General features: G+C 72.5%; 92 protein-coding genes (2 of these 92 running past the window's edge). 50 read left to right on the top strand and 42 right to left on the bottom strand.

The genetic code is table 11. The features are described from left to right. Positions 1–301 carry the 5' end (the start) of a hypothetical protein gene (locus ACIO9J_RS15600; RefSeq protein ID WP_401998344.1) on the bottom strand. Its footprint begins 1,139 nt before the window's first position, so the window shows 301 of its 1,440 coding nt (coding positions 1–301); the start codon lies at positions 299–301; its stop codon lies off the left edge, out of view. A 63-nt stretch (positions 302–364) separates the two neighbouring features. Here ACIO9J_RS15600 and ACIO9J_RS15595 point away from each other — a divergent pair, with 63 nt between their 5' ends. After that, positions 365–1,177: a dienelactone hydrolase family protein gene (locus tag ACIO9J_RS15595; RefSeq protein WP_401998341.1), complete on the top strand. Its 813-nt coding sequence runs from the start codon at positions 365–367 to the stop codon at positions 1,175–1,177. A gap of 60 nt (positions 1,178–1,237) precedes the next feature. On the opposite strand, the gene ACIO9J_RS15590 is transcribed toward ACIO9J_RS15595, so the two are convergent. Beyond that, positions 1,238–4,120, bottom strand: coding sequence for a glycoside hydrolase family 2 TIM barrel-domain containing protein (locus ACIO9J_RS15590; protein WP_401998338.1), 2,883 nt, complete (start codon positions 4,118–4,120; stop codon positions 1,238–1,240). Between the two features lie 281 nt (positions 4,121–4,401). Between ACIO9J_RS15590 and ACIO9J_RS15585 the strand changes: the two genes are divergently transcribed. Further along, on the top strand, positions 4,402–5,022 hold the full coding sequence (locus ACIO9J_RS15585) for a pyridoxamine 5'-phosphate oxidase family protein (RefSeq protein ID WP_401998674.1): 621 nt from the start codon (positions 4,402–4,404) through the stop codon (positions 5,020–5,022). 30 nt (positions 5,023–5,052) lie between these two features. On the opposite strand, the gene ACIO9J_RS15580 is transcribed toward ACIO9J_RS15585, so the two are convergent. Both ACIO9J_RS15580 and ACIO9J_RS15575 read right to left on the bottom strand, forming a co-directional pair. Then, positions 5,053–6,342: a hypothetical protein gene (locus tag ACIO9J_RS15580; protein ID WP_401998336.1), complete on the bottom strand. Its 1,290-nt coding sequence runs from the start codon at positions 6,340–6,342 to the stop codon at positions 5,053–5,055. Then, positions 6,330–7,592, bottom strand: a complete 1,263-nt coding sequence (locus ACIO9J_RS15575) for a hypothetical protein (RefSeq protein ID WP_401998333.1) — start codon at positions 7,590–7,592, stop codon at positions 6,330–6,332. The genes ACIO9J_RS15580 and ACIO9J_RS15575 overlap by 13 nt, the downstream gene beginning before the upstream one ends. A gap of 152 nt (positions 7,593–7,744) precedes the next feature. On the opposite strand from ACIO9J_RS15575, the gene ACIO9J_RS15570 reads away from it, so the two are divergent. Next, positions 7,745–10,297, top strand: a complete 2,553-nt coding sequence (locus ACIO9J_RS15570; RefSeq protein WP_401998330.1) for a polysaccharide lyase family 8 super-sandwich domain-containing protein — start codon at positions 7,745–7,747, stop codon at positions 10,295–10,297. 14 nt (positions 10,298–10,311) lie between these two features. Here the strand turns inward: ACIO9J_RS15570 and ACIO9J_RS15565 are convergent, their stop codons facing one another. Continuing rightward, complete coding sequence (locus ACIO9J_RS15565; protein ID WP_401998327.1) at positions 10,312–10,503, bottom strand: hypothetical protein; 192 nt, start codon at positions 10,501–10,503, stop codon at positions 10,312–10,314. A gap of 194 nt (positions 10,504–10,697) precedes the next feature. On the opposite strand from ACIO9J_RS15565, the gene ACIO9J_RS15560 reads away from it, so the two are divergent. Further along, a complete protein-coding gene (locus tag ACIO9J_RS15560; RefSeq protein ID WP_401998324.1) occupies positions 10,698–11,618 on the top strand; it encodes a TetR family transcriptional regulator C-terminal domain-containing protein in 921 nt (306 codons plus the stop codon). A gap of 19 nt (positions 11,619–11,637) precedes the next feature. Here ACIO9J_RS15560 and ACIO9J_RS15555 read toward each other — a convergent pair whose 3' ends face one another. Together ACIO9J_RS15555 and ACIO9J_RS15550 are read right to left on the bottom strand one after the other, a co-directional pair. Then, positions 11,638–11,832: a ferredoxin gene (locus ACIO9J_RS15555; protein ID WP_401998321.1), complete on the bottom strand. Its 195-nt coding sequence runs from the start codon at positions 11,830–11,832 to the stop codon at positions 11,638–11,640. Between the two features lie 9 nt (positions 11,833–11,841). Next, the gene (locus ACIO9J_RS15550) at positions 11,842–13,041 is read right to left on the bottom strand and encodes a cytochrome P450 (RefSeq protein ID WP_401998318.1); all 1,200 of its coding nucleotides are present in this window, start codon (positions 13,039–13,041) and stop codon (positions 11,842–11,844) included. A gap of 211 nt (positions 13,042–13,252) precedes the next feature. Here ACIO9J_RS15550 and ACIO9J_RS15545 point away from each other — a divergent pair, with 211 nt between their 5' ends. The 12 genes from ACIO9J_RS15545 to ACIO9J_RS15490 all read left to right on the top strand — a co-directional run bounded on the left by ACIO9J_RS15545 (position 13,253) and on the right by ACIO9J_RS15490 (position 30,007). Then, complete coding sequence (locus ACIO9J_RS15545; RefSeq protein ID WP_401998316.1) at positions 13,253–13,870, top strand: TetR/AcrR family transcriptional regulator; 618 nt, start codon at positions 13,253–13,255, stop codon at positions 13,868–13,870. A gap of 122 nt (positions 13,871–13,992) precedes the next feature. Beyond that, positions 13,993–14,490 carry a DUF4188 domain-containing protein gene (locus ACIO9J_RS15540; RefSeq protein ID WP_401998313.1) on the top strand — a complete coding sequence of 166 codons (498 nt, stop codon included), beginning with the start codon at positions 13,993–13,995 and terminating at the stop codon, positions 14,488–14,490. A gap of 77 nt (positions 14,491–14,567) precedes the next feature. After that, positions 14,568–17,795 (top strand): NACHT domain-containing protein, encoded by a 3,228-nt coding sequence (locus ACIO9J_RS15535; RefSeq protein ID WP_401998310.1) that lies wholly within the window; start codon positions 14,568–14,570, stop codon positions 17,793–17,795. 147 nt (positions 17,796–17,942) lie between these two features. Continuing rightward, positions 17,943–20,084, top strand: coding sequence for an ATP-binding protein (locus tag ACIO9J_RS15530; protein ID WP_401998307.1), 2,142 nt, complete (start codon positions 17,943–17,945; stop codon positions 20,082–20,084). Positions 20,085–20,090: 6 nt separating this feature from the next. Further along, complete coding sequence (locus tag ACIO9J_RS15525; protein WP_401998304.1) at positions 20,091–21,689, top strand: ABC transporter substrate-binding protein; 1,599 nt, start codon at positions 20,091–20,093, stop codon at positions 21,687–21,689. 129 nt (positions 21,690–21,818) lie between these two features. After that, positions 21,819–22,637: an SGNH/GDSL hydrolase family protein gene (locus tag ACIO9J_RS15520; protein WP_401998301.1), complete on the top strand. Its 819-nt coding sequence runs from the start codon at positions 21,819–21,821 to the stop codon at positions 22,635–22,637. Between the two features lie 15 nt (positions 22,638–22,652). Beyond that, positions 22,653–23,930 carry an acyltransferase family protein gene (locus ACIO9J_RS15515; protein ID WP_401998671.1) on the top strand — a complete coding sequence of 426 codons (1,278 nt, stop codon included), beginning with the start codon at positions 22,653–22,655 and terminating at the stop codon, positions 23,928–23,930. 103 nt (positions 23,931–24,033) lie between these two features. Continuing rightward, positions 24,034–24,777, top strand: coding sequence for a response regulator (locus ACIO9J_RS15510; protein WP_401998298.1), 744 nt, complete (start codon positions 24,034–24,036; stop codon positions 24,775–24,777). Then, positions 24,774–26,435, top strand: coding sequence for an ATP-binding protein (locus ACIO9J_RS15505; protein ID WP_401998295.1), 1,662 nt, complete (start codon positions 24,774–24,776; stop codon positions 26,433–26,435). Before ACIO9J_RS15510 ends, ACIO9J_RS15505 begins: the two co-directional genes overlap by 4 nt. Next, on the top strand, positions 26,432–26,992 hold the full coding sequence (locus tag ACIO9J_RS15500; protein ID WP_401998293.1) for a hypothetical protein: 561 nt from the start codon (positions 26,432–26,434) through the stop codon (positions 26,990–26,992). Before ACIO9J_RS15505 ends, ACIO9J_RS15500 begins: the two co-directional genes overlap by 4 nt. Before the next feature lie 241 nt (positions 26,993–27,233). Next, positions 27,234–28,394, top strand: a complete 1,161-nt coding sequence (gene rsgA, locus ACIO9J_RS15495) for a ribosome small subunit-dependent GTPase A (RefSeq protein ID WP_401998290.1) — start codon at positions 27,234–27,236, stop codon at positions 28,392–28,394. Between the two features lie 152 nt (positions 28,395–28,546). Beyond that, complete coding sequence (locus ACIO9J_RS15490) at positions 28,547–30,007, top strand: DNA-3-methyladenine glycosylase 2 family protein (RefSeq protein ID WP_401998287.1); 1,461 nt, start codon at positions 28,547–28,549, stop codon at positions 30,005–30,007. Here ACIO9J_RS15490 and ACIO9J_RS15485 read toward each other — a convergent pair. From ACIO9J_RS15485 to ACIO9J_RS15470, 4 genes are all read right to left on the bottom strand, one after another. After that, positions 29,946–30,314: a PPOX class F420-dependent oxidoreductase gene (locus tag ACIO9J_RS15485; protein WP_401998284.1), complete on the bottom strand. Its 369-nt coding sequence runs from the start codon at positions 30,312–30,314 to the stop codon at positions 29,946–29,948. The genes ACIO9J_RS15490 and ACIO9J_RS15485 overlap by 62 nt on opposite strands. 29 nt (positions 30,315–30,343) lie before the next feature. Next, on the bottom strand, positions 30,344–32,683 hold the full coding sequence (locus ACIO9J_RS15480) for a glycosyl hydrolase family 95 catalytic domain-containing protein (RefSeq protein WP_401998281.1): 2,340 nt from the start codon (positions 32,681–32,683) through the stop codon (positions 30,344–30,346). Between the two features lie 119 nt (positions 32,684–32,802). After that, positions 32,803–33,285 (bottom strand): DUF456 domain-containing protein, encoded by a 483-nt coding sequence (locus ACIO9J_RS15475; RefSeq protein WP_401998278.1) that lies wholly within the window; start codon positions 33,283–33,285, stop codon positions 32,803–32,805. Between the two features lie 41 nt (positions 33,286–33,326). Further along, a complete protein-coding gene (locus tag ACIO9J_RS15470) occupies positions 33,327–34,328 on the bottom strand; it encodes a helix-turn-helix domain-containing protein (RefSeq protein ID WP_401998275.1) in 1,002 nt (333 codons plus the stop codon). 206 nt (positions 34,329–34,534) lie between these two features. On the opposite strand from ACIO9J_RS15470, the gene ACIO9J_RS15465 reads away from it, so the two are divergent. The 3 genes from ACIO9J_RS15465 to ACIO9J_RS15455 all read left to right on the top strand — a co-directional run bounded on the left by ACIO9J_RS15465 (position 34,535) and on the right by ACIO9J_RS15455 (position 42,265). Continuing rightward, entirely contained in the window at positions 34,535–38,299 is a 3,765-nt protein-coding gene (locus ACIO9J_RS15465; RefSeq protein WP_401998272.1) for a S8 family peptidase, read from the top strand. 1,110 nt (positions 38,300–39,409) lie between these two features. Further along, positions 39,410–40,444 carry a protein phosphatase 2C domain-containing protein gene (locus tag ACIO9J_RS15460; RefSeq protein ID WP_401998270.1) on the top strand — a complete coding sequence of 345 codons (1,035 nt, stop codon included), beginning with the start codon at positions 39,410–39,412 and terminating at the stop codon, positions 40,442–40,444. A 78-nt stretch (positions 40,445–40,522) separates the two neighbouring features. Continuing rightward, entirely contained in the window at positions 40,523–42,265 is a 1,743-nt protein-coding gene (locus tag ACIO9J_RS15455; RefSeq protein ID WP_401998267.1) for a pyruvate dehydrogenase, read from the top strand. A gap of 44 nt (positions 42,266–42,309) precedes the next feature. Here ACIO9J_RS15455 and ACIO9J_RS15450 read toward each other — a convergent pair whose 3' ends face one another. Further along, positions 42,310–45,366: an alpha-mannosidase gene (locus ACIO9J_RS15450; protein WP_401998264.1), complete on the bottom strand. Its 3,057-nt coding sequence runs from the start codon at positions 45,364–45,366 to the stop codon at positions 42,310–42,312. A gap of 177 nt (positions 45,367–45,543) precedes the next feature. Here ACIO9J_RS15450 and ACIO9J_RS15445 point away from each other — a divergent pair, with 177 nt between their 5' ends. Continuing rightward, positions 45,544–46,029 carry an ATP-binding protein gene (locus ACIO9J_RS15445; RefSeq protein ID WP_401998668.1) on the top strand — a complete coding sequence of 162 codons (486 nt, stop codon included), beginning with the start codon at positions 45,544–45,546 and terminating at the stop codon, positions 46,027–46,029. A 24-nt stretch (positions 46,030–46,053) separates the two neighbouring features. On the opposite strand, the gene ACIO9J_RS15440 is transcribed toward ACIO9J_RS15445, so the two are convergent. Both ACIO9J_RS15440 and ACIO9J_RS15435 read right to left on the bottom strand, forming a co-directional pair. Then, positions 46,054–47,112 (bottom strand): DUF2637 domain-containing protein, encoded by a 1,059-nt coding sequence (locus ACIO9J_RS15440; RefSeq protein WP_401998262.1) that lies wholly within the window; start codon positions 47,110–47,112, stop codon positions 46,054–46,056. Positions 47,113–47,299: 187 nt separating this feature from the next. Continuing rightward, positions 47,300–48,163: a (2Fe-2S)-binding protein gene (locus ACIO9J_RS15435; RefSeq protein ID WP_401998259.1), complete on the bottom strand. Its 864-nt coding sequence runs from the start codon at positions 48,161–48,163 to the stop codon at positions 47,300–47,302. Between the two features lie 157 nt (positions 48,164–48,320). On the opposite strand from ACIO9J_RS15435, the gene ACIO9J_RS15430 reads away from it, so the two are divergent. Continuing rightward, positions 48,321–49,085, top strand: a complete 765-nt coding sequence (locus ACIO9J_RS15430) for a GntR family transcriptional regulator (RefSeq protein ID WP_401998256.1) — start codon at positions 48,321–48,323, stop codon at positions 49,083–49,085. 15 nt (positions 49,086–49,100) lie between these two features. On the opposite strand, the gene ACIO9J_RS15425 is transcribed toward ACIO9J_RS15430, so the two are convergent. Next, entirely contained in the window at positions 49,101–49,877 is a 777-nt protein-coding gene (locus ACIO9J_RS15425) for a hypothetical protein (protein ID WP_401998253.1), read from the bottom strand. 215 nt (positions 49,878–50,092) lie between these two features. Next, the gene (locus ACIO9J_RS15420; protein ID WP_401998250.1) at positions 50,093–51,769 is read right to left on the bottom strand and encodes a PucR family transcriptional regulator; all 1,677 of its coding nucleotides are present in this window, start codon (positions 51,767–51,769) and stop codon (positions 50,093–50,095) included. Between the two features lie 351 nt (positions 51,770–52,120). Between ACIO9J_RS15420 and ACIO9J_RS15415 the strand changes: the two genes are divergently transcribed. From ACIO9J_RS15415 to ACIO9J_RS15395, 5 genes are all read left to right on the top strand, one after another. Beyond that, a complete protein-coding gene (locus ACIO9J_RS15415; protein WP_401998247.1) occupies positions 52,121–53,011 on the top strand; it encodes an FAD binding domain-containing protein in 891 nt (296 codons plus the stop codon). Further along, on the top strand, positions 53,011–53,631 hold the full coding sequence (locus ACIO9J_RS15410; RefSeq protein WP_401998244.1) for a (2Fe-2S)-binding protein: 621 nt from the start codon (positions 53,011–53,013) through the stop codon (positions 53,629–53,631). The genes ACIO9J_RS15415 and ACIO9J_RS15410 overlap by 1 nt, the downstream gene beginning before the upstream one ends. A gap of 2 nt (positions 53,632–53,633) precedes the next feature. Continuing rightward, on the top strand, positions 53,634–56,024 hold the full coding sequence (locus ACIO9J_RS15405; protein WP_401998242.1) for a xanthine dehydrogenase family protein molybdopterin-binding subunit: 2,391 nt from the start codon (positions 53,634–53,636) through the stop codon (positions 56,022–56,024). A 258-nt stretch (positions 56,025–56,282) separates the two neighbouring features. Continuing rightward, entirely contained in the window at positions 56,283–57,740 is a 1,458-nt protein-coding gene (locus ACIO9J_RS15400; RefSeq protein WP_401998239.1) for an NCS2 family permease, read from the top strand. Between the two features lie 44 nt (positions 57,741–57,784). Next, entirely contained in the window at positions 57,785–58,945 is a 1,161-nt protein-coding gene (locus tag ACIO9J_RS15395; protein WP_401998236.1) for an XdhC family protein, read from the top strand. A gap of 270 nt (positions 58,946–59,215) precedes the next feature. Here the strand turns inward: ACIO9J_RS15395 and ACIO9J_RS15390 are convergent, their stop codons facing one another. Next, the gene (locus ACIO9J_RS15390) at positions 59,216–59,659 is read right to left on the bottom strand and encodes an SRPBCC family protein (RefSeq protein ID WP_401998233.1); all 444 of its coding nucleotides are present in this window, start codon (positions 59,657–59,659) and stop codon (positions 59,216–59,218) included. Positions 59,660–59,764: 105 nt separating this feature from the next. Here ACIO9J_RS15390 and ACIO9J_RS15385 point away from each other — a divergent pair, with 105 nt between their 5' ends. Next, positions 59,765–61,024, top strand: coding sequence for a cytochrome P450 (locus tag ACIO9J_RS15385; RefSeq protein ID WP_401998231.1), 1,260 nt, complete (start codon positions 59,765–59,767; stop codon positions 61,022–61,024). Between the two features lie 16 nt (positions 61,025–61,040). Here the strand turns inward: ACIO9J_RS15385 and ACIO9J_RS15380 are convergent, their stop codons facing one another. The 11 genes from ACIO9J_RS15380 to ACIO9J_RS15330 all read right to left on the bottom strand — a co-directional run bounded on the left by ACIO9J_RS15380 (position 61,041) and on the right by ACIO9J_RS15330 (position 74,150). Then, positions 61,041–61,850: a polysaccharide deacetylase family protein gene (locus ACIO9J_RS15380; protein ID WP_401998228.1), complete on the bottom strand. Its 810-nt coding sequence runs from the start codon at positions 61,848–61,850 to the stop codon at positions 61,041–61,043. A gap of 203 nt (positions 61,851–62,053) precedes the next feature. Beyond that, a complete protein-coding gene (locus ACIO9J_RS15375; protein ID WP_401998225.1) occupies positions 62,054–62,605 on the bottom strand; it encodes a hypothetical protein in 552 nt (183 codons plus the stop codon). Between the two features lie 39 nt (positions 62,606–62,644). After that, positions 62,645–63,073, bottom strand: a complete 429-nt coding sequence (locus ACIO9J_RS15370; protein WP_401998222.1) for a hypothetical protein — start codon at positions 63,071–63,073, stop codon at positions 62,645–62,647. 31 nt (positions 63,074–63,104) lie between these two features. Next, positions 63,105–63,914, bottom strand: coding sequence for a hypothetical protein (locus tag ACIO9J_RS15365; protein WP_401998219.1), 810 nt, complete (start codon positions 63,912–63,914; stop codon positions 63,105–63,107). 58 nt (positions 63,915–63,972) lie between these two features. Then, positions 63,973–64,668: a hypothetical protein gene (locus tag ACIO9J_RS15360; protein WP_401998216.1), complete on the bottom strand. Its 696-nt coding sequence runs from the start codon at positions 64,666–64,668 to the stop codon at positions 63,973–63,975. A 52-nt stretch (positions 64,669–64,720) separates the two neighbouring features. Continuing rightward, on the bottom strand, positions 64,721–66,139 hold the full coding sequence (locus ACIO9J_RS15355) for a hypothetical protein (RefSeq protein ID WP_401998213.1): 1,419 nt from the start codon (positions 66,137–66,139) through the stop codon (positions 64,721–64,723). A 168-nt stretch (positions 66,140–66,307) separates the two neighbouring features. Beyond that, complete coding sequence (locus tag ACIO9J_RS15350; protein WP_401998210.1) at positions 66,308–67,834, bottom strand: pyridoxal phosphate-dependent decarboxylase family protein; 1,527 nt, start codon at positions 67,832–67,834, stop codon at positions 66,308–66,310. A gap of 973 nt (positions 67,835–68,807) precedes the next feature. Next, positions 68,808–69,836, bottom strand: coding sequence for a hypothetical protein (locus ACIO9J_RS15345; RefSeq protein ID WP_401998207.1), 1,029 nt, complete (start codon positions 69,834–69,836; stop codon positions 68,808–68,810). Beyond that, complete coding sequence (locus tag ACIO9J_RS15340; protein WP_401998204.1) at positions 69,833–71,578, bottom strand: CotH kinase family protein; 1,746 nt, start codon at positions 71,576–71,578, stop codon at positions 69,833–69,835. Before ACIO9J_RS15340 ends, ACIO9J_RS15345 begins: the two co-directional genes overlap by 4 nt. A gap of 133 nt (positions 71,579–71,711) precedes the next feature. After that, positions 71,712–72,611, bottom strand: a complete 900-nt coding sequence (locus ACIO9J_RS15335; protein WP_401998201.1) for an aminoglycoside phosphotransferase family protein — start codon at positions 72,609–72,611, stop codon at positions 71,712–71,714. A 93-nt stretch (positions 72,612–72,704) separates the two neighbouring features. After that, positions 72,705–74,150: a glyceraldehyde-3-phosphate dehydrogenase gene (locus tag ACIO9J_RS15330; protein WP_401998198.1), complete on the bottom strand. Its 1,446-nt coding sequence runs from the start codon at positions 74,148–74,150 to the stop codon at positions 72,705–72,707. Between the two features lie 122 nt (positions 74,151–74,272). On the opposite strand from ACIO9J_RS15330, the gene ACIO9J_RS15325 reads away from it, so the two are divergent. Continuing rightward, positions 74,273–74,641 (top strand): ArsR/SmtB family transcription factor, encoded by a 369-nt coding sequence (locus ACIO9J_RS15325; protein WP_401998195.1) that lies wholly within the window; start codon positions 74,273–74,275, stop codon positions 74,639–74,641. Next, on the top strand, positions 74,634–77,219 hold the full coding sequence (gene mgtA / locus ACIO9J_RS15320) for a magnesium-translocating P-type ATPase (RefSeq protein ID WP_401998192.1): 2,586 nt from the start codon (positions 74,634–74,636) through the stop codon (positions 77,217–77,219). Before ACIO9J_RS15325 ends, mgtA begins: the two co-directional genes overlap by 8 nt. Here the strand turns inward: mgtA and ACIO9J_RS15315 are convergent. Next, positions 77,210–78,694 carry an LCP family protein gene (locus ACIO9J_RS15315; protein ID WP_401998189.1) on the bottom strand — a complete coding sequence of 495 codons (1,485 nt, stop codon included), beginning with the start codon at positions 78,692–78,694 and terminating at the stop codon, positions 77,210–77,212. The two genes, mgtA and ACIO9J_RS15315, sit on opposite strands and share 10 nt — an antisense overlap. A gap of 110 nt (positions 78,695–78,804) precedes the next feature. On the opposite strand from ACIO9J_RS15315, the gene tatA reads away from it, so the two are divergent. Beyond that, the gene (gene tatA, locus ACIO9J_RS15310; protein ID WP_401998186.1) at positions 78,805–79,065 is read left to right on the top strand and encodes a Sec-independent protein translocase subunit TatA; all 261 of its coding nucleotides are present in this window, start codon (positions 78,805–78,807) and stop codon (positions 79,063–79,065) included. A gap of 35 nt (positions 79,066–79,100) precedes the next feature. Here tatA and ACIO9J_RS15305 read toward each other — a convergent pair whose 3' ends face one another. After that, complete coding sequence (locus tag ACIO9J_RS15305; protein WP_401998183.1) at positions 79,101–79,661, bottom strand: VanZ family protein; 561 nt, start codon at positions 79,659–79,661, stop codon at positions 79,101–79,103. Positions 79,662–79,737: 76 nt separating this feature from the next. Next, the gene (locus ACIO9J_RS15300; RefSeq protein WP_401998180.1) at positions 79,738–80,130 is read right to left on the bottom strand and encodes a DUF2267 domain-containing protein; all 393 of its coding nucleotides are present in this window, start codon (positions 80,128–80,130) and stop codon (positions 79,738–79,740) included. Positions 80,131–80,618: 488 nt separating this feature from the next. On the opposite strand from ACIO9J_RS15300, the gene ACIO9J_RS15295 reads away from it, so the two are divergent. The 5 genes from ACIO9J_RS15295 to ACIO9J_RS15275 all read left to right on the top strand — a co-directional run bounded on the left by ACIO9J_RS15295 (position 80,619) and on the right by ACIO9J_RS15275 (position 85,002). Continuing rightward, entirely contained in the window at positions 80,619–80,978 is a 360-nt protein-coding gene (locus ACIO9J_RS15295; RefSeq protein ID WP_401998666.1) for an STAS domain-containing protein, read from the top strand. Positions 80,979–80,991: 13 nt separating this feature from the next. Then, complete coding sequence (locus tag ACIO9J_RS15290; protein WP_401998177.1) at positions 80,992–81,435, top strand: ATP-binding protein; 444 nt, start codon at positions 80,992–80,994, stop codon at positions 81,433–81,435. A gap of 290 nt (positions 81,436–81,725) precedes the next feature. Beyond that, complete coding sequence (locus tag ACIO9J_RS15285) at positions 81,726–83,414, top strand: SpoIIE family protein phosphatase (protein ID WP_401998663.1); 1,689 nt, start codon at positions 81,726–81,728, stop codon at positions 83,412–83,414. After that, a complete protein-coding gene (locus tag ACIO9J_RS15280; protein ID WP_401998174.1) occupies positions 83,411–84,598 on the top strand; it encodes a B12-binding domain-containing protein in 1,188 nt (395 codons plus the stop codon). Before ACIO9J_RS15285 ends, ACIO9J_RS15280 begins: the two co-directional genes overlap by 4 nt. Further along, positions 84,595–85,002 (top strand): STAS domain-containing protein, encoded by a 408-nt coding sequence (locus tag ACIO9J_RS15275; RefSeq protein WP_401998172.1) that lies wholly within the window; start codon positions 84,595–84,597, stop codon positions 85,000–85,002. The genes ACIO9J_RS15280 and ACIO9J_RS15275 overlap by 4 nt, the downstream gene beginning before the upstream one ends. On the opposite strand, the gene ACIO9J_RS15270 is transcribed toward ACIO9J_RS15275, so the two are convergent. Further along, positions 84,941–85,741: a GNAT family N-acetyltransferase gene (locus ACIO9J_RS15270; RefSeq protein WP_401998660.1), complete on the bottom strand. Its 801-nt coding sequence runs from the start codon at positions 85,739–85,741 to the stop codon at positions 84,941–84,943. The two genes, ACIO9J_RS15275 and ACIO9J_RS15270, sit on opposite strands and share 62 nt — an antisense overlap. 141 nt (positions 85,742–85,882) lie before the next feature. Between ACIO9J_RS15270 and ACIO9J_RS15265 the strand changes: the two genes are divergently transcribed. The 3 genes from ACIO9J_RS15265 to ACIO9J_RS15255 all read left to right on the top strand — a co-directional run bounded on the left by ACIO9J_RS15265 (position 85,883) and on the right by ACIO9J_RS15255 (position 89,672). Further along, positions 85,883–87,475 (top strand): alpha/beta fold hydrolase, encoded by a 1,593-nt coding sequence (locus tag ACIO9J_RS15265; protein ID WP_401998169.1) that lies wholly within the window; start codon positions 85,883–85,885, stop codon positions 87,473–87,475. An 80-nt stretch (positions 87,476–87,555) separates the two neighbouring features. Next, entirely contained in the window at positions 87,556–88,254 is a 699-nt protein-coding gene (locus ACIO9J_RS15260; protein ID WP_401998166.1) for a response regulator transcription factor, read from the top strand. Continuing rightward, on the top strand, positions 88,254–89,672 hold the full coding sequence (locus ACIO9J_RS15255) for an ATP-binding protein (protein WP_401998163.1): 1,419 nt from the start codon (positions 88,254–88,256) through the stop codon (positions 89,670–89,672). Before ACIO9J_RS15260 ends, ACIO9J_RS15255 begins: the two co-directional genes overlap by 1 nt. Here the strand turns inward: ACIO9J_RS15255 and ACIO9J_RS15250 are convergent. Then, a complete protein-coding gene (locus ACIO9J_RS15250; RefSeq protein WP_401998160.1) occupies positions 89,632–90,786 on the bottom strand; it encodes a hypothetical protein in 1,155 nt (384 codons plus the stop codon). The two genes, ACIO9J_RS15255 and ACIO9J_RS15250, sit on opposite strands and share 41 nt — an antisense overlap. Positions 90,787–90,924: 138 nt before the next feature. Then, positions 90,925–92,307 carry a TolB family protein gene (locus ACIO9J_RS15245; protein WP_401998159.1) on the bottom strand — a complete coding sequence of 461 codons (1,383 nt, stop codon included), beginning with the start codon at positions 92,305–92,307 and terminating at the stop codon, positions 90,925–90,927. 452 nt (positions 92,308–92,759) lie between these two features. Here ACIO9J_RS15245 and ACIO9J_RS15240 point away from each other — a divergent pair, with 452 nt between their 5' ends. The 4 genes from ACIO9J_RS15240 to ACIO9J_RS15225 all read left to right on the top strand — a co-directional run bounded on the left by ACIO9J_RS15240 (position 92,760) and on the right by ACIO9J_RS15225 (position 98,367). Next, positions 92,760–93,461: a response regulator transcription factor gene (locus tag ACIO9J_RS15240; RefSeq protein WP_401998657.1), complete on the top strand. Its 702-nt coding sequence runs from the start codon at positions 92,760–92,762 to the stop codon at positions 93,459–93,461. Positions 93,462–93,508: 47 nt separating this feature from the next. Beyond that, positions 93,509–94,783, top strand: coding sequence for a sensor histidine kinase (locus tag ACIO9J_RS15235; RefSeq protein ID WP_401998655.1), 1,275 nt, complete (start codon positions 93,509–93,511; stop codon positions 94,781–94,783). Between the two features lie 75 nt (positions 94,784–94,858). Then, the gene (locus tag ACIO9J_RS15230) at positions 94,859–95,701 is read left to right on the top strand and encodes an ABC transporter ATP-binding protein (protein ID WP_401998156.1); all 843 of its coding nucleotides are present in this window, start codon (positions 94,859–94,861) and stop codon (positions 95,699–95,701) included. Positions 95,702–95,838: 137 nt separating this feature from the next. After that, the gene (locus ACIO9J_RS15225; protein WP_401998153.1) at positions 95,839–98,367 is read left to right on the top strand and encodes an ABC transporter permease; all 2,529 of its coding nucleotides are present in this window, start codon (positions 95,839–95,841) and stop codon (positions 98,365–98,367) included. A 33-nt stretch (positions 98,368–98,400) separates the two neighbouring features. Here the strand turns inward: ACIO9J_RS15225 and ACIO9J_RS15220 are convergent, their stop codons facing one another. The 3 genes from ACIO9J_RS15220 to ACIO9J_RS15210 are packed head-to-tail and all read right to left on the bottom strand — an operon-like array spanning position 98,401 to position 100,806. Then, entirely contained in the window at positions 98,401–99,051 is a 651-nt protein-coding gene (locus tag ACIO9J_RS15220) for a hypothetical protein (protein ID WP_401998151.1), read from the bottom strand. Continuing rightward, on the bottom strand, positions 99,048–99,731 hold the full coding sequence (locus ACIO9J_RS15215) for a hypothetical protein (RefSeq protein WP_401998150.1): 684 nt from the start codon (positions 99,729–99,731) through the stop codon (positions 99,048–99,050). The genes ACIO9J_RS15220 and ACIO9J_RS15215 overlap by 4 nt, the downstream gene beginning before the upstream one ends. 40 nt (positions 99,732–99,771) lie before the next feature. After that, positions 99,772–100,806, bottom strand: coding sequence for a hypothetical protein (locus tag ACIO9J_RS15210; RefSeq protein ID WP_401998148.1), 1,035 nt, complete (start codon positions 100,804–100,806; stop codon positions 99,772–99,774). A 218-nt stretch (positions 100,807–101,024) separates the two neighbouring features. Here ACIO9J_RS15210 and ACIO9J_RS15205 point away from each other — a divergent pair, with 218 nt between their 5' ends. Next, positions 101,025–101,660 (top strand): maleylpyruvate isomerase family mycothiol-dependent enzyme, encoded by a 636-nt coding sequence (locus ACIO9J_RS15205; RefSeq protein WP_401998146.1) that lies wholly within the window; start codon positions 101,025–101,027, stop codon positions 101,658–101,660. On the opposite strand, the gene ACIO9J_RS15200 is transcribed toward ACIO9J_RS15205, so the two are convergent. Then, positions 101,617–103,779: an ATP-binding protein gene (locus ACIO9J_RS15200; RefSeq protein ID WP_401998145.1), complete on the bottom strand. Its 2,163-nt coding sequence runs from the start codon at positions 103,777–103,779 to the stop codon at positions 101,617–101,619. The two genes, ACIO9J_RS15205 and ACIO9J_RS15200, sit on opposite strands and share 44 nt — an antisense overlap. A gap of 199 nt (positions 103,780–103,978) precedes the next feature. Here ACIO9J_RS15200 and ACIO9J_RS15195 point away from each other — a divergent pair, with 199 nt between their 5' ends. Further along, positions 103,979–104,707 (top strand): PP2C family protein-serine/threonine phosphatase, encoded by a 729-nt coding sequence (locus ACIO9J_RS15195; RefSeq protein ID WP_401998143.1) that lies wholly within the window; start codon positions 103,979–103,981, stop codon positions 104,705–104,707. Between the two features lie 21 nt (positions 104,708–104,728). Here ACIO9J_RS15195 and ACIO9J_RS15190 read toward each other — a convergent pair whose 3' ends face one another. Both ACIO9J_RS15190 and ACIO9J_RS15185 read right to left on the bottom strand, forming a co-directional pair. Further along, positions 104,729–104,995 (bottom strand): GlsB/YeaQ/YmgE family stress response membrane protein, encoded by a 267-nt coding sequence (locus ACIO9J_RS15190; RefSeq protein ID WP_401998141.1) that lies wholly within the window; start codon positions 104,993–104,995, stop codon positions 104,729–104,731. Between the two features lie 112 nt (positions 104,996–105,107). Continuing rightward, positions 105,108–106,109 (bottom strand): sporulation protein, encoded by a 1,002-nt coding sequence (locus tag ACIO9J_RS15185; RefSeq protein WP_401998139.1) that lies wholly within the window; start codon positions 106,107–106,109, stop codon positions 105,108–105,110. A 232-nt stretch (positions 106,110–106,341) separates the two neighbouring features. Between ACIO9J_RS15185 and ACIO9J_RS15180 the strand changes: the two genes are divergently transcribed. Beyond that, entirely contained in the window at positions 106,342–107,601 is a 1,260-nt protein-coding gene (locus tag ACIO9J_RS15180; RefSeq protein ID WP_401998652.1) for an acyltransferase family protein, read from the top strand. Next, on the top strand, positions 107,598–107,963 hold the full coding sequence (locus ACIO9J_RS15175; protein ID WP_401998136.1) for a GNAT family N-acetyltransferase: 366 nt from the start codon (positions 107,598–107,600) through the stop codon (positions 107,961–107,963). The genes ACIO9J_RS15180 and ACIO9J_RS15175 overlap by 4 nt, the downstream gene beginning before the upstream one ends. Here ACIO9J_RS15175 and ACIO9J_RS15170 read toward each other — a convergent pair. Continuing rightward, positions 107,960–108,526, bottom strand: a complete 567-nt coding sequence (locus ACIO9J_RS15170) for a cysteine hydrolase family protein (protein ID WP_401998134.1) — start codon at positions 108,524–108,526, stop codon at positions 107,960–107,962. The genes ACIO9J_RS15175 and ACIO9J_RS15170 overlap by 4 nt on opposite strands. A 602-nt stretch (positions 108,527–109,128) precedes the next feature. Between ACIO9J_RS15170 and ACIO9J_RS15165 the strand changes: the two genes are divergently transcribed. From ACIO9J_RS15165 to ACIO9J_RS15155, 3 genes are read left to right on the top strand one after another with little or no spacing between them, the layout of a single operon-like run. Continuing rightward, a complete protein-coding gene (locus ACIO9J_RS15165; RefSeq protein WP_401998131.1) occupies positions 109,129–109,608 on the top strand; it encodes a hypothetical protein in 480 nt (159 codons plus the stop codon). Beyond that, entirely contained in the window at positions 109,605–111,695 is a 2,091-nt protein-coding gene (locus ACIO9J_RS15160) for a bifunctional polysaccharide deacetylase/glycosyltransferase family 2 protein (RefSeq protein WP_401998128.1), read from the top strand. Before ACIO9J_RS15165 ends, ACIO9J_RS15160 begins: the two co-directional genes overlap by 4 nt. Before the next feature lie 2 nt (positions 111,696–111,697). Then, on the top strand, positions 111,698–112,846 hold the full coding sequence (locus tag ACIO9J_RS15155; RefSeq protein ID WP_401998125.1) for an LCP family protein: 1,149 nt from the start codon (positions 111,698–111,700) through the stop codon (positions 112,844–112,846). Position 112,847: 1 nt separating this feature from the next. Here ACIO9J_RS15155 and ACIO9J_RS15150 read toward each other — a convergent pair whose 3' ends face one another. Then, positions 112,848–114,230 carry a phosphatase PAP2 family protein gene (locus tag ACIO9J_RS15150; RefSeq protein WP_401998122.1) on the bottom strand — a complete coding sequence of 461 codons (1,383 nt, stop codon included), beginning with the start codon at positions 114,228–114,230 and terminating at the stop codon, positions 112,848–112,850. 222 nt (positions 114,231–114,452) lie between these two features. On the opposite strand from ACIO9J_RS15150, the gene ACIO9J_RS15145 reads away from it, so the two are divergent. Then, positions 114,453–115,343, top strand: the 5' portion of a protein-coding gene (locus ACIO9J_RS15145) for a class I adenylate-forming enzyme family protein (RefSeq protein WP_401998119.1). It continues 765 nt past the right edge of the window; 891 of the gene's 1,656 nt are visible here — the first part of the coding sequence; it begins with the start codon at positions 114,453–114,455; the stop codon falls past the right edge of the window.

Here is a 115,343-nt window from a genome sequence, read left to right as displayed (position 1 = left end):
GCCCGTTCTCGTCGCTTCCGTCGCCCTCGTCGTCCGCCTGTCCCGCCGATCTGGCCCGGAGCAGCGCGGCCGCGAGCCAGGCGCAGGTGCCCGTGCCGATGCCGCTGACGGCGGCGAGCGAGTAGCGGGCGGTGTCCCCGAACAGACCGTCGGGCAGCAGGCCCACGAGGGCCTGGAAGACCGCGTACGCCACGGCGACGGGCCCGAATCTGCCGAGCCACGTCACGATCCGCCCCGGCGGTGGCTCCGGCGGCGGGTCCGGCGGCACGGGGTGCCCGGTGGGGTCTGTGCTTCCGCGCACGTGTGCTGTATGCATGAACTCCACTTACCCATCAGACATGTGTGACGAAAGGGAGTGAGCCCGGTGCCCGGTTCGCAACCGACGTCCGACCTCGCCGGCTGGCGCGTGGCCCCGTTCACCGGGGCCGGACTCACCCATGATGTCTATGAGAAAGGGACAGGTCCAGGCGTCGTCCTGGTTCCCGAAATTCCCGGCGCCACCCCCGAGGTTCTCGCCCTCGGCGACCATCTGGTGGCCCAGGGATTCACCGTCTCGATGCCGTCGCCGTTCGGCGAGCCCGGCCGTCCGGTTTCCGTTCCCTATGCGCTCGGGGTGGTGGCCAGGCTCTGCGTCTCCGCCGAGTTCCGTGCCTTCGCCACCAACGCGCGCCGCCCCTTCGCCGACTACCTCCGGGCCCTCGCCCGCGACCTCGCGGCCCGCACCCCTGGACCCGGTGTCGGCGTCATCGGCATGTGCTTCACGGGCGGCTTCGCGCTCGCCGCCGCCGTGGACGACGCAGTGATCGCCCCCGTGCTCAGCCAGCCCTCCCTGCCGTTCCCGACCAGCCCGGCCCGCCGCGTCGACCCTGGCCTGTCCCGCGCCGAGTTCGACACCGTCGTCGCCCGTACGAAGAACGAGGGCCTGTGCGCCCTCGGCCTGCGCTTCACCCGCGACCGCGCGGTCCCGCACGAACGCTTCGCCACCCTGCGCCGCCACCTCGGCGACGCCTTCGAAGTGATCGAACTGGACTCGGCGCCGGGCAACGAGGCGGGCTTCACCAAGAACGCGCACGCCGTGCTCACCGCGGAACTCCGCGAGACCCCGGGCCATCCCGCCCTCGCGGCGCGGGAGCGGGTGGTCGGGTTCCTGCGGGAGCGGCTGACTCCCACGGGGTGAGCGTCGCACGACTGCCTCACGCGCGACTGCCTCACGCGCGACTGCCTCACGCGCGCCTGCCTAACGCGCGCCTGCCTGGTCGGTTAGGGAGAAGACGCAGCTCAACGACGTGGGCTCCGCGTGCAGTTCGTACGGCGGGAGGACCCCGGGGCCGCACGACTGGGTGCCGATGCCGTGCTGGGCGATGTCCAGGTTGACCCAGAGGGTGTCGCCCGGGGTCAGGTCGGGGCGGTGGGCCGCGGCGTCCAGTTCCTCCGTGGTCCAGGGGCGGACGGTGAGCCAGGGGGCCCGGTCGGTGTCGATGCGCAGGCCCGCGAGTTCGGCCCAGCGGATGTCGGGCCGTGCGCCGTTCTCCTGCGGGCGCACATAGGGGGTCTGGAAGGCCGTCACGTCCGATTCCCACACGCCGAGGCGGGCGGCCGCGCGGGTGTCGGGGTAGGCCTCGCCGGGGCCGCCGCCGAACCACCTGATCCGGTCGGAAGCGCCGGGCAGTCCGGCGCCGGGGAGCCCGAAGCGGATGCCGACGCGGGGGAGCGGTACCTGCCACTCGCCCTCCGGGGTCACGGTAAGCCGCAGCAGGAGGCGGGTTCCGTCGGACTGCCAGTGGTAGGCCGCGCGCAGGCCAAGATCGCTCGCCGCGGGCGCCACCCGGGTGTGCACGGTCAGCGACTCGGGGCCCAACTCCACCGCATCGAGGCGGTGTTGCACGCGATCGAGGCCGACCTTGCGCCAGCGGGCGGCGAGCGAGGGCTCGGGGCGCCAGGGCATGCCGTTGTCGTTGTCGGTGGGGGCGCGCCACACGTCCAGGCGCAGCTCGGTGACGTCCCTGCCGCCGATGGAGCGCAGGCTTCCCGTGCGGGCGTCGAAGACCGCGGGACCGAGGGCGATGACGTCCCCCTCGCGGGCGGGCGCCGTACCGCCGGGCACCGGCAGGATCATGCCCTCCTCGACGGGCAGTTGGGCCCACGCCACCTCATGGCCGCGCGGCGCCCACGCCGTGTCGTCGGCGAGCACCGCGCGCACCGTCCAGCCGGTCTCGGCGTCCCCGCCACGGGTCGGCGCGGGCGGCAGCTTCACCTCGGCCGACTCACCGGGACCCGTCGCGGGCACGGCCAGTTCACCGTCGGCGACACCGACGCCGTCCACCTCGTACGACCAGGTGAAGGCCAGGTGCGACAGATCGGCGAAGTCGTACAGGTTGGTGATCCGCAGCGTGCCCTCGGGCCCGTCGCCCTCGATGCGGACCGGCTCGATCACCTTCTTGTACTCGACGAGACCGGGGGACGGCGTCCGGTCGGGGAAGAGCAGTCCGTCGCAGACGAAGTTCCCGTCGTGCGGCCGCTCGCCGAAGTCGCCGCCGTAGGCGTACGCGTACGTGGGGTGGGTGAGGCCGTGGTCGATCCACTCCCAGACGAAGCCGCCCTGGAGCCGGTCGTAGGTCTCGAAGAGCCGCTGGTACTCGCTCAGGCCGCCGGGGCCGTTGCCCATCGCGTGCGCGTACTCGCAGAGGATGAAGGGGAGCCGGCGCCGTGCCGCGGGTCCCTCGTCGGTGCCGCGGCCGATCCGCTCGACCTCGGCGTGGTCGGCGTACATCCGTGAGTAGAGGTCGGTGTCCGCGCAGGACGCGTCGCCCTCGTAGTGGATGAGGCGGTCGGGGTCGCGGGCACGGATCCACCGGGCCATGGCGGTCAGGCCGCGGCCCGTGCCGCACTCGTTGCCCAGCGACCAGATGAGCACCGACGGGTGGTTCTTGTCGCGCTCGACCGTGCGGGCCGCGCGGTCCAGGAGCGCGGGCGTCCAGCGGTCGTCGTCGGCCGGATTGCCGCGCCACCCCTGCATGGTGAAGCCGTGTGTCTCCAGGTCGCACTCGTCGACGACCCACAGGCCCAGCTCGTCGCAGAGGTCGAGGAAGGCGGGGTGGGGCGGATAGTGGCTGGTGCGGACGGCGTTGATGTTGTGCCGCTTCATCAGGAGCAGGTCGACGCGCATCGTACCGGCGTCCAGTGTCCGGCCGGTGTCGGGGTGGAACTCGTGGCGGTTCACGCCCCGGAAGAGGATGCGGCGGCCGTTGACCTTGATGACGCCGTCCTCGACGGCGACCGTGCGGAAGCCCACGCGCAGCGGGATCCGCTCGCCGGGCGTGGTGAGCACCGCGTCGTACAGCTCCGGCGTCTCGGCGGTCCACGGCCGCACCGGCACCGTGACCGGCTCGCCCGTCGCGATGTCGATGCCCAACTCCGGTACGGTGACGCGCCCTTGTACCTCGGAGTCGACCCTTAGCGTGCCGGTGCCCGCCCGGTGGTCGTACGAGGCGTGCACGAAGTGGTCGCCCGCGCAGCCCTCGGGGCGGCTCAGGAGGGTCACCCCGCGGAAGATCCCTGGCAGCCACCACTGGTCCTGGTCCTCCAGGTACGAGCCGGCCGACCACTGGTGGACGCGGACCGCGAGGACGTTGCCCTCGGGGCGCAGCAGGGCGCCGACCGCGAATTCGTGCGGGAGACGGGAGCCCTTGAAGTCGCCGAGCGGGGTGCCGTTCAGCCAGACGCGGGCGCAGGACTCGACGCCGTCGAAGCGGAGCGTCGCGGCGCCGCCGGGCGGCCAGCCCGCGGGCAGGTCGAAGGTGCGCAGGTGGTCGCCGGTCGGGTTCTCGGTCGGTACGCGGGGCGGGTCGACGGGGAACGGGTAGAGCTGGTTGGTGTAGTGCGGGGTGCCGTGGCCCTGGAGCACCCAGTGGCCGGGGACCGTGATCGGCTCCCAGGCGCGGGCGTCGAAGCCGTCGGCCGCGAACGACTCGTCGGCGGCGTCGGCGGTGGGGGAGAGGCGGAAGCGCCACGTTCCGTCGAGGGAGAGGGTGGGGGCGTCCGACGCCGCGTACCACGCGCGGGGCGGGAGGCTGCCGGAACCGGGGGACACGTCCTCGTGGTGGGGAAGCTGAAGCTCCATGCGTTCCATCAGACCGTGCCGGGGTGCCGGCTCACAATTGTTTCGGACCGGGAGTCGTTGGACTCTTCGGACCGCACTTGGACGGGTGGCCGGGCGGCTGCGGATACCGTGCCAGGAGGCGACGGTGCTGACGAAATTCGTTGAACCATGGCGTCCGATGCGCGGTATCGGTAACTTGTCGCCGTGTGAACCAACGACCTCAGCAGCCGCCCCCGCCCGCCGGGCACTCCTCCGGGCATCCCGCCGAGCTCCCCGTCACCGACCGCACCCGGCACCGCCGCCTGCGCGACCAGGGCAGCACGGCGCGGGCCGACCTCGAAGCGGTGCTCGACGCGGGCTTCGTCTGCCACCTCGGTGTCGTCGTCGAAGGCCACCCGATGGTCGTCCCCACCGTGTACGGCCACGACGGCACGGACCTGTTCCTGCACGGCTCCGTCGCGAGCCGCAGCCTGGCCGCGGACCCCGACGCGGCCGTCTGCGTCACCGTCACCCACGTCGACGGGCTGATCCTGGCCCGCTCCGTCTTCGAGCACGGGGTCAACTACCGCAGCGCGATGATCCACGGCGTGCCGCGCGTGGTGCGGGACCCGGCCGAGAAACTGCGCGGCCTGCGGCTGCTCACCGAGCACGCGACGCCGGGACAGTGGGACTACGCGCGCGCCCCGAGCCGCAAGGAGCTCGCCGCGACGACCCTGCTCGCCCTCTCCCTCGCCGAGGCGTCGGTCAAGGTCGCGGCCGGACCGCCGGACGACGGTGATGGCCCGGACGCGGACCTCGGCATCTGGGCGGGCAACCTGCCGCTGACCGCGACGTGGGGCGCGCCCGTCCCCGACCCACTGCTGCCCGCCGGGATCGCACCGCCGCCGCACATCGCGGGACGGAGCGGGGCCCGGCAGGGGTGAGGGCCGGGTCAGGCGGGAGTGGCCCGCCGGTCAGGGCAGCTTCGGGGCCGCGCAGCCGTGTTCCTTCGCCGAGCGGCGTGCGAACTCCGTCAACGCGGCCCGCTCGTACGCCAGATCGGCCGCCGACGCCTTCGGCGCACGCACCGTGCCGTCCTTGTTGTACTCCGGCCTGTCCGTGGCGTCGCCGGGCCGCACCGTGAACAGCGCGGGCCCCCGGCCGTCCCGGCACGCGGCGCTCGCCCAGTGGCCGCCGCCCGGGATGCGCCCCGCGGGGGCGGCGCCGGGAGCGGGCCGGTCGTCGGAGCCGCCGAAGTGTTCCTGGTAGTCGAGCCGCCGGGACTCCGCGTACGGCCCGTACTCCGCGACGAGCCGGTAGCGGCGCTGCTCGTCGGGGGAGTGCTCGGCGGGCACGCCGGTGCTGCCGCCGCCCAGCAGGCACACCTCGACCGGGCCGCCGGAACGCGCGGCCTCCCAGGCCCGGGAGATCCGCGAGCCGCGTCCGGGCAGACCGCGGCAGGTGCCGTCGGCGTCGGCGAGCGGCACGTCCTCGTCGACGTCCACCGGGAGCGCCACCGTCTTGAGCGGTGCGCCGAGCCGGGCGTCGCAGCCCCACCGTTCGGACGCCTCGGCGGCCGTGCCGGTGGCGATGCGGGCATAGGCGGTGCGCAGGCGCGGATCGTCGAGGGTGACGTCGTCCTCCTCGACGCCGACCGTGACCAGCAGGCCGCCGCGGCCGCGGGCGCAGTCCAGGAGCACCGTCGTGGTCGCCGCGTTCCCGACGGCCGGTTGCGACAGGCCCTCGCCGGTGACGAAGAGGCCCTGCCAGCCGTGGCCGAGAGCTGCGGGCGGCAGTTCGTCCGACACCGTCGGGTAGAGCGCGCCGATGCCACGCGTGTGTCCGGTGGCGCGGCCGGTGCCCGTGTCGTCGCCCTTGCGCTCAGGTACGCGCCGCACGCTGACCTCGACGGACGCGTCGTGCGTCGCACGGCCCGTGCCGTGCTCGGTGGCCCGGCTCACGGAGCAGGTCACCTGCCGCCTGTCGTCCGCGTCGGCCTCCGCGTCACCCGTATCGCCCTCCGCGTCGCCCGTGTTGAGCCTGCCAGGGCCGCTCCTGAACGGCCCGTCGCCGAGGACGGCCCGCAGGTCGGCGGCGGGCAGCACGCCCCCGCACGCCTCGTCGAGCACCTGCCGGGCCACGCGCCGCTCGTGCGGGCCGCCCCACCAGTAGTAGCCGCCCGCGAGCAGCGCGACGGCGACGAGCGCCGCGCAGGACGAGAGCGCCAGGCGCCCCGCCTTGGTCCCCCACGTCAGCCGCGCCACGACGCCACCTCTCCCATGACCTCCGTGTCCCGGCAGTGCGAGCGCCGTGGCCAGCCGTCGGGTGCCGTCAGATAGCGGTCGAGCAGGGCGTGCGCCCGGCCGGAGAGCCGGCGTTGGTCCTTCGGTTCGAGCACCGCGACGCCCTGTTCGAGGCCGCGGTCGAAGTCGAGTTCGGGCGTCACCGTCACCCGGTGGTAGGTCGGGCCCGCCGCGCACCGGGAGCGGGCCCACAGGGCGAGCCGCGGATCGTCGCCGGACTCCTGGATCCGCACGGTCTTGTCGTGCGCCGCGGGCCGCGCGGGGTCGGGTACGTCCCCGCTGTCCTGATGGACGTCGTACGCGCCGCCCGCGAGGACCCCCGACCAGCTCTCCGCGTCCGCCGCCTTGACGGTTCGGTCGCCGGGCGAGCCCATGGTGTCGTCCCACTGGCCGCCGCAGGCGCTGGTGCGTGTGTTGTACGCCCTCGCGTTCTTGCCGAAGGACCAGCGGCCCGGCGCGAACCGCAGGGCCTTGGGCGAGAACCAGGCGCACAGCTCCTCCGCGTCGGCGGGCGCGCCGCCCGGAGCGGGCTCGGTGGGCAGCGGCTTCGTGCCACAACCCTGCTTGTGCGCGACCCAGTTGGCGACCTTCGCCGCCGTACGGGAGGCCAGCAGGCGGTCGGCCTTCGGCACGTCGTACTCGTCGTCCGACGCGGAGGGCAGCTCCACCGAGACGAGCAGGTCGCGCGCCGGACGTACCCGGCCCGAGAGCCCGTCGGGGCAGTCGGTGAGGAGTGAGGCCGTCACCTTGCTGCCGGTCAGCCGGTCGCCGGTGCCCACCGAGCCCAACGCGCTGTCCGGCAGCGGCAGTCCGAAGCCCGTGTTGTCGACGCCGGGCGGGGCCGTGCGGCCGAGGACCGCCTCGGCCCGCACCCGCGCCTGTGCCTCCGGCTCCCAGGCGTCACCGCCGCCGCCCCACGACAGGGTGCAGTCGAGCAGGGCCCGGCTCTCCTGGCGGGGCCGCAGCATGGTGCCGTACTCGTCGAGCACGCCGCGTTCGTCGTCCGGCATGAAGGAGCGCACCTCGTCGGGGAGCAGGCCCGCGCAGGCCCGGGTGAACTGTGCCTCGTTGGCGGCCCGCACCTCGTCGCGCTCCCGGCCGTCGGCCACCACGATCCAGGTGACCGACGACGCGGCCACCAGGGCCAGCACGGCGGCCACCACCAGCCAGGTCCGTTTCCGCGCCGCACGCGGCGCGTCCCTCCCCGGCATGGCGTTCCCTTCCCCGTGGCCCCGTATACACAGCAAGATCGCGAACGACCGTATCAGTGGGCGCCCTTGTCGCCGCTGGGGGCGTCTGCTTGACTCCGGCCGCCGGGACGGGACTTCGTCGCGGGGGCGGCACTTCGTCGGTGGAGGATGCCATGGAGATCACGCGTAGACGTCTGTTGTCCGCTCTCTCGGCCGCCGGACTCCTCGCGGTGCTCCCCGCGGCGCCCGCGGGTGCCGTCGTCGTCGGGGACGCCGCGCGGCTGATCGCCAACACCGTGGCGGTCTTCGCGGGGACCGAGGAGTCCAACGCCCGCCCCCAGACGGCCGCCAAGCTCGCCGCGATGGAGCGGACCGCCCGCGCCAACCTCAAGGCGATGGACGACGCGGGCGCGGGCGAGCTCTTCGCCGGTCTGGTGCTCGGCACCGACGAGGCCAATCTGAACACCGCCTACCGCCGCCTCTACGAGACGGCCCTGATCACCCGCACCCCCGGCGCCCCCGCCGACCTGTACGGCGCCGCGGCCGTGCAGCGCCGGGTGATCGACGGTCTGGTCTGGCTGTACGAGCGGTACTACGGGGACCAGTCCAAGGGCTACTACGGCAACTGGTTCCACTGGGAGATCGGGATATCCCAGCACATCAGCCGGACACTCGTGCTGCTCGCCGATCAACTCCGCGCCCAGCGACCCGCGTTGACGGACACCTACATAGCCTCGATGGACGCCTATCTGCGCAACGGCGAGAACGGCGACGTCGACCTCGACTCCCGCTTCCACACCGGCGCCAACCTCGCGGACATCACCACCAACCGCATCCTCCAGGGCGCCGTGCTCGCCCAGGGCGGTGACGCGCGCATTGCCAAGGCCCTCACCGACCAGCTGACGGTCTTCGTCACCGTGGACCCCTACCACCTCAGCCACGGCGTCACCGACGGCCACTACGCCGACGGCTCCTTCATCCAGCACGGCTCCGTCGCCTACACGGGCTCGTACGGCAAGGGCCTGCTCACCCGAGTCGTACAGACCCTCAAGATCCTCGACGGCACCGGACACGCGCACGGCGAGGAACTGGTTCCGACCGTGTACGGCTGGGTGCGGGACGGGTTCGCGCCGCTGATCTTCGAGGGCTGGATGATGGAGATCGTCAAGGGCCGCGCGGTGTCGCGCACGGACTCCGGCTACACCGACGTCGCCGTGGTCGTCGAGGCCGTCGTCGACCTCTCCTCGCTGGCCACGGGCGCCGAGGCCACCGCCCTGAAGAGCTACGTCAAGCACGTCGGGGCCACCTCGCGCACCCCCGTCGACCCGGCCAGGTTCGTCTCGCCGGTCAGCGTCGCGCGCCACGCCGACATCGTCGCCGACGCCTCGGTGCCGCCCGCGGACCTCAATCCGGCCGCCCGCAGCGTCGCGTTCAACGCCATGGACAAGACGGTGCACCGCAGACCCGGCTACGCGTTCGCGCTCGCGCGCAGCTCGGCGCGGGTCAGCAAGTACGAGTACATGAGCGGCGAGAACCTCATGCCGTGGTTCCAGGGCGACGGCGCGCACCACCTCTACCTCGCGGGCCAGGACCAGACCCAGGCGTACGGCGTCGACTACTACACCGCCGTCTCGCCCTACGCCCTCGCGGGTGTCACCGCGCCCGTCGAACAGCGGCGCACCGTACCGGAGTTGTACGGCAAGCCGTACTACGACAACCCCGGGCACCCGCTCAACTTCACCTCGTCGTCCGAGTCGCAGAACAAGTACGTCTACTTCCCGCGCGGCACCAACGGCTGGTCGGGCGGCGCCGTCCTCGGGGCGTACGGCGCGGCGGGCCTCGTGCAGTCCAGCGACGCGGCCTACCAGGACCGCGCGATCCTGCCCGAGGACTTCGTGGTGTACCGAGGCGCGACGGCCACGAAGTCGTGGTTCCTGTTCGACGACGAGATCGTGGTCCTCGCGGCCGACGTCGGTGACCCGGCGGGACGCGCCGTCACCACCAGCGTCGACGCCCGCATCGCGGCCCCCGACGACCGGATCTCGCTGACCGGCGCCCGCCGCGGCGGGCGCCCCTGGCAGGGTCCGGGCACCGCCGCCCTGCGCTGGCTACGCTACGCCAACGCCACCCGGGGCACCGCCGTCGGCTATGTCTTCCTCGACGCCCCGCCCGTCCGGGTCGCCCTGGACCGGGTCACCCGCAGCCGCCGCGTCGTGCGCACCGCGAACCCGGACACGGCCGTCACCCGCGCCGTGCTCGGCGTCACGGTGGACCGGGCCGCCGGGGCCGAACCCGCCTGCCTGGCCTACGCGTTGGTGCCGAACGCGACCGAGGAGCAGCTGCGCGCGCACCGGCCGGGGCGCCCGCTGACGGTCCTCTCCAACACGGCGCGCCTCCAGGCCGTCACCCACACCGGGCTCGGCCTGACGGCCGCGAACAGCTTCACGCGCGGACGCCACGAGGCCGGGGGCCTGCGCGTCGAAGGCCCCGCGTCGGTCCTCGTGCGCCGCGAAGGCCCGCACGGCGCACGCGGCACGACGACCGTCGCCGTCTCGGACCCGACCATGGACCGCGACACGGTCACGCTGCTGCTCCGCGGCCGCGCCCTGCGCACGGTCGCCGCGGACCCCGGGGTGCGGGCGGCCCCTGCGCACGGCGGCACCCGCATCGAGGTCGACACGCACCACGCCTACGGCAGGAGCTTCACGGTGACGCTGCGCGGCTAGCGGCGCGGCCCTGCTCAGCGCCGTTTCAGTACGTCGAGCAGGGCCCTGAGCACGGCGAGCCGGTGGGCGCGCACGCCGGTGCCGACGGCCGTCGGGGAGAGCGCCCTGCGGGTGGCGTGGGCGGCGAGCGCGCACAGGACGAGACGGACCACGGCGTGGCCCGCGGCGGCGCAGGCGAGGAGCAGCAGGAGCGCGGTGGCGGGCATCGGCGGTCACACCTCGGGGAGGGAAGGGAGGGGGCGAGGCGCTCCGGTCTACCGGCGCGGGGCGCCGCCCGCCAGGCGCGCGGGTGCGCGCAATTGCCGGACGGCGTACGGCAGTTCGCCTCGCCGAGCCGGGCGGAAACTCGCGCGCACCCGCGCACCTGGTGGGCCGCCGTGCGAGGTCCGAGCATGGGGGGATGGAAGCCAGCCGCGAGCCGCACCCCCGCAAGCGCCATCTGCCGTTCCCCTACGACCAGGACCTGTCCCCGGTGCTGCGCCACCTCAACCGGCGCACGGCGGCGGGCCGGCGCAGGCTCGCCAACGACCCGCACACCGCCGCCTACTTGGCGGCCGGGATGCGCCTGGTCGAGCAGCACCTGGGCCCGGGGGCGGCGCGGGCCACCACCGTGCGGGGCCGCCACCGGGTCGAGCGCGCCGTGCTCGCCTTCCTGTCGCAGCGCGCGGTCGCCGCGGAGGTCGCCAACAATCCGGCGGTCTTCCCCAGGCGCGGCGTCGTCTCGACGCTCCGCACCCAGTGGCGCACCCAGTCCGACTACGTCGCCGACCTCATCAACTTCGCGATGTGGCCGGTGAATTACCGGCCCGGGTACGTCGAGCGGCGCGCGGCCGACACCGAACGCCTGGTCAGCGGCGCCGACTTCGTGCGGACCGTCCACGAGACGGCGTACCGGCACACCGCGGAGGGGGCCAGGACGCCGTCGGTGCGGCTCAGTCTCGCTCTGATGGCGGTCGCCGACGGCGACGACACGGTCCAGCGGGCCCTCGCGGACACCTACCGGGGCTACCTCTCCTCCTGGCAGCGGCTCTACGCCGACGTCATCGAGGCCAGGAACCTGCGGCTGCGGCCCGGACTCACCCTCGACGACCTCGCGAACGCGCTGTCCGCCGCCACGGACGGCATCATCCTGCGCTCCATCGGTGACCCGGGCTCGGGCGTCCTGGACCACGACCGGTGCCGCTCTCTGATGGGCACGGTCTCGCTCGCGCTGATCCACGGGTTCCTCGAACCCGCGGACGGCGCCGACGGGCGCACCCTGGAACAGGCCGTCGAGGCCAGGATCGGGGCCGGGGTCGAGCGCCCCCGCGGGGCGGGCTGAACCCGCCCCGCCGCCCGGGTCAGGCGTCCTCGACCGCGATGGCCGACACCGGGCACGCCCGCACGGCCTCCATGACCATCGGGTCGTCCGCGCCGTCCTCGCGGCCCGGCAGCACCTCGCTGAAGCCGTCGTCGTCCTGGGTGAAGACGCCGGGGGCGGTGAGCGCGCACATGCCGGCGCCCACACAGCGGTCCTTCTCTACGTGGATCGTCATGCTCAACTCCTACCAGGCCACCGGGAGCTCGATCATGCCCTGGATCGTGTCGCCCGGCTTGAAAGGGATCTGATCGGCGGGCACCGCGAGCCGGAGGTCGGGCAGCCGGTCGAACAGGGTGCGCAGCGCGATCTCCAGCTCGGCCCGCGCGAGGTTCTGGCCCAGGCACTGGTGGACGCCGAAGCCGAAGGCGAGGTGGTGGCGGTTGGTGCGGTGCCAGTCGAGCTCCTCCGGCGTCTCGAAGGCCTCGGTGTCGCGGTTGATGAGGGAGGTGGAGAAGATGACGCCGTCACCGGCGCGGACGGTGCCGTTCTCGACCTCGATGTCCTCCTTCGCCACTCGCAGCATGCCGTCCGCGATGGACAGGAAGCGCAGCAGTTCCTCGACGGCGGCGGGCATCAGCGGGGGCTCCGCGTGCAGCCCCGCGCGCAGCTCCTCGAACCGTTCGGGGTGGCTGAGCAGCGTGAACGTACCGAGCGAGAGCATGTTGGCGGTGGTCTCGTGGCCCGCGATCAGCAGGATCGTGGCGAGGCTGACCAGTTCCTCGTCGTCCGGTGTGCCCTCCGCCCGCTGCCGTTCGATCAGCTCGTCGAGCAGTCCGTCGCCCGGGGTGCGCCGCTTGGTGGCGATCAACGCGTGGAAGTACGACTCCAGTTGGTCGCGGGCGTCCTCGGTGTCCTCGGCGCGCGGCCCGCGCAGCAGGCGGCGCGACTGCTCCTCGAAGAAGTCGTGGTCCTCGTAGGGGACGCCGAGCAGGGCGCAGATCACCATGGAGGGCACCGGCAGCGCGAAGGCGTTCACCAGCTCGGCGGGCGAGCCCTTCTCGATCATGTCGTCGAGGAGCCGGTCGACGGTCTCCTGGATGCGCGGCCGCAGCCCGTTGATGCGCTTGACGGAGAAGCTGGGGATCAGCATGCGCCGCTGGGCGTTGTGCAGCGGGTCGTCGACGCCGATCAGGGCGACGCGCTTGGTGCGGGTGCGGGCGAACCGCTCGGTGAGCGAGGGGAACGCCGTGGACTCGCGGTCGGAGGAGAGCCGGGGGTCGGCGAGCATCGCGCGGGCCGTCGAGTGGCCGGTGACCAGCCAGACGGACCTGCCGTCGAAGAGGGTGACCCTGGACAGCGGGCGGTCCTCGGTGAGCGGCTCGTACGCGGTGGGCGGGTGGTAGGGGCAGGTGCGGTCCTGGGGGAAGGCGACTGATTCGTTCATGGATGTACCTCGCAAGCGAAGAGTCCCTGATCTGCCCTCATTAGATGCCCCAGGCATCTATTCGGTACACCGCAAGACAGGCCAGATCACCCGCATGGGACATTTGGCCGGAATCGCCCCCTCCGCTCAACCCGGGAGCGTCCTTCCCCGTGGCCCCGCGGTGACCGGCGCACCCGTGGCGCCGTCCTCGCCGTGTGGTAGCACTGCGGACATGAAGGACAAGCCCGCCGCGCGCTCCGGTTACCACCACGGCTCCCTGCCCGCGGCCCTCGTCGCCGCCGCGCTCGAACTGCTCGACGAGAGCGGCCCCGACGGGGTGAGCGTGCGCGAGGTGGCGCGCCGCGCCGGGGTCTCGCCCGGCGCCCCGTTCCGCCATTTCGCCGACCGCCAGGCGCTGTTGACCGCCTTGGCCGAGCGAATTCTGGCCGACTACGAAGCGTGGCAGATCGCCGCGGTCGAGCACTCCGAGGGCCCCGCGATGCGCGCTTTCGGCCTCGGCTTCGTGCGCTACGCCATCCGCCATCCGCACCGCTTCCAGCTGGTGAAGCCCATGGTGTTCGGGCCCCGCCGACCGCCGGAACTGGCCGCGCGGCTCACCGCCATCGAGGACGCGCTCGCCGGGCTCATTCTCGCGGACCAGCGCGCGGGCGAGCTGCGCGCGGGAGATCCGGTGGTGGTCGGTCTGGCCGGGCAGGCTCTTGTGTACGGCCTGTCCCAGATGATTGTCGACGGCTATCTGCCGCTGGAGGACGCCGACCGGTTGGCCGAACAGGTGCTGGACACGTTTGGCATCGGAGTCGCCAACTCCGCCCGCTACCCCGCCCCTTGACGGTGTGACAGGTCGGCCCTCCCGTACGGCGAAACCCTTGACCGCCCCTCCGGGCGCTGATGTAATCGCCGCTTACATCGGCGCGTTCGCGCGACGGCATCAGCGCACTCACAGGGGGCCGCATGTTCGCCAGGCCAGCGCAGGGCTTCACCACCGCGGCAGCCGAGGGGGACGTGGCGGTCCTGCTCATCGGCATGCGCATCAACCACTTCTGGGCGGTGCACCACTGGCTGCCGGTGCTCGTGGCCATGCCGCGGATGCTGCGCGAACTGGGCAAGGACAGCGGCAAGGGGCTGCTGAAGAGCGTCCTGCTCACCGCGTCGCCGCGCACGTACTACGTGGTCCAGTACTGGGAGTCCAAGGAGAAGCTCTACGCCTACGCCCAGTCGTCCGGCACCGTGCACCACAAGGCCTGGCAGCTCGCCAACCGCAAGATCCGCGCCGGGCGGACACACGGACACGTGGGGCTGTGGCACGAGACGTACATCGCCCCCGAGGGGTCGTACGAGTCGATCTACTTCGACATGCCGCCCTTCGGGCTCGCCGCCGCCCACGGATCCCTGCCGGTGGAGCGCCGCGGCCGGCGGGCGGCCGACCGCTTCGCGCACCGCTCCGCGTGACCCTCTGCGCCGTAGCCCCGTGCCCCCGCACCCTCTAGGGTTCCCCCCATGCGGTCCGTTCGCGGATGGGGGCTTGGGTGGACGCGGGAACGGTAGGGCTGCGCATCGCCTCGTCGGTCATGGTGCCGCTCGTCAAACGGCTGCTGCTGCCGCCGAAGGGTCCCGGCGCGGAGTTCGGGGAGCGGCCCGTGCGGATCGGCCGGCTACTGTCCTTCACCGGTGACCGGCGCACCCTCGGCGAGGCCGATCTCTACCAACTGGCACGGGAGTTGGTGCGCAGGGCCGTGCGCGCCGCGGGGCCGCACGACCCGCCCATCGCCCCCGACGAACAGAACGCCGTCGGCTACGCGCTCGGCCACACCCTGCGCGCGCTCGGCGACCTCGACATGGACGACGTGCAGGCCTACGACCTCGGCCCCGAGAAGCTCGCCGCCGCCCTGGTGCGGGCCAGCGCCCCCGAGACCCGCGCCCTGCTCAGCGCCGACGCGGCGCGGCTGCACGACCGGCTGCTCGTCACCGCCTGCCTGCACCTGGTGCACCAGTTCAGCCTGCGCCCCGGCTTCGCGGGCCGCACCCAGGTCGAGGTGCTCCAGCGCCTCAGCCGCCAGCAGGAGCACCTCGACCTGCTCCTCGAACGGCTGCCGTCCACCCCCGCCCAGGACACGGACTTCGAGCGCGGCTACGCCGACTACATCGTCGGCCAGCACAGCACCCTGACCATCTACGGCGTCGACCTGCACGACCCGCAGAGCCAGGCCTGGCCGCTGGAGACCGCCTATCTGAGCCTGGAGGCGGTGCCCGCCCGCGACCCCGTCGAACCGGTCCCCGGCGCGGGCAACGGCGACGCGGACGGCCGCGCCGCCGACCCCGACCTCGACTCCGAGCGCGCCGCGGGCCCCGTGGAGACCGTGCTCGCCGGGCACGACCGCGTCCTGCTGCGCGGCGTCGCGGGCACCGGCAAGACCACGCTCGTGCAGTGGCTCGCCCTCACCACCGCGCGCCAGGACCAGGTGCCGGGCCATCTGCCGCAGCTCCTTGGCCGCGTCCCTTTCGTCCTGCCGCTGCGCACCCTGGCCCGCGAGGACGCCGAACTCCCCATGCCCGACGGGTTCCTGCGCTGGATCGGCTGCCCGCTGGTCGGCACCGAACCCGACGGCTGGGCCGTGCGCGTCCTCGGCGCCGGGCGCGGCGTGCTCCTGATCGACGGCGTCGACGAGATCCCGGAGGCCGAGCGGCCCCGCACCCGCGCCTGGCTCAGCAAGCTGCGCACCACCTTCCCCGGCAACCTGTGGCTGGTCACCACCCGCCCCTCCGCGCTGCCCAGGGACTGGCTGGGCCGCGACGGCTTCCAGGAGTACACCCTCACGCCCATGCACTCCGGCCACGTACGGCGCTTCATCGGGCGCTGGCACGAGGCGGCGGGCGCGGGCGACGAACTCGCGCGGTCCCTGCTGCGCTCGCTGCGCGCCAGCCCCGAACTGAGCCGCCTGGCCACCAACCCGCTGCTGTGCGCGCTGATCTGCGCCCTGCACCGCGAGCGCCGCGGCTTCCTGCCGCAAGGACGCGTCGCGCTGTACGAGGCGGCCCTCTCGATGCTCCTGGAACGCCGCGACCGCGAACGCGACCTGTACGGGCGCAGGGCACCCAAGCTCGACCAGAAGTCCGCCACCGAACCCCTCAAGCGTCTCGCCTACTGGCTGATCCGCAACGAACGCACCCGGCTGAAACGGCAGGACGCCGTCGACCTCATCGAGCGGCTGCGGCCCTCCGTGCCGCAGCTCGCGGGCGCGGGCACCGCCGAGGACGTGCTGCGGCTGCTCCTGGACCGCTCCGGGCTGCTGCGCGAACCCGCCGACGACGCCGTGGACTTCATCCACCGCACCTTCCAGGACTTCCTCGGCGCGAAGGCCGCCCTGGAGGAGCACGACATCGGTGCCCTCGTCTCGCACGCACACCTGGACCAGTGGGAGGACGTGCTCCAGATGGCCGTCGCCCAGGCCAGGCCCGACGAGCGCGCCGAACTCCTGACCCGCCTCACCGGGCGCGCCGACCGCGAGCGGGACAGCGCCGTGCGGGCCCGGCTGCGGCTGCTCGCCCTCGCCTCGCTCGACCAGGCGACCCGTCTGGACCCGGCCGTCCGCGAGAGCGTCGAGGGGCGCGCCGCCCAGCTCCTGCCGCCGCGCAGCCTGCGCGAGGCCCGCGCCCTCGCCGAGACCGGCACGCTGCTGCTCGGCCTGCTGCCCGCCGCCGACACCCTCGAAGGCGACGCCGAGGTGACCACCGCCCACGCGATCTGCCGCATCGGCGGTGACGCGGCCCTCGCCCGGCTGCGCGAGTTCCTGACCACCCGGCAATCCGCCGTGCGCGCCCAACTCCTCGCCCATTGGGACCGGTTCGAGACCGACGCCTACGCGGAGGAGATCATCCAGCCGCTGCTCGCCGCGGGCGCCGACGAAGCCGTCACGGTGCGCTCGGCCGCCGAGCTGAAGGCGCTCGGCACCCTGCCGGGGCTCGAACGCGTCACGTTGCAGGGCGACTTCACGGAGGAGGAGATCCTCGGCGCGCTCGACGCGGGACGCCTGCGCGAGCTGCGGCTGCGCGGCAACATGCGCCTGACCGGCCTCGGCTTCCTCGCCGCCTTCGGCTCCCTCGAAGCGCTCACCTTGCAGGGCTGCCGGTCCCTCAGCGACACCGCCCCGCTCGCCGGACTGCCCGCGCTGCGCAGGCTCACCCTCGCCGGACTGCCCCAACTGGAGGCCCTGGCGCGGCTTTCTGCCTGCCCGCTGCTCGACTCGCTGATCCTGGGCGCCGAGGTGCCCTGGCGCGGCCTGCGCGACCTGCCGCGCCCCGCCGAGCTGCGGCTGCTCGCCCTGCCCCCGGACGCCGTCGAACTCGCCGACGTCACCCGCCTGGTGCGGCTGCGCGAGCTGCGGCTGCACAACGCCAGCGACCGGCTGCGCCCCGACGACTGGGACGCCAGGCTCGCCGAGCTCGACGAACTGCGCACGCTGCGCCTCTCGAACGAGCAGCTCAGCCTGATGCTCTTCCCGCCCGGCACCCCCATCCCGCGGCTGACCCGCCTGGAGGTCAGGTCCCACCCCGGCGCCGCCGTGTCGCTGCGCAGGATCGCCCGCCGCCTGCCCGGCCTCGAAGAGATCCACCTCTCGCAGTGCGACACCGTCGAACTCGGCCACCTGCGGGGCATCACGGGCCTGCGCCGCGTCCAGCTCGACTACCCCGGCGAGGTGACCGACGCCGACAAACTGCCACCCGGCACGGAACTCGTCGTACGCCCGCGCACCTGATGCCCCGACCGGCCGCATACCGCCGGGATATGCCCAACCGCCTGCCCCGAACGCTCTGGCCAGTGGATAGTGATAGGAGTAACTTCACTGGCCCGCAGATCAGTTGATCTGGGCAGGCGGCGAGGGACGGGAGCGGTTTCCAGCGAGATGCACACATCCGAAACACCTCGGCTGTACGCACGCGATCCGCTTCTGCACTCCCTCGTCCCCGGCCTCACCGGCCTCGCCTACGACAGGCGCGCCCGCGTGCCGTGGGAGTACGACAAGGACCTGCCCGTCGTCCTGCTGACCGGCCGGCACGGCATGGGACGCACCGCCGTGCTCACCGCCCTGCAGAGCCACTACACCGGACGTCTGCCGCTCGCCCACCTCGACACCGCCGCCTGCGACCTCGTCGTCGAACTCCTCGAAGAACTGGTGTGCGCCCTCGCCCCCGACCTCGGCAGGCGGTTCCCGCTGCTGCTCCCCGGGCTCGTCGCGGTCGTCGGCGGACACCGGGACAACGAGGCGGAGCGGTCACGGGCCGCCGCGCGCGTGGCCAGGCTCCTGGTCGCCTGCGACCTGGAACCGGGCGGGCGCGCCGAGGCCGCCCAGAACTGGGCCTCCCGGGTCAGGGCCCGCCTCGAGGAGGCCGCGGGCCGCCCCGAGGCCGCCGAGCCGCCCGCCGCCCAGGAGCCGCGCGCCCCGCACCCCCGGGCCCAACAGGCCCGCGCCAAGGAGCCGTCCGGCGCCGCGCGCGCCCACCACGACCCGCACGCGGTGCACTACGCGGTGCTCGCCGAGTACTTCGAGCGGTACACACGCGCCCGCAGCGCCGCGCCCCTGCGCCAGTGGTACCAGGAGCGCTACGCGGAGACCGCGCGGAACGCCGCCGTGCCCGAGGGACAGGACGGCCTCGTACGGCTCGCCGAATGGTTCCACCGCGGCGGCGACTACCGGCGCGCGGCCGAACAGACCCTCGTGCACGCCTTCCTGACGGACGTCGAGGCGGCCCGCAGCAAATGGCAGCGGCTCAACCGCGACCCGCGCCCGCTCGTCCTGCTCGACAACACGCACTCCGCGGCGGGCGAGCGCCTGATCGACCTGATCCTCGAACACCGCGCGCGGCCCGACGCCGCCCACCACGACCCGCTCGTCGTCGTCGCGACCCGCCTCGGCGACCCGCCGCCCGCCGCCACCGACGCCGTGCGCTGCGAACTCCCGGACCTGGTAGGCCCGTTCAGCTGGCGGCGGACCGGACACGCGCCGTCCGCGGGGCTCCTCGTGGTGCCGCTCACCCCGCTCAGCCGCGACGACATCCTGCTGATGCTGGACAGCGCGGCCGTGCCCCTGCACCCCTACCTCGCCTCCGCGCTGCACACCCTCACCGGCGGCCACCCGCTGGCCTGCGCGCTGCTCTGCGAGGCCGTCCTCGCGCAGGCCGACGCCGTGGCGGCCGACCCCGCCGCGGGCCCGCTCGGCCCGCGTGACCTGCTCGACCTCACCACCAAGGACGCCGGGCCCGTCAGCCGCGTCATCCTGGAGCGGCTGCTGCCCGCGCAGCACCAGCGCCAGCGCCTGGTGCCGCTCTCGCTGGCCCGCGACAGCACCGCCGCGCAGGCCCTCGCCGCCCATCTGCGCCTGGACGGCCCCGAACAGCTGCCCGCGAACGCCGCCGCCGACTACCTGGAGGCCGAGCAGTGGCAGCACGACACCCCGCAGGACCGCCCGCTCGCCGCCGACCCGCTCCTGCACACGCTCCTGGTCCACGAGGCGCGCCGCACCTCGCAGGGCAGCGAATCGCGCCGCGGCTGGCAGGAGATCCACGGCTTCCTGCGGCGCCACCACACCACGCGCGGCGAGGACAGCGAGGCGGACGCGCTGCGCCACACCCTGGCGGCGGGTGACGCGCGCACGGTGGTGGCCGCACTGTCCGAGGAGTACCACTCCGAGCAGGACAGGCCGAGCGCGCTGCGCTGGCTGGACTGCCTGCGGTACGCGGCGACCGCGCCCGCGCCGCCGTCCGCCGACTGGGCCGACGTGCGCGCCGCGACGGCCGCGGGCGCCCACGACGACCGCTACCAGGACATAGACGAGATCGACCGCTGCATCAACAGGCTGCTGCACGGCCTGTGGTACCTCTCCGACGCGCACGCGGAGCCGGAGGCCGACCTCTGCGACGACATCGGCGCCGAGCTCGCCTTCCTCTCGCTGCGGCACCAGACGTGGCGCGCGGTCCTGAGCCAGGCCGCCCGCACCTGGCCCGCCGCGGCCCGCGACAAGCGCCCCCTGCCGCTGCCCGAACTGTGAGGAAGCATGTTCCTGAGCCGACTGAGGAGACGCCGCAACGGATTCGGCCCGCTCGACAAGGCGATCGCCGTCGTGGTGCCGCTGGTCCTGATCGCGGTGGGCGTCGTCGTCTACCTCGCGCTGCGCCCCGAGGACTGCGCGGGCGGCCTGGCCAAGCACGACGGCGAGTGCGTGGGCGTCACCGAGGGCACCTTCGACGCCGATGACGACGTCAAGGGCCTGATCCGGGCGGTGGCGGACGAGAACGAGCGGGTCGAGCGCGCCTGGGAGTCGCCGGAGAAGGGCGAGAACCCCATACCGTACGGGCGGATCGCGCTGATGATGCCGTTCACGTCGGACGATTCCAGTGCCATGACGGCGCCGATGATCCGGCGCGCGCTGGCCGGCGCGCACGTCGCCCAGCTGCGGGCCAACAGCACGGGCGGGCCGCACTACCAGCTCCTGATGGCGCACGACGGCAAGGACCTCGACCAGTGGCGGCCGGTGGTCGACGACCTCACCGACCTCGCCGACGACCGCGAGTCCCCGCTCGTCGGCGTGATGGGCCTGCCCAGCAGCACGCCCGAGACGCGCGACGCGATGAACTCCCTGAGCAGGCACCGCATCGCGACGGTCGGCCCGGTCATCACGTCCGCCGACATGAACGCCCCGTACTTCTTCAAGACCTCGCCGAACAACCAGATGATGGTGGACGCGCTCGACCACCACCTGAAGAAGAACGCGGGGGAGAAGAAGGGCTTCCTCGTCTTCGACAGCCGCCCCGACGACGTGTACTCGCGCAACCTCCAGCGGCTCATGGAGCAGAAGTTCGGCGAGACCTACGGGCTGCGCAAGCGGTCCGCCTCCTTCCTCGGCTCCACCGGACCCGCCGCGGGCATCCCCCAGCGCTTCCAGTCGGCCGCCCAGAAGATCTGCGTGACCGACTCGGACACGGTCTTCTACGCGGGCCGCGACCAGGACCTGCCCGCGCTCGTCAAACGCCTGTCGCAGGAGCCCTCGTGCGACCACCGGACCCCCCTGCGGATCCTCAAGGTGGGCATCGGCCTCGACCCGACGCTCACCACCGACGAGCTGGCCAAGATGCTGCGCGAGACCAAGACCTCGATCGTGGCCGCGGCCTCCGTCGCCCCCGCCTGGGCGCACCGCAAGAGCGGCGCCCCCGTGGGACTCCGCGACTTCCTGCCGGTCTACGACAAGCTCAAGGAGAAGTTCGACCTCGGCGAGAAGGAGCTCGACGACGGGTACTCGATCATGTACCACGACGCGTTCATGCTCCTCGCCGGCGCCTTCGACCGCTCGTACACCGACGCCAACGAGGGCCGCGGCGGCACGGACAAGAGCCCGTCCCCGTCCGGCACTCCGACCAAGGACGACGTCTACAACACCCTCATCGACGCGAGCATCGTGGACACCGGCTCGGAGACGCGCTGCATCGGCTGCCTGCGCGGCGCCGCGGGCACGTACGGCTTCGAGAAGTCCTCGGACACGGAGCAGTGGCCGGTGTGCAAGCCGGTGCCGGTGATCGAGTACCCGACGCCCAAGGACGGCGGCTCGCTCGGGTCGTACCGGACGTTCCAGAAGACGTTCAAGAAGGGGTGCCCGTAGGCCCCGGCGCCGGGCACGGCGGGTCCGTGTGACGGGGGCGCTCGCCGCGTATGACGGGAGTGCCCCCGGAAGATGATGAAACGATGACGGCGGCCCCGCCCGGCGGTCCCCGCGGCTTCGCTGGGCGGCATGAACAACGAGAACACCTCAGGTCCCCGCCCGTCCGCCACCGTCCGCCGCCCCGCGGCCCTCGCCCTCCTGGCCGCCGCCGGAGTGGTCGCGCTCGCGGCCTGCGGCGGCACCACCGGCGGCGCGTCGGACAGCGGCGACGCGCCGGACACCGCCTCCTCCGGCGGGCAGCGGAACGCCGACGCGCCCACGGTCCTCTGGATGGGCGACTCCATCGGCGAGGCCGAGGCCCCCGCGCTCGGCGCCTCGCTCAAGGCGGCCGACGCCGGATTCCGGTCCATGGCGGCCGCGGGCGGCGGTGGCGTCGTCGGCGAGATCGCCAAGCCCACCTGGGGGCAGCTCACCAAGGAGCTGAAGTCCACCAAGCCGGACGTCGTCGCCTACCAGATCACCACCTACGACTGGGGCACCCCGGACGAACAGCGCGCCGGATACGAGCGCCTGGCGAAGCAGGTGAACGAGGCGGGCGCCGAACTCGTCATCGTCTCCGCGCCGCCCTTCAAGATCGACGACTTCTACAAGCCGCACGCCGCCGCGATCAAGACCGCCCCGAAGTCCGCCGAGGAGGTCGCCGGCAAGCACGAGGGCAAGGTCCGCTACCTCGACGCCGCCGCGCTGTGGGGCACCGACCACGCCGCGCCCAAGGCGCAGCGCAGCAAGGACGGCATCCACTCCTGCCAGCAGGGCTCGGCCGCGTTCGCGCAGTGGCTGACCGCGGAGCTCGGCAAGCGGTACGACTTCAAGCCCGCGCCCGCCGACCGGTGGGCCACCGGCTCATGGACCGGCGACAAGGTGTACGCCCCGCTCGGCTGCAAGTAGTCCGGGCCCGTGCCGATGTCCATGTCCACGCGTACGACGCCGTCTTCGTGCGAACCCGCAGCCGCACCCGGGCACGGCGCCCGGCGGCACATCGCGCCCCTGGACGGCCTGCGCGGCCTGGCCGTCCTCGGGGTGCTGTTCTTCCACGCGGGACGCTTCAGCGGCGGATTCCTCGGCGTCGACCTCTTCTTCGTGCTCTCCGGGTACCTGATCACCGGCCTGCTCCTGGCGGAGACGGCACGGACGGGGCGCGTCGACCTCGTCGCCTTCTGGGGGCGGCGCGCCAGGCGCCTGCTGCCCGCCCTCGCCGTGACCGTCGCGGGGACGCTGCTCCTGGTGTGGGCGTTCGGCTCCGCGGCCCTGCTGCGCCTCGGGCTCGACGACGCGCCCTGGGTGATCGGCAACGTCGCCAACTGGCACTTCATCGCCGATCAGGTCGGCTACTGGGACTCCGCCGACACCCGTGTGTTCAGCCACCTGTGGAGCGTGGCCGTCGAGGAGCAGTTCTATCTGGTCTGGCCGCTGGTGCTCGGACTGCTGGTACGCGGCCGTGCGCGCGGCCGGGCCGGGGGAGCGCACGGCAGGGCGCGGGGGAGCGGGCGGGTCGCGGTGGTGGCCGCCGCGGGCGCCGCCGCCTCGCTGGCGCTCATGATCGTCCTGGTCGATCCCGTCGACACCACGCGCGTGTACGAGGGCACGGACACCCGCGCCTTCTCGCTGCTGCTCGGCGCGCTGATGGCGACCGCGCCCGCCGCCCGGCTGCTCGCCCGCGCCGGCCGGCGCGCCGCGAACCGGTGCGCGCTGGTCCTGGCCTGCGGCATCGGCGCCTACTGGGCCCTGGCCGACGGACAGAGCTCGCCCTCCCTCTTCCAGGGCGGCCTCTTCCTCCACGCGCTGGCCGCCGCCCTGCTCATCGGCTGCCTGGCCCAGGCACCCGACGGCCTCGTCGGGCGGCTCGTCGGCAGCGCGGTGCCGCGCTGGTTCGGGCGCGTCTCCTACAGCCTCTATCTGTGGCACTGGCCGCTCTACGTCCTGCTCAGCGAGGAGCGCACCGGCCTGACCGGCTGGGCCCGCACGGCCGTCGTCGTCGCGGCCTCCGTGGCGGCCGCCGCCGCGTCCACCTACCTGGTCGAGAACCCGGTCCGCTTCCGGGCCCGTTGGGCGCACGGCCGCACCGGGGCACTCGCACTCGTCGCCACCTTCGCGGCGCTCGCCGCGCTGTGGGCCGTCATCCCGGTGCCCACGGCGGGCACGGACTCGGTGGACGTCACCCGGCTCGGCACGGGCGGTTGAGTCCGTCACACGGCGGCCCCCGGCCGCCCCGCTTCCCACGTGGAGCGGCGCGGAGAACGTACAAAGGCCGGAAGACGTACAAGGGAAGGCGGTGCGCGTCGCCATGTCGCGCGTTCTGTTGATCGAGGACGACCCCGCTGTGCAGAAGGGGGTGACGCTGGCACTGCGGCGCCGGGGCCACGAGATCGAGGTGGCGGGGAGCGGCGAGACCGGGCTGCTCGCCCTGGACCGGTTCCGGCCCGATCTCGTCCTGCTCGACCTGATGCTGCCCGGCATGTCGGGCCTGGAGGCGTGCCGCAGGATCCGGGAGACCCGGCAGCTGCCGATCATCATCCTCTCCGCGCGCGGCGACGACATCGACCTGGTCGTCGGCCTGGAGGCGGGCGCGGACGACTACATCGTGAAACCGGCGAGCGGCGAGGTGATCGAGGCCCGGATGAAGGCGGTCCTGCGCCGCGTCGTCCCGCAGGACCCGGCGGCGGGACCACCCGGGCAGGGCGGCCCGGAGGGGCGCGACGGGTCCCCGCACGTGGAGACCCACGGTGCCCTCACCGTGGACCGCAACGCGCTCCTCGTCGCCAAGGACGGCCGCGAACTGCTGCTCGCGCCTTCCGAGTTGAAGCTCCTGCTGTTCCTCTCCACCGCGCCGGGACAGGTCTTCAGCCGCCAGCACCTCCTCGAACAGGTGTGGGAGCACAGCTTCTACGGCGACGCCCGGCTCGTCGACGCCTGTGTCATGCGGCTGCGCGGCAAGATCGAGGACGACCCGCGCCGTCCGGTGTACGTCCAGACGGTCCGTGGGTTCGGCTACCGCTTCGGTCCCGTGCCCGCCGGGGGAGAGGCGTGAGGGTGCGGCCGCCGCGCGGACTGCGGGTCCGTCTCGTCGTCGCGTTCCTCGCCGTCTCTGCGCTCAGCGCGCTGATCACCGCCACCCTGACGTTCCGCGAGGCCCGGTCCGCGATCATCGACCGCACGCAGGACAGCGCCGTGCACGACCTGCGCGCCCAACTCGACTCCCTCACCCCCGACCTGCCCTTCCCGCCCGGCGTCCAGGACCTGCGCACCTTCGCCCTCCAACTGGACCGGGCGGGCGGCTCCCGCGCCTGGCGCACCGCGGCCGCGTACCGAGAAGGACCGCTGACCGCCGCCCCGGGCAGCGAACGGCCGCCCGAGGTGCCCGACGCGCTGCGCGCCGCCGTGGGGGAGCGGGGCGCCACCGTCACCCAGCGCACCGAACACGACGGCGCCCCCTGGCTCGTCATCGGCATGCCCGTCGCGTACGCCGACGCCCCCGAAGCCACCGACGGGAAGGGCGACGGGGCGGGCCGGACCTCGGGTCTCGTCGTGTACGCCGAGTTCTCCCTGGACGACGACAAGGCCGACATCGCCGCCCTCGTCACCGCCGCGCAGGCGGGCGCCCTGCCCGCGCTCGTCCTCGCCCTCGTCCCCGCGCTGATCGCGGCCCGCCGGGTGCTGCGCCCCGTCCGCGGCCTGCGCAACGGCGCCGAGCGGATCGCGTCCGGCGAACTCGGCACGCGCCTGCCGGTGACCGGACGCGACGAACTGTCCGACCTCACACGGACGTTCAACACCATGGCGACCACGCTGGAGAAGGACGACGCCGAACTGCGCCGCATGGAGGCCACAGCGCGCCGCTTCGCCGCCGACGTCGCGCACGAGCTGCGTACGCCGCTGGCCGCCATGGCCGCCGTGACCGAGGTGCTCGACGAGGACGCGCACAGCGGGACCCTGCCCCAGGACACCGCCGACGCGGTGCTCCTGATCAGCGACGAGACCCGCAAGCTCGCCCGCATGGTCGAGGACCTGATGGAGGTCTCCCGCTTCGACGCGGGCGCCGCCGCGCTGCACCTCGACGACGTCGGCCTGCGCACGCTCGTGGAGAAGACCGTGCAACTGCGCGGCTGGGCGGTGCCCGTGGGGCAGGTCGTCGTGGAGGTGCCCGACGACATCCGGGTGCGGGTCGACCCCCGGCGCGTCGACGTCGTGCTCGCCAATCTGATCGGCAACGGGCTGCGGCACGGGGCGGCGCCGGTGGTCGTACGGGCCCGGCGGGGGCGGGGCGGCGCGTCCGGCGCGGATGCCGTCGCCACTGGCGCGGATGCCACGGCGGCCGGTGCGGAGGCCACCGCCGCCAGTGCGGAGGCCACCGCCCTCGTCACCGGCCCGGACGTCGCCGACTCGGGCACCACCGCTTCCGGAGGGGACGTCACCGTCACCGTCACCGACCACGGTCCCGGCATCCCCGACGACGTGCTCCCGCACGTCTTCGACCGCTTCTACAAGGCGGATTCGGCGCGGGCCCGCTCCGAGGGCAGCGGGCTCGGCCTCGCCATCGCCGCCGAGAACACCCGGCTGCACCACGGCACCCTCACCGCGGCCAACTCCCCCGACGCGGGAGCCGAGTTCACCCTCACGCTGCCGCTCCCGGGCCGTGAACCACTGCCGCACGAGCCCGAAGAACCCGAAGAAGGTGAGCGGCCATGAGCGGTCGGAACCGCACCCGGCGCCGGCTCCCGCGGCCCGCCCTCGCCCTCCCGCTGCTCCTCGCCGCCGCCCTGACCGGCTGCGGCATCAGCACCACGGGACCCCGGCAGGCGGGCGCCCCTGCCTCCGGCGTCCAGCGCCCCGGCACGAACGCCGAATACGCCCGCCTCTACTTCGTGGGCCCCTACGGGCTGCGCTCCGCGTCCCGCCCCACCGACCGGCCGCTCGGCCCGCAGCAGGCGCTCGACCTGCTGCTTGAGGGCCCCACCGACGCCGAGCGCGAACGCGGTCTGGCCAGTGAAGTCCCGCCGATGAACGGTCAGTTGAGCGCGACCGCGTCCACCGGCACGGTCGACGTGTACCTCCCCATGACCATCAGGGACCTCCAGGTCACCGCCGTCAGCCAGCTCGCCTGCACCGCCGCCCACGCCGACGTCCCCGGCTCCCGGCCGCCCACCCAGGTCAAGGTCCGCTTCCACGAGAACCTCGCCCCCTCCACCTCCCCCTGGACGGTCCGCTGCGACACCAACGGCAACGCGCTGCCCGCCTCCGAATAAAAACCAGTGGCGCGCCGCCCGGGGCGCTGGTTAGTCTCTGCCTTGTTCCTCGGGGACCGGTGACGGTCCCCGTCAGTCGAGTGTGATCCAGGAGGTGTGAACGATGGCTGTCGTCGAGCTGGGCGCTGCCCGCATCCGGAAGTCCGTTCATCCCACCTCCGTGGTCTCCGGCTGACCAACCTCTTCTTCCACGTGCCAGGCCGGTGCGTGCGCCGGGGCCACCCTTGTGAAGGGTCACCCCTTGTCTTCGTCGTCTTCATCGTCGTCGTCTTCCTCTTCTTCCTCTTCTTTCTCTCAGCACTTCTCCGCTGAGCACTCCTCGTCCGCGCACCCCCTCGCCCCGTACGGCTGGGACGCGGACTGGGAGACCGAGTTCGCCCCGTACGCGGCGCAGGGTCTGCTGCCCGGACGGGTGGTCCGCGTCGACCGCGGCCAGTGCGACGTCGTCACCGCCGCGGGCATCGTGCGGGCCGACACCGAGTTCGTCACGCCGCGCGACCCGCTGAAGGTCGTGTGCACCGGCGACTGGGCCGCCGTGGACCCGGACGGCGGCGACCCCCGCTACGTACGCGCGTATCTGCCGCGCCGTTCCTCCTTCGTACGGTCCACCTCGTCCAAGCGGTCCGAGGGGCAGATCCTCGCGGCCAACGTGGACCACACGATCATCGCGGTGCCGCTCACCGGCGACCTCGACCTCGGGCGCATCGAGCGGTTCCTCGCGCTCGGCTGGGAGTCGGGCGCGCAGCCGGTGGTCGTGCTCTCCAAGGCCGACCTCGTGCCCGACGCCGTCACCCTCGCGCACCTCGTCGAGGACGTGGAGAACTCCGCGCCCGGCGTGCCGGTGCTCGCGGTCAGCGCCGCGACGGGCGAGGGCGTCGAGGTCCTCGCCGCCGTCGTCTCCGGCGGTACGTCGGTGCTGCTCGGGCAGTCCGGCGCGGGCAAGTCGACCCTGGCTAACGCCCTCGCGGGCGCCGAGGTCATGGAGGTCCAGGCCATCCGTGACGTGGACGGCAAGGGCCGCCACACCACGACCACCCGCAACCTCCTCGTGCTGCCCGGCGGTGGCGTCCTCATCGATACGCCCGGACTGCGCGGCGTCGGCCTGTGGGACGCCGGGACCGGCGTCGGGCAGGTCTTCTCCGAGATCGAGGAGCTGGCCGAGCGGTGCAGGTTCCACGACTGCGCGCACGGTGCGGAGCCGGGCTGCGCGGTGCTCGGCGCGGTCGACGACGGGACGCTTCCCGAACGCCGGCTCGACAGCTACCGCAAGCTGATGCGCGAGAACCAGCGGATCGTCGCCAAGACCGATGCGAGGGTCCGTGCGGAGCTTCGGCGGGAGTGGCGGCTCCGCGGGGCGGAGGGGAAGGCGGCGATGGAGGCCAAGCGGGGGCGTGTGCGCTGAGTCGTGAGGGGTGGTGGGGAGCCGCGGGTCCGGTGGGGGCCGGGCGCGCAGTTCCCCGCGCCCCTCACGGGGCGCCAGCCCCGCGACCTTTAAGGGGCCGCCCCAGCGTCGTGTCCGAATTCCGCCAGCCCCGTCGGTCGTGCCGGACCACAATGGAAGGCGTGATCGATGAAGAGACCAGGTACGAGGCCGTGCGCAGCCGGGATGCCCGGTTCGACGGGGAGTTCTTCTTCGCCGTCGAGACCACCGGGATCTACTGCCGTCCCAGCTGCCCCGCCGTCACCCCCAAGCGCAGGAACGTCCGCTTCTACACGACCGCGGCCGCCGCCCAGACCTCCGGTTTCCGTGCCTGCCGCCGTTGCAGGCCGGACGCCGTGCCGGGGTCGGCCGAGTGGAACGTGCGCGCGGACGTCGTGGGCCGCGCCATGCGCATGATCGGCGACGGCGTGGTCGACCGCGAGGGCGTGCCCGGCCTCGCCGTGCGCCTGGGCTACAGCGCCCGCCAGGTGCAGCGCCAGCTCACCGCCGAGCTCGGCGCGGGCCCGGTCGCGCTCGCCAGGGCGCAGCGCGCGCACACCGCGCGGGTGCTCCTGCAGACCACGGACCTGCCGATCACGGAGATCGCGTTCGCCGCCGGGTTCGCCAGCGTCCGACAGTTCAACGACACGATCAGGGCGGTGTACGCGCTCACGCCGACCGCCCTGCGCGCCGCCGCGCCCAAGCGCGGCACGGCGCGGGCGACCCCCGCCGCGGGCATCCCGCTGCGGCTCGCCCACCGGGGCCCCTACCAGGCCGGGCCCGTCTTCGACCTGCTCGCCCGCGAGGCGGTCGACGGCATCGAGGAGGTCACTGGCGAGCCGGGCGACCGCACCTACCGGCGCACGCTGCGACTGCCGTACGGCACCGGCATCGTCGCGGTCAGGGAGGCGGTCCCCGAGCCCGCGGCCGGCGCCGGTTCCAGCAGCGAGGCCGTGCACCGCGGCGGCTGGCTCGACGCCCGGCTGCACCTCACGGACCTGCGCGACCTCACCACCGCCGTGCAGCGCCTGCGCCGCCTCCTCGACCTGGACGCCGATCCGTACGCGGTGGACGAGCGCCTCGGCGCCGACCCGGAGCTCGCCCCGCTGGTCGCCGCGCGCCCCGGCCTCCGCTCGCCGGGCGCCGCCGACCCCGAGGAGTTCGCGGTGCGCGCGCTGGCCGGCCGTGCGGGCGCGGGACGCCTCGTGGCGCGGCACGGCAAGGCGCTCGACGCGGCCTGCGGAGCCCTCACCCATCTCTTCCCCGCCCCCGCCGACCTGACCGGCGAGCCCGGCACGCTCGGCGCCCTGGCCACGGCGCTCGCCGACGGCACCCTGCGCCTGGACGCGGGCGCCGACCGCGACGACGCGGAGGCGGCCCTGCTGGCGCTGCCCGGCATGGACCGCCGCACCGCGGCGCTGATCCGCATGCGCGCCCTGGGCGACCCCGACGTGGCCCTGCCGGAGGGCCCGGAGCACACCCCCGACACCTGGCGCCCGTGGCGCTCCTACGGCCGCCGCCACCTGTGGGCCGTCAGCCGTCGAGGCCCCAGCTGTGGATCCACTCCGGATGGACCCGGATCAGCTCCTCGCTGAAGTGCGGGCCCAACTCGTGTGGTCCGGTGAGGAGTTCGGCCCTGCCGCGCATCTCGACACCGCGCACCCGCCACGGGGTGAGCGAGACGACGTCGTCCACGACCAGGGACACCCTCGGGTTCGCCTGGAGGTTGCGCCACTTCTTGGTGGTGGCAAGGGCGTGGCCGCCGATCAGGATCGTGCCGTCGGCCTGCGGGAAGAAGCCGACGGGGTTGGCCTGCGGCTGGCCCTTGGGGTCGACCGTGGCCATGCGGGCAAGGCGTTGGGACGTGAGGTACGCGCGCTCGGCTTCGCTGAATTCGGTCATGGCGCGAGCCTCGCACGCGTACCGGGGCGTCAGCGGCCCGGCATCCCCCAGCGGGGTGCGGGCGCGTGCGGCTCCACCGGGGCGATCCGCAGGTCGGGGCGGTCGCCCTCGGCGGTGATCAGGGCGGACCCGCCCCGGCACAGGGCGACTTCGATCGCGCCGTCGCCCGCGTCCGCGTACCGCAGTGCCTTGCCCCGGGCGTCCCGCACCTCGAAGGGACCCTCGATGCCGTGCCGTACGACGCAGGGCGCGCCCGCCTCGCTGACCAGCCGCACCCACCGCGTCCTGCCGCCCTTACGGACCGCGCTGAGCAGGAAGGCGCCCTGGGTGCGGAAGCCGTGCACCGTGAGGTCCGCCCAGGCCGCGGGCAGTGCGGGGAAGACGCGGACGACGCCGTCCCAGGACTGGCAGACCATGTCGTGCAGCGACTGGGCGGCCGACAGCGGGGTCTCGATGACCGGGCCGGACTCCTTGTACATGGTGTTGGGCTGGATGAAGCGGGACATCAGCTGTTCCAGGTACTTCAGCGCGTCCTCGCCCTTGCCGAGCAGCGCCGACATCGAGGCCGCGCCCGTGAACGTATAGCCCTGCAAGGCGCCCTCGAAGCCGACCCAGTGGGCCAGGGACCGCTCGATCAGGGCGCGTTCGTCGGCGGTGCGCCCCGTCACCTCGTACAGCGGGTAGACCGCGAGCAGATGCGAGTAGTGGCGGTGCGACTTGGCGAAGGGGAGGTCCGCGCCGATCATGTAGCCGTTCGCGTCCGTCGGGTACGGCGTGAGCCTGCTCAGGACGTCGCGCCAGCGCGGCGCCGACTCGTCGTCCACGCCCAGGAGTTCGGCCGATTCGAGCAGGGTGCGGCAGCCCCACTTCAGGAGCATCAGGTCGTAGGTGCAGTCCCGCGAGTTGCCGCCGTACTCGGGCGAGAACGTCGCGGGCAGGTGCAGCTTGCCGTCCGGGCCGGGCGCGAGGAAGTGCAGGTAGTAGGCGACCGCCTTGCGCAGGAGCGGGAAGAGGACGTCGCGCAGGATCGACTCGTCCATGGTGTGGCGGTAGCTGAGCCAGACGTTGTGCAGGGCCCAGGTGAGGTTGCCGACCTCGGGCGTCGGCGGGTCCTGGCCGGGGACGCCGACGCCGTAGCCGCCCTCCGCCACCGCCGCGCCGTTCACGAGGGAGGGGTCGGTGGTGCGCGGGATGCCGAGCGAGTCGGCACGGTATGCGGGCGCCACCTCCTTGCGCAGGTTGTCCCTGAACTCGCTCAACGACCGTGTGAGGGCGTCGAGTTCGTGGTGGTTGGAGCCGTGGATCAGCCAGTACTCCAGCTGCGCGTTCAGGTTCCACCAGGTGTTGGGCCAGGGCGTGGGCTCCAGCCAGGGCCCGCATGTCGCCATCACGGGGGCGTCGCGCCGGGCCGCGGCCGCCGTCTTGTAGAGCTGGATCCAGTAGAAGCGCTGCATCCTGGCGTCGGGCAGTGAGAGGAAGCTCTTGCGGTAGAAGGCGTGCCACCACGCGCGGTGCGGGCGCGCCAGCTCGTCGTAGGGGAGCCCGGCGGCGCGCCGCACCGCGCGCAGCGCCCGGTCGAGGGCCGCCGTGTCCGGATGCGAGTGCGCCACGTGCGCGTACAGCGTCCGCCGCCCGCCCCGGCGCCGCTCGCGCCACGCGGTGACGTACTGGCCGCCCGCGCGCAGGGACTGGACGGCCGCGGACACCCCGTCGTGCTCCTGGACGCGGGCCGGCGGATTGCCCTCGTACCCGGCGGGCACGGGCTTGAAGGCGGCCCGCGGGCTGATCGAGTCCGCCGGGTGGAAGACCCACCGGAAGCCGCGCTCGCCCGCGCTCGGGGTGACCTCGACGGCCAGCACCGAGCGGGAGTCGTGCACGTGGGCGCGGAGCGTGAGGGTGCCCTTGTCCGTGGTGAGGGTGCCGGTCAGCTCGGCGTCGCGCAGCCGCAGGCGCCAGTCGACGCCCGCGATCGCCCCGACGGGCTCCAGGGTGAAGTGGCCGATCGGCAGCCTCGCCAGGCCGAAGAGCGAGCCGAACTCGGGGCGGTGGTCCTGCACCTCGGAGTGCTGCACGTTGAAGCGGATCGCCCGGGGCGCCGCTTCGGATCCCGCGCCGGGTTCCGCGTAGATCCCGGACCCGAGGAAGCCGTTGCCGAGGAAGGGGCCCTCGTACCAGGTCCTCGGCAGCTCCTGCCAGACGAGGTCGGCGTCGTCGAGGACGGCGCGCCAGGGGTCGCTCGCGGTGGCGGTGGCGGTGGCGGTGGCGGGAGTGGGAGTGGCGGTGGCGGCGCGCGCCTGCGCGGGCAGGGCGCCGGCCGCTGCCAGTGCGGACCCGGTGGCGAGCACGGTTCTTCTGGACGGGCTGGGCATCGCGCCTCCAGTCATCGGAGCTCTGTCCCGCCGAAAGCTAGAGATGGCCCGTGGGTACGTCAATGAGGCGGACGTGATCGGTGAGAGATCCGATGTACGGTGCCCGGTCCGGGACCGGCTCAGCCCCAGATGACCGCCCCGATCCACGCCCCCACGATCAGCAGGCACGCGAACAGCTCGGTCAGCACGCTGCTCCCGCCCATCCGCATGGCCGTCCGCGTCGCCGTCACCGCCTCGCCGTGCCCGCCCAGACGCAGCCGCTCCCCGGTGTAGATCCCGCCGATGAAGCCGGGGATCGCCCCGATCACGGGCAGCAGGCAGAAGCCGAGGAGTGCCCCGGCCCCGGCGAAGACCGCCGTCCTGCGCGTCGCCCCGCTCTCCCGCAGCCGCCGGGGTGGCAGCTGCCAGCGCACCGCCTGGGCGGCGAGCAGCACGACGCTCGCGCCGACCAGCAGCATCCAGGCCAGTCCGTTGGGGTCCTGAAGCGCCCACCACAGCACCGCGGCCCACACCAGCCACGGCCCCGGCACGCCGGGCACAAGTACTCCGCACAGGCCGAGCAGCATGACCACGCCGACCAGCAGGAGTTCCCACGCTCCCATCTGCCAAGCGTGCAGCAGAACGGCCGAAACCGCAGGTCAAGTTAGTCCTGGGGTGGCCGGGGACGCCGTGCCACCCAGTCCCTCTCGTACGCGTGCCAGCCCAGCTGGAGCCGGGTGGAGACGCCCGTCAGCTCCATCAGGCGCTTGACCCTGCGCTGCACCGTGCGCAGCCCCAGATCGAGCTGTTTGGCCACGCTCGCGTCGGTCAGGCCCGCCAGGAGCAGCGAGAGGATCTCCAGGTCGGTGCCGTCGGGCGCGTCGGGGGCGTCCTCGGTGAGCACGCCGTCCTCGCCGATGCGCAGCGGCAGCGCGTCCCGCCAGACCGCCTCGAAGAGCCCGGAGAGCGATTCGAGCAGCCCGCTGGCGTGCACCACGAGGGCGGCGGGCTCGGCGGTGCGCGAGGTCAGCGGCACCATCGCGAGCGAGCCGTCGGCGATCACCAGCTTGGTCGGGACGCGGTCCACCACCCTGACCCGCTCCTCGCGGCCGATCGCCGCCGACAGCTCGGTCAGGCCCGTCGGCAGGTCGAGGACGGCCCGCTCGACCACCACCCGGTAGCTGACGCCCCGGCCCGCCGCCTGCTCCTCCGCGCTGTTCTCCATGCCGCTGACCGCGATGGGCCTGCCCGTCACCAGGGCGCACACCTCGTCGCTCGCGCCCAGCTGGAGCTGGAGGAAGCGCTGCGAGACGGCGGCCGCCCCGGTGACCACCTCGACCAGGTCGTGGACGGTGGGCTCGGCGGCCTGCGCGCGGTACTCCTCGGCGAGCAGCGTCGCCGCCAGCTCCGCCTTCTCCAGCTCGTGCCGCTGCTGGGTGAGCAGCGCGCCGAGCGCGACACCGGGCGGCGCGGCCACCCAGCGGCCCGCCCTGCCGGACGCCTGCGCGGCCAGGCCGTGCCGTTCCAGGCGGCGCAGCGCCCGCTCGGTCTCGGGCTCGCCCAGGGTGAGCCTGCGCGCGAGATCCGGCACGTCGGCCGCGCCCACCGACACCAGCGCCCGGTACGCCGATTCGTGCGTCTCGTCCAGACCAATCGCAGCCAGCATGCGGCGACGTCCCTCCCCAAGGCTGTCGTTCCAGCGGAGCCGTGGCGGAAAGCGGCCACGGCATAAACCCGCCCCCGGACATCATCCCCGCACCACCCTCCCCTCTGCCAAGGTGACGCCACCGCAGCACCAACCGCAGCCGTGTATACGGCTTTTGGGCCGAATCGACCTGCGGTCTTGTATGGCCCATCAACCCTGGGAGAGCGATGCGCCCGATATCGCGTACGGCCTTGGGGGCGGCGTCAGCCGCCGTCCTCGCCGTCACCGCGGCCGTGCCGTCCGTGGCCGAGCCGCGCGCCGCCACGGCACAGGAGAGACCCCTGACGGGGAGCGCCGCACGGAGCGAGGGGAGCTCCGTCGTCACCCTCGTCACCGGCGACCGGATCCTCGTGACGTCCGACGGCGACGGACGGGCCGGCGCGACCGCGCTGCCCGGCACCGACGGCAACGTGCCCCTGATCCAGACCCGGCAGTCAGGCAAGGACCTCTACGTCTACCCCGAGGGCGCCGTCCACGCGATCGCCGAAGGCCGCGTGGACGCGCAGCTTTTCAACGTCACCGGGCTCGTCCGGCAGGGCTACGACGACGCGCACGCCGAGAAGCTGCCGCTCATCGCCGTGTACGACAAGTCCGTCGACGTCGCACGCGCGCTGCCCGCCGCCCCGCGCGGCGCCGAGCGGGGCGCCGTCCTCGAACCCGTCGACGGCGTCGCCCTGAAGGCCGACAAGAAGAAGGCCGCCGACTTCTGGGCGGACATCGCGAACCCCAGGTCACGCGCCGCGGGCGACCTGAAGAAGCTCTGGCTCGACGCCAAGGTCGAGGCCACCCTGGACCGCTCGACCAAGCAGGTGCACGCGCCCGAGGCCTGGGCCGCGGGCTACGACGGCAAGGGCACCAAGGTCGCCGTCCTGGACACCGGGGCCGACGCCGAACACCCCGACCTCAAGGGCCGGATCGGCGCGACGAAGAACTTCACCGACTCGCCCGACAACGAGGACCGGCAGGGCCACGGCACCCACACCACCTCCACCGTCGGCGGCTCCGGCGCAGCGAGCGGCGGCAAGAAGAAGGGCGTCGCGCCCGGCACCGGGCTGCTGCACGGCAAGGTCCTCAACGACAGCGGCTCGGGCGCCACTTCGTGGATCATCGAGGGCATGCAGTGGGCGGTCGACCAGAAGGCCGACGTCGTCTCCATGAGCCTCGGCAACCCGGCGCAGACCGACTGCACCGACCCCATGAGCACGGCCACCGAGGAACTCGCGCAGTCGGCCAAGGACACGCTCTTCGTCATCGCGGCGGGCAACACGGGACCGAGCCTCAACTCCGTCTCCTCGCCCGGCTGCGCGCCGAGCGTCCTCACCGTCGGCGCCGTCGACCGCGACGACACCACCGCGAACTTCTCCAGCCGCGGCCCGGCGTACGGCTCGCACACCCTCAAGCCGGAGATCGCCGCGCCCGGCGTCGGCATCTCCGCCGCGGCGGCGGGCGGCAGGGGCGTCTACGCGTACCAGTCCATGAGCGGTACGTCGATGGCCACTCCGCACGTCGCGGGCGCCGCTGCCATCGTCAAGCAGCGCCACCCCGACTGGAGTGCGCAGCGGATCAAGGCGGCCCTCGTGTCGTCGGCGGACAGCGGCATCCCGGGTGACGCGCGCGAGACCGGCGGCGGCAGGCTCGACGTCAAGGCCGCGATCGGCCAAGGAGTGCTCGGCTCACCGGCCGTCCAGGGCGGCAGCTTCGGCTGGCCGCAGGACGCGTCGGACCGCACCAGCGTCGACGTCCCCTACACCAACACCGGTACCAAGCCGGTGAGGTTGAAGCTGGCGCTCCAGGGCGTCACCGGCAACGACGGCTCCGCCCTGCGCGCCACGGTCGCCAAGCTCGGCGAGCGCTCCGTGACCGTCCCGGCGGGCGCCACCGTCAAGGTGCCCCTGAAGCTCACCCCCGACGCCGGTCTCAAGGCCGCCCAGTACGGCGACGTCACCGGCCGCGTCCTGGCCACGGCGGACGGCGGAACGCGGGTCTCCACCCCGTTCTCGCTCTACGTGCAGCCGGAGACCGTCAGCCTCCGCGTGAAGCTCGTCGACCGCGCGGGCAAGCCGGCCGCCGGTGCCTCCTCCGTGGACCTCATCGGCACGGACACCGCCAGCGGTGAGCGGCGCTTCAACGAGGGCGCCAACGACCAGACGTACCAAGTACGTCCGGGTGCTTACTTCCTGACCGGCTTCATCGCCACCCCCGACGCGGGCGGCGACGGCAGGCTGACCGACTCCCTCACCCACATCGCCCGCCCCCAGGTCGAGGTGAAGAAGGACACCACGATCACCCTCGACGCGCGCAAGGCCCACCGCCTCGCCGTCAAGACCGACAAGGCGTCCGAAGTGCGCGGCGCCACCCTCGCCTTCGCCCGCACCTGGGGCAAGGACCACTGGCTGCACGCGGGCACCGCGGCGGGCCCGCGCACGATCCGCTCCTACTACCAGTCCGTCGAGGGCAAGGCGTCCGACGGCACCTTCGAGTCCGGCAGCTACTGGCGCGCCGCGGCGCCCCAGATCTCCGAACTCGCCGTCGCGGGCGGCAAGAAGCTGCACCCGCTGACCGCGTCCACCGGCTCCGCCAACCTGGACGGCAAGGGCAGGGCCGCCCTCGTCGACGCGAAGTCCGGTACGCCGCAGGAGCTCGACGCTGCCGGGGTCAAGGGGAAGGTCGCCCTGGTCAAGGTCCCCGACACCGGCGACGCCACGGCCGTGGCGACCGCCGCGAAGAAGGCGGGCGCGCTCGCCGTCGTCGCCCACCGCGACGCCCCGGGACGCTGGTACCCGTCCGCGGGCTTCACCGGGTCCCCGCTGCCGGTGCTCGGCGTCCCGACCGACGAGGCGGCGTACCTGCTGTCCCGTACCGGCGCGGGCGGCGCCGAGCTGACGTGGCAGGCCACGGCGAAGAGCCCCTACGTCTACAACCTCGCCTTCCCCGAGACCGGCCAGATCCGCGCCGACCGCACCTACCGCGTGCGCGACAAGGACCTCGCCGCGAACGAGGCGACCTACCGGGCGATGGGCCAGCGCACCGACTACGTGGACCTGCCCTCCGCGGTCCGGCCCACCGGCCTGGAGATCTACTTCGGCGACATCGCGTCGGTCCCGGCCCCCGGCAAGCGCACCGAGTACTACTCGGCGGGCGGCGGCACGGGCTGGGGCCACCAGGTCTCCAGCAGCTTCCCGTACGGGGAGTTCATGATCGACCCGGTGCGCACCTACAAGAAGGGCGAGCGCCGCACCGAGACCTGGTACGACGGGGTCCTCACGCCCGGCGCGCCGCGCGACGCCGCGGACGAGGAGGCGCTCGCAGGTGAGCGCCAGGGCAACCTGATCGGCGTGGCCCCCGGCTTCTGGTCGGATGCCGAACACGCCGGTATCCAGGGCAGCTTCGGCGACATCGGCTCCGTGGAGCTCAAGCGGAACGGCGAGAGCCTGGGGAACTCGGGCTGGCCTTCCGGGGTGTTCACGGTCCCGGCCGAGGACTCCGCGTACGAACTGACGCTCTCCACCACGAAGATCGGCTCCCAGGTCTGGAAGCGGTCGACGTCGACGGAGACGACCTGGTCCTTCCGCTCCCACCTCGACGAGAACGAGTACTCGCAGGGCATCCCGATGCTCTTCCCGACGTACGCCGTGCCGGAGGACGGCGACAAGACGCTCGCCGCGAAGGACGGTCAGCGGATTGAGATCGGTGTGACGGGGCACGCGGGATACCGGCCGGGCGCGCTCACCGAGGCGAAGCTGTCGTACTCCTACGACGAGGGCAAGACGTGGACCGAGGCGCCCACGGCCGCCGGCTCGGGCGGCAAGTGGCGTGCGACCGTGAACCACGCGGGCGCCTCCGGCAAGCAGGTCTGGCTCATGTCACGGCTGACGGACGCCCACGGCAATTCCGTCACACAGACCGTGGCCCGCGCCTACGACGTGCGCTAGCCACACCGGTTCCGCCGGGCGGTCCTCCCGTGGGGGGTGGGGCCGTCCGGCGGGCTCCGTGTCACTCGTATGGCGGGCCGGAATTTCCGGATGCACCGTTTTCGTACGGCCCGTGCGGTGGACAATAAGGGCATGAGCCAGCAGGGGGAGAGGCACACCGGCCGCGACGACGACTGGTGGGGGCAGCTGTACGACGACTCCGCACAGGACACGGGTCCGACACCCGCACCGGACACCCTCGACGACAGGTTCGCCTCGGCGACGGACACCTTGAAGGAAGGGTTCACCACGCCGGATCCCCCCGGGTCCGGCGGACATCTCACGCAAGCGTCTCCAGATCCCGGGCCGAGGCAGCCGCCACCGGACACGGACGCCCTGCCATCGGCGGCGCGGGTGCCGCCGGGACCCGACTCGGTGCCGTGGGGCGCGCAGCGGCCGGACAGTGACTCCGCGCCTCCGGCGGCAGAGGCGCCGCCCGGATCCGACTCGGCACCGCGGACCGCGCAGCCGCCGCCGGACACCGGCTCCGTGCCGCGCGCCGCGCAGGCGTCATCGGACCCCGACCACGTGCCATCAGCGCCGCCGGACGCCGACTCCGTGTCACCAGGACCTGGTCGGCCGGGGCCCTCCGATCCGGTCCAACGACCCCCGTACCCGGGCGAGTCCCCACCCGGGGCCCCAGGCCCGCTCCGAACGCCGTCGGTGGCGAGTGACCCACCACCTCCCACCCGACCACCCCGGCCGAACCAGGCCCCGCACCACACGACAGAGCCCCCACCCCCCGATCGCGCCCCGCGTGCCACGCCGCCCGTACCGCCTCAGGACCCGCCGTACGAGGGTGAGTTCACCCCCCGTACCCCCGGGCCCGCCCGGTCACCCGTACCGCCCCAGAGCCCGCCCCACGCTCCCGGCGCCGACCCGGCAGCGACGGCCCCGCCGGAACCGGGGAACCTCACCCAGCCACCCGCACCCGCCCCACCCACCGCCCCACCCGGCTTCGCCCCCCGGGAACCCGTCGCCGCCGCTCCCTGGGAGCCGGTCGGCGGGACCATGGTCTTCTCGTCCGGGGGCGAGTACTCGCAGTCCTCTACCGAAGGGCCGCGGCCCGCCGTGCCCACCTCGCGTGGGCCCGAGGAGGGGGACGTCCGGGCGAGGGCCGTGGCGGGTGAGGGCGGGGCCGGCGTGCCCGAGTACGTCGGGGACGGGCCTCCCACCTATGAGGCCGAGCCCACCGTGCTGCCCGCCGCCGACCCGGACGACCTGGGGGACCTCGTCGCGGACACCGTGCTCGACGGGGCGAGGTACGGCGCCAGCACGCTGCGCGCCGCCTCCGTGCGCGGGGACTCCGCCAGGTACCGCGGCGAGCCCCGCCGCGACGCGCTGCTCACCGCCCGCTTCGGGACCGGCGAGAACGCCCTCGTGCTGGTCGCCGTGGCGACCGGGGCCCGTGCGACGCCCGGCGCGCACCGCGCCGCCGCCGAGGCCTGCCAGTGGATCGGCAGGGCCGTGGGCCGCAGCCACCGGCGGCTCGCCGAGGACATCAGGGCCGCCCGGCGCGGGGACCTGAAGTCGGGACTGCACCGCCTCACCGACCGCAGCCTCGGCAGGCTCCGCGCGCACGCCGTGGACCTGGGCCTGGAACCCGACGAGTACGCGGCCTCGCTGCGCTGCCTGCTGCTGCCCGCCGACCCCGAGTGCCGCACCCGGGTCTTCTTCGGCGTCGGCGGCGGCGGCCTCTTCCGGCTGCGGGACGGCGAGTGGCAGGACATCGAGCCGAGCGTCGCCGACGCCACGGGCGAAGCCGTGGTCGGCTTCGGCTCGCCGCCCCCGGGCACCCCGGAGGGCGACCGGCTCACCATGGACCTGGGCATCACCACGCCCCCGAGCCCCTACGAACCCGCCCCCGAGCCGCCCCGCGACCCCTTCCGCTTCCGCGCCTCCGTCGCCCGCCCGGGTGATGCCCTGATGCTGTGCAGCGGCGGCCTCGCCGAACCGCTGCGCGGCGAGCCCGAGCTCTCCGGACACCTCACCCGCAGGTGGCGGAAGAGCGGCCCGCCGGGCCTCGCCGCCTTCCTCGCCGACATCCAGGTCAGGGTGAAGGGGTACGCGGACGACAGGACCGCTGCCGCCGTTTGGGAGGCATGAAGGCCGCACCTGTGAATTCATGGACCCAGAGATGACGACGGAGATCAACGGGTCCACGGGTTACAAGGGGTGCGCAGCATGGCCAAGCAGAACGTCGCCGAGCAGTTCGTCGACATCCTCGTCCGCGCGGGCGTGAAGCGGCTGTACGGGGTCGTCGGGGACAGTCTCAACCCCGTCGTGGACGCGATCCGCCGCACCCCGGAGATCGACTGGGTCCAGGTCAGGCACGAGGAGACCGCCGCCTTCGCGGCGGGCGCCGAGGCCCAGGTCACCGGCAAGCTGGCCGCCTGCGCGGGCTCCTGCGGCCCCGGCAACCTGCACCTGATCAACGGCCTGTACGACGCGCACCGCTCCATGGCCCCGGTCCTGGCGCTCGCCTCGCACATCCCCTCCAGCGAGATCGGGCTCGGGTACTTCCAGGAGACCCACCCGGACCAGCTGTTCCGCGAGTGCAGTCACTACAGCGAGATGATCTCCAATCCGAAGCAGATGCCGCGGCTGCTCCAGACCGCCATCCAGCACGCCGTCGGGCAGAACGGCGTCAGCGTCGTCTCGCTGCCGGGCGACATCGCCGACCAGCCCGCCCCCGACAAGGCCGCCGAGACCGCCCTGGTCACCTCGCGCCCCACCGTGCGCCCCGGCGACGCGGAGATCGAGAAGCTCGCCGCGATGATCGACGAGGCCGACAAGGTCACGCTCTTCTGCGGCAGCGGCACGGCGGGCGCGCACGCCGAGGTGATGGAGTTCGCCGAGAAGATCAAGTCTCCGGTGGGCCACGCGCTGCGCGGCAAGGAGTGGATCCAGTACGACAACCCGTACGACGTGGGCATGAGCGGCCTGCTCGGCTACGGCGCCGCGTACGAGGCCACCCACGAGTGCGATCTGCTCATCCTGCTCGGCACGGACTTCCCGTACAACGCGTTCCTGCCCGACGACGTCAAGATCGTCCAGGTGGACATCAGGCCCGAGCACCTGGGCCGCCGCTCCAAGCTGGACCTCGCGGTCTGGGGCGACGTGCGCGAGACCCTGCGCTGTCTGACGCCGCGCGTCTCGCCGAAGACGAACCGCAAGTTCCTCGACAAGATGCTGAAGAAGCACGCCGACACCCTGGAAGGCGTCATCAAGGCGTACACGCGCAAGGTCGAGAAGCACGTCCCGATCCACCCCGAGTACGTCGCGTCGGTCCTGGACGACCTCGCCGCCGACGACGCGGTGTTCACCGTGGACACCGGCATGTGCAACGTCTGGGCGGCCCGCTACCTCACCCCGAACGGCAAGCGCCGCATCATCGGCTCCTTCAGCCACGGCTCGATGGCCAACGCCCTGCCGCAGGCGATCGGCGCCCAGTTCACCGACCGCAAGCGCCAGGTCGTCTCCATGTCGGGCGACGGCGGCTTCTCCATGCTGATGGGCGACTTCCTCACCCTGGTCCAGCACGACCTGCCGGTGAAGGTCGTGCTCTTCAACAACTCCTCGCTCGGCATGGTCGAGCTGGAGATGCTGGTCGCGGGGCTGCCCTCGTACGGGACGACGAACCACAACCCCGACTTCGCCGCGGTCGCCCGCGCCTGCGGAGCCTACGGCGTCCGCGTGGAGAAGCCCAAGCAGCTCGCGGGCGCCCTGAAGGACGCCTTCGCGCACAAGGGCCCGGCCCTGGTCGACATCGTCACCGACCCGAACGCCCTCTCCATCCCGCCCAAGATCAGCTCGGAGATGGTGACCGGCTTCGCGCTCTCCGCGAGCAAGATCGTGCTGGACGGCGGCGTCGGCCGGATGGTGCAGATGGCCCGCTCGAACCTGCGCAACGTCCCGAGGCCCTGACCCCGGAGGGGGCCCGCCCGCCGGGCCCCCTCCGAGCGGTGCGCTCACGCCGGGCGCAGCCGCAGCGTGACGATCTGGAACGGCCGCAGCGCGAGCGAGAGCCCCGCCTCGCCGGTCTCGGCCGGTTCCAGCGGGCGTTCCAGGAGGTCGGTGACCTCGGCCCCGGCCACGGGGAACGACGTGCTGAGCGTGGCGGCGGCGCGCCCGCCCCGCGACTCGTACAGCCGCACCACGACGTCCCCGCTGCGATCGTCGGCGAGCTTCACCGACTCGACGGTGACCGCGGGATGGTCGACGGTCACCAGCGGGGCGAGCACCGGCGCGGCCGTCACCCGCAGCGGCAGGTTGAGCGCGAGCCCCTCCGCCACCGCGTCGCCCGTGCTCGCCCCGGGCAGCAGCGCGTACGTGAAGCGGTGCGCGCCCTGGTCGGTCTCCGGGTCGGGACTGTGCGGGGCCCGCAGCAGGGTGAGACGGACGGTGGTGCCGAGCGTGCCGTCGTGCTCGGTGCGCGTCACGTCGTGGCCGTACGTCGAGTCGTTGAGCAGCGCGACGCCGTACCCCTCCTCGGCGACCCGCAGCCAGCGGTGCGCGCAGATCTCGTAACGGGCCGCGTCCCAGCCGGTGTTGGCGTGCGTGGTCCGGTGCACATGGCCGAACTGGATCTCGGCGGCGGACCGTTCGGCGTGCACGTCGAGCGGGAACGCCGCCTTGAGGACCTTCTCCGACTCGCGCCAGTCGACGTCGGTGACGACCTCCACCCGCCTGCTGCCGGCTGCGAGCCTGATCTCCTGGGTGATCCGCGAGGCCCCGAAGGCGCGCACCACGCGGACCGTCACGCGCAGCGGCCCGTCCTCGACCAGCTCGACGGACTCGGCGTCCGTGAGGTCGGTGTGCCGGTGCCGGTAGTGCCGGTCGAGGTCCCAGGCGTCGTAGTGCGTGGGGTGGTCGGGGTGCAGCTGGAGGAGGTTGCCGGGCGCGGCGAGGACCTCGCGGCCCTCGGCCGTGTCGTGCACGGAGGCGATCAGGCCCTCGGCGTCGACGGTGACGCGCAGATGCTCGTTGGAGAGCACGATCGCCGTGCCGTCGGTCGCCGCGGCCGCGGCCCTGCCCGGCTCCAGGGTGCGGTCCGCGGCCGCCGCCAGGCTCTGGCTGCCGAGCGCGGGCACCTGGACGTGCACCAGCGTGCCGTCGTCGCTCTCGACGACCTCGCCGCGCGGGTACGGCGAGGCGTTCAGCGCGGCCGGGCCGCCGGGGCCCAGGGAGCGCGCCGCCGCCAGGGTGAGCGCGTCGAGCTCGGCGACGACCCGCGCGTAGGTGTCGCGCGCCTCGCGGTGCACCCAGGCGATCGAGGAGCCCGGCAGGATGTCGTGGAACTGGTGCAGCAGGACCGTCTTCCACAGCCGGTCCAGGGTGTCGTACGGGTAGACGTACGCCGGATCGCGCACCGCGGCGGCCGTGCACCACAACTCCGCCTCGCGCAAGGCGTGTTCGCTGCGACGATTGCCACGCTTGGTCGCCGCCTGGGTGGTGTACGTCGCGCGGTGCAGCTCCAGATAGAGCTCGCCGGACCAGACGGGCGCCCGCTGCCCGTACTCCTCCTCGGCCGCCGCGAAGAACGCCGACGGCTTCTCGATCTCGACGCGCGGCGAGCCCTCCAGGGAGCGCAGCCGGCGGGCCCGCTCCATCATCTCGCGGGTGGGCCCGCCCCCGCCGTCGCCCCAGCCGAACGGCACCAGGGAGCGGGTCGCCCGGCCCTTGTCGGCGAAGTTCCGCTCCGCGTGCGCGAGTTCGGCGCCGTGGAACTGCGAGTTGTAGGTGTCGACGGGCGGGAAGTGGGTGAAGACGCGGGTGCCGTCGATGCCTTCCCACCAGAAGGTGTGGTGCGGCATCTTGTTGGTCTGGTTCCAGCTGAGCTTCTGCGTGAGGAACCAGCGGATGCCCGCGAGCTTCGCCAACTGCGGGAAGGCGGCGGTGTATCCGAAGGAGTCGGGCAGCCAGATCTCCTCCGTCTCGACGCCGAACTCCTCGCGGAAGAACCGCCTGCCGTGGGTGATCTGCCGCGCGAGCGCCTCGCCGCCGGGCATGTTGGCGTCCGACTCGACCCACATCGAGCCGACCGGGGCCCAATTGCCGTCCGCCACGGCCTTCTTGATGCGGTCCCAGATGTGCGGCTGGTGCTCCTTCACCCAGGCGTACTGCTGGGCCTGCGAGCAGGCGAAGACCAGCTCCGGATACTCCTCGGCGAGGGCCGTCACATTGGCGAAGGTGCGGGACGCCTTGCGCACCGTCTCGCGCAGCGGCCACAGCCAGGCCGAGTCGATGTGCGCGTGCCCGGCCGCCGACACGCGGTGCGCGCTGGCGTGGGCGGGCCGCGCCAGGACCTCGGCGAGCTCGGCGCGCGCCGCGGCGGCCGTGCCGGACACGTCGTGCAGATCGAGCGCGTCGAGCATGTCCTCCAGGGCCCGCAGGATCTCGTGCCGCCTCGGTCGGTCGGCGTCCAGTTCCGCCATGAGCTCCGAGAGGACCTCGATGTCGAGGATCAACTGCCAGACGTCCTCGTCCAGTACGGCGAGATCGGCAGACGCGAATCGGTAGATCGGGGTATTGCCTGCGGTCAGTACGTCGCCGAGGGGTGTCGGCACGAAGTCGTGCAGAACGGCGGGATTGGCCGCCGCCTCCAGAAGTAGGTGCACCGACTCGCCGCCCCGCGCCGGGGCGGCCACCGGAATATGCCGATTGCGCGGGTGAATCCCCTTCAGCGGAACGCCCGCCGCGTCGTACACGAGGCCCTCCGCCTGGAAGCCGGGTCCGTCCCCGGAGAAGCCCGGATCGACGACCACCTCGACCCGCCGCCCGCGCCACTCGTCGGGCACTTCTCCTTGAATCCGGAACCAACTTGTCGACCAGGGACTTCCCCAGGCGGTGCCGGTCTCGAAGGGTTCATATGCCGCATCCAGGGCGGTCGCCACGGGCACCGGCTCGCCCGGCGCATGCCACACGGAGAGGGTCAGCGGCACCCGCCGCGCGTACTGGGCGGCGCGGATGAACTGGCGCAGCGCCCGTTCCAGGCGGCCTTCCACCAGCAGTCTGTCGTCGTGCACTCGGGCTCCTCGGAACGCTCGTCTGCGGGGGTCCACCGCTTCACTTCCCCGCGCGCCAGGGGCGCACCCCCGCCCATGGTTGACGATTCGACAGGAGTGCCGCCATGGGCCCGGGGCATGCATCCCGTGAGCATGTTCGACCAGGGAGGCAAGGTCATCGGTTGGTGGGCGGGGGTCATGACGAGGCAGGCACGTGCGGGCGGCTCCGGGGGAAGCGGAGCCACTTCAGCCAAGGTTCGGGAAGACACGATCGACGAGACGTCCGCCGGGCCCGACCGGGTCGAGTTCAGGCGCAGACTCGGCAGGGCGGACCTGCGCGCGGTGTCCGAGGTGCGGCGCGCGCTGCGGGAACTGCTGAGGCACTGGGGCATGCCCGGCAGATCGGAGATCGCGGAGCTGCTCACCAGCGAACTGGTCACCAACGCGCTGGTGCACACCGATCACGACGCGATCGTCACCGCGACCGTGGGCCCGCGCGGGCTCCGCGTCGAGGTGCGGGACTTCGTGGGGCGGCGGCCCAAGCCACGCGTACCGAACGCCGACGACGGTACGCACGGCAGGGGCCTGATGCTCGTGCAGTCCCTCGCCGACGCGTGGGGCGTGCGGGCGCACGGGGTGGGCAAGGCGGTCTGGTTCGAGCTGCACGGCGGCGGCACGGCCTGATCCCCGCCACCGCCGCCGTAGGTCTCAACCGAACTGCTGCTCAAGGTCCTTGAGCTTCTGCTCCAGCGAGTCGAGCCGGGGCAGGGTCTGGGTGTCGTCCTCCGCCGTCAGGTCGACGGTGACCGGAGTGGCGTCGTCACGGCCGTTCCTGACGGCCTGGAGGGAGGGTCGGGCGCGTACCGGCAGCTGCTCCTGCGCCGCTATGGCAGGGTCCGCGCCGACCTGCGCGGACCCGGCGGCCGGTGAGACGGCCTGCACGTCGACCTGGCGGCCGCCGCGGGTGTACCCCCGGTGGCCCCTGCTGATCGCCTTGAGCTGCGCGCGCTCCAGCTTCTCCTGGTCGCGCCTGCGCAGCCGCGTGCGCTCCTTCTCGCGGCGGTCCTCGCGGACCTCCTCGACGGCCTCGTCCAGCGTGCGCACGCCCTCCAGGAGCATCAGCGACCAGGCGCCGAAGGTCTCCCGGGGTGCGCGCAGCCACCGCACGATGCGGATCTGCGGCAACGGCCGTGGCACCAGGCCCTGTTCGCGCAGCGCGGCCCTGCGGGTCTGCTTGAGCGCACGGTCGAAGAGCACGGCCGCCGAGAGCGACATCCCCGCGAAGAAGTGCGGGGCGCCCGCGTGGCTCAGTCCCCGGGGCGCGTGCACCCAGTTGAACCAGGCGGCCGCCCCGGCGAACGTCCACACGAGCAGCCGCGAGCCGAGGGCCGCGTCGCCGTGGCTCGCCTCGCGGACCGCGAGGACGGAGCAGAACATCGCCGCGCCGTCGAGGCCGAACGGCACCAGGTACTCCCAGCCCCCGGAGAGGCTGAGGTTCTGCTGCCCGAAGCCCACCAGGCCGTGGAAGGAGAGTGCGGCGGCGACCGCCGCACAGCAGAACAACAGCAGATAGGAAGCGGTGCCGTAGACGGCTTCCTTGCGCCTGCGGCGCTCCTCGCTGCGTTCCCACGTCTCGTCGCTGCCGGGCTTGCCCGTCTTGTCGTGGCCGCGCTTGCCGCGCGCGAGCACCGCCACCGCCACCAGCATGCCCAGGAGCAGGACGCCGCCGGGGAGCAGCCAGTCCAGCGATATGTCGGTCAGTCTCATCGGGGTCCCTTGCGTCGCGGTAGGGCGTTTCGGGCGCCATATTGACCCAATTCCGGGACCCCTCAACGGGGTTTCGGGGCAAGAGAACGCCAAGGGGGTGCAAGGGGGCACGCAGAGCGCACTTTTACTCGAACTCGCAGCGGGGGAACGGCTGTTGAGTTCGATTAAACGCGCACGAAAGGGTGGTTCAGGCGGAGGCGGTTGCGCTGAGCCGGCTGATGCGCTCGGCGTCGCAGGTGCGCGGGCAGGTGACGCAGGTGTCCTCGGGGCGCAGCGTGTAGAACATGCAGCAGCTCGCCCGGTCCCTGGTCGGCAGTGGTTCGCCGTTGGGCCCGCTGAGCTCCCGGAAGCCCGCCGTGCCCACGTACGGCTTGGTGGCACCGGGCAGCAGCCGCTCCAGCTCGGTCATGGCGCGCCGCTCCTCGCCGAGCAGGTGCGCGATGTACCAGAGGCCCTCGACGATCTCGTCGGTGGCCACGCTCCACAGGGCGCGCGAGCGGCGCCGCATCAGCGGGCCGAAGCCGTCGAGGAGCGGTCCGAGGTGCTCGGCGACCGCCGCCCGCACCTCCGCGCGCAGCGCCTCCTCGTCCGGTACGACACGGGCGCCGGGCAGCGCCGCCGCCGGGTCGTCCGGCAGACAGGCGAAGCTCTCCGGGCGTACGGCCATCCGGCCGAGGGTGCGCTGGAAGGAGACGTTCGCCACCGGGTAGCGGGGCACGCGGCGGTGCAGGAACCACGGGACGGTGATCAGCAGGGTGGCCGGCCAGGCGTACCGGTGCAGGCCGAAGCTGGCGATCACGTCGGGGCGTGCCTGGGTGCCGTAGTCCTTCAGGACCTGTGCGTTGTCCCAGGCGAGGAACGCGTCGAGGTCGGCCCCGCCCTCCGCGAGCCGGGCGGCGGTGACCCAGCCGGCGCCCTGGGGGGCCTGTTCCTCGTGCCCGAGCTCGGTGACGCACAGCCCGGAGAACACCTCGGTGAGGCGGGCGTAGGAGTCCGCGACGGGGCTGTGGGCGCCGCCGCGGGCGGGCGCGGCCAAGGTGGGGACGGACATGCGGGGACCACCGAATCGCGATCGATTGCAGGTAAGCCTTACCTTACCCGACGTGATCGAGGTTTCAACTGCGGTGCTGTCCGCCTATGGTGCCTCTCGTGCCTCTCGTACCTTTCGGGACGGGGAACAGCGGTGCGGCGGCCCTGAGGAGGACCGAGTGGAGCAGGCCAGGGTGCGCGGAACGGACGCGTGCGCGGGGACGCCCCGTGCCCGGGTGCCGGAGCAGGCGGACGGGCGGCAGAACGGGGCGGTGCGCGGCGAGCACACCCACGGGGAACAGGGCCCGGTGCGCACGCCGCTGCGGCGGACCTCCGTACGCGGCCAGGTCCTCGACGCCCTGCGGGCCGCGCTGGTCGGCGGTGAGCTCACCCCCGGCGAGGTCTACTCGGCGCCGGTCCTCGGCGACCGCTTCGGCGTCTCCGCGACCCCCGTCCGCGAGGCGATGCAGCAGCTCGCCACCGAGGGCGCCGTGGAGGTCGTGCCGAACCGCGGCTTCCGGGTCACCGAGCGCAGCGCGGGGGAGCTGGCCGAGCTGGCCGAGGTCCGCGCGCTGATCGAGGTGCCGGTGATGCTGCGCCTGGCCCGTACCGTGCCCGCCGCGCGCTGGGCCGAGCTGCGCCCGCTCGCGGAGGCCACCGCGACCGCGGCGGCGGGCGGCGACCTCGCGCGCTACGCCGAGTCGGACCGCGCCTTCCACGGCGCGGTCCTCGCCCTCTCCGGCAACCGCCAGCTCGTGCAGGTCGCCGACGATCTGCACAGACGCTCGCAGTGGCCCCTGGTCAGCGGCCCCGTCGCGGGCCGCAGGGCCGATCTGCTCGCGGACGCGGCGGAGCACATGGCCCTGCTGGACGCGCTGATCGACCAGGACCTGACCGTGGTCTCCGAACTGGTCGGCGAGCACTTCACGGGCGCCTCGGCCTGACCGCTCCCGGCGGAACTACAGCGCGGGCGCCGGTGGCGTCAGGTGCTGGGCCAGCCACGCGGGCACGCCGCCGAGCAGGCGGAAGAGACGGGTGGCCTCGGCCCGCAGGCGGGTCGCCTCCGGTTCCGGCTCCGCGTCGGCGAGCGCCGCGAGCGCAGGGGCCGTGCCGACCAGGTAGCCGAGCTCCTCGCGGATGCGCAGCGACTCCGTGAAGCCGTGCCGCGCCTCCGCCAACTCGCCGTCTCGCAGGGCGAGTCCGGCCAGATGGCGCCAGGTGAAGGAGAGCAGGAGCGGGTCGGAGTGCGCCGTGGCGCCCGCGTGGGCCCTGCGGTAGGCGGCCTTCGCGGCCTGCGGGGAGTCGGCGATGTGCTCCGCGATCAGACCGCGCCGGAAGTCGAGCAGTGGCCGTCCCGGCGCGTTCGGGGCGAACAGCGCGGCCGCCCTGCCGAGCGCCGTGCGGGCCTCGTCGGCCCGGTCGCGTACTCCCAACACCGTGGACGCGTACGCCAGGTGGCCGCGCTCGCAGGCCGCGGCGCCGCGGTCGTCGTCATCGTCGGCGAGTGCCTCGGCGGTCCGCAGGCCGTCCTCGGCCTCGCCCCAGCCGTCCCCGGTGAACAGGCAGCGCTCGACGAGCAGCGCCGTGCGCTGGAGGGCCGGCGCGGCCCCCGCCCGCGAGGCGAGCAGCGCCGCGGCATCGGTCCAGCAGCCGCGTGAGCGCAGCCGCCATACCGCGGTCTGGAGTGGATCGTCCCCTGCAGTCGTTCCGGTACCAGACATGGCGGTATGCGCCACGTTGCCCTCCCCGAGCACACCATTGAGCTGTTGAGTCGTGGGCGAATCTCAGCACGGAACGCGGGGCCGGGCCAAGAGGCTGGGTGAAAGAATTCACAAAGGGCGGGCAAGGAAAGGGGTTTGGCCGCCGATCATGAAGGCCAGGGGTGGCGCCCCGTACGCGCGCCCGCCCCGGCCTCCGGACGGCCCGCGGGCCGTCCGACCTGCTCAGCCGCTCAACTCATGCGCAGCGCGAGGAAGAAGTCCAGCTTGTCCTCCAGGCGCGAGAGGTCACGGCTCGTCAACTGCTCGATACGGCCCACCCGGTAGCGCAGCGTGTTGACGTGCAGGTGCAGCCGGGCCGCGCAGCGGGTCCAGGAGCCGTCGCAGTCCAGGAACGCCTCCAGGGTGGGGATCAGCTCCGCGCGGTGGCGCTGGTCGTACTCGCGCAGCGGGTCGAGCAGGCGTGCCGTGAAGGCCCGGCGCACGTCGTCGGGCACGAAGGGCAGCAGCAGGACGTGCGAGGCGAGCTCCTGGTGTCCGGCCGCGCAGACCCGTCCCGGGCGGGCCGCGGCCACCCGGCGGGCGTGCCGCGCCTCCTCCAGGGCGCCGCGCAGGCCCTCCGCCGAGTGCACGGACGCGCTGACGCCCAGCGTGAGGCGGCCGTCGTCGGCGAGGCCCGAGCTGAGCGGGTCGCGCACCGACTCCAGGAGGGAGTCCGCGAGCAGACCCGTCTCCGAGCCGTCGTGCTCGCTGGAGACCGCGGGCAGCGGGACGAGCGCGATGGCCTCGTCACCCGTGTGGGCGACCGCGATCCGGTCGGACGGCTCAGGGCCCGAGGACAGCGGGTCGACCAGGATCTCCTCCAGGAGCGACTGGGCGACCGGTCCGCCGTCGATGTCGCCGCCCTCCCACTCCACCCGGGCCACCACGACCTGCCAGTGCGGGGCCGCGCCCAGGCCCGGCAGGAGCACCGGGGCCGCGACGCGCAGCCGGGCGGCGATCTCGGCGGGCGCCGCGCCCGTCTGCACCAGCTCCAGGACCTCCTGGGCGAGCCTGCGCCGCACCGTGCGGGCCGCGTCGCGGCGGTCCCGCTCGACCGCGATCAGCTGGGTCACGCCCTGCAACAGGTCGAGGCGCTCCTCGGGCCAGTCGCCCGCGTCGGCCTCGACGGCGAGCACCCAGTCGGACAGGACCGTCTCGCGCACGTCGCGGGACGCCCCGGCCGCTCCCCGGCCGCTGGTCCGAATGGGGAACAGCGAGTACGTCGAGCCCTCCACCGCCACGCGGTGCGGGCCGCGCCGCCCGGTGCGGGTGGCCGCCAGGTGCTCCCCGGCCAGGCGCGCGCAGACGGCCGCGGGCAGCGCGGTGCCGCCCGCGCTCGACCCGGCGATGGCCCGGCCCGCGGGGGAGAGCACCCAGGCCCGCAGGTCCAGGTCGGTGCCGAGCAGGTCGAGGACGACGTCGGGGCCGCCGCCCGCGGGGCCCGACGTCATCAGGCGGCGGTGCCGGTCGACCACGGCGGCCAGGTCACCGGCGCGCTCGCCGGAGACCTGGCGTACGACGTGTTCGGTGATGGTCGCGAAGGCGACCCGTTCGTTGACCGCGAAGAGCGGCAGCCGGTGCCGGGCGCAGGCCTCGACGATGTCGTCGGGGATGTCCCCGAGCTCGGCCTCGCCGGCCGCCAGGGCCGCCACCCCGGCGCTCGCCAGAAGGCGGACGAAGGGTTCGGTGTCCGAGGCGTCGCGGCGCCAGGCGAGGCCGGTGAGCACCAGCTCGCCGCCCGCCAGATAGCGGCTGGGGTCCCGCAGGTCCGTGGTCATCACACCGCGCACGGTGCGGTCCAGCTCGTCCTCGCCGCCGAGCAGCCGCAGGCCCAGCGCGTCGGTGTCAAGGAGTGCGCGCAGCCGCATGGTGTCGTCGCCGCCGATCTGTCTCGAATGGTGTGTACAAACATGTGCGCTCTGTAGCGCGGGGGCCCTGTGCCGCAGTGGAGCTCCGGTTTCCGGGGGGAAGCCGCGAGGTTACTGGGGCCCGTTCTTCATACGAATCTACAAGACGCACCGCTTGGCCAGCCAACTCCTTCATGGTTTCGGTGACTGACCCCATCGGACGACCGGGCGGTGTACTTGGCCCACTCCGCGTTAACAGCACATGAACGAGCAGTCGAGGGACGAACGGCCCGAGTGGCCTAAACGGAATCCCTGAATCGGAATCCTCCGTGCCTCGAAGCGAACGACCCTCGATACGAAGAAGAGAGCCTCATGGACTTCCTTCGCCCCGCCAGCTGGGAGGAGGCGCTCGCCGCCAAGGCCGAGCACCCCACGGCTGTGCCGATTGCGGGTGGCACCGACGTGATGGTCGAGATCAACTTCGACCACCGCCGTCCCGAGTACCTGCTTGACCTCAACCGCATCGTCGAGCTGCGCGAGTGGGAGGTGGGCGAGGAGACGGTCCGGCTGGGTGCCTCCGTCCCGTACACCCAGATCATGGAGGAGCTGCGCACCGAGCTCCCCGGCCTCGCGCTCGCCTCGCACACGGTCGCCTCCCCGCAGATCCGCAACCGCGGCGGCGTCGGCGGCAACCTGGGCACGGCGTCCCCGGCCGGTGACGCCCACCCGGCGCTGCTCGCCGCCGACTGCGAGGTCGAGGTGGAGTCCGTGCGGGGATCCCGCCTCATCCCGATCGACGACTTCTACACCGGAGTGAAGCGCAACGCGCTCGCCGCGGACGAGCTCATCAAGTCGGTGCACATCAAGAAGGCCGACGGGCCCCAGCAGTACTCGAAGGTCGGTACCCGCAACGCGATGGTCATCGCGGTCTGCGCGTTCGGCATCGCGCTGCACCCCGAGACCCGCAGCGTGCGCACCGGCATCGGTTCGGCGGCCCCGACCCCGATCCGGGCGAAGGCGGCCGAGGAGTTCCTGAACGCGGCGCTCGACGAGGGCGGCTTCTGGGAGAGCAAGAAGATCATCACCCCTTCGATCGCCAAGCAGTTCGCGACGCTCGCCTCCGGCGCCGCCAACCCGATCGACGACGTGCGCGGCACGGCGAGCTACCGCCGGCACGCCGTCGGGATCATGGCCCGCCGCACGCTCGGCTGGACCTGGGAGTCGTACCGCGGCAACGGCCGCAGCACTGAGGGAGTCGCATAATGCGCGTGAACTTCACGGTCAACGGCCGTCAGCAGGAAGCGGACGACGTGTGGGAGGGCGAGTCCCTCCTGTACGTGCTGCGCGAGCGCATGGGTCTGCCCGGCTCCAAGAACGCCTGTGAGCAGGGCGAGTGCGGCTCCTGCACCGTCCGGCTCGACGGGGTCCCGGTCTGTTCGTGTCTGGTCGCGGCGGGCCAGGTGGAGGGCCGCGAGGTCACCACCGTCGAGGGCCTGGCCGACTACGCGAAGCAGCGCAGTTCGGGGGGAGCCAGCCACCCGGGCGGCGCCTGCGGCAGCGGAGGCTGCGGCACCTCGCTCCAGGACGCCCAGCAGTGGCAAGCGAAGGGAACGGACTCGCAGACCGGCGAGGGTGGCGAACTCTCCCCGATCCAGCAGGCGTTCATCGACGCGGGCGCCGTCCAGTGCGGCTTCTGCACCCCCGGTCTGCTCGTCGCGGCCGACGAGATGCTGGAGCGCAACCCGCAGCCGTCCGACGCGGACATCCGCGAGGCGCTCTCCGGAAACCTGTGCCGGTGCACCGGTTACGAGAAGATCCTGGACGCGGTGCGTCTCGCCGCCGCCCGCCAGGACCGTCAAGGACTCCAGGAAGGTGCGGTCTGACCATGGGATCCACACGTACGACCGGCGCACCCACGAAGATCACCCAGGGTTCGCAGACCAAGGGCGGCATCGGCGAGTCGACGCTGCGCCCCGACGGCACCCTGAAGGTGACCGGCGAGTTCGCGTACTCCTCGGACATGTGGCACGAGGACATGCTCTGGGGCCAGACGCTGCGCTCGACCGTCGCGCACGCCGAGATCGTCTCCATCGACACCTCGGAGGCGCTCGCGCAGTCCGGCGTCTACGCCGTGCTGACCTACGACGACCTGCCGGCCGAGATGAAGCACTACGGCCTGGAGATCCAGGACACCCCGGTCCTCGCGCACAAGAAGGTCCGCCACCACGGCGAGCCGGTGGCCATCGTCGCCGCCGACCACCCGGAGACCGCGCGCCGCGCCGCCGCCAAGATCAAGATCGAGTACCGGGAACTCCCGCTCATCACCGACGAGGCGTCGGCGACCGCCCCGGACGCCGTCCTGGTCCACGAGGGCCGCGACGACCACCACATCGGTCACGTGCCGCACCCGAACATCGTGCACCGCCAGCCGATCATCCGCGGTAACGCAGACGAGGCGGCCAAGAAGGCCGACGTGATCGTCAAGGGCGAGTACACCTTCGGCATGCAGGACCAGGCCTTCCTCGGCCCGGAGTCCGGCCTCGCGGTGCCCTCCGAGGACGGCGGCGTCGAGCTGTACGTCGCCACCCAGTGGCTGCACTCGGACCTCGGCCAGATCGCCCCCGTCCTCGGCCTGCCCGAGGAGAAGGTGCGCATGACGCTCTCCGGCGTCGGCGGTGCCTTCGGCGGCCGCGAGGACATCTCGATGCAGATCCACGCCTGCCTCCTGGCGCTGCGCACCGGCAAGCCGGTCAAGATCGTCTACAACCGGTTCGAGTCCTTCTTCGGCCACGTCCACCGCCACCCGGCGAAGCTCTACTACGAGCACGGCGCCACCAAGGACGGCAAGCTCACGCACATGAAGTGCAAGATCGTCCTGGACGGCGGCGCCTACGCGTCGGCCTCCCCGGCGGTCGTGGGCAACGCCTCGTCCCTCTCGGTCGGCCCGTACGTGATCGACGACGTGGACATCGAGGCCATCGCCCTCTACTCGAACAACCCGCCGTGCGGCGCGATGCGCGGCTTCGGCGCCGTCCAGGCCTGCTTCGCCTACGAGGCCCAGATGGACAAGCTCGCCGACAAGCTGGGCATCGACCGGGTCGAGTTCCGCCAGCTCAACGCGATGGAGCAGGGCACGATCATGCCGACCGGGCAGCCGGTCGACTCGCCCGCCCCGGTCGCCGAGATCCTGCGCCGCATCAAGGCCCGCCCGCTGCCGCCCGAGCGCCAGTGGGAGTCCAGCGAGGGCGCCGACGTGCGCCAGCTGCCCGGCGGCCTGTCCAACACCACGCACGGCGAGGGCGTCGTACGCGGTGTGGGCTACGCGGTCGGCATCAAGAACGTCGGCTTCTCCGAGGGCTTCGACGACTACTCCACCGCCAAGGTGCGCATGGAGGTCATCAACGGCGAGCCCGTGGCGACCGTGCACACGGCGATGGCCGAGGTCGGCCAGGGCGGTGTCACCGTCCACGCGCAGATCGCGCGGACCGAGCTGGGCGTCACCCAGGTGACCATCCATCCGGCCGACACACAGGTGGGCAGCGCGGGTTCGACCTCCGCGTCCCGTCAGACGTACGTCACCGGCGGCGCGGTCAAGAACTCCTGTGAGCTCGTGCGCGAGAAGGTCCTGGAGCTCGGCCGCCGCAAGTTCGGTACGTACCACCCCGCTTGGGCCACCGCGGAACTCCTGCTGGAGGGCGGCAAGGTCGTCACCGACGGCGGCGAGGTCCTCGGTGACCTGGTCGACGTCCTCGAGGACGAGATCGTCGAGATCGAGGCCGAGTGGCGGCACCGCCCCACCGAGGCCTTCGACCTGCGCACCGGACAGGGCTTCGGCCACGTCCAGTACTCCTTCGCCGCGCACCGCGCGGTGGTGGAGGTCGACACCGAGCTCGGCCTGGTCAAGGTCATCGAACTGGCCTGCGCCCAGGACGTCGGCAAGGCGCTCAACCCGCTGTCCGTGGTCGGCCAGATCCAGGGTGGCACCACCCAGGGCCTGGGCGTCGCGGTCATGGAGGAGATCATCGTCGACCCGAAGACCGCGAAGGTCAGGAACCCCTCCTTCACGGACTACCTGATCCCCACCATCCTCGACACGCCGACGATCCCCGTCGACGTGCTCGAACTCGCCGACGACCACGCCCCGTACGGGCTGCGCGGCATCGGCGAGGCCCCGACCCTGTCGTCCACCCCTGCCGTCCTCGCGGCGATCAGGAACGCGACGGGCCTGGAGCTCAACAGGACGCCGGTGCGGCCCGAACACCTCACCGGCACGTGAGCCCTCGGTGCGGGACCCTCACCCAGGGCCCCGCACCGAGGGACCGATCCCCCGCTCGGGGATCCGCGAAGTTCTCCGAGCGGTGTGTGCCTCCCGGGAACGTCACACTTCCTCCGCCCACACCGCTCGGAGCTCAACTCCCCTTCTTCTCGTGGGAGCAGTCGTTCGTCTCGGGCCGTCCCCCGGGTCGTGCAGCCAACGCACCATCCCAAATCCCGCAGTCAGCGGGTGCCCCTGTGAACCTTGGGAGTAGGCACCATGACCCAGTCTCCAACGGAGCTGAAGACCACGGCGGAGGACGCGGGCAACGGCTCCCGTGTTCCGGCCGGCCGGTCTTGGCTCGACAGGTACTTCCACATATCCCTGCGAGGATCCACGGTCGCGCGTGAGGTGCGCGGCGGCGTCACGACCTTCATGGCCATGGCGTACATCCTGCTGCTCAACCCCCTGATCCTGTCCGGCAAGGACGCGGCGGGGGACACCATGGCCACGAAGGCCGTGATCACCGCGACGGCGTTCGCGGCGGCCTTCACCACCCTGCTCATGGGCTTCGTCGGCAAGGTGCCGCTGGCCCTGGCCGCCGGACTCTCCGTGTCCGGTGTGATCTCCTCGCAGGTCGCGCCCGAGATGACCTGGCCGCAGGCCATGGGCATGTGTGTGATGTACGGCGTGGTGATCATGCTCCTCGTGGTCACCGGGCTGCGCGAGATGATCATGAACGCGATCCCGCTCGCCCTCAAGCACGGCATCACCATGGGCATCGGTCTCTTCATCGCGATCATCGGCCTGGTCAAGGGCGGCTTCGTCCACCAGGGCAAGGCGACACCGCTCACCCTCGGCCCCGCGGGGGAGCTGCAGGGCTGGCCCGTACTCATCTTCGCGGGCACCCTGCTCCTGATCTTCATGCTCCAGGCGCGCAACATCCCCGGCGCGATCCTGATCGGCATCATCACGGGCACCATCGTGGCCGTGGTCCTCAACGCGGCGGACGTCGTCGACCCCAAACAGTGGGCCAACGGCACGCCCGCCCTGCACGGCAGCGCGGTCTCCACACCCGACTTCTCACTCTTCGGTGACGTCGAGTTCGGCGGCTGGGGCGAAGTCGGCGCGATGACCGTCGGCATGATCGTCTTCACCCTGGTGCTGGCCGGCTTCTTCGACGCGATGGCCACCATCATCGGCGTCGGCACCGAGGCCAACCTGGCCGACGAGAAGGGCCGCATGCCCGGCCTGTCCAAGGCGCTGTTCATCGACGGCGCGGGCGGTGCCATCGGCGGTGTCGCGGGCGGCTCCGGCCAGACCGTCTTCGTCGAGTCCGCCACCGGCGTCGGCGAAGGCGCCCGCACGGGCCTCGCCTCGGTCGTCACCGGCCTGTTCTTCGCGGCCTGCCTCTTCTTCACCCCGCTCACCGCGATCGTGCCGCAGGAGGTCGCTTCCGCGGCCCTCGTCGTCATCGGCGCGATGATGATGATGAACGCACGGCACGTCGACTGGGCCGACCGCGCCACCGCCATCCCGGTCTTCCTGACCGTCGTCCTGATGCCCTTCACGTACACCATCACCACCGGTGTCGCGGCGGGCGTCATCTCCTGGGTCGCCATCAAGATCGCCCAGGGCAAGGCGCGCGAGATCGGCGCCTTCATGTGGGGCCTGACGGTGATCTTCATCGTCTACTTCGCCCTCAACCCCATCGAAGGATGGCTGGGCGTCCACTGACGCCCGAGCCCTCCGCACATCCCGAGACTCAACAGGAGGCCGACATGCTGGACATCGCCGACGAGCTGAACCGGTGGGTCGAGCAGGGACGTGACTTCGCCGTCGCCACCGTGGTGGCGGTCGGCGGGAGCGCGCCCCGGCAGCCGGGCGCCGCGCTCGCCGTCGACAGCGAGGGCACGGCGATCGGCTCGGTCTCCGGGGGATGTGTGGAGGGTGCCGTCTACGAACTGTGCCAACAGGCTCTGGAGGACGGCGAGACCGTCATGGAGCGCTTCGGGTACAGCGACGACGACGCCTTCGCCGTGGGACTCACCTGCGGCGGCATCATCGACATCCTGATCACCCCGGTCCGCGCGGGCGCCCCGGTCAGAACCGTCCTCGCGGCCGCTCTCGCCGCCGCCTCCTCGGGGGAGGCGGCGGCGGTCGCCCGCATCACGTCGGGACCCGCCGAGCTGGTCGGCCGCGCCGTTCTCGTACGGGCCTCCGGGGAGTCGGGGGAGTACGAGGGCGGGCTCGGCGGACACCCCGAGCTGGACCGCACGGCCGCGGGCGAGGCCCGCGCGATGCTGGACGCGGGGCGGACCGGCGTCGTCGAGATCGGCGAGGACGGCTCGCGGTGCGGTCAGCCGATCTCGCTGCTCGTCGAGTCGAGCGTGCCGCCGCCGCGCATGATCGTGTTCGGCGCGATCGACTTCGCCTCGGCGCTCGTCCGCATCGGCAAGTTCCTCGGCTACCACGTCACGGTCTGCGACGCCCGGCCCGTCTTCGCCACCCCCACGCGCTTCCCCGACGCCGACGACATCGTCGTCGACTGGCCGCACCGCTATCTGGAGCGCACCGAGACCGACGGCCGCACCGTGCTCTGCGTCCTGACGCACGACGCCAAGTTCGACGTGCCGCTCCTCAAGTACGCGCTGCGCCTGCCCGTCGCCTACGTCGGCGCGATGGGTTCGCGCCGCACGCACGAGGACCGCAACAAGCGGCTGCGGGACGTGGGCGTCACGGAAATCGAACTGGCCCGGCTGCGGTCGCCCATCGGGCTGGACCTCGGGGCACGCACGCCCGAGGAGACGGCGCTCTCCATCGCCTCGGAGATCGTCGCCAACCGGCGGGGCGGCAGTGGGGTGTCGCTCACCGGGGCGCACACGCCCATCCATCCGGATGGAACGCGGAGGGCTTCGGGGCGGATCGGGTCCGTGGCGTGAGCGGGTTCGGGGCCGCCTGCGGGTGCGCTCTGGCTGGGCGCGCGGTTCCTCGCGCCCCTGCGGGGCGGATCGGGTTCGTGGCCTGAGCGGTTTCCGGGGCGGCCGCGGGTGCGCTGTGGCTGGGCGCGCAGTTCCCCGCGCCCCTTACGGGGCCCTTGCCGGGGCGCGGCGGCCTTCAGGGCGGATCGGGTCCGTGGCCTGACGCCCTTGGATACCGGCTGCGGGTCTTCTGTGGCTGGGCGCGCAGTTCCCCGCGCCCCTTACGGGCCCTCATGGGGTCCCCTCCGTCGTCAGTCTCTTCACCACCTGGGTGAACATGCGGCGGGACACCGCTGCCAGCGGGGCGTCGCAGATCGACGGCAGGGCGCGTACGCGTAGGTCCTCGCGCCAGATCAGGCGGGAGTGGGGCGCGTAGGCGTAGACCTCGATCTCCGCCCAGCCGGTCACGAAACTTCCGCGTTTCTCCAGGCGGCAGCGGCCCGGCGCGGTGGCCAGCGGCGGGTGCCACTCGACCACCTCCATCACGTCGTCGAACCCGACGGGTCCGAGCGCGCTGCGGGCGACGAAGACCGTGCCGACGTGCGTGGGCGGTGGCGTGCGGACGTGGATCCGGGTCAGCGGGACGACGTCGGCGTGCCGCTCCCACGCGGTCAGCCGGGACCAGGTCTCGGCTGCGGACAGGGGCAGATCCCTGGTGAACTGGAAGTGAGCCACGCCCCGAGCCTGCCAGGCCGAAGGCCGGACGTGCCCTTCCGCCCCGCCGGGCGGCTCGGTCACGATGGGCGGGCACCGCATCCAGGCCGGCACCCGGAGGCCACCGTGGACCCACACCGGCAGGACGCGCCCGACGCCGCTCGCGAACGCCACGCCAGGCTCGACGCGCTGACCCGCGACCCCTACCCGCTCTACGACCGGGCCCGCGCGGCCGAAGGGCTCACCTTCGTGCCCGAGTTCGACGCCTGGCTGGTGGCCCGCGACGCCGACGTCCGCGAGGTGCTGCGCCGCCCCGACGACTTCTCCTCTGCCAACGTGCTCCGCGGCGACGTGCGCCCCTCGCCCGCGGCGCTCGCCGTGCTCGGCGGGGGCTTCGGCGGCGCCGGGGTCGTGGTCAACTCGGACGGCGCCGCGCACCGGCGGCTGCGCGCGCCCCTGGTCCGCGCGCTCTCGGCGGCGCGGGTCGCCAAGCTGGTGCCGTACGTGAGGGAACGGGCCGAGGCGCTCGTCGAGTCCTTCGCGGCGCGGGGGCGCGTCGAGCTGATGGAGGCGTACGCGCGACGGCTGCCCGGCGAGGTCGTCGGCAAGCTCGTCGGGCTCGACCCCGCGGACGTACCGAGGGCGGTGCACGGCGGGTACCAGGCCGAGCGGCTGCTCTTCAGGCCGCTGGACGAGGCGGCCCAAGTGGCCGCCGCCGAGGACGTCGTGGCGATGCAGCGGGTCATGGACGGCTACGTACGCGACCGCAGGGCGGCGCCGCGCGATGACCTGTGCACGGAGCTCGTCGCCGCACTCGCCCCCGGCCCCGCCGACCAGCCGCTCACCCTCGAACAGCGCCATGAACTCGTCGCGCAGCTGCAGAACTTCCTGCTGGCGGGCCACCTCACCACCACGGCCCTGACCGGCACCACGGTGCTCCATCTGCTGCGCAGCCCGGACCGCTGGAAGCTGCTCACGGAGGAGCCCGCGCGGATCCCGGCGGCGATCGAGGAAGCGGCCCGCTACGACACGGCCGTCCAGGCCTTCCGGCGCACCACCACCCGGGACGTCTCCCTGGCCGGCACCGAACTGGCCGAGGGCAGCACGCTCCTCGTGGCGTTCGGGGCGGCGGGGCGGGACGCCGCACGGCACCCGCGGCCCGCGGACTTCGACGTCGAGCGGCAGCAGAACGGCCGCCATCTCGCCTTCGGCCTGGGCGTCCACGGCTGCGTGGGCGAGCTGCTGGCCCGCGAGCAGCTCAGGATCACCCTGGAGCTGCTGACCCGGCGGCTGCCCGGCCTGCGGCTCGCCGACGACCGGCCCGCCGTCACGATGCGGCCGACCCTGATCCACCGGGCTCCGGAGGCGCTGCACCTCACGTGGTGAAGCGCGCCGCGGGTCCCTAGCGGTAGATCTTGCCCGGCTCGGCCTTGCCCGGCGCGAGCAGCTGCGGCACGGTCACGAAGACGAAGCCGCGCTCCTTCAGCTTGTCGATGACACCGGGCACGGCGGGGACGGTGCCCTTGTAGATGTCGTGCAGCAGGATGATGCCGTCGCGCTTGGTCTGCTCCAGGACGCGCTTCTCGATCAGCTTGGAGTCATTGGTCGTGTAGTCCTTCGCGGTCACGGACCACAGGATCTCCGAGAGACCGAGCTCCTTGGAGAGCTTGTTGATGTCGTCGTTGGTGCGGCCCTGCGGCGGGCGCATCAGCGTCGGCTTCTTGCCGATGAGCTTCTCGATCGCCTCGTTGGGGCGCTCCAGCTCCTTGCGCGCCTCCTTGGCGTCGATCTTCGTGAGGATCTTGTGCGACCAGGTGTGGCTCGCGACCTCGTGCCCCTCGGCGTCCATCTGCTTCACGAGCTCGGGGTACTTCTCTATGTGGTTCTTGCCGAGCGTGAAGAAGGTGGCGGGCACCTTCTTCTCCTTGAGGATGCTGAGCAGCTTGGGCGTGTTCTCGCTGGGCCCCGCGTCGAAGGTGAGGGCCACGCACTTGGCCTTGCGGCAGTCGACCGTGCCGAACTTCCCCTGGTCCGCGGCCTTCGCCCCGGCGGCGTCCTTGCGGACGGTGGCGGGGGACGTGGTGTCGAGCTTGGTGCACCCGGTCATCGCGAGGGCGAGGGCGGCCCCCGCGGCGAGGGCGGAGGCGGTCCGGCGCAACCTCTTCGTCGATCGGCGCGTCTTGGGGGCGGAGGGCATGTTCACGGCAGGCATGCGAGCACTATACATGTGACGTATACACGCCGTTCATAGCCCCCTGTACTGGGCACCTCTCCCCGTACGGGCCCGTACGCGAGCGCGTACGAACCCGCAGGGAAGAGGCGAAATGCCCTGCCGTGAAGAGGCGGAAGGACCCCAGGAACGGCCTCGGGAACGGCCTAGGGATGCCTAGGGAACGGCCTCGGGAGCGGCCTGGGTCAGGTCGGGATGACCCTGATCGACGGGTGGATCGAGGTGTTCAGGTAGAGCCGCTCCTTCTTGCCCTCCTGCTCCAGCTCCATCACCAGCCGGTACCGGTACAGACCGGGCTTCGCGGTGCTCATGACCGTGCCCGCCCAGTAGTAGTAGACCGGCGTGTACTTGTCCCGCATGCGGTCGGGCATCCCGTAGATCTTCAGCTCGTTGAAGATCCGGCGCTCCGCCACGTCCTCCTCGTCACCCACCTCGGTGTCCAGGAAGACGATGTTGTTGATCTTCGGCATGGGGGGCCAGGTGCCGTCCAGGCGCTTCTCCATGTCGATCGGGCGCACGATCCAGTTGATGACCTGCCCCTGCTTGCACACCGTCTCCAGGGAGGGCGTGCCCTGCCCCTTGCCGCCGATGCTGTTGTCCATCATGTACATCGCGTCGCTCAGCGAGCCCGTCTCCGTCGCCCGCTCCATGTTGATGAGCGTCACGATGTTGAGCTGGACCGAGTTCAGCTGGCCGGGATTCTGCTTCTCCACGCCACTGCGCGTAGTGGTGCTCACCGTGCCTCCTTCGCGTACGCCGCCATGACTGCCTGGTCCCTAGCCGACGAGGGACGACGACAGGGTGGTGCTGATCGGCTGGTCCCTCGTGCCCAGCTTGAACTTGAGCTGGTACGTGATCGGTCCCGCGTCGGCCTTCTTCACGGTGCCGACCCAGTACGCGACGTCGGTGCCGGGGTAGACCTTCCGCTCCGGCTCGCACACCTCGCGGTCGATCACGATGTCCTCGATGGCGACGTACGCCTCACACTCCAGCGCGAGGCAGTTCCACAGGATCTGGTCCCCGCGCTTCGCCTTGGTCTGCAGCTCCTCGCTGCCGAACCCGGTGGAGCCGCCGGCCTTGTTCGTGTCGTACATGTACAGGTGGCCCCGGAGATTGCCGGCCGCCAGGGCGCCCACGCAGTCCACGACGGCGGTGATGGAGATCGGCCGCTTCGCGACGGTCTCCCGCCTCGGCTTGGTGGTCATCTGTTCCTCCTCGTCCGGTGGGGGGGGGTGCTCAGCCGCGCTGGGCGGGCGGGTTCGTCGGGATCGGCAGCTGGCCGACACCCGCCTTGGTGAAGGCGTTGCGCCGCGGCTCCGAGCTGATCTTCAGAGACGAGGAGCAGGTCAGGTTCACCGGATCCCACCGGAGCTCGCCGTTGGTCTGCGCGAGCCGGTGCAGCTGGATGCGCATGGTGTACGAGTACGTGCCGGGCCGGGACGTGTCGACCGTCGCCGACCAGTACCAGCCGTCGGTGACCATGTCGGGGGAGCCGTACTCCGCCGGGTACATGATCTTCGCGTCCACGGCCTCGCCGTAGATGTCGGTGATCACCGGGGCGGGGTAGCTCGCCGAGGAGGTGGCGTCCTCGGTCACGATCTGACCGGTGACGTCCACGATCTTCTGCCCGGACATCCGGCCGCGGGTGCGCCGGGTGGTCTTGACCCGGGTGCCCACGTTCCTGCGGATGCGGTTGAGCTCCACGGCCGCGTCGGCGCTCGGCACCGTGGACTTGGCCGCCAGCTCCTGGAGCTCGGCGAGCGCCTGCTCGTCGCTCTGCCGGGCCCGCTCGACCTCGTAGCCGCGCGGCACGGTGGGCGGGATGGAGCCCAGGCTGTACGGCAGCCAGTTGAGCACCTGCTCGCTGGCCTGTGAACCGTCCAGCCAGTACGAGCCGTGGATCGCGGTCACCAGCTCGCCGGTGCCCTGGTTCTCCGAGCCGTGCAGCTTCATGTTGTCGAACAGATAGGTGTTGCCGTCGAGGGTGTTGGACGTGAGCGCGCTGCCGACGTCCACGAGCACGATGATCGCCAACTGTTGGGGCATGATTCCGCCTTCGTCGTCGTTCCCGGCTTTGCCGTCGTCGCCGTTCTCCGGCCGGCCGCTACTGACACATCAGCGCGGGGGATTCGACATGCATGACGCTGTCGACGCCGTCGTACATCTGGAGTTCCAGGCGGTACGTGTAGGGCACGCCCCGCGCCATCCAGGACGGCACCACACCGGTCCACACGTCGAGGTCGAGCTTGGCGCTCGCCGGGTCGCCCGACTCCTGGTCGTGGGAGCTCCGGCCCTGGCCCTGGCTCTGGCCGTAGGAGCCCTGGCCGTAGGAGCCCTGGCCGTAGGAACCCTGCCCGTACGCGCTCTGGCCGGACTGCCCGTAGGCACCCTGTCCATAGGCGCCCTGGCCGTACCCACCCTGGCCGTACGCGCCCTGGCCCTGGCCCGCGCCGGGCTGACCCTGTTGTCCTTGCAGGCCCTGCTGTCCTTGCTGTCCTTGCTGCGCCTGCTGGCCCTGCGCCTGTCCTTGCTGCCCGTTCTGCCCGTTCTGCCCGTTCGCCGGGACGAAGGAGATGTTCTTGATCTCCACGGGCGTCTGGAGGTCCAGCGCGAGCGCGGTCCACGAGACGGTCTGGCCGGGCCTGACGACGGTCACGAGGTTCGGCGTCCCCTGATGGGAGCTGTTGAACGAGCCGTCGTCCACCATGCAGAGATTGCCGTCCTGCAGCGACTTGGTCGACAGCGCGCCGATGACGTCCACGACGGCGATGATGTTCACTTGCGACTTGGTTCCACTCACGGTCATTCCACTCCTGTCCTCGCACCTGGTGGTTGCGCGCGGTGCCCCGCGCCTAGCCGCGGTCCCGCACCAGCGGGACCTTTCCGACAGCCGTCCGCTCGATCTCCGCGGAGAGCCTGGGCACGAACTTGAGCTGGAAGGTGTAGCCGGTCCGCTCGATCGACGCGGCGTTCGCCTCGCCGTGGTTGAACAGCGAGAGGGCGCGCGGCAGGGCGTTCACGAACAGCTGCTGCGCCCCGTAGGGGCCGAGCGCGGCGTCCGCCCGGTAGGTCAGGCCCAGCACGTCGTCGACCGCGGCGAACAGCGTGATCGTCTTGCCCTCGCGGTAGTTGACGAACTGCACGTCGTGCGCGACCTCGGGCAGGTCCACCACGTCGGCGGCCTTCAGCTCGTCGCACACGGCGGTGTAGGCGCGCGCCGCCGAGTACTGGCTGTCGTTGATGTGCAGTACGTCGCCGGTACGGCCGGCGAACTCGAACTGCTCGGTCTTCAGGCCGGGTCCGTCCGTACGCGGCCTGCGGATCATCCGGTCGCCCAGCTTCAGCCTCAGCAGCGGGGCCTCGTGCGCGTGCAGCCGGGTGACGACGAGTTCGCCCTCCTCGCCCTCGGGGACGGGCCGGCCCTCCTCGTCGACGATCTCGATGTAGTGCAGCCCCGGCACCGACGACAGATAGGGCGATTCCGCGTCGAGCTGGAGGCCGATCGTCTCCGCCTGGGTGGCGGCGAAGTAGCTGAGGATCGCCAGGTTCGGGTAGAGCGCCTGGAGTTCGACCCGCTTGCGGTGCGGCAGCACGCCGCTGCCGTACAGGGCGACGCGGAAGCTCTCCCGGTACTCCTGGCGCATGCCCGCGCCGAGGTCGGCGAGGATCGCGATGCCCGCGGAGATCCCCATCAGCGCCTTGGGGCCCCGGTAGGAGAACATGTGCTCGAGGACGGGGGCGGTGACGGGCCCCGCGCCGACGTAGTTGACGCCCGGCACGTGCTGGAGCACGCCGCCGACCATCGTGCCGCTGCTCCACATCTGGTAGTCGGCCAGCGTGGTGAACAGCCACTTGGGGTCGGTGCCCGCGAGGTGCCCGGCGAGCTGGTAGGCGCCCATGAAGCGGCCGGCGATCTCATAGGTGTCGCGCAACTCCCGCAGGGCGTACACGACTTCGAGCGGCCGCCCCCCGCTGGTGCCGCCGCTGGCCACGATCTCGAACTCGCCGCGGGTGAGGGGGACCACCAGGCCGGGCCGCGCGTCCATGAGGAAGTCGCGCTGCACGTCCTTGTCCGACAGCGGGATGCGCTGCCACTCCTCGTACGTCGTGGGGGCGCTGGTGATGCCCGCGCCGCGCAGCCGTTCGCGCCACAGCGGGTTGAGCATCGCGGTGTTGACCATCTGCTGGAGACGGCGCTGGACGAGGGCGTCCTGGATCTCGTGCGGGACCTCGCTGTAGAGCGTCTGGCAGACCCGCTCGCATTCGCGCATCTTGCTCGCGAACGAGGGAAGTACGGTTACGGCTTCAACTGATTCCGGGTGTAACTCCCAGTCAGGTATGAGCCAGTTGGCAAGTTCCCTGGCGCCGCCGGGAGCCGGTGCGGCGGGTGGCACACGCGTTGCCTGTGGAGCGTGAGATGTACTCAACATCCGTCCCCTCTAAGCTTTCGCTGTTCCCTCTTCGCTGTTGAGCAGGTCCTGCCCGGTTCTCCGGATTTCGGTGAGCAGCATCCGGAAGTGCTCGCCGGTGATCTGATGGTTCATCATGACCACGCGCAGTGCGGCCACGCCGTCGACATCAACTTTCGAGATGAAGAAATTCCCCTCGAGTTTGATGCGATTCCTGATGGCGATCTGAAGACGGTGAACGTCTTTCCTCCCGAGCCCTGAAGGAAGGTAACGGAAGCACAAGATATTGGCTTCCGGACGGTGCAGGGTCTCGAAGTCGCGGTCGGCCCGCACGACATCATGGGCCTCTTGCGTCAGTCGGCAGAGATACTCGATCTTCTCCGCGAACAACGCCCTTCCATAGAGCGCCCACAGGGCCCAGAGCGTCATGATCATGGGCCGCTTCGTGCACTCGAAGTTCTTTCCGCCGCTGTCGAAGGCGGTGTAGATGTCCTGCTCCTCCTCGAACACATAGCTTGCTTTCTGCCGGAATGCCGCAAGGCTGGATTCCCTGTTCCGGTAGAAGAGCATGGTGCAGGGTGCGGGGACGAACATCATCTTGTGCGCGTCCCAGGTCAGCGAATCCGCCTTCTCGATGCCCCGGAGCTTGTCGCGGAGCGTGTCGGAGACCAGCAGGCTCGCGCCGTGCGCGCCGTCCACGTGCAGCCACAGGCCCCGCTCGCGGGCGATGTCGGCCAGTTCGTCGATCGGGTCGAACGCGCCCACCGGCGTGCTGCCCGCCGAGACGACGAGGCAGAACACCTTCAGGTTCTGCCGCTCCGCCGCGGCGAGCGTCGCGCGCACTTCGCTCACGTCGATCTGCTGGCGCCGGTTGAGCGGCAGGCGCACGAGCTGGGCGTCGCCGATGCCCATCACACCGGCCGCCCTGGCGATGCTGTAGTGCACGTCGGCGCCCACCGCGATGGCCGGCCTGGGCTGGCCGCGCAGTGCCGAACCCCCCTCTGACCAGTAGCCGGGCAGCTTCTCGTTGCGTGCGGCGAGCAGTGCGGTGAGGTTGGCGAGCGAGCCGCCGGAGGTGGTCACCATGGTGAACCGCCCCGGATCCCAGCCGATGAACCGGTTCAGCTCGTCGGCCATGATGCGCTCGACCGCGCTGGGCAGCTGGCCCGCCTCGTAGAACGAGGCCGGCTGGCTGAGCATGGAGCTCACGAAGTCCATCACCCCGGCGACCGGCGCGGGGGCGGAGAACTGCCGCCCCATGTAGCCGGGCGACCGCACCTGGATCCCCGTCCTGATGTACAGGTCGATGATCCCCGCCAGCCTCTCCTCGTCGAAGGCGGCGACGCTCTCGTGCTCCGTCGTCATCAAGGCCCTCGCGGCCTCGGACAACTTCGCGGGATCGATCAGTTCGAGGCCCCTGATGGAGATGTCCGACAGGTGCTTCTCGAGCTTTGAGAGAGCGGTTTCTGAGTTCTCCCTGAACAGCTGCGGATCAAATGCCTCAAGCAGTAATCCGCTCTGCTCCGATCCGGGATCACTCGACCGAGATTCCGTCACTAGGGTTCCCCCCTTGGAAATCCCCCGTATAGCCCGACATGGTTTTGCGGCCCGACATCGGCGCGCTCGGTGCGCGACACCCGGATGCCGTCCGGAGTTCTTCGGGTGTTCTCCTGCTCAAAGACTTGCGGCCCGGCTGGTCGAACCGGATCGCAATGCCTCGGCCGGCGGCCCGCGTTCAGCGAAGGCCGCACGGCATTCCCCCTCGAAGCGCTCGCGCAGCTTGTTACTCCCCCGGCATGGTCAGTGCCCCACAGCGACCACCGTAGGCGCTCACGATTCAACGAGAAATCGAAACTCCGGGGTCTGTCCGAAAAAGCGCGCGGACCATCTGATGGTTCGTCAATCAACTGCAGTCACATGCGTAACCGTAGATATGCGAGGTTCCAGAAGGGTTCCGTTCTTTTCAGACACCGTGCCTCCGGCATGTGCGCGGTGAAACACGAAAAGAGCAGGGCAGTGACCGTGCGGTGTGCCGCGCAATCCGTTTCCTGCCATTGTCGGCACCACTTCGAGCCGCCCGCCCCGGCGTGCGCTCCCCACCGCATTCAGGCCGGTCGATTCCCCCTCGGCGACGCCGATCCGGCCAGCGATCCGTCCCGTACCAACACTCCCGTCGAACGCGAAGAGACCGAAACCCTGCGGGCGACACCGAGAAGTTCGAACGGAAGGTCCGGTCCAGGGGGGGGGTGGGGTGGGTGGCCCCCCAGCCGCCAACCCCCAGCCGTCGACCGTCAGCCGTCGACCGGCAATTGGCGATCGCCGACCGACCCCCGCCAACGGCACGGGCCGGCGAAAGCGCTGTCACGCTTGTCGCCGGCCCGTCGGGAGCGGGGGAGGCCGGGAGCGGCGGAGGCCGGGCGCGGGGGAGGGCGCGGGACGCACCCAGCCGCCCTCAGCCCGCGCCCGGACTCAGGCCCGGACGCACACCCCCGCCCGCTCCAAAGTCACCCGCCCCAAAGCCCTCCGCCCCTCACTCCACGACCGGCACCAGGAACAAGTGGATCGACTGGTCCTTCGCGCGGAAGTGGTCGTTCTCCGGGCCCTTCTTCGCGCGGTCCGACACCACCACGACGTGGTCACGCGAGACCCAGGAGACGCCCTCCGCGGTGCCGTAGACCGTGCGGCCCTTGTCGTCCGTCGGCAAGGAGTAGACCGTGCCCTCGTCGACCTGCCACTTCTTCGGCGACAGGCGGCCCACCCACAGTGCGGACGACGCCTGGGAGAGCACGGCGATCCTGCCGTCGCGCACCGACACGCTGCTGTAGTCCTCGAACGGCAGCGAAGCGGGCAGCTGGATCGTCTCCGCGTGGTCCCACGCGGCCTTGCCGCGCCGGAAGACCTGGATGCGCCCGCCGCCCGGCGTACGGCCCTCCTTGCCGCCCTTGCAACGGTTGCCCTCGCAGAGCGCCAGCAGGTAACCCGTGCCGCCCCGCTCCACCCACTCCAGGCCCTCCATGCCCTTGTTGGCGTCGGACAGCGCGAAGTCGAGCGGCGCGGTGCCGTGCGGGCGCAGCCGGGCGTCGTACTCCTGGACCTGGGCGCGGAAGCCCTCGGGCTTGACGGGGACGGCCTCGCTCAGCGTGTAGTGGCGCCCGCTCGACGGGTCGTAAGCCAGGTCCTCGTACCCTTCGGCCTCATCGGCCTTGTGGGCCTTCGGCTCCTTCTTCCCCTTCTTTCCCCTGTCCGTACGGCCGTTGGCCCCGAGCACGCCGTTCTCCGGCGCCTTGGCCGACAGCTCCGCGCTGATCCGGATGACGAAGGGCAGGTTGTCGCAGACGACGAGGAAGACGCCGTCGCGGTAGAGGACGCCGCTCGCCTCCAGACGGCTGCCCGCGGCGTCGCCGATCAGCTCCTGGATCTTCGCCTCCTTGACGAGACGCAGCTCGGCCACGGCCTTGGCCGACCCGGCGGCCGCCGCCTTCACCACGGCCTTCGTCCGGTCCTGCTTCTTGTCCCGCGTCTTGCCCCGCTCCTTGCTCTGCTTCTTGGCCACGGTCATGACGGCAGCACCTCCAGGGCGCCGGGGAAGACGGCGCCGCTCGCGCCGTTGGGGTAGGTCTTGCGCAGCTCGGCGAGCTGCTGTCGCGCGCTGTCGTAGCGCATCCGCGTGTAGTGGAAGATCCCGTACGTGAACTGCGAGCCCCGGCTCAGCTCCCACTGCCGGTACGCGGCCCGGTACACCTCGTCGTTGGTGAACTGCCGCCCGGTGAAGGGTTTTCCGTGCGGGCTGTCGGACTCGCCGTACGCCGCGCCGGAGATGAGCTGCCACAGCCCGTCGGAGCGTTCGGAGCCCTCCGCGCCGATCAGCGCGGCGACCCGGTCGGGGCCGAACTCGGTGTCGAGCAGGTACTCCAGGTGGTCCAGGTAGTACTGGCAGAAGTCGTGGTGCCGCAGCAGGTTGGTGAAGAGCGGCAGGCGCGACGTCTCGTGCGGGGCGTGCGTGATGCGGCAGTAGTTGCGGCTCATCGCGGGCCAGTCGAGCAGGTCCGTGTACTGCCACTGGGTCGAGAAGAAGTCGATGCCGGAGCTGTTGTCGTAGTCCCAGGGGACGAACGTGAAGTACGGGCGGTCCACGAAGCCCGAAGGGTCCCCGAGCCGCCCCGAGTTGTAGAGGTAGTAGTTCGCCGGGGTGGCGAAGTAGTTGTCCCAGCTGCCGAGCAGCACGTTGGCCCCGGCCCAGCGCAGGAACGCGCGGACGTTCATGACGTCCTCGACCGAGGACCGGAAGGCGTCGGAGGCGAACCGGCCCTCGTCGCCCGGCAGTCCGGCCCCGTTCACGGCCCGGACGAGCACGGCCAGGTCGTCGTAGGTGTTGGCGGTCGGGTCGTTCTCGTTCGTCTTCAGCCGGTAGGTGCGGTCGTCCTCCAGGCTGCCGGTGGTGAAGTACTGGTGGCCGCCGTCCGAGCCGTCGGTCCCTGAGCGGTGCTCCAGGGTCGCCGCGCCGACGTCCCCGTAGTACGCCTTGTAGAGGTTGCCCTCGGAGTTCTTGCCGAAGTGGTCCTTCAGGAACTTCTTGTCGACCTGCTCGATCACCGAGAACAGGCCCATGTAGCGGTCGTCAAGGGCGAACGTCGCGTACGTGTGCTGCGCCGCCGGGATCCCCGCGCGCTCCAGGAGCCGCCAGGCCACGGCCTCCCGCATCTGCGACGGGTCGTTGTACATCGCCTTGAGGTTGATCCGCTCCATGCCGTGCAGCCGGTCCTCGCTCGCCCCGATCTCCAGGTCGATCTTCCACGAGCGCTTGGGCGCGTGGGCCGTCATGTTGCCGCTGTTGACGAGCGAGAACGCGGACGTCGAGAGGAGCTCGGCGGCCGGCTCGTCGCTCCTCGCGATGGTCAGCCGGGCTCCCGGCGGCGCCACGGTCACCTCGTCGGCGGTGAGCAGACCGGGCGGCCAGCCGGTGACCTTGACCTGATACAGGCCGTGCGCGAAGAACTCCGTCTTGTCCCGCGCGGCGCCGAGGTACGCCTCGACGATCTCCCCGATCGCGGTGGGCCGCCCCGCCGCGTCCTGGAGCACGAGCCTGCCGTCCGCGCCCGCGGCGTCCCCCTGCTCGGCGAGCAACAGGTCGAACAGCAAGCCGAACTCGGCCTTCGTGCGCAGCGCGGCATCGCCGGGCCCCGCCGCCGCGTTGGCCTGCTCGGCCAGCCTGCGTCCCGTACCGCGCGGCAGTCCGGAGACCACCACGGCCCGATTCTTGAACCCGTCCCGGAACGTTCCCTTGTCCATGGTCCTGTCCATGCGGCCTCCCGGCCTTCCGAGGGGTGAACTCCTTTCTCTACGCCCGGCTCCACATGACCGCCAGGCCGATTACCGGCCCGCCTCCGGGGCGCGTGACACGGGCGCGGCCCACGTCGCGGGGCGGGCGCCCCCGTCAGGCCTCGGCCAGCAACCGCTTCAGCGTGGCCCGGCCCGCCGTGCCCCAGGTCGGCTTGCCGCCGGGGAGGCCCTGGTCGCCCGCGCGGCCGATGCTGAGCAGGCCCAGGACGGTGCGCAGGGCCCAGCCCTTGGCACGGCGTCGCGTCGCGTCGTCGGCGTGGGGGTAGGCGGTGAAGAAGCGGGCGGCGCCGCCCTGGGGGAGGAGCTGCCACGCGGCCGCGAGGTCCGTCGCCGGGTCGCCCGCGCAGAGTTCGCCGAAGTCGATCACTCCGGTGAGCGTGCCGTCCGCGACGACGACGTTCGCCGGGTGCAGGTCGCCGTGCAGCCACTGGGGCGGACCGTCCCAGGCGGGTGCCGTGAGGGCGTCGTCCCAGAGGGCCCGGAGGCGGTCGACGGTCTCGGCGGGGAGCGCCTCCGCGGCGGTCATCTCCTCGAACCCCGCATCGAATCCGGCCGCGAGGCTCTTGAGCGGAACGCCGCGGTCGGGGCTGGCCGGTGCCCCGGCCGGCGCGCTCTCGTGGAGGGCGCCGAGGAAACCGGCGAGGGCCTCGGCCGCGTCGGCGGTGCGGCTGACCGGGACCTTGTCGGCGGGTGCGCCCGGCACCCAGGCCGCGACGGTCCACGGCTCGGGGAACCGCGCGGACGGCTCACCCATGCGTACGGGAACGGGCACGGGGAGCGGCAGCCGCGGGGCGAGCGCGGGCAGCCACGCGTACTCCTTGCGCAGCAGGCCGGGCGCCCGCGGCGTACGCGGCATCCGCACGGCCAACTCGTCGCCCAAACGCCACAGTTGGTTGTCCCAGCCGCCGTCGACCGGCCGCAGCGGCAGCTCGGCGAGGTCCGGGTGCTGCTCGCGCAGCAGGGACCGCAGCAGCGCCGGATCCACCTCGGTCATGAGTAACGCCCCTCCCGGACGGTGGAACACGGCTGTATACGGGCGCGCGCCCCTCGGACGACGAGGAGCGCGCGCCGGAACCGTACCGGAGGATCAGACCGCCGGCGCCGGGTACGTCGGATACTCCACGCCGGAGACGTGCTGCACGACCCGGATGACCTGGCACGAGTAGCCGAACTCGTTGTCGTACCAGAGGTAGAGGATCGCGTTGTCGCCGTCCACCTTGGTGGCGCCCGCGTCGACGATCGAGGCGTGCCGCGAGCCGACGAAGTCCATGGAGACGGCGTCGGGAGCGGTCGTGAAGTCGATCTGGCGCTTCAGCGGCGAGTGCAGCGAGACGTCGCGGAGGTGCTCGAGGACTTCCTCGCGGGTGGTCTCGCGGCCCAGGCGCAGGCTCAGGATGGCGATCGAGACGTCCGGGACGGGGACGCGGATCGAGCTGCCGGTGATGGGCGCCTTCAGGTCGGGCAGTGCCTTGGCGACGGCCGAGGCGGCACCGGTCTCGGTGATCACCATGTTGAGCGGGGCCGAGCGGCCGCGGCGGTCGGCCTTGTGGAAGTTGTCCAGGAGGTTCTGGTCGTTGGTGAACGAGTGGACGGTCTCCACGTGACCGCGCACCACGCCGTACTCGTCGGCCATCGCCTTGAGCGGCGGGACGATCGCGTTGGTGGTGCAGGAGGCGCAGGACAGGATCTGCTCGTCCGGCTTGATCGTGTCGTGGTTGACGCCGTGCACGATGTTCGGGACGTCGCCCTTGCCCGGCGCGGTCAGGACGACCTTGTCGATACCGGGGCGCAGGTGCTGCGAGAGCCCCTCGCGGTCGCGCCACTTGCCGGTGTTGTCGATGAGGATGGCGTCCTTGATGCCGTACGCCGTGTAGTCGACCTCGGAGGGGTCGTTGGCGTAGATCACCTTGATCACGTTGCCGTTGGCGACGATCGTGCCGTTCGCCTCGTCGACGGTGATCGTGCCCTGGAACTGGCCGTGGATCGAGTCGCGGCGCAGCAGCGAGGCGCGCTTGACGATGTCCTGCTCGCCGCCCTTGCGGACGACGACGGCGCGCAGCCGCAGGCCGTTGCCGGAACCGGCCTTCTCGATCAGCAGGCGGGCGACGAGGCGGCCGATGCGGCCGAAGCCGTAGAGGACGACGTCGCGCCCCTCGCGGCTCTCGATCTTGTTCTCGCCCGTGGCGCCGGCGACGGCCTCGGCGGTGAACTCCGCCTCCGTCAGGCCCCGGTCGTCGGCCCTGAAGGACTCGGCGAGCAGACCGATGTCGATCTGCGAAGGGCCGAGGTCGAGCGTGGTGAGGGCCTGGAGGAACGGCAGCGTCTCGGTGACGGAGAGCTCCGCGCCGGCGATCTGGCGGGCGAACCGGTGGGTCTTCAGGAGGCTGACCACCGACTTGTTCACCAAGGAGCGGCTGTGGAGCAGGACGGTGACGTCGCGCTCCCGGTGCAGCTTCCCGATGATCGGGATCATCGACTCCGCGATCTCCTCGCGGTTCTTCCAGTTGGTGAACGAGTCGTCATTGACAGTCACAGGTTTATCTTTCGAGCTAGGCGGCGCTCATATGCTAACCCGATGCCTTTTTGATCTTGAGGAGGGCTCCCTGCCGCGCCCTAGACTTGGGCGGCACCAGCGACAGTCGGGAGCGAGCGGTGATGACACGGGCCGGGGGAGCCGGGCGGCAGGAGGGCCCGTCGAGCGACGTGCTCGGCAGGGCGGCCGAGGCGTTCGGACTGCTCGCCGCCCCCGCGAGGCTGCACATCGTCTGGCTCCTCGCCGAGGGAGAGAGCGATGTGACGGGGCTCGCGGAGCGGGTCGGCGGCGCGCTGCCCGCCGTCAGCCAGCACCTGTCGAAGCTGAAGCTCGCGGGCCTGGTGCGGGCCCGCAGGGAGGGCCGCCGCCAGGTGTACTACGTCGACGACCCGGACATCGTGACCGTGGTCCGGCTGATGGTCGGCCAGCTCACCGAGCGCGCGGGCCAGGACGCCGCGCCGGTGCGCCGGCTGCGCGGGACCGGTGCCTGAGCGCCTGGCACCGCGAGCGGCACGGAGGAACCGGCTGCCCGGCGCGGGCCCCGGCGACCTCACCCCCCTGCACGTCCTGCGGTCCCTCGACGCGACTCCGCGCGGCCTGACCGAACAGGACGCCACGGAACGCCTCGCCCGGTACGGACCGAACACGTTGCCGGCCCACCGCACGGTCTCCTGGCCGGTCCGGCTGGTCCGCAGCCTGCGCGACCCGTTCACCGCGGTCCTTCTCGTCCTCGGCCTCGTCTCCGCCGCCGTCGCCTCCTGGGGCACGGCCTGTGTGATCCTCACGCTCGTCGCGGTCAGCTGCGTGCTGCGCTCGCACGGCGAGCACCGCGCCGAGAACGCCGTGCGCCACCTGCGGGAACTCGTCGCGAGCACCGCCACCGTGCGGCGCCGCGACACGGCCGACGCGGCGCCCCGCACCCGCGAGACACCCGTCGACGAACTGGTGCCGGGCGATGTGATCAGGCTCGGCCCCGGCGACCTGGTGCCCGCCGACGTACGACTCCTGCGCGCGCACGGACTCACCGTCGACCAGTCGGCGCTCACCGGCGAATCCGCCCCGGTCGCCAAGGCCGCGTCCGACCCGCCCGACCCGGCGGCGGGCGACGGCGCCTTCACCCCGCCGCACCTCTGCTTCCAAGGCAGCAGCGTCGCCTCGGGCAGCGCCGCCGCGCTGGTCGTCGCCACCGGTGCGGACACCCGCTTCGCCGCGGCCCACGCCGCCCCCGGGCCGCGGATCCCGACCGCCTTCGACCGGTCCGTGCACGGCATCTCCTGGGTCCTGATCCGCTTCATGCTGCTCACCCCGCCGCTGGTCCTGATGGCGAACGCGGCGCTGCGCGGCCGGGGCCTGGAGACCCTGCCCTTCGCGGTGGCGGTCGCGGTCGGCCTGACGCCGGAGATGCTGCCGGTCATCGTCACCACCTGCCTGGCCAGGGGCGCCGCGCTGCTTGCCCGTACCCACGGGGTGATCGTCAGGAGACTGCCCGCCCTGCACGACCTCGGGGCCGTCGACGTGCTGTGCGTGGACAAGACCGGCACCCTCACCCGGGACAGGCCCGAGGTGGCCGACGCCGTCGACGCCGCGGGACGCCCCGCGCCCGACGTCCTGACCTGGGCCGCGGCGAACGCCTGGTGGACCCTCCAACTCGCCGACCTGCCCGCGCCCGACGCCCTGGACGAGGCGCTCCTCGACGCCGTCGACCCCGAGGAGGCGATGGCGTACGACGGCGTGGCCGCGCTGCCCTTCACCCCCGGACGCCGCGTGTCCACCGCCGTGGTCCGGACCCCGGGCACGCTCGGCGAGCATACTTTGATCGTCAAGGGCGCCGTGGAGTCCGTCGTCGAACGCTGCGCGCTGACCGGCGCCGCACGCGACGAGGCGCTCGCGACCGCCGGACGCCAGGCCGCCGCCGGACTCCGCGTGATCGCCGTCGCCACCGCCGAACGCGCCGCCCGCACCGGGGAGTACACCCCGGCCGTCGAGCGCGGCCTGACCCTGCGGGGCCTGGTCGCCTTCCGTGACGCGCTCGCGCCCGGCGCGGAGCACGCCCTCGCGGGCCTCGCCGAGCGCGGCGTCACCGTCAAGGTGCTCACCGGCGACCACCCGGCCACCGCCGCCCGCGCCTGCCGCGACCTGGGCCTCGACCCCGGGGACGTGGTCGGCGCCGACACCATCGACGCGCTCACCGACGAGCGGCTCGCCGGCCTGGCCGCGACCACCACCGTCTTCGCCCGCTGCACCCCCGAGCACAAGGCCAGGATCACCGCGGCCCTGCGCGTGCACGGCCACACCACCGGCTTCCTCGGCGACGGCGTCAACGACCTGCCCGCACTGCGCGCCGCCGACGTCGGCATCTGTCCGCGCGGCGGTGTCGAGGTGGCCCGCGAGAGCGCCGACGTGGTCCTCGCCGACAAGGACCTGACGGCGATCGGCCACGCCATCGCCGCGGGCCGGCACAGCAGCGGCAACATCGCCACCTACCTGCGCGTCACGCTCTCCTCGAACCTCGGCAACGTCATCGCGATGCTCGCCGCGGGACTGCTCCTGCCGTTCCTGCCGATGCTGCCCGTCCAGGTCCTCGCGCAGAACCTGTGCTTCGACGCGGCCCAACTGGCCTTCGCGCACGACCGGCCCGCGGCCGCCGACACGCGCCGCCCGACCGTGCTGCGCCCGCGCTCCTTCCTGCGCTTCATCACCGGATTCGGGCTGCTCGGCGCCCTCGCCGACCTCGCCACGTTCGGCGCGCTCGCGCTCACCGCGGGCGCCTGGGACGACGCGGCCGCCTTCCACTCCGGCTGGTTCACCGAGAACCTGCTCGCCCAGTCCCTGGTGATCCTGCTCCTGCGCACCGGACCGCGCCCCGCGCCGGGACCGCTGCGCGCGGCCGCCGCCGCGCTCGCCGCGATCGGCGTCCTGCTGCCGCTCACCCCGCTGGGCGCCCCGCTCGGCCTGGCCCCGCTCCCGCTGCCGTACTACGGGCTGCTCGCCGGGATCCTCGCGGTGTACGCCCTGGTGCTCGGTGCCATCGGGGTTCGTGCCCGTCGCGCGTGGGCGGCTCAGCCGTAGGAGAGGTCCGAGCACGGGTTGTCGGCGGCCGAGCGGCCGCTGTCGGTGACCTTCGAGGGGACCTCGCCCCGGTAGGAGCTGCCGAGCACGAGCCGCAGTCCCGCGTCGGGGACGGACGAGAGCTCGGCGCCGGGGAAGAGCGCGGCGAGGGTCTCGGCGCGGCTCTTCTGGCCGGGGCCGTACTGGATCCGGGTGGTCGTGTGGTCCTTGCTCGCCGCGTCGGCCGTGGCCGTGACGGTGAAGTCGTGCTTCTTGAGGCTCTCTGCGGCGCGCGAGGCGAGGCCGTCGGTGTTCGTGCCGTTGTAGACGGCGACGCTGATCCCCTTGCCGGAGGCGCGCGCCGCGCCCGCGCCGGACTTGCCGTGCTTGCCACCCGCTTTGGAGCCGTCGGAACCGGCGGAGCCCGTCAGGGGCTGGTCCTTCTTGAGCGCGGACCAGAGCGCGTCGGCGTCCGGCTCGACGACGGCGACGCGCTGCCCCTCGTACCGCCAGGGGATCGTGACGAACCGGGTGTTGTGCAGGTCGATGTCCTTGAGGGACATCGCGAACGACAGGAGCTTGTCGGCCGAGCCGAGGCCCGGGTCCACGGTCATCGACTCGGTGGCGGCCTCGGCGAGCGGCCACAGCTTGGTAGGCGTGAAGCCCTCGTCCTTCACCTTCTTGAGCAGACTGGAGACGAACGCCTGCTGGCGCTTGATGCGGCCGATGTCGGACCCGTCGCCGATGCCGTGCCTGATCCGTACGTAGTCCAGGGCCTTCTGCCCCGAGACGCTCTGCTCGCCCTTGCCGAACAGCTTCTTGCCCCGGGTGGTGCGGTGCGGGTCGAGATTGCCCTGGTAGACGTCCTTGGGCAGGCAGACGTCGACGCCCCCGACGACGTCGGTGAGCGCGGCGAAGCCCTTGAAGTCGATGACGACGGTGTGGTCGACGCGCAGGCCGGTCAGCTTCTCGACCGTGTTCTGGGTGCAGGCGGGATTGCCCTTGGCGGTCTGCCCCACCGAGTAGGCCGCGTTGAACATGGTGTCGGGCCGCTCCGGGGTCCACGTCCCGTCCGGGAGCCTGCACGGCGGGATGGTCACCAGGGTGTCGCGGGGTATGGAGACGGCGGTGGCGTGCCGGTGATCGGCGTAGACGTGCAGCAGGAACGCCGTGTCGGAGCGCCCGATGTCGCCTTTGTCCCCGCCGCCGAGCGCGGAGTTGCCGCCGGTGCGCGCGTCGGAGCCGATGACCAGGACGTTCTCGCCCTCGGACGAGGCGGCGTCCGGACGGTTCTTGGCGAGCCCCTCGGCGCCGAACGTCTCGATGTTCCCCGTGAGCCGCAGATAGAGCCAGCCGCCGCCCGCGACGGCGAGGACGAGCAGGGACAGCGTGATGCCGAGCGCGAGTCGCAGCCCCTTGCGCCGCTTCCTGCCGTGCCGGGACGGCGGGGCCTTCCGCCTGCGGCGGGCCGGAGTCCCCAGCTGTCCTGTCGTCATGCGTGCGCCCTCGAATCGCCCCGGCGGAAGGGGCGGCCTGACCCGCCCCTTGGTTGTACAGTTGCGCAATGTAGCAACTATCGGAGCGAGACGGAGAAGAGGTGGGTGGGTTGCTGCGCAACGCACTGGAGCCGTGGCACCTGCTGGTCGTGGCGATCGTGGTCGTCGTCCTGTTCGGCTCGAAGAAGCTGCCGGACACGGCGCGGTCGCTCGGCAAGTCGATGCGGATCCTCAAGAGCGAGGCGAAGGCCATGAAGGCGGACGGCGAGGGCGCGCCCGAGGCGACCGTCGTCAGGACCGAGCAGGCCGGGACGGCACAGGAGCGGCCGGTGCGGGAGCAGCCGACGCCCACGTCACCGTCCCAGCCGTAGCTGCCGTCACGGGCGCGGACCCGGCCGCCCGCCGGTCAGGCGTCGGCCGCGTTCCGCCGCGTGAAGCGGTGCCACCAGTGGTGGCGCCGGGGATGGACGGCGCGGCCGAGGCGACGGCCGAGTACGAGGTAACCGAGCAGCGCCCCTGCCGTGTTGAGGATGACGTCGTCGATGTCGAAGGTGCGCCCGGTCACGAACGCGCCCTGCGCCAGCTCGACGAGGACCATGGTCAGCGCCGTGGCGATGCCCACCCGCACCAGTCCGCGGGCGCGGGGGAGCACCACGGGCAGCAGCAGCCCGAACGGCACCCCGAGCAGGATGTTCCCGCCGAGCTGCTTGACGGTGTCGCGGAAGGCGGGCTGCGCTAGGTAGTCGCCTATGGAGTCGCCCGGCGTGAAGTTGCTGTGGGTCAGCGCCTCGGACGCGACCGACGGTTCGAGGGTGAGGCGGGCGAGCACCACCGCGAATCCGACCATGGCGGCGAAGGCCACCAGCATGGTCGCCGCCCTGGCCCACGGCGACAGGGGTGCCGCGCGCCGGGGTGCCGCGTCGCCGGCCGGCGCACTCGTTTCCTTGGAACGACCTATCCGTGCCATCAGTGCCTCCAGATGGGTCCGTGCCCATCGGCTGTGTGAGGTGGACGGTGGCGCCGTGCGGTGACCACCGCGCGGATCAGCCCGGTTCGGTGCAGCCGAACAGGCCCGCGTGTCCCGGCGGGAGCTGGATGAGGACGCGGCGCAGCAGCGCGTCGTCCGCCGCCTCCGCGAGCGTGCCGAGTACGGCGGTGACGGCGCGGCGCGCACCGGCCGTGTCGTCGCCCGTGCGCGAGGCCACCGCGTCGACGAACTCCGGCGCGGTCAACGGTTCGCTGGCGGGCTCCGCGTCGGCGAGGAGCGGTCCGCACTGGGACGGCAGCAACCGGGCCAGATCGGTGCGGTCGTCGCCCACGAGGTGGGCGCCCAGGATGACCAGGACGTGCTCCAAGGCACCCGCCGCCTGCTGACGACCGGTGAAGTCACCCCGCTCGCGCACCTGGTCGAGGAGTTCTTCGAGGGACGTGTCCATGCTGATTCCTCCTGGTCCGGTTCTGGCTCCGATACCCGGACCGGGCGGTCTGATGTCTGCCATGCGTCTCTGGAGCAACGTCATCCCCCGCAGGGGTGACCCGCCCGGCGCGTTCCGGACCGCTTCGGGGAACGGCGAAGGCCCCGGACTCCGATGTGGAGTCCAGGGCCCGTCGTTGACTCTGGAGCGCTGGGCAGGCCTTGCACCTGCATTTCCCCGCAGGAAGCGGGGCGTCTTTCCTTGGACCACCAACGCCTGTCCTCCCGACCGGAACTCCGGCGCGAGGCGACATGTCTGATCGTAGCCCATCCCGGCCGTTGCTCCGAACCGGCCGGTGGGCCGTCCCTCACTCGGCGGCGAACATGACTGCTCCGCGCATTGCGGGGTACCCAGAACCGCTCGGACTGTCGACAGGGGACGTTCTTTCGTCCAGCCAAGGGAGTTGCCCGTGACGGGACGCTCATGACGGAAGGTGAAGTGGTGTGACGATGCGGGGCGAGGTGGCGGCGGAACTCTCGGTCGCCCGCCGGGAGGAGGCCGCGGTGGTGACCGTGGTGGGATCGCTGGACGCGGACAACGTGGCAGAGTTGGAGCGGGCGCTGGCCCACGCCTTCGCACCGCCAGGACCGTCCCGTACGGTGCTCGACCTCTCGGCCCTGGACTTCGCGGACTCCTCGGTACTGCACGTCCTCCTGGAGTCCCAGCGGCAACACCGTTCGACCGGCAGGAGATTGGTGGTGTGCGGCCCCTACCGTCCCGTGGTGCACCGCCTGTTCGACGTGACCGGTACCGCCGAATTCTTCGAGTTGACCGAGGACCTCGCGACGGCCCTGGCCCCGGTCAGGTGAGGGAGTCCTGCGTGTGAGTCACAAGAGTTCCGACGCGCTGTCAGACCCGGCCTGCGAGCCGCTCGCCGCGCTGCCCGCCGCCGCGCCGCTGCCGGGAACGGCGGGCGAGGCCCGCGGGCAGGTGGTGCGCGTGCTCCAGGAGCGGGCGGACCGATGCGGATCCGCGGTCGGTGAACGGGCCCTCGCCGACCTGCTGCTCGCCGTCTCCGAACTGCTCACCAACGCGGTGCGGCACGGCGGCGGCGTCACCCGGTTCGAGGTCGTCGCGTGGGCCCGGGAGGTCCGGGTGACCGTGGGCGACCGCTCGACGGACCTGCCGCGCCGGCGGAGCGCCCCGCGGCACGGCGGCGAGGGCGGTTACGGATGGGCCCTCGTCCGTGAACTGGCCACCGAGGTCACCCTCGTTCTGGAGCGGGACGGCGGCAAGCGCATCACGGTGAAGCTGCCCCTGGCCTGAGCCCGGAAGTGTCCCACGGCGCCCGAAGGGGGCCGGACAGGAGCGTGTGTCGGGGTGTTCGAAACCCAGGTTGTACAGTGCCAGGCCGCAGGGCGTGCCGGGCTCCCGCCGCGGTCGAACGCATGGATGAAGCCCGCGCGAAGGGCGCGCTCCGCGCCGCACGCCTCCACCGATGGGGTGGAATCCCCGCAATCGTTTTGCACTCGTCACGACGGAAGGGAGACGGTCGTCGTACGCCCACTGAAAGCGCTCCGGAAGGGGTGGGGGGTTCGTATCGCGTGCCCATCGACATGAACGCACCAGAACAGGTCGACACGACGCCGCACGGCGCGTCCGCGGCCCTGGCCGATGCCTGGGCCGGCGCGCCGCAGCCCGTGGTCGTCGCCGACGGCGTCGGCCGGGTGGCGGCCGCGAACGCGGCGGGCAGACTCCTCCTGCCGGAGGCGGCGCGCGGCACCGAATTCCACGACGCCGTACCGAAGTGGCTCGCCGACGCGCACACCCGGCTCGTCGGCGCCGCCGCCACGTCGCCCGCCGTGCCCGTCCAGGCCCGGCAGGAACCGGACCTCGTACGCGGGGAGATCGGCGAGCGGAGCTTCGCGGCCCACCCGGCGCGCCTCGACGAGGGGCACTGGGCCTGGTGGCTCGCGGAGGACACGCCCCTGCGCAGGGCCGAGGACGAGCTGCGCGCGGAGCGCCGCCGCACGGCGCTGCTCGCCGACGTGTCCCAGAAGCTGTTGGCGTCCCTCAACGTCGAGCGATGCATGGAGGTGACGGCCACCATGGCGGCAGGCCATCTGTGTGACGCGGCCCTCGTGATCGCGCCGGGCCGCGGAAACGTCTATCCCGTGACGTTCACGGGGCCCGCGGGCGAGGTGACGCACGCGAACCTCGCCGTGGACCTGGCGGACGTGCCGGGACTCAGCGAGGCGATGCAGGGCTTCCCGCCGGTCCCCTCGCGCTGGATCGATCCCGCGTCGCTGCCGGACTGGGCCGTGCCCGAGCACTTCACCGGGCCCGTGTGCTCCGTGGTGATCACCCCGCTGCCGGGACACGGGGTCCCCGCGGGGGTCCTGATGCTGCTGCGGTCCACCGAGCGCAGCGCGTTCACCGAGGCCGAGGAGGTCTTCGCGCGGATCTTCGCGGCCCGCGCGGGCGCCGCGGTCTCCGCCGCCCGGCTCTACGCGGAGCAGAGCGCCATCTCCCGTACGCTCATGCGGGATCTGCTCCCGCCCGCCCTGCACACCGTGCACGGCGTGGAGTTCGCGGGCGGCTATCTCGCGGCGGGCGCGGGCGAGCAGGTCGGCGGCGACTTCTACGACGTGCACGCGGGCCGGACCCCCGAGGACGAGACACTCGCCGTCCTCGGCGACGTGTGCGGCAAGGGCCTCGAAGCGGCCGCTCTCACCGGCAAGATCCGCAACACGGTGCAGGCGTTGCGGCCGATGGGACACGACCATCAGCAACTGCTCACGCTGCTCAACGAATCGCTTCTGCGGACCGAGCACACCCGGTTCGCCACCCTGGCGCTCGCTTCCGTGATCCGCCGCGGGAACTGCGTCGACCTGCGCGTCACCAGCGCGGGCCACCCGCCGCCGCTGATCGCCCGCGCGGACGGCAGCGTGGTGGAGGCGGAGACGAAGGGCACGCTGATCGGCGCCCTGCCGGAGGTCACGTCGACCACGGCGCGGGTGCGGCTCAAGCCGGGCGAGGTCTGCCTGTTGTTCAGCGACGGGATCGTCGAGGCCAAGGGCGGCCCGCTTGGAACGGAGATGTTCGGGCAGGAGCGTCTGTCATGGGCGCTTTCGGAGTGTTTCGGGATGTTGGCGGAGGCCGTCGTCGAGCGGGTGCAGATGCTCGCCTCGCAGTGGGTGGGGCGCGGGCCGCACGACGACATGGCCGTGGTGGCCATAGCCGTGCCGCGTCATCAGCACCTCAGCGCCGTGGACGGACACACCCGAGGCAGGTACACCGGATGACCGCTCGTACCCGAGCATCGCTCGAACCGGCGGGCCCGGTGGGCCCGTTCGCACAGACCGACCGCCGGGCCGGTCCCGTCGACCCGCTCGCACCGGCCCGCGACCAGCTCTGGCGCGACGTGCGCGACGGCGACGAGGCGGGGGCACTCGCCACGGTGCGGGCCGCGGTCGAGGCGGGCGCCGGGTTCGAGAGCGTCCTGCTGGACCTCATCGCGCCGGTGCAGGCCAGGGTCGGCGTCGAATGGGCGGCGAACCGCATCAGCGTCGCCCAGGAGCACGCGGCGACGGCCATCAACGAGCGGGTCATCACGCTGACCGCGGGCGCGCACGCCCACGAGCCCGCGCACGCCCGGTCCGCGCACACCGACCGGTCCCCGGACGGGGCGCCGCCCGGCAGGCGGATCACGGTCGCCTGCGTGGACGGCGAGTGGCACGCCCTGCCGGCCAGGCTGCTCGCCGAGGTGCTGCGGCTGCGCGGCTGGCAGGTCGACTTCCTCGGCGCCCACACCCCCACCCCGCACCTGGTCAGGCATCTGCACGAGTACGTGCCCGACGTGGTGGCGCTGTCCTCGTCGATCCCGACGAACCTGCCCGTCGCGCACGCCGCGCTCACCGCCTGCCAGGCCGTCGGGGTGCCGGTGCTGGTCGGCGGCGCGGCCTTCGGGCCCGGCGGCCGCTACGCCGAGGTCCTCGGCGCCGACGCCTGGGCGGGCGACGCGCGGGACGCGGCCGATCTGCTCGAACAGGCGCCCGCGCGCCCCCAGGTGACCCTCCACCAGGCCGTCGACGACCTGCCGCACCTCATCGACCAGGAATACTCGATGGTCGCGCGCACCCGCGGCGAACTGGTCAAGGAAGTGCTCACCGAACTGGAGCAACTCTTTCCGCCGATGGCGCGTTACACCGTGCAGCAACGCCAGCACACCGCGGAAGACATCGCCCACATCGTCGACTACTTGGCCACCGCGCTCTACCTGGACGACGCCGAGCTCTTCACCCGGTTCCTGGACTGGACGGCCGACATCCTCACCGCACGCCACGTTCCCGCCCACAGCCTCCTCATCGCCCTGGACGTCCTGGGCCGCAGACTGTCCGACTTCCCGCGCGCGACCCGCGTGCTGGACACCGCACGACATGCCATCGGCGCTCGGCAGGCGAGCCCCAACCCCGGAGAGATCGCATGACCCGCCCCGTCTCCCGCCTCAGCTTGCGCATCGAGTCCCAGCAGGACGTGGTGACCGTCCACGTCGGCGGCAGCCTGGAGTACGGCGCGAGCGAGAGCCTCGTCTCCACCGTCAGGGAACAGCTCGGCAGCGTGGGCGAGCGCGACCGGACCGCCCGGAGCGCGCTACCCGTCCGCCAACTGATCCTGGACCTGGCGGAGTTGACGTTCGTCGACTCCATGGGACTCGCGTCCCTGCTGATGGTCCGCCGCGTCGCGGACGCCCACCGCGTCGCGCTCCGGCTCGACAACCGGCCCCTCTGCGTGGACCGTCTCCTCCAGCTCACCGGCACCTTCGACTACCTCACGGCCGCCCGCGCGCCCAGGGAGACCGGTCTGTCGGACGAACGACGGCGTACTCCGTGAACCGCCCGCAGGCCTCGAACCCGAGGCGCCGGTAGACGGGTTCGCCCTCGGCGGACGCCTGGAGGACCGCGGTGCCGTACCCGGCGTCGCGCGCGGTGCGCAGCGCGGCCAGCGTGATCGCGCCGCCGTGGCCGCGGCGCCGCGCGGCGGCTAGCGTGGCGATGTTGTAGACGCCGGCGACGCCCGCGTGCAGGAAGACCTCCGCGGTGCAGACCGGCCTGCCGTCCGCGTACCCGACGAGGTAGCGGGCCGGGCAGCCGGCGGCCAGGGCCCACGGCGCGGCGGCGGCGAAGAAGCGGGACACGGTCGTGGCGGGCGGGTCCCAGTTGGCCGCGAGGACATGGGCGTAGTCGGCCAGTTGCTCCCTGGTGGTCACCGGACGGATGTCCGGTCCTGTGGCGGGCGCCGCGGGCAGCGCGTCGCGCAGGTCCCGGTACATGCCGGTCTCGGCCTCCGAGGCCTGGAGACCTGAGGCCACCAGCCGCTCGCCGAGATCGCCGGGCTCGGAGGCCGGCCCGACCCACCAGGAGAAGGGGCGGCCGGTGCGCAGCAGCGTCCCGACCGTCTCCGCGATGCGCTCCTCCGCCGTCTGCGGGGTGAAGCGGGCGGCCGCGACGATGTTGAAGGTGTCGTCGGCGGTCCCGCTGTCGGCGATCAGCAGATCACCGGCCTCGGTAACGGAGGCGCCCGCCAGATTCCGGTGCAGATGACAGGCGTGCTCGGCGAGATTGCGCTCCATGGGGAGGAGCGGCGGGTCGCCCTGGGGCTGGGTGTCGGTCATGGTGGTTCATCTTCTTACGTCCCTTTGTCACTGCTCTGCCGAGCCCCTGAAACGCGCCCGCCAATGTCGTACTCGCACCGGACGGACGAAGGAGCGGGCATGACGCACAGCACGTACAAGAGAGCGGCACGGCGGACGGGCCTTGCCGTCGGGGCGCTGGCGCTGATGGCGGCGGCGCTGCCCACCGTGGCGGTGGCGGCACAGGACAGCGGGACCGTGGCGGCGCAGAAGAGCGGGACCGTGGCGGTGCGGGGCAGCGGGAGCGTGGCCCCCAAGTGGTGTGCGAACGTGACCGTGCCGGGCCACCGGGTCGACTGCGGGACCCTGGACCGGCCGCTCGTGGCGGGCGAGCCGCGGCTCGGCACGGTCGGCGTGAGCTACGCGGTCGTGCGGCACAGCGCGCCGGGACCGGCCAAGGGGACCGTCGCCGTCAACCCGGGCGGACCGGGTGAAGTCGCCATCGGCAAGGCCGGGTTGTTCGCCATGGGACTCGGCGATCTCCTCACGGACCACGACCTGCTGCTCGTCGACCCGCGCGGCACCGGCAGGTCGGAGCGGATCCCGTGCGGGGTGGGCGACGCCGAGTACCGGTTCGGGACGCGGGCCCAGCAGCGGTCCGCCGTCGAGCGGTGCGCCGAGAACCTCGGCCCCAAGGCCGCCGGTTACACCACCGCGGCCACCGCCGACGACATCGACGCCGTCCGCGCCAGGCTCGGCGTGCGCCAACTCAGCCTCTACGGACTGTCGTACGGCACGTACCTGATGCCGGAGTACGCCTCCCGCCACCCGGAGCGCGTGCGGTCCCTCGTGCTGTCGGGCGCCTACCCCCACGCGTTCGACCCGCTGGCGCGCAACAGCGCCCGTGCGGTCTCGCTCTCCCTGCGGCGGATCTGCGAGCGCGGCACCCCCGTGGCCTGCGACGGGAAGCGGGCCGTCAAGGACCTGGCCACCGCCGCCGAACGGCTGCGCGCCCGGCCCATGACCGTGCCGATCACCACCGGACACGCCACCTACCTGACGAAGTTCACCGAGGGGAAGCTCGCCAACCTCGTGTACGAGGCGGCCAGCCGCGAGGTCGGCATGGAGCCGGACAAGCCCTCGCTGCTCGGCGACCTGCCGCACGCCCTGAACCGCTTCGCGAAGGGGGACGCCGCGCCGCTGCGCACGCTGGTCAAGGCGGAGGGGGCCGGTGGCAGCACCGAGGACCAGGCGCCGTACATCGCGGTGGTCTGCAACGACTACCGCACCGCGTGGCGGAAGGACGCGCCCAAGGACGTCCGCTGGCGCCAGTACCGGGCCGCGCTGAAGAACGCCGCGCCGGGTGAGCACGGGGCCTTCAGCGCCAAGGGGTTCACCGAGGGGCCCACGGACGGCGGGGACGTGTGCATCGGCTGGCCCCGGCCGACCGCCCCCGAGCCGAAGGACCGCACGCGCACACTGCCCGACGTGCCCGTCCTCGTGCTCTCCGGCGACCTCGACGCCAACACCCCGGACGCGAACGGCAAGGAGGCGGCCCGGCAGTTCGAGCGCGGCGAGTTCCACTCCGTGCGCAACACAGGACACGTCCCCGAGATGGAGCTCAGCGGCTGCGTCACCGGCGTCTCCACCCGCTTCCTCCGCACCGGGACCACCGGCGACACGTCGTGCCTGCGGTCGCTGCCGCCGATCGCCGTGAAGCCCGTCCGCGGCTGACCGTCCGCTGCCGACTGTCCTACGAGGTGCGAACGGTGCCCGGTGTCCCGGCTTCTCCCGCCACCCACGAAAATGATCACATGACAGAGGAAACGGGGCACCGCAGGACGGTGCTGGTCGTCGAGGACGATCCGGGCGTGCGCAGCACCCTGGACCAGCTGCTGCGCTTCGAGGGCTACCGGGTGCTGGTGGCCGCCGACGGCCTGGCGGCCCTCGGCCTCCTCGAACAGGAGCGGCCCGACCTCGCCGTGGTGGACGTCGTGATGCCCGGCCTGGACGGCCTCGGACTCTGCCGGATGCTGCGCAGGCGCGGTGACCGCATGCCCCTCCTGGTCCTGACGGCACGTCACGAGGTCGGCGACCGCGTCGCGGGCCTGGACGCGGGCGCCGACGACTACCTGGCCAAACCGTTCGCCACCGAGGAACTCTTCGCCCGCATACGGGCGTTGCTGCGCCGCACCGAACCGCCCGCGGACAGCGGCACGCTCGCCGTCGGGGACCTCACTCTGGACCCCGAGGCCCGGCAGGCGTTCCGCGGCTCCCGTGAACTCGACCTGACCAAGACCGAGTTCGACGTCCTGGAGCTTCTGCTGTGCCACCCGGGCACGGTCCTCACCCGGTCCCAGATGTACGAGCGCATCTGGGGCTTCGACTTCGACACCACCTCGCGCTCCCTCGACGTCTACATCGGCTATCTGCGCCAGAAGACCGAAGAGGGCGGCGAACCCCGGGTGATCCACACCGTGCGCAGCGTCGGCTACACCGTCCGGGCCGCCTGATGCTCCGTACGAAGATCACCGCGGTCGTCGTCGCGGCCGCAGCGCTCGCCATGGCCCTGGCGGCCGTCATGTCCTACCGGGGCGTCAGCGGCCTGGTCGGCGACGAGCTCGAAAGAGGGCTCGACGACCGCGCGGACACGGTCGTCACCCTGCTCACCGCAGACCTGTCGCCGCCACCCCGCGACGACATGACCGAACAGGTCGTGTCGGCCGAAGGGAAGATACGTCAACTGTCCGCAGGCGGAACGGAGTTGCCGGTCTCGGCGGCGGATCTCCGGGTGGCGCGGAGCGGGCGCGGGGAGGCCCGCGAGGACGTCGACGTCGACGGGACCGAGTACGGCGTCCTGACCCGTCCGCTGCCCGGCGGGGGAGCGGTCATGGTCGGGCAGAGCTACGAGGGAGCCGCTCGGGTCGACGACGCGTTCCTGTGGCGCATCTCCCTCACCACCGCGGCCGCCGTCGCCCTCTCCGCCCTGCTGAGCTGGCTCGTCCTCGGCCGCATCCTGCGCCCGGTGCGCCAACTCGCCCGTACCACCGCGCACATCACCACCACCCGCGATCTCTCCACCGCGCTGCCGCCCGCCGGATCCGACGAGATCGGCCAGCTGACCCGCAGCTTCGACACGATGCTCGACGCGCTGCGCCGCTCGCGCGCACAGCAGCAGCAGCTCGTCCAGGACGCGAGCCACGAACTGCGCACCCCGCTGACCTCGGTGCGCGGCAGCGCCGAACTCCTGCAACGGGCCAGGGGGCGGCTCGCCCCCGAGGACGAGGAGCAGATCCTCACCACCCTGGTCACCGAGACCGCGGCCCTGGACGCTCTCGTACGGGAACTCGTCGACCTGGCCACCGACCGCCACACGGACGAGGACCCCGCCACCGTCGACCTGGTGACCCTGGCCGAGGACACCGCGCACCGCCACCGCACCAGGACCGGCCGCGCCATCGACGTCACCTCCGACGCGCCGCTGCCGGTCGTCGCCAGGCCGCGCGCGCTCCAGCGCTGCGTGGACAACCTCCTGAGCAACGCGGTGAAGTTCAGCCCGGAGGACACACCGGTCACCGTCCACGTCGCGGGCGCCCGGCTCTCCGTGCGGGACCGGGGACCGGGCATCGACCCGGCCGAACGCGACGCCGTCTTCGACCGCTTCCACCGCGGCTCCCGCACCCAGGCCACCCCGGGCTCCGGCCTCGGGCTCGCCATCGTGCACGACATCGTCACGGCGGACCGGGGCACGGTGTTCGCCGCGGACGCCCCCGACGGGAACGGCGGCGCCGAGGTCGGCTTCGAACTTCCGGCCGAAGGGTCACGGGGGCGGCGCGAGCGGGGCGGTTCCCTCGTCCGGCCGAGGGAACGCGCCCAGCGCGAGGCGCGTGCTACTTGTTCGGGTCCCGGAAGCGGCCGAACGCCTTCGTGAGCGCGCTCAGCGGCGATCCTTCGGCCTTGACGTGGCCGGGCGCGGGGGCGCGGGGCACGCCGTCGCCCCCGGTCGCCTCGGCCAGCGCGGCCTGCGCCGCCTCGGCCGCTTCCCGGTACAGATCGCAGGACTTGGTCATCGCTTCGAGCGCCTCGGCGTACTTGGTGACCATCCCCTGGGCGTGCACCAGCTCCTCGTCCGGGGTGAGCAGGTGCCAGCCCTGGCGCAGCCGCGTCAGGGCGCGCTCGGCCTCGGCGGGCAGCGGGCGCGGCAGTGCGGCGAACTCCTGGATCCTGTCGAGGAGTTCGGTCGGCTCCGAGCCGTCGAGGAAGACGCTGCGGACGGTGAAGCGGTCCACGTCGTAGTCGGGCCGCTGCGGGTACGGGGGCAGGATGACGGCACCGCCGCGCGGCATCCGCACGCTCAGCTCGCGCTTCATCGCGAAGTCGGCGATCTGCGCCTGCTCCGGCGTGCCCCGGTGCTCGATCACCCGGTGCCGCAGGCTCGGCGGCAGGAAGGTGGAGACGGGCTGCTGGCCCGCCGCGTCCGGGGTCATCGCCTCGTGCACCACGACGTGCACGTACCAACTCTGCCGGGTGCAGTCCCGCAGCAGGCGGCGCAGTTCGTCGTCGTCCTTGGGCAGGTGGTTGGTCGTCCGCAGCCGCACGTCGGCCGCCGTGTCGTGGTCCCAGGCGACGCGCTCGCTGTCGGGCCAGAACATGGTGGCGGGCGAGGCCCAGTGCGGGTCCCAGGCCCGTTCCGCCTCGGCGGCGAGGACCCAGGTGACGCCCTCGCTCTCCTTGCGGCGGGTCTCCGGGTCGTACGTCGTGAGCTGCGCGCGCACAGGCACGTCGTCGTCGCCCGCCTGCCAGCGGGCCTCGAAGAGCCGGCGGGCCGAGGGGCCGGGGTCGGCGGACTCGTCACGCGGGTGCAGGACGGTGGAGCGGGCCGCCTCGACGGGGTCGAGTTCCAGGAAGTCATCGAGCACCCCGGCCGCCTTGAGGGCGATCAGGTTGCGTCGGACATCCTGCTCGGGCTCGGGCCCGAAGTGGCGCCCGCGCCCCAGCCACGCGGTGTCGGGGACGGTGGTCGATGAGGTGCTGTTTTTGGCCATGGATTCGTTCTGTGTGTGGTCGGGGCCCGACCAGTATGGTCCGTGAACCTGTAGAGGGAAGCGCTACCCCGCTCACGGAGAAAACCACCTGCGACTTCGCTCCGGCGTTCCGCGACGCTTCGGCGGCCGGATTTCGCCTCAGCGGAAGCGGCGTACGAAACCGTCGGAGCGGCCGTTGGTGTCGTCGCCGACGAGCTGCGCCGACTCGCTGGACAGGCCGACCAGCCGGGCGTCCCCGCCCACCGAGGTGACCGAGACGGGGAAGTCGGTGACGGGCCCGCCCGCGACGGACTCGCTGACCTGACGGGTGTCGCCGGTGCGCAGATCGCGGAGGTAGACGTTGGCGGGACCGGTCCGTCCCTCGGCCAGGCGCGGGTCCGCGAGGTACGCCACGTACCCGCCGTCCGGGCTGAGCGCGGGCTCGCGCACCCGGTCCTCACCCGAGGGGCCCGCCTTGACCCGCCGGGTGACGTTCGCGCGCAGGTCGCGGACGTAGGCGGTGGAGGCGGCGGAGGGCGTCTCGCCGGGGACCAGTTCCTCGTCGCCCCAGTAGTCGAAGGCGATGGACCTGCCGTCGGCGGACAGCGAAGCGGGCATCGCGTACCGCAGGGCGGGGCTGCCGTCCGGCTTCACGTTGACCTGCTCCTCGGTGCCCGTACGCCGGTCGCGGACCAGCGTGCGGCCGTACGAACTGCGCGGCACCAGCTGGGTGTATGCCACATAGCGGCCGTCGGCGCTCAGGCCCTGGAGGAGCGCGGGGTTGTCGGGGCGCTCCCGGTTGGTGGCGCGCTCCACGGTGCCGGTGCGGCGGTCCAGGACGTAGACGGCGCCGAAGAGGTCGGCGGGGTCGGTCTCCATCCGGTCGGCCTTGGCGTTGAAGGCGATGAAGCGGGCGTCGGCCGACATGGTGGCGTTGGCCGCGTAGGCGGTGCCGCCGTCGAGGGCCATGCTCATCCGCTTCGTGCTGCCGGTGCGCCGGTCGTGCAGGTAGATGTCGTCGCCCGCGCCGTCCGGGGGAGGGGTGTCCCAGTGCGTCAGGTTCCTGGCGTGGGAGCGGAACAGGACGTACCGGCCGTCGGCGCTGACGGCCTGCGCGGACGAATCGCCGTCGCCCTGGACGCCGTCCGAACTCACGCTGACCCGCTCGACGGTGCCCTTGCGCAGATCGCGTACGAAGACGTCGGTGGCCTGGTTGGTGTCGCCGGGCACCAGGTTGGCCGCGCTCGCGGTGAACGCGGCGAAGCGCCCGTCGGCGCTGAGCTCGGGGCCGTACGCGTCGCCGTCGGCCTGCGCGCCGGAGGCGGATGTGGTGATCCGCTCGGTGGTGGGCCCGGCCGTGGTCGTGGCCTCGGTCCTGGACGTCGCCCCGGTCTTGGACGTCGCCCCGGTCTTGGACACGGCCCCGGTCTTGGACACAGCCCCGGTCCTGGACGTGGCCGCCCGCTCCGACGCCGTCGCGGCCGGTGTCACCGACAGCGCGACCAGCGCGCCCGCGAGCACCGCGACAGAGACCCCTCGCATGGTTTTGTGCACGTTTCCCCCTGTGCTTCCCCTGTTTCCCCGTTACCCCGAAGCCCTGTCGGCGCGCGCTCCCCGGGCCCGCGCCGAGGGCTCTCCCTGAGGCAAGCGCACCACCCCTCACAGGTCAATCCCCCGAAGTGAGCACAACCCGGGCGCGGCGCCGGACGTCCGCGAGGGGCCGCGGCGGATGCCACCGGACGACACCGGGCGCCTTTTGTATCGGCCGGGTATCGGGGAGCGCTTGGTCGGCCATCGAGTCGGGCGCCCGGCGCGTGTCCGCCGGGCGGAGCGGGAGGCGTGCCCGGTCCCTGCCCTATCGTTCGTTGCGGAGTACTGCTCGAACCGCGCATATCGGCGTGAACCGTCCGAACTGGAGTGATCCGCCCGTGTCCTCGCCCGCCCCGGAACCCCCGCGACCCGTGCGCGTGCTGCTGGTCGAGGACGACGACCTGATGCGCCGGTCGTTCACGGTCGCCCTGGAGCGTTACGGCTATGAGATGCGTGCGGCGGCCGACGGTCTCACCGGACTCGAACTCTTCCGCGACGAGCCCTTCGACCTGCTGATCCTCGACGTGATGCTGCCGGGACTCGACGGGATCGGCCTGTGCCGCAGGGTGCGCGAGACCAGCCTGGTCCCGGTCCTGATGATGTCCGCGCGGGGCGACGGCCTCGACGTCGTCGCGGGTCTTGAGGCCGGGGCGGACGACTACGTGGTCAAGCCGGTGGACACCTACGTCCTGGTGGCCCGTATCCGGTCCCTGCTGCGCCGGGCGACCTACGCGCCCGCCCCGGGGCAAGGAGCCGAAGGGCAAGGACAGGGCCAGGCTCCCGGGCGGGACGCGCGCGGGGAGCAGCCGCCGTCCGAGGGCGACGTCCTGGTCTTCGGTGACCTCACCCTCGACACCGGCGGCCTGGAGGTCTCCGTCGCCGGAGAGCCGGTGGCGCTGACCCCTACCGAGCTGAAGCTGCTCCTCGCGTTCGCCGCGCACCCGGGCATCGTGCTCGAACGGCACCGGCTCCTGAGGGACGTGTGGGAGTACGGCTGGGACGGCGACAGCCGGGTCGTGGACCTGTGCGTACAACGGCTGCGCGGCAAGCTGGGCCGGGACCGGATCGAGACGGTCCGCGGCTTCGGCTACAAGCTCAGGCGATGACGTCGGTGAGCTCCGGGACGTCGGTGAGCTCCGGCCCGCGCCCCCGGATGCGTCTTGGGCCCCGGCCCCCGCGGCCGGCCCGCGTACCCCTGCGATGGAAGATCGCCGCCCTCGCCGCGGCCACGGCCTGCCTGGTCACGGCGGTGGTCGGCGTGCTCGTGCACGTGTGGTCCGCGCGGGACGTCAGGGAGCGGGCCGAGGCGGAGGCCTTCAACTCGCTGTACTCGGCGATGGAGACCTACCGGCGCACCGGCACTCTCACCGGCGGCGCCGAGCTCGACCCCGCCGAGCTGCCCGCCGCGCTGCGCCACCCGTCCGACGGCGACCGGCACACCGCGTACGACGGGCGCATCGAGGGGAACGTCGGCCCGCGCGTCTGGGCCGCCCAGCGGGTCCCCGGCGAGGACCACCGGATCCTCGCCACCCGGGCCAACATGAGCTCGGGGCTGCACAACCTGCGCAGGCTCGACGTGGTCATGGTGGTGGCCTCGCTGGTCGCGCTCGGTGCGGCCACGCCCCTGACCGTCTACGGCGCCGGGCTGCTCGGGCGCAGGCTGCGGAGGGTCTCCGAGACCGCGGACCGGATCTCCACGGGGGACCTGGACGCCAGGACCGGGCACACCAAGGGCCGCGACGAGGTGTCCGACATCGCCGCCACCGTCGACCTCATGGCCGACAGCCTCAGCCGACGGCTGCGTACCGAGCGGCAGTTCACCGCGGACGTGGCCCATGAACTGCGCACGCCCGTCGGCGGTCTGCTGGCCGCCGCCGACCTGCTGCCGTCCGGCGAGACGGAGGACCTGCTCCGGGCCCGGGTGCGCGACCTGCGCGACCTGGTCGAGGACCTCCTGGAGATCTCACGGCTCGACGCGGGCGCGGAACACCCGGTACGCGCGCGTGTCCCGCTCGCCGAGGTCGTCGCCGAGGCGGTCGCGCGGACGGGGCTCGACACGGAGGTGACGGAGGTGACGGCGGCGGGGGAGCAGGTCACGGAAGGTGCCGGGACCGTCGAGACCGATCCGCGCCGCCTCGAACGGATCGTCAGCAACCTCGTCGTCAACGCCCACCGGCACGGCGGCACTCCGGTGCGGGTCACCGTCGAGGGGCACACCGTCGTCGTACGCGACCAGGGCCCCGGCTTCCCGGACGAGCTGCTGCGGGACGGGCCGCGTCGCTTCCACACGGGGGCGAAGGAGCGCGGCGCCGGCCACGGCCTCGGCCTCACCATCGCCCTCGGCCAGGCCCGCCTCATCGGCGCCGAACTGCGCCTGGACAACGCCCCGGACGGCGGCGCGACCGCCACGCTGCGCCTGCCGGACTGAGCGCCCGAGCCCCGCGGACCCGCCGCCCCTACACAACCGCGCCACGCCGGAGCGCTCTCCGATACACGGCGGCGGATGTCCCGATACGTCCCACGGACACCTTGTGGTGTGCATTCTTCCGCGCCCGTCAGAGGAGTCCCCGTGTCCGCCGAAACATTCACCCCGTACCCGGCCGCCGCCGGAATCGCCGCCGCGACCACCGACCTGTCGAAGGTGTACGGCAGCGGCGACACCCGTGTCGTCGCCCTCGACCGGGTCAGCGTCTCCTTCAGGGAGGGCGAGTTCACCGCGATCATGGGCCCGTCGGGCTGCGGCAAGTCGACCCTGATGCACTGCGCCGCCGGGCTCGACTCGTTCAGCTCGGGGTCCGTCCGGATCGGCACCACCGAGCTCGGCTCGCTCGACGACCGGCAGCTCACCGCGGTGCGCAGGGACCGGATCGGCTTCATCTTCCAGGCGTTCAACCTGCTGCCGACGCTGTCCGCCCTGGAGAACATCACGCTGCCCCTGACCATCGCGGGGCGCAGGCCGGATCAGGGGTGGCTGGAGCGGGTGATCTCCATGGTCGGCCTCTCCGAGCGGCTCGGCCACCGCCCCGCGCAGCTCTCCGGCGGGCAGCAGCAGCGCGTGGCGGTGGCCAGGGCCCTGGTGTCGCGGCCCGCGATCGTCTTCGGCGACGAGCCCACCGGCAACCTCGACTCCCGCGCGGGGGCCGAGGTGCTCGGCTTCCTGCGCGACTCGGTGCGCGAGCTGGGCCAGACCGTGGTCATGGTCACCCACGACCCCGTCGCCGCGGGCTACGCGGACCGCGTGGTCTTCCTCGCCGACGGCCGCCTGGTCGACGAGATGGCACAGCCGACCCCGGACCGGGTCCTCGACCGGATGAAGGAGTACGACACCCGCTCCCGCACGAGCTGACCGGCCCGCACGAGCCGACCCGCCCGTACGCGAGGCGCCGCCCCGGCCGCCCGTACGCGAGGCGCCGCCCTGGCCCCCGTACGCGAGGGCCGCCCCGGTCGCCCCGTACGCCCTCTCCGAACAGGATCCGCACCCCCATGTTCCGTACCGCCCTGCGCAACGTCTTCGCGCACAAGGCCCGCCTCCTGATGACCGCGTTCGCGGTCATGCTCGGGGTCACCTTCATCTCCGGCAGCCTCGTCTACGGCGACAGCCAGAGCCGGGCCGCCACCGCCCGCGCCACCGACGGCTACGAGCGCATCGCCGTCCAGGTCTCGCCCGACGGAGTCCCCGGCGGCGCCCGGCCCACCGGGATCGACGCCCGCACCGTCAAGGAGCTGGCGAAGCTCCCCGGCGTCTCCCTCGCCGCGGGCCGCGTCGACGGCTTCGCCGCCGTGGACGACCGCGCGGGCCGGCTGCTCGGCCACGGGTCACACCAGGGCGGCAACTTCGCCCCGGGAGCCGACGGCGAGGACCCCGCCTACCGCTTCACCCAGGGCACGGGACCCGCCCGCGACCGCGCGGTCGCCCTCGACGAGCGGACCGCGGCGAAGGGCGGCTACCGCGTCGGCGACACCGTGCGGGTCGGCACCGCCAAGGGCGCCTCCTCGTACCGGCTCAGCGGCGTCTTCCGCGCCGACGGGACGAAGCTGCCCGCCGGGGGCAGCCTGGCGCTGTTCACCGGTGACACCGCCCAGCGGCTCTTCCTCGACCCCGGCCACTACCGGAGCGTCGAACTCACCGCAGAGCCCGGCACCGACGTCACGCGCCTGATCGACCGCGTCGAGTCGGTGCTGCCCAAGGGCACCAGCGCGGTCACCGGGGCCCGGCTCGCCCAGATCCAGGCGAACCTCGCCACCGCCGACAGCGACACCACGAGCCAGATCATGGTGGGCTTCGCCGCGGTCGCGCTGTTCGTCGCCGCGTTCCTGATCTCCAACACCTTCACCATGCTGATCACCCGGCGCACCAGGGAACTGGCCCTGCTGCGGGCCGTCGGCGCCTCGCGCACCCAGGTCCGGCGCGTCCTGCTCACCGAGGCCGTCCTGGTCGGCGCGGTCGCCTCCGCCGCCGGGCTCGCCGTCGGCGTCGGGGCGGCCGCGCTGCTCCAGAAGCTGTTCGCGCCCGCCGACACCCCCGCGGCCCCGCTGGTCCTCACCCCGACCACCGTCCTCGTCTCCCTGCTGGTCGGCACCGCCCTGACCGTGCTCGCCGCCTGGCTGCCGAGCCGCCGCGCGATGGCCATCCCGCCCGTCGCCGCGCTCACCGCCGCCGAACCCGCCGCGCCCGCGCGCACCGGCTCCACGCGCACCAGGACCGGCGCCGCGCTGCTGCTCACCGGGACCGCCGCCGTGCTCTACGGCGCGCTCACCACGGGGCAGGACGCGCGGACCGTCATCGGCGGCGGCGCCGCGCTCACGGTGGCCGGTGCGATCGTCCTCGTCCCGCTGCTGGCCAGGCCGTTCGTTGCCCTGCTGCGGCCGCTGCTGGTCCGCGTCCACCCGGTGCAGGGCACCCTCGCCGCCCGCAACACCGTGCGCGACCCGCGCCGCACCGGCGCCACCGCCGCCGCGCTCGCCATCGCGCTGGCCCTCGCCTCGGGGCTCTCCGTGCTCGGCGCCTCCGCGGCCCAGTACCTGGACCGCGCGACGACTCACGACTTCACCGCCGACTACCTGGTCCGTCCGGCCGACGGCGCCATGCGGATGACCCCCGCGTCCGCCGCGCCCCTCCAGAAGCTGCACGGCGCGAAGTCCAGCCCGCTCAACCAGTCCACCGACTACCGCATCGGCGGTGTCCCCGCCGTCCTGACGGGCGTCGACCCCGCCACCATCGGGCGGCTGCTGCGGTACGACGTGGTCGAGGGCTCGCTGGACCGCCTGGCCAAGGGGGAGGTGGCGGTCGCCGACTTCAAGGCGCGGGAGGCGGGCTGGCACGTGGGGCAGAAGCTGCCTCTGGAGCGCGGGGACGACCGGGGCAGCGTCACCGTCGGCGCGGTCTACCGGGCGGACGAGCAGAGCGCCCTGCTGCCGAGCATCACCGCACCGGACTCGCTCGTCGCCCGCTACGACGCCACCCCGAACACGGCGGGCGTCCTCGTCGCCACCGACGGCGGACCCGGCCGCGCCGCGCTCGGCAGGGTCGCTCATGCCATCGGCGACAACCCGGCCCTCGCCGTGCTCGACGCGGACGGCATCCGGGACCAGGACTCCAGCGGCATCGGCGACCAACTCAACGTGTTCTACGCCCTGTTGAGCATGGCCCTGGTGATCGCCGCGCTCGGCATCGCCAACACCCTCGCGATGTCGGTGCTCGAACGCCGCAAGGAGATCGGCACGTTGCGCGCCCTCGGCGTGGACCGCGCGGGGGTGACCCGGATGATCCGCCTGGAGGCGCTCGTCGTGGGCGCGCTCGGCGCCGCCGTCGGCACCCTCACCGGCGTCTTCCTCGGCTGGGCGCTGGGCCGCACCCTTCAGGAGAGCGTCGTGGGCTACGCCCTCGTCATCCCCTGGGGGCGCCTCGCCCTCGGTGTGCTGCTTGCCCTGGCGGGCGCGCTGCTCGCCTCGCTCTGGCCGGCCCGCAGGGCGGCCCGCGTCGACATCCCGCAGGCCACGGCGGCGCAGTGACGCGAGGGTCGGGCGGTCCGAACCGGGCGCTGCTCAGCGGACGTTGACGGACCTGAGCAGTTCATCGACGTCCGGGTCGTCCAGCGAGTCGAGCAGGCTCTTCCACAGGTTCAGATTGGCGGTCGCCCACGGCAGATAGCGGGCGCGGGCATCGGGGTCGTAGAAGTAGATGCCCTCGTCGACCAGGGGAGTCTGCTCGTCGACGATCTTGCGGGCCAGCTGCCGCAGGCTGATGTCGTTCTCCGCGAGATAGCGGTGCGAGAGGACGACGGGGGTGATCGGTACGGCCTTGAAGAGCGTGTCGGCGTCGCTGAGCGCCGCGCCCTCGGGGGAGATCTCGCAGGTGCGCGACGCGGTGTGGGACTCCGAGATGACGGCTTCGATGCGGTCGATCTCCTGGTCGGTGAAGCCGCTGCGGCGCAGTTGGTGCGCGCGCAGCGATTCGCCCGCGGAGGGCTCGGAGTTCTTGCGCACCAGGTAGTTGAGGTCGTGCACGAGGGCCGCGGCCGCCACGATCTCCGTGTCGGCGCCGTTGCGCAGGGCGAACTCCACCCCTTTGGCGGAGACGAAGGCGATGTGGTGCCAGCCGTGGAACGGGAGGCGGTCGTCGTGCTCGGTGCAGAGCTTGCGGACGAATCCGCGCAGCGTCGCCACGCGCCCGGTCTCGAAGTCCTGTGCGGTCACTGGCTCTTCCTCTCGTGCGGGCGGCCCAGTACCGAACGCAAGGTGCGCCAACGGGCTTCCACAGGATAGTGACAGCGCAGCGTGCCCGTGCGTGCGCCGAGCGGTGCGTCCGGTGCCGTGTCGAGCGAGGTGCTGTACGCGCGCGTCGGGCGGTTCTGCGCGATCAGGGTCACGGTGCCCTCACGGGCGCGGGTGACGTTGTGCCAGTCGTCGGGGGTCAGCGTGTACGTGTCGCCGGGCGCCAGGACCTGCGGCCGCACGTCGGTGACGCGGGCCCGGTCCTGGCCCGCGGGCTCGACCAGGAAGCGCGTGTGCAGATAGCCGCCGGTGAGGATCAGCGAGGTGAAGCCGTAGCGGTGGTTGTGCGGGGCCTCCACGTACGCGGCGTCGACCAGGTCGGGGGGCTTGTACTCGTGCAGCCAGAGCGTGAGTCCGGAGCGCGGGCCGCGGTAGAGGGCCCATTTGAAGTGGGTGGGCGTCTCGCGGGAGTTGACGAGCATGCTTTCGAACGCGGCCCGCGGCAAGCGGTTCAGACTGTGGCGCAGCGCCTCCAGACGGCAGTGGAACCCCGCGAGGGCGGCGCGGACGTGCTCGGCGCCGTCGTCGGCGTCGGGGCCCGGCGGCAGTTCGAGGGTCCTGGCCAGCTCGTACACCTCGGGTAGTGCCTGCGCCATTGCCATGCGTACTCCTTCGCGTGCGGACCTCGCTCGTGGAGCGGCCTCAGCTGTTGGCGGTCAGCATCTGTGGCGCGGTATCCCTGCGGAACTCCTCGTACTTGTCCCGGAATTCCAGGAAAGCGGCGTGGCTGAGCTGGACGCCCAGCTGCTGGAGGAAGGAGCAGTACTCGAACTCCGAGAGGTTCTTGGGCACTTCGAACTTGATCGCGTACGGCGAAGCGAGCAGCCTGCTGCATTCCCGCTGATTCGTCTGGTACAGAAGTGAACCCTTGTTGAAGCGTAGCCCCAGCGGAAACGGGAACGTCTCGTTCTCCGTGTCGGTGAACAGGGCCAGATAGATGTCGTCGTCGAAGATCTCGACGCGGTCCAGATTGGGGTCGGCCGTCAGACAGATCTCGCAGCGGTCGAAGCGCATCCGCGTCAAATAGGCGCCGACCAGGGTGAGATGCACACCGTCGATCAGCGCCTGGCGCGCCTGCTCGAAGGTCATGCCGTCCCGGTAGGCCATCTCGCGCCGGGCCCTGCTGTCCATCGCCGCGGGGCGCGTCGGGTCCGCGACGATGAGCCGGACGTCCCTGGGGATGGTGTTCAGGGAGGCGAGGCGGCAGATCGCGTACTTCCCGGTCAGGCCGCGGAACGTGTACTGCGTCGAGGAGCGCATGCTCTGGTTGACGTCCCGGTTGAACCGGGCGTCGGGCGTCCTGCTCGCCGGGTACTGCGTCGTCGGTACGTAGTTCTCCTGCATGGACCGGTAGGTGCGGGTCAGCTCCTCGCCCGCCTTCGCTATCTCCGCGATCACCGCGTCCTTGACGGTGGTCCCGAGGAACCGCTCGTACTGCCGTGTGGTCAGGGCGACTTGGGCGAAGGCGAATATCGCGGCGCCGAGCACACCGGTGGCGAGGGCGACCCAGAACTCCTCGGTGCGTCCGGTGCTGCGCACCGATATCGCGTACATTCCGGCCGCGGCCAGACTCATGACGAGCAGCAGGACGCCCGTGCGGTTGAAATACAGCTCACGCAGCAGCATGCCCACTTGTCGGCTGTGATCGCCGCGCGTGTCCCCGTTTCCACCTGGCATGGCAGAACCTCCCCCGGCGGACGGGACATCCGCACTCCTTGCAGGTTAACGGCTGCATTGCCGCGGCAGCAGAGTCTGTTCCGGAACGAACGCAATTGGTTCGTGCGAAGAATCCTTTGTCCGCGGTGTGACGCGGGTCACGCCGGTGCGTCGATGGGCTCGCCGGATCGCCGCGGTCTTAGCTGGGACGACGGAGCACCGCGGAAGGAGCCACGGCCATGGACCGTGAACAGGTACTGGAGTGGACGAGGGCCGAGCGGCTCGGCATCGCCGGTTTCCTCGAAGAACTGGCCCCCGACGACTGGAAGCGGGACTCGCTCTGCACCGGCTGGACGGTGCACGACGTGGCCGCCCACCTCACCCTGTCGACCCGCACCACCCTCATCGACCTGCTGAAGGGCGCGGTCCGGGCGCGCTTCGACTGGGAGCGCATGGAGTACGACAAGGCCCGCGAGCGGGCGGCGCGTTACACCCCGGCGGAACTCGTCGCACAGCTCCGCGAGACGGCGGGATCCCCGCGCCGCGCCCCGCTGTCGGCCCCGCTCGACCCCCTCACCGACTTCCTGGTGCACGGCCAGGACATCGCCCGCCCGCTCGGCCGCCCCCGCCCCATGCCGGGACCACAGACGGTCGCCGCCCTCGGCCACGTGGTGGCGAGCCCCTTCTACGGAGCGAAGAAGCGGCTGCGCGGAGTGCGCCTGGTGGCGACCGACGCGGACTGGTCGACGGGCCCGGGGCCGCGGGAGGCGCGGGGCCCGGCGGGTGACCTGCTCCTCGTGGTCACGGGGCGCGCGGCGGGGCTGGCGGGGGTCACGGGGGCGGGGGCAACGGTGCTGGGGGAGCGGCTGGCCTAGCGCACCAGCTGGTCCGTCCGGGGTCGAGCGCCAGGGTGACCCCGGTGTGCAGGTCCGTGTCGTAGCCGCTGCGGTACGCCGTTTCGTAGGCGTCGTCGCCCAGCGCCTCGCGGGTCCGGCGTTCGCAGGCGCGGCGGGCGGCGGTCAGGGACGGGACTCCGGCCTGGGAGCGGCCCAGGGTGTCCCACAGCTGGGTGGCGAGGCCGAGCAGCCAGGCCGCGTGGCGCGTGTCGCCCGTCGCGGTGGCCGCCCTGGCCAGGACGTCGAGGGCCATGCCGCTGCCCACGCCTTCGCGCAGCCGGTACTTGACCACCAGCGCGGCCCTGGCGTGCTCGCGCGCCGCGTCGAACCGGCCGCGGCCCAGCTCGGCCTGGGAGCGGATGGTGTCGCCCCAGGCGCGCATGCACCGTTCGCCGTCGCGGTCGCAGACCTCGCTCAGCTCTTCGAGGAACGCCACGGCCTCCGTGAAACGTCCCGCCGTGGCGTGCGCGTGGGCGGCCATGACAAGGGCGGCAAGCGGCGCGTAGGCGAGCGGCTCCGCCCGCCAGTCCGTGGCGAGTTGGGCCTCGGCGAGGGACACCACCTGCGCGGGATCGTCGCGCAGCGCCGCGAGGCGCAGGCCGATGGCGTCCACGTACCGCCGTTCCGTCTCCCCGAACTGCCGTGCCAGCACGGCGCATTCGGCGGCCCGGTCCTCCAGGGCGGCCCTGTCGCCGAGGTAGAGCAGGAGCTGGCTGCACACGTAGAGGGCCTTCGCCCGCTCCTCGGAGGGCGCGGTGTCGGCGGCGAGCGCCCGGTCCAGATAGACCCGGCCCTCCTTCAGGAACCCGCATCCGTACCAGAAGAACCACAGCGCGGCGGTCAGTTCCAGCGCGGTGTGCTCCTCGTCGGGCTCGGCCAGGCTGTGTTCCAGGGCGGCGCGGAGGTTGTCGTGCTCGGCGGTCATCCGGTCGAACCAGGCGAACTGGTCGGGCCCGATCCAGGCGGCGTCGCCCCAGCGGGCCAGCGCCAGGTAGTGATCGCGGTGCCTGCGCCGCAGCTCGTCCTCCTCGCCGAGGCCGCGCAGCCAGAAGGCGCCGTGCTCACGGATGGTGTCCAGCATCCGGTACCGCTCACCGGCCCCGGTCGGCACCCAGGCGAGCAGCGACTTGTCGACCAGGGCGCCGAGCAGGCCGGGGATCTCCGCGTCGGGCAGCAGCTCGTCCGCGCACACCTGACGGACCGCCGCGGTGTCGAAGGTCCCGGCGAAGACCGAGAGCCGGGCCCAGGCGAGCCGTTCGGCGGGCGTGCACAGCTGATGGCTCCAGCCGATGGCGGTGCGCATCGCCTGGTGCCACGGCGGGTCGGCGTCGAAGTCCTCGTTCTCGGTGTTGCCGAGGGTCGCGTAACGGTCGGTCAGATGCCGGTTGAGCTCGGCGAGCGGCAGCTCGCGCAGCCGGGCCGCGGCCAGTTCCAGGGCGAGCGGCAGCCCTTCCAGACGTCGGCAGAGCCGGCCGGCCTCGGCGCGGTCCGCCGCGGTGAGCGTGAAGCCGGGCACGGCTTCGGCGGCCCGCTCGGCGAGCAGCACCAGCGCGTCCGCCGCCTCTCCGTCCGGGTCGGCGTCGTCGTCGGCCGCCGGGACCGGCAGCGGGTCGAGGGTGAGGACCTCCTCGGCGGGGAGACCGAGCGTGCGGCGGCCGGTGACCAGGAACCGCAGCCCCGGCGCCGCGGCGAGCAGCGCCGCCACCGCCGTACGGCAGTCCTCCACCAGGTGTTCGCAGGTGTCGAGCACGAGGAGCATCTCCCGCTCCGCCAGGTACTCGGCCACCACCTCCAGCATGGGCCTGGTCGACTGGTCGGCCAGTGGCAGCGTCTCCGCGATGGCGTACGGCAGTACGTGGCTGGCCTCACTCAGCGGCGACAGCTCCACCCACCACACCCCGTCCGCGAAGGACCGCTGCAACTCGCCCGCGGCCCGCCGGGTGAGCCTGGTCTTGCCGACCCCGCCCACGCCGGTCACCGTGACCAGCCTGGACCGTCCGCACAGCCGCACCACCTGCGCCAGTTCCGCACGCCGGCCGACCAGGCGACCGGTCTCCTCCGGCAGCTCGCCCACCAGCCGCTCCGTCGTCACCGCCATCTCCCCTTCCCGCACTCGCCGCGGCTCGCGCCCGCTGATCTCGGTGCTAGCAGACGGGAGGGCACGCGCGCAGAACTTCGGCGGCTTCGCTCCGCGGAGCCCTCCCGCGGTGAGAGAGTGCCCTGCGCTCCTCCTGCCCGCGCCGGCGAGGGAGGGGCGTGGCCGTACCGGGGGATCCGTACTGGGGAAGGGGGCGTGCGTGCACCGTGCCCGACCGCTGTCCGAGGTGTCCGAACTGCTGGACGGGGTCTCCCTCGCCCTCGCCGTCCGCGCCCGCCCGGCCGGTGGCGCGCGAGTCGGCGGCGACCTCTACGACGTGGTGGGCGCACCGGCGGGCCCCCGGCTGATCCTCGGCGACGTCAAGGGGCACGGCCCCGAGGCCGCCCCGCTGGCCGACGCCGTGCGGGCCGCGTTCCGCCGGACGGCCGCCACCGAGGCGGACCCCGCACGGCTTGCCCGCACCCTCGACGCGCTGCTCGCCCCCGTCCTCGGCCCCGAGGACTTCGTCTCGCTGCTCGTCGTCGACCTGGGCCCCGACGAGATCCGGCTGGTCAACTGCGGCCATCCGCCGCCCCTGCGCATCGGGCGCCGCATCACCGCACTCGGCCTGCCGCACCCGTCGCCGCCGCTCGGTCTGAACCCCGAGCCGCGCACCCGTCGCGTCCAACTCCGCCCGGACCAGCGCCTGTTGCTGCACACCGACGGGCTCACCGAGGCGCGCGACGCCGCGGGTGCCTGTTTCCCGCTCGACCGGCGCGCCCTGGCCGCGCTGACCTCGCCCACCCTCGACCAGGCCGTCGACCGCCTCCTCGCCCTGCTGCACGGGCACACCGGGCACGCCACCCCGGCCGACGACCTCACCCTGCTCCTGCTCCAGCAGCAGGGCGCGACCGCTCCGGCCTGGGTGGGCGCGGCCCGGCCGGACTGAGCGCGTCACCCGGCCCTGCCGTCAGTTGCGCGAGTTGCCGAACAGGATGCGGTAGCCGATGAGCAGGACCAGCGCTCCCGCGATGGCCGACCCCCAGGTGGTCAGGTCGAAGAACTGCCGTTCCACCGGCCGGTCCAGGAACCGCGCCGAGAGCCAGCCGCCGAGGAACGCGCCGGCGATGCCGATCAGCGTGGTCCCGATGAGACCGCCCGGGTCGCGCCCCGGCAGCACCGCCTTGGCTATCGCTCCGGCCAGCAGGCCGAGAACGATCCACCCGATGACGCCCATGAATCCGCTCTCCCTTCGTTGGATCTTCCCCTTGGTACGGGGAAGCTGCCCGGGAAGCGTACTTCTACGCGCGTGTAGAGGGAGTTGGTCCGACCGGCCACCCCTCGGTGCCCTACTCGTCTCCCTCGTCGTCCCCTTCCCCCTCGTCCTCTCCCTCGTCGTCCTCGAAGAAGTCGCCCACCTCGTCGACGACTTCGGCCGCGACCATGCCGCCGACGACACCGACGGCGAGGCCCGCCGCGCCGACGGCCACCGCGGTGCCGATGCCGGGGCCGGAGGAGTGCCCCGAACCGGCGGGGTAGGGGTCGCCGTGCCCGTAGGAGGCGTGCGCCCCGAACGACTCGCGGTGTTCGACCAACTGCCGCAGCCAGCCGTCGACCTGCGCGTTCCAGTCCTGGTGCGCGACGCCGTCGTGCCGGACGGTGAACCGGCTGACGGCGTCGTGGCCGCCGGAGAACGCGCCGCCCCGCTTGTCCGCCTCCAGGACCACGTCCATGCCGCCCGCGTGCGCGAGGAAGGTCAGCTCGATCTCGTTGACGGAGCCGGCGTACCCGGGGCCGGGCGAGAGCTCGATCTCCTGGTAGAAGGGGAGCTGCTGCCCGGTGCCGCCGATGCGGCCGAGCTCCAGGTCGGCCGAGCGGAAGCCGAAGCCCAGCTGCCCGAGCGCCTCCAGGATCGCCTCCTGCGCGGGCAGCGGCCGTACGGCCAGCGGGTCCAGGTCGCCCTTGTCCTTGGCGCCCGCCACCGAAAGGCCCGTGCGGACCCCGAGCACGATGCCGAGGTCCTGGCCGTACAGCTCGGTGACCGGCGTCTCCCACGGCAGCGTCACGCTGAACGGCACGCTGCGCTGTTCGTCCGCGGCGAGCCGGAAGCCCCCGCCGACGGTGAACCGCTCGAAGGTGACGGCCCCCTCGCTCTCCCCGTCCTCGTGCTCGGCCTCGACGCGGGCCATCAGGTCGAGGGTGACGTGCTCGATGTCGAAGCCGGAGCTGCCGCCCCGCAGGTGCACCTGGCCCGACAGCTCGCCGCCGGGCAGTACGGGCCCGGGATCGAGGACCGTGTCGACCGTGGGGGCGCCCACTCCGAGTGAACCGAGTAACCGTTTGAACACCATGGTGGCGTTCGCTCCTTATGTGCGTGACGTGCGTTACGTGGGTGTGAGGGAAGCACAGGGACGCACGGAAGATCCAGACGCGCCTGCGCACGCTCACCACCAGTGAGGTTTTACGCGACTGTAGATCTATGGCTAGGGTGCTGGCGATGTGCTGCGACGACGCGACACCCACATTCCGACAAAGATGTGAATTCGCGGGCCGAGGTTCCCTGTGGGAGGCATCGTGAGCGAGATGATGCGGTCGACGGGCCGGCACGCGATGCCGCTCCCGCCGCAACGGCCGTTGCCCGCGGACGGGAAGCCCGTCGGGGCGGCGGACGGGAACGCGGACGAGAAGCCGGTCCGGAAAGCACCGGCGGCCCCGACAGCCCGGCGAGCCACGACGCACGCGACGCACCCGCCCGCCGTCAAGCGCAGGGACTCGTTCTTCGACAACGCCAAATACCTGGCGATCGTCCTCGTGGCGATGGGGCACGCGTGGGAGCCGCTGCGCGGTGACAGCAGGGCCGCCGCCGCGCTCTACATCACCGTCTACACCTTCCACATGCCGGCGTTCATCGTCATCTCCGGCTACTTCTCGCGCAGTTTCGACGCGAGTCCCGGCCGCGTCAGGCGCCTGGTCACCGGCATCGCCGTGCCGTACGTGATCTTCGAGGTCGCCTACACGTTCTTCAAGCGGTGGGCCGGCGGCGACCCGACGTACCCCGTCAGCCTGCTCGACCCCTGGTACCTGACCTGGTTCCTGGCCGCGCTGTTCATCTGGCGCCTGACGACCCCGCTCTGGAAGATCGTCCGCTGGCCGCTCCCGCTCGCGCTCGGCATCGCCGTCCTGGCGTCCGTCTCACCGGACATCGGCGACGACCTCGACCTGCAACGCGTCCTGCAGTTCCTGCCGTTCTTCGTCCTCGGCCTGGTCCTCAAGCCGGAGCACTTCCAGCTCGTCCGCAGGAAGGAGGCGCGGATCCTCGCGATCCCACTGGTCGCCGCCGCGCTGCTCTTCGCGTACTGGGCCGCCCCCCGGATGAACGCCGCGTGGTTCTACCGGCGGGACAGCGCACAGGAGTTGGCGGCGCCGGGCTGGGCGGGCGCCGTCATGACGCTCGGGATGTTCGGCTGCTCACTGGTCCTCGTCGCCTGCTTCTTCGCCTGGGTGCCGGGCCGGAAGCTGTGGTTCACCGCGCTCGGCGCGGGCACCCTCTACGGCTACCTCCTGCACGGCTTCCTCGCCAAGGGCTCACGCTTCTGGGACTGGTACGAGGCGGACTGGCCGCACACGCCGCTCGGCGAGATCACCGTCACCCTGATCGCCGGTGCGGTGATCACGGTGCTCTGCACCCCGCCGGTGCAGCGCGTGTTCCGCTTCGCCATGGAGCCGACGATGGAATGGGCCTTCAAGCAGGACGCGAAGGCGCTCGCCAAGGGGACCGCGACCACGGGAGCGGGCCGCGCCAAGGTGGCCGAGGGGTCCGGCACGGGCGGCAGATCCGCGTGAGCCGCCCGGCCAGGCCGCCCGCCGCCCACTTCGAGCACGTCCCCGGGACGCTGCCGGCGAGCTGCCGGGCCCTCATGATGCTGGACCCCGAAGAACGCCCGATCGGCTGCCTCCAGTACCGGCTCTGCCACCCGTGCGGGCGCGGACACATCGTCAGCATCGCCGTGGCCGCCCACTGGCAGGGACAGGGCCTGGCCCGGCACGCCCTGCACACGGTCCTGGCCGCGGGCGAGGGCTACGCCTGGTCCACGTCCCGGCAGTCGCCCGAGGGCCGCCGTTTCTTCGCGGCGATGGAGGAGGAGACGGAGATCGCCTTCCCGGCAGGGGGCGCGCGGTGCCCGCACCTCGCCGAGGGGGACTAGACCTTCTCGGTCGCGCCCGTCCCGAGCCATGCGTCGACCGTCACCACGTCAGCCCACTGCGGGAAAAGCCGCTCGGTCAGCAACCGGTGGACCTCGGGGTCCAGGTCGAGGCAGCCGTCGGAGAGGACCGTGAGGCCAAAGTCCAGGTCGTTCGCCTGGCACACGGTGGAGAGGACCACGGCGCTGGTGGCGATGCCCGCGAGCACCAGTTCTCCGATGCCGCGTGACCTCAGCACCACGTCGAGGTCGCTGCCGGAGAACGCGCTCGCCCGTCTCTTGGTGACCACCACGTCGCCGGGCAGCGGCGCGATGTCCGGGTGGATCCCGGTGCCCGGCGCACCCGTCACATAGAGCCCGGCCCGCGCGATCGCGGCGATCGGCTTGTTGCGGGTGCCGACCTCGGGGAAGCCGGGACGGAACTCGACGACCACGTAGATCACGGGGATGCCCGCCGCCCGCGCCCCGTCGATCGCCCTGCGCAGCCGGGCCAGATATCCGGAGTCGGCGCCGACGGCGTCCACGATGGCCTGCTGGACGTCCATCACGAGAAGGGCGCTGCTCATGTCGTCTCCAGAAGCGTGGCCGAGGTGCTGGTCCGGGCACGGTGACGGCACGCTCGTCGGGCCGCGCACACGCTCACCGGGCAGGACCAGCCAAGCACATGAGTTCGGGCGGCGGTTCCGTGGCCGTCGGGCATGGCGAATATCACGTCCGGTCGCGACGGGCCCCTTGAGCAGGCCTTCGGCCGACTCCCGGCCCCGGACGACCTGTTGCCGTGCCACCCGGGTGCCCGAGTAGGGTCGGGGGCTGCGTGATGGCTGACGGCCGCGATCCGGCCTCCGGTCCTTGTGAGGGCACATGCGTACGTGGCTTTCCCGGCCCCACCCGGGAGGGCGCACGGCATGCGCGCGTACGGAACGACCTGCGTGCGCGCCGGGCACCGGGACGCGGCTCCTGACGTCTCACGGGCAGCACTTCGCACGAGCGGTACGTCACGCGAGCGGCACGTCACGCGAGCGGCAGGTCGCGCCGGCGGTACGTGTCACGAGTGGTACGTGCCACCAGCGGGACGTGCCACGAGCGGTACGCAGTACGGCGGGCCCTCGGGCCCGTACCCCCCACGGACAAAGAGCCGCGCGTGCGCGGCCGCAGATCAGGAGCACCAGTGCAGGGCACCCCCCACATAGCCAGCACACCGCACGACGGGCGATCGTCGCCCATACCCCCTGCGCGCGGGGCGCGGCAGCAGTACCCGCCGCACCGGGCGGCCGCGCCGCGCGTGGCCCCGGCGGCCGCACGTCCCGACCCGGACGACGAGGTCCAACTCCCCGTCTTCGTCGACCAGTCCGGCTGGCGCAAGCGCACGCTCCAGGGCATGGCGCTGGTCGTGGGCTCCGTCTGCGTCGGATATCTGGTGTTCGTCGGCACCGTGGTCAGCGGGCTCAGGCAGCCCGTCGGCACCCATCCGCCGAGCACGACGGACACGACGGACACGACGAACACGACGAACAGGGACATCAAGCGGGCCGACACCGTGAAGTCGGACGGACAGGTGCCTTCCGGCGGGGAACGAGGCAAGTCGGCGTACGGATCCAGTAGTTCGGCCAGATCCGCCCCGCCCCCGGCCGGAGCCACCGAGCAGTGAGCGCGCGCGCCACCGTCCGGCGCCCACCGCGCGGGCACTGGCTCGTGCTCATCCTCGTCCTGCTCGTCGTCGCCGTCGCCCTCCTCTTCGAAGGGTGGACGACCCACCAGATCGACGCCGCGCGCACCAAACCGCCGTGCACCCGGCCGATCCCGCGCGCGGCGGACGACGGCAAGCCGGTGCTGCGGTTCGGCCCGAAGGGGGTCAGCACCGCGGCCATGCCGCGCGGCACCGTCGCGCTGACCTTCGACGGCGGCTTCGACCCGGTGTGGACGCCGCGCCTGCTCGACCTGCTGCGCGCCCACCACGCGCAGGCGACCTTCTTCGTCTACGGGAAGGACGCGGCCGAGCACCCGAAACTGCTGCGGCGGATCCTGTACGAGGGTCACGAGGTCGGCTCGTACACCTACAGCGGCGGCGACTTCGGCGTCGCCTCCCCGCTGCGCGCGCGGCTCGAACTGTCGCTCACCCAGAGCGCGTTCGCGGGCGCGGCAGGCATCAACACCACGCTGCTGCGGCTGCCGCACACCACGGCGGCCGACACCCTGTGCGGGCCCCAGTGGCCGGCCGCGCGGCGCGCCGCGGACCAGGGGTACCTCGTGGTCGCGTCCGACCACAAGGACCGCAAGCCGTGGCAGGGCCTGGTGACGCAGCACAGCCAGACCGACCTGGGCTACCACGAGGCGCGGGACCTGCTGGGGGACCGCGGCGCGAAGCGGTTCACCACCGTCAGCGGCGGGCTCGGCAGCCCCTCCTTCGTCGACAAGGTCCCGGTCGCCCAGGAGGTCAAGGGGCAGGGGCTGATCTGGTCGCAGCGGCTCGGCCGCGCCTTCCTCACCGTGATGGTGTGGACGCTGACCCTCGCGGGCGTGCTCGGCGTGCTGCGGATGCTCCTGTTCGCGCTGTTCGCCCGGCTCCACGTGCGCAGGCTGCGCACGTTCAGGCCGGGCGCGCCACGGCTGCGTGAGGTGCGGGACCCGGTGACGGTCCTGGTGCCCGCCTACAACGAGGAGGCGGGCATCGCCTCCACGGTGTACTCGCTGCTCGCCTCCACCTATCCGCACTTCCAGATCATCGTGATCGACGACGGCTCGACCGACGCCACCGCCGACATCGCCGAGGACATCGACGACCCGCGGGTCACGGTGATCAGACAGCCCAACGGCGGCAAGCCCAGCGCCCTCAACACCGGCCTCGCGCACGCGAGATACGACATCGTCGTGATGGTCGACGCGGACACCATCTTCGAACCGGAGGCGCTGGCCCGGCTCGTCCAGCCGCTCGCCCACCCGGCGGTCGGCGCGGTCAGCGGCAACACCAAGGTCGGCAACCGGCGGCGCCTGCTCGGCAAGTGGCAGCACCTGGAGTACGTACTCGGCTTCAACCTGGACCGGCGGATGTTCGAGGTCCTTGAGTGCATGCCGACGGTGCCGGGGGCGATCGGCGCCTTCCGCAGGGACGCGTTGATGGGCGTCGGCGGTGTCAGCGACGAGACCCTGGCCGAGGACACCGACCTCACGATGTCCCTGTGGCGGGCGGGCTGGCGCGTCGTCTACGAGGAGTCGGCGGTCGCCTGGACCGAAGTGCCGGTCAGCGTGCGGCAGTTGTGGCGCCAGCGCTACCGCTGGTGCTACGGCACGCTCCAGGCGATGTGGAAGCACCGGCACGCGGCGGTGGAGGTCGGCCCCGCGGGCCGCTTCGGCCGCCGGGTGATGCTCTACGTCACGCTGTTCCAGATCGTGCTTCCGCTGTGCGCGCCGGTCGTCGACATGTTCGCGCTGTTCGGCGCGGTGTTCCGCGACCCGGTGGAGGCCGCCCTCGTCTGGTTCGGCTTCCTCTCCGTCCAGCTGGTCACCGCCGCGTACGCGCTGCGGCTCGACAGGGAGCGGCTGCGCGTGCTGTGGGTGCTGCCGCTCCAGCAGTTCGTCTACCGGCAGTTGATGTACCTGGTGGTCATCCACTCGGTGGCCACGGCGCTGCTCGGCACCCGCCTGAAGTGGCACAGCATGAAGCGCACCGGAACCGCCGACCCGTATCTGCTCGACGCGCCGCCCGACGAGGCGCGGCGCAGCCTGCAAGGGAGTTGACCATGACAGACCCGCTCGACCGGCGGGCCGGAGGCGCTCCGCACCCGGGGGAGCAGACCGCACCGGAGACCGCACAGGGGCCCGCGAGGGAGGGGCCCGCGGCGCCCGAGCGGTACGCCGACTTCGCCGAGCGCCCCAGCTCCCGCTACGGCCCACGGCGCGCCCACGCCCGCAGATCCAAGACGCGCAGACGGCTGCGGCGCACGTCACTGGTCCTCGCGGGCCTCGTGGTGCTCGCCGTGGGCGGCACGTACGGCTGGGCCGAGACCAGGCTCCAGCGGGACGTCGACCTCGCCGCGTACGGGGACCGGCCGCCGGCCGGGGAAGGCACCAACTACCTCATCGTGGGCTCCGACAGCCGCGACGGGCTCTCCGACGACGACGTGCAGGATCTGCACGCGGGCGGGGGCGGCGGGCGGCGCACCGACTCGATGATGCTGCTGCACACCGGCGTCCACGGCACCAGTCTGGTCAGCCTGCCGCGCGACTCCTGGGTCGAGGTCCCCGGCCGCCTCGACACGCTGACGGGCAAGATCAAGCGGACGGAGAGGGACAAGCTCAACGCCGCGTTCTCCTACGGCGGCCCCGAGCTCCTCGTGCACACCGTCGAGCGGAACACCGGCCTGCGCATCGACCACTACGCGGAGATCGGCTTCGCCGGTTTCGTGAACATCGTCGACGCCATCGGCGGCGTACGGATGTGTCTGGACCGGGACATCAAGGACAAGAAGTCGGGCGCCGATCTGCGCAAGGGCTGCCACGTCCTGAACGGCAAGCAGGCGCTCGCCTTCGTGCGCCAGCGCCACCAGGAGCGGGAGGGCGACCTGGGCAGGTCGAAGAACCAGCAGAAGTTCCTCTCGGCCCTCGCCCAGCAGGCGGCGAAGCCCGGCACGCTCTTCGACCCGACGGAGATCGGCCCGGCCGCGCAGGCCGGGCTCGACACGCTGATCGTCGACGAGGACATGAGCCTGCGCGATCTCGCCGACATGTTCCGCGCGGTGCAGGGCGTCGCGGGCGGGAAGGGCAAACAGCTCGGCGTGCCCGTCTCCGGTTTCGGCGTCCCCACTCCCAAGGGCAACGTGCTGAAGTGGGACGCCGAGAAATCGGCCCGGCTCTTCGACGACCTCCGGCACGACCGGCCGGTGGGCTGACTCAGGCCGGTTCGGGCTGCGGTTCGGTCCGGAGCGCCGGGGGAGCCGGGGGCGCGGCCTCCGGCTCCTCCCACGCCCGGGTGGTCCGTACGTAGCCGTAGATCACCGAGGCCGTCGCGAGCAGGATCAGGGGGCCGGACACCCACGGGTGCGCGGCCATCTGCACCGGCAGGTAGCGGTACGAGACCAGGAGCGCGGCGAAGACGACCGTGCCGTGGGCGACCAGCCTGATCCCCGACCGGTGCCAGCCGTGGTCGTAGGTGCGCAGGGCCGCCTCGACGGTGAGCGCGAAGACCACGCCCGCCAGGAGATCCACCCCGTAGTGGTAGCCGAAGCCGAGCGTCGCGCTGAGCGTGGCGACCAGCCAGAACGTGCCCGCCCAGCGCAGCGGGCGCGAGCCCTTGCGGGTGTGGATGAAGATCGCGACGGACCAGGCGGTGTGCAGGCTCGGCATGCAGTTGCGCGGGGTGAGCCCGTCGTACGGCACCGGGTGCGGAACGCCGATCGACGGCAGCGTGTGCGGCCACACGTTGGTCACCGCCCACTCGACGCCGCCGGTGCCCGAGGTGCCGGGGCCGTACGCGAAGATCGGCCCGACCACCGGGAAGATCATGTAGAAGGCGGGGCCGATCAGGCCGATGACCAGGAAGGTGCGCACCAGGTGGTGGCGCGGGAAGCGCCGCTCGGTCGCCACGTTGCGCAGCTGGTAGAGGGCGGCGGCGACGGCGGCCACCGCGAGCTGGGCGTAGACCAGGTCGATGACGTGGGGGACGAGCGGACCGCTGGCCTCCAGGAGCCGGCCCGCGAGCCAGGACGGGTTGCCGAGCGCGTGGTCGGCGGTCGCCACGTACGGGTCGAGCACGGTCGGCCGGGTCTTCGCGGTGATGAGCAGCCAGGTGTCACCGGTCTTGCGCCCGGCCACGAGCAGCAGCCCGAGCCCGACGCCCTTCAGGAGCAGGGCGCGTTCGGCACCGCTGCGGCGCGTGAGGGCGAAGACCGCGCAGCCGAGCATCGCCCACAGCGCGCCGTTGCCGAAGAACTGGCCCTCGGGCACATCGGCGTCGACCGCCCAGCGCACCAGGATGAAGACGGCGTCGACACCGACCGCGGCGCCGGCCGCGATGAACCGCTGCCGCCAGGTGAGCACCACCATCATCAGCGCGAGTCCGCCGTACAGCGGTCCCGGTTTGGGCGGCAGGAACACCTCGCGCGCCTGATTGGTGATCGGACCCGGTACGCCGCCGTAGTGCCGGGCGGCGATCTCCAGACCGATGAGGAACACGAGGGCCACCAGGCCCCCGGCGGTCCACAGGAGGACGCGGGGCCTGCGCCAGGGAGGGTTCCCGACTGTGCGGCTTATCCACGGATATTTCCGCGAAGGCATAGGTATCAAGTGTCTGGCCGATTGCTGGATGCGTGCTGCGGGATGCTTTCTTCGAGGGCTCGATCATGCCATTGGGCGGTTGCGCGTCACTTCGCGCGGTGGCACGAGCGGAGCCGCGAGGGGGCTCACCGGCCCAGAGCGGGGCATAGTACTCCGCTTGCCGATGGCCGAAGTTGCCCCCTGTGAGGTGGCGCTCCGTGCGCGGCATGTTTGCATGTGTTCATGATCATTAACGCACCGGAGACATCCGCGCCGCGGACGTACGTGGACCGCATCCTGGAGCACTGGCACAAGGACGAGGACACCGAGGCGCTCGTCCAGGGGACGCGACGGCTCACCCGTGGGGAGGCCAGGCGGGAGCTGTTCCGCCTGGGCCACGCGCTGCGCCGGCAGGGGCTCGGGCCCGGTGACGGAGTGGGGCTCTTCCTGGCCAACCGCGTGGACTCCGTCCTGGTGCAGCTCGCCGTCCACCTCATCGGCTGCCGCGTCGTCTTCCTGCCGCCGGAGCCGGGTCCCGGCGAGCTCGCCGCCCTGGTCGAGCAGTCCGGGGCCCGCGCGGTCGTCACCGACCCGCTCTTCGCCGCACGGGCCGCCGACGCGGCGGGCCGCAGCGTCCACGCGCCCGCGCTGCTCGGCCTCGGCCCCTGCGAGCCGCACTGCACGGACCTGCTGGCCGTGGCGGCGCAGTGCCCCGAGACGCGCCCCGAGGACGTGCCCGCCCCCGGCGCCGACGAGGCCGTCACCGTCCTCTACACCGGCGGCACCCTGGGCCGCCCCAAGCTCGCCGCGCACAGCCACCGGCTCTACGACGTCCTGGTGGACGTGGTGGATGGCGAGACGGAGGAGTCTGCGCCGGACCCGGCACACGATGGTCCCCCGGAACCCCGCCGCACCGGCTTCTTCCCCGCCATGGACCCGGGCACCGACCGCGTGCTCGTCGCCACGCTGCTCACCCACGGCAGCGGCCACCTCACCTCGCTCCAGGCCCTGGTGACCGGATCCGCGCTCGTCGTGCTGCCCGAGTTCGAGGCGGGCGCGGCCCTCACGGCGCTGCGCGAGGAGCGGATCACGGCCACCATGTTCGTACCGCCCATGCTGTACGCGCTGCTCGAC

The sequence above is a fragment of the Streptomyces sp. NPDC087300 genome (assembly GCF_044744425.1).
Classification (GTDB): Bacteria; Actinomycetota; Actinomycetes; order Streptomycetales; family Streptomycetaceae; genus Streptomyces.
Note: the sequence above shows the minus strand (reverse complement) of the source record. Positions and strands in the feature narration are given on the sequence as shown.

Coding starts and splice junctions, on each gene's coding strand:
- ACIO9J_RS15185 (WP_401998139.1), bottom strand. CDS start 106,109: ATGGTGTTCAAACGGTTACTCGGTTCACTCGGAGTGGGCGCCCCCACG.
- ACIO9J_RS15300 (WP_401998180.1), bottom strand. CDS start 80,130: ATGGACACGTCCCTCGAAGAACTCCTCGACCAGGTGCGCGAGCGGGGT.
- ACIO9J_RS15365 (WP_401998219.1), bottom strand. CDS start 63,914: ATGCCCCAACAGTTGGCGATCATCGTGCTCGTGGACGTCGGCAGCGCG.
- ACIO9J_RS15470 (WP_401998275.1), bottom strand. CDS start 34,328: ATGCTGGCTGCGATTGGTCTGGACGAGACGCACGAATCGGCGTACCGG.
- ACIO9J_RS15555 (WP_401998321.1), bottom strand. CDS start 11,832: ATGACGATCCACGTAGAGAAGGACCGCTGTGTGGGCGCCGGCATGTGC.
- ACIO9J_RS15240 (WP_401998657.1), top strand. CDS start 92,760: ATGCGCCGGTCGTTCACGGTCGCCCTGGAGCGTTACGGCTATGAGATG.
- ACIO9J_RS15285 (WP_401998663.1), top strand. CDS start 81,726: ATGAACGCACCAGAACAGGTCGACACGACGCCGCACGGCGCGTCCGCG.
- ACIO9J_RS15250 (WP_401998160.1), bottom strand. CDS start 90,786: ATGGCCAAAAACAGCACCTCATCGACCACCGTCCCCGACACCGCGTGG.
- ACIO9J_RS15265 (WP_401998169.1), top strand. CDS start 85,883: ATGACGCACAGCACGTACAAGAGAGCGGCACGGCGGACGGGCCTTGCC.
- ACIO9J_RS15575 (WP_401998333.1), bottom strand. CDS start 7,592: ATGCCGGGGAGGGACGCGCCGCGTGCGGCGCGGAAACGGACCTGGCTG.
- ACIO9J_RS15560 (WP_401998324.1), top strand. CDS start 10,698: ATGGAAGCCAGCCGCGAGCCGCACCCCCGCAAGCGCCATCTGCCGTTC.
- ACIO9J_RS15590 (WP_401998338.1), bottom strand. CDS start 4,120: ATGGAGCTTCAGCTTCCCCACCACGAGGACGTGTCCCCCGGTTCCGGC.
- ACIO9J_RS15410 (WP_401998244.1), top strand. CDS start 53,011: ATGCGCGTGAACTTCACGGTCAACGGCCGTCAGCAGGAAGCGGACGAC.
- ACIO9J_RS15400 (WP_401998239.1), top strand. CDS start 56,283: ATGACCCAGTCTCCAACGGAGCTGAAGACCACGGCGGAGGACGCGGGC.
- ACIO9J_RS15225 (WP_401998153.1), top strand. CDS start 95,839: ATGTTCCGTACCGCCCTGCGCAACGTCTTCGCGCACAAGGCCCGCCTC.
- ACIO9J_RS15510 (WP_401998298.1), top strand. CDS start 24,034: ATGTCGCGCGTTCTGTTGATCGAGGACGACCCCGCTGTGCAGAAGGGG.
- ACIO9J_RS15255 (WP_401998163.1), top strand. CDS start 88,254: ATGCTCCGTACGAAGATCACCGCGGTCGTCGTCGCGGCCGCAGCGCTC.
- ACIO9J_RS15210 (WP_401998148.1), bottom strand. CDS start 100,806: ATGCCAGGTGGAAACGGGGACACGCGCGGCGATCACAGCCGACAAGTG.
- ACIO9J_RS15325 (WP_401998195.1), top strand. CDS start 74,273: ATGACACGGGCCGGGGGAGCCGGGCGGCAGGAGGGCCCGTCGAGCGAC.
- ACIO9J_RS15275 (WP_401998172.1), top strand. CDS start 84,595: ATGACCCGCCCCGTCTCCCGCCTCAGCTTGCGCATCGAGTCCCAGCAG.
- ACIO9J_RS15155 (WP_401998125.1), top strand. CDS start 111,698: ATGACAGACCCGCTCGACCGGCGGGCCGGAGGCGCTCCGCACCCGGGG.
- ACIO9J_RS15405 (WP_401998242.1), top strand. CDS start 53,634: ATGGGATCCACACGTACGACCGGCGCACCCACGAAGATCACCCAGGGT.
- ACIO9J_RS15335 (WP_401998201.1), bottom strand. CDS start 72,611: ATGACCGAGGTGGATCCGGCGCTGCTGCGGTCCCTGCTGCGCGAGCAG.
- ACIO9J_RS15355 (WP_401998213.1), bottom strand. CDS start 66,139: ATGCGCGAATGCGAGCGGGTCTGCCAGACGCTCTACAGCGAGGTCCCG.
- ACIO9J_RS15305 (WP_401998183.1), bottom strand. CDS start 79,661: ATGGCACGGATAGGTCGTTCCAAGGAAACGAGTGCGCCGGCCGGCGAC.
- ACIO9J_RS15420 (WP_401998250.1), bottom strand. CDS start 51,769: ATGCGGCTGCGCGCACTCCTTGACACCGACGCGCTGGGCCTGCGGCTG.
- ACIO9J_RS15525 (WP_401998304.1), top strand. CDS start 20,091: ATGTTCCTGAGCCGACTGAGGAGACGCCGCAACGGATTCGGCCCGCTC.
- ACIO9J_RS15440 (WP_401998262.1), bottom strand. CDS start 47,112: ATGAGACTGACCGACATATCGCTGGACTGGCTGCTCCCCGGCGGCGTC.
- ACIO9J_RS15530 (WP_401998307.1), top strand. CDS start 17,943: ATGCACACATCCGAAACACCTCGGCTGTACGCACGCGATCCGCTTCTG.
- ACIO9J_RS15200 (WP_401998145.1), bottom strand. CDS start 103,779: ATGGCGGTGACGACGGAGCGGCTGGTGGGCGAGCTGCCGGAGGAGACC.
- ACIO9J_RS15150 (WP_401998122.1), bottom strand. CDS start 114,230: ATGCCTTCGCGGAAATATCCGTGGATAAGCCGCACAGTCGGGAACCCT.
- ACIO9J_RS15415 (WP_401998247.1), top strand. CDS start 52,121: ATGGACTTCCTTCGCCCCGCCAGCTGGGAGGAGGCGCTCGCCGCCAAG.
- ACIO9J_RS15455 (WP_401998267.1), top strand. CDS start 40,523: ATGGCCAAGCAGAACGTCGCCGAGCAGTTCGTCGACATCCTCGTCCGC.
- ACIO9J_RS15550 (WP_401998318.1), bottom strand. CDS start 13,041: ATGAACGAATCAGTCGCCTTCCCCCAGGACCGCACCTGCCCCTACCAC.
- ACIO9J_RS15205 (WP_401998146.1), top strand. CDS start 101,025: ATGGACCGTGAACAGGTACTGGAGTGGACGAGGGCCGAGCGGCTCGGC.
- ACIO9J_RS15270 (WP_401998660.1), bottom strand. CDS start 85,741: ATGGAGCGCAATCTCGCCGAGCACGCCTGTCATCTGCACCGGAATCTG.
- ACIO9J_RS15445 (WP_401998668.1), top strand. CDS start 45,544: ATGACGAGGCAGGCACGTGCGGGCGGCTCCGGGGGAAGCGGAGCCACT.
- ACIO9J_RS15520 (WP_401998301.1), top strand. CDS start 21,819: ATGAACAACGAGAACACCTCAGGTCCCCGCCCGTCCGCCACCGTCCGC.
- ACIO9J_RS15180 (WP_401998652.1), top strand. CDS start 106,342: ATGATGCGGTCGACGGGCCGGCACGCGATGCCGCTCCCGCCGCAACGG.
- ACIO9J_RS15515 (WP_401998671.1), top strand. CDS start 22,653: ATGTCCATGTCCACGCGTACGACGCCGTCTTCGTGCGAACCCGCAGCC.
- ACIO9J_RS15215 (WP_401998150.1), bottom strand. CDS start 99,731: ATGGCAATGGCGCAGGCACTACCCGAGGTGTACGAGCTGGCCAGGACC.
- ACIO9J_RS15340 (WP_401998204.1), bottom strand. CDS start 71,578: ATGGACAGGACCATGGACAAGGGAACGTTCCGGGACGGGTTCAAGAAT.
- ACIO9J_RS15315 (WP_401998189.1), bottom strand. CDS start 78,694: ATGACGACAGGACAGCTGGGGACTCCGGCCCGCCGCAGGCGGAAGGCC.
- ACIO9J_RS15570 (WP_401998330.1), top strand. CDS start 7,745: ATGGAGATCACGCGTAGACGTCTGTTGTCCGCTCTCTCGGCCGCCGGA.
- ACIO9J_RS15190 (WP_401998141.1), bottom strand. CDS start 104,995: ATGGGCGTCATCGGGTGGATCGTTCTCGGCCTGCTGGCCGGAGCGATA.
- ACIO9J_RS15295 (WP_401998666.1), top strand. CDS start 80,619: ATGCGGGGCGAGGTGGCGGCGGAACTCTCGGTCGCCCGCCGGGAGGAG.
- ACIO9J_RS15260 (WP_401998166.1), top strand. CDS start 87,556: ATGACAGAGGAAACGGGGCACCGCAGGACGGTGCTGGTCGTCGAGGAC.
- ACIO9J_RS15345 (WP_401998207.1), bottom strand. CDS start 69,836: ATGACCGTGGCCAAGAAGCAGAGCAAGGAGCGGGGCAAGACGCGGGAC.
- ACIO9J_RS15370 (WP_401998222.1), bottom strand. CDS start 63,073: ATGACCACCAAGCCGAGGCGGGAGACCGTCGCGAAGCGGCCGATCTCC.
- ACIO9J_RS15565 (WP_401998327.1), bottom strand. CDS start 10,503: ATGCCCGCCACCGCGCTCCTGCTGCTCCTCGCCTGCGCCGCCGCGGGC.
- ACIO9J_RS15435 (WP_401998259.1), bottom strand. CDS start 48,163: ATGTCCGTCCCCACCTTGGCCGCGCCCGCCCGCGGCGGCGCCCACAGC.
- ACIO9J_RS15465 (WP_401998272.1), top strand. CDS start 34,535: ATGCGCCCGATATCGCGTACGGCCTTGGGGGCGGCGTCAGCCGCCGTC.
- ACIO9J_RS15485 (WP_401998284.1), bottom strand. CDS start 30,314: ATGACCGAATTCAGCGAAGCCGAGCGCGCGTACCTCACGTCCCAACGC.
- ACIO9J_RS15170 (WP_401998134.1), bottom strand. CDS start 108,526: ATGAGCAGCGCCCTTCTCGTGATGGACGTCCAGCAGGCCATCGTGGAC.
- ACIO9J_RS15235 (WP_401998655.1), top strand. CDS start 93,509: ATGCGTCTTGGGCCCCGGCCCCCGCGGCCGGCCCGCGTACCCCTGCGA.
- ACIO9J_RS15245 (WP_401998159.1), bottom strand. CDS start 92,307: ATGCGAGGGGTCTCTGTCGCGGTGCTCGCGGGCGCGCTGGTCGCGCTG.
- ACIO9J_RS15395 (WP_401998236.1), top strand. CDS start 57,785: ATGCTGGACATCGCCGACGAGCTGAACCGGTGGGTCGAGCAGGGACGT.
- ACIO9J_RS15480 (WP_401998281.1), bottom strand. CDS start 32,683: ATGCCCAGCCCGTCCAGAAGAACCGTGCTCGCCACCGGGTCCGCACTG.
- ACIO9J_RS15230 (WP_401998156.1), top strand. CDS start 94,859: ATGTCCCGATACGTCCCACGGACACCTTGTGGTGTGCATTCTTCCGCG.
- ACIO9J_RS15380 (WP_401998228.1), bottom strand. CDS start 61,850: ATGCCTGCCGTGAACATGCCCTCCGCCCCCAAGACGCGCCGATCGACG.
- ACIO9J_RS15540 (WP_401998313.1), top strand. CDS start 13,993: ATGTTCGCCAGGCCAGCGCAGGGCTTCACCACCGCGGCAGCCGAGGGG.
- ACIO9J_RS15490 (WP_401998287.1), top strand. CDS start 28,547: ATGGAAGGCGTGATCGATGAAGAGACCAGGTACGAGGCCGTGCGCAGC.
- ACIO9J_RS15500 (WP_401998293.1), top strand. CDS start 26,432: ATGAGCGGTCGGAACCGCACCCGGCGCCGGCTCCCGCGGCCCGCCCTC.
- ACIO9J_RS15280 (WP_401998174.1), top strand. CDS start 83,411: ATGACCGCTCGTACCCGAGCATCGCTCGAACCGGCGGGCCCGGTGGGC.
- ACIO9J_RS15545 (WP_401998316.1), top strand. CDS start 13,253: ATGAAGGACAAGCCCGCCGCGCGCTCCGGTTACCACCACGGCTCCCTG.
- ACIO9J_RS15475 (WP_401998278.1), bottom strand. CDS start 33,285: ATGGGAGCGTGGGAACTCCTGCTGGTCGGCGTGGTCATGCTGCTCGGC.